The 115,343-nt window shown below is 71.7% G+C and carries 85 protein-coding genes, 1 tRNA gene and 2 pseudogenes (2 of these 88 only partly in view); 47 read left to right on the top strand and 41 right to left on the bottom strand.

Annotation, left to right across the window (positions count from 1 at the left end; genetic code table 11):
• Together Ade02nite_RS00825 and Ade02nite_RS00820 are read right to left on the bottom strand one after the other, a co-directional pair.
• Positions 1–256 carry the beginning of a hypothetical protein gene (locus Ade02nite_RS00825; RefSeq protein ID WP_203759494.1) on the bottom strand. 344 nt of this gene lie to the left of the window's left edge, so only the first 256 of its 600 coding nucleotides appear in the window; its start codon is at positions 254–256; the stop codon falls past the left edge of the window.
• 77 nt (positions 257–333) lie between these two features.
• The gene (locus tag Ade02nite_RS00820) at positions 334–3,003 is read right to left on the bottom strand and encodes an AfsR/SARP family transcriptional regulator (RefSeq protein WP_203759492.1); all 2,670 of its coding nucleotides are present in this window, start codon (positions 3,001–3,003) and stop codon (positions 334–336) included.
• 145 nt (positions 3,004–3,148) lie between these two features.
• Here Ade02nite_RS00820 and Ade02nite_RS00815 point away from each other — a divergent pair, with 145 nt between their 5' ends.
• The gene (locus Ade02nite_RS00815) at positions 3,149–3,511 is read left to right on the top strand and encodes a hypothetical protein (protein WP_203759490.1); all 363 of its coding nucleotides are present in this window, start codon (positions 3,149–3,151) and stop codon (positions 3,509–3,511) included.
• Between the two features lie 995 nt (positions 3,512–4,506).
• On the opposite strand, the gene Ade02nite_RS00810 is transcribed toward Ade02nite_RS00815, so the two are convergent.
• Positions 4,507–5,535: a class I SAM-dependent methyltransferase gene (locus Ade02nite_RS00810; protein ID WP_203759488.1), complete on the bottom strand. Its 1,029-nt coding sequence runs from the start codon at positions 5,533–5,535 to the stop codon at positions 4,507–4,509.
• A gap of 72 nt (positions 5,536–5,607) precedes the next feature.
• Here Ade02nite_RS00810 and Ade02nite_RS00805 point away from each other — a divergent pair, with 72 nt between their 5' ends.
• From Ade02nite_RS00805 to Ade02nite_RS00780, 6 genes are all read left to right on the top strand, one after another.
• The gene (locus Ade02nite_RS00805; RefSeq protein WP_203759486.1) at positions 5,608–6,507 is read left to right on the top strand and encodes an NADP-dependent oxidoreductase; all 900 of its coding nucleotides are present in this window, start codon (positions 5,608–5,610) and stop codon (positions 6,505–6,507) included.
• 67 nt (positions 6,508–6,574) lie between these two features.
• Positions 6,575–7,486 (top strand): ABC transporter substrate-binding protein, encoded by a 912-nt coding sequence (locus Ade02nite_RS00800; RefSeq protein ID WP_203759484.1) that lies wholly within the window; start codon positions 6,575–6,577, stop codon positions 7,484–7,486.
• A complete protein-coding gene (locus Ade02nite_RS00795) occupies positions 7,483–8,484 on the top strand; it encodes a FecCD family ABC transporter permease (protein WP_203759482.1) in 1,002 nt (333 codons plus the stop codon). Before Ade02nite_RS00800 ends, Ade02nite_RS00795 begins: the two co-directional genes overlap by 4 nt.
• The gene (locus Ade02nite_RS00790) at positions 8,481–9,527 is read left to right on the top strand and encodes a FecCD family ABC transporter permease (RefSeq protein WP_239168414.1); all 1,047 of its coding nucleotides are present in this window, start codon (positions 8,481–8,483) and stop codon (positions 9,525–9,527) included. The genes Ade02nite_RS00795 and Ade02nite_RS00790 overlap by 4 nt, the downstream gene beginning before the upstream one ends.
• Before the next feature lie 34 nt (positions 9,528–9,561).
• Positions 9,562–10,338, top strand: a complete 777-nt coding sequence (locus tag Ade02nite_RS00785; RefSeq protein ID WP_438870969.1) for an ABC transporter ATP-binding protein — start codon at positions 9,562–9,564, stop codon at positions 10,336–10,338.
• Positions 10,335–11,198 carry a siderophore-interacting protein gene (locus tag Ade02nite_RS00780; RefSeq protein ID WP_203759478.1) on the top strand — a complete coding sequence of 288 codons (864 nt, stop codon included), beginning with the start codon at positions 10,335–10,337 and terminating at the stop codon, positions 11,196–11,198. The genes Ade02nite_RS00785 and Ade02nite_RS00780 overlap by 4 nt, the downstream gene beginning before the upstream one ends.
• A gap of 9 nt (positions 11,199–11,207) precedes the next feature.
• Here Ade02nite_RS00780 and Ade02nite_RS00775 read toward each other — a convergent pair whose 3' ends face one another.
• Entirely contained in the window at positions 11,208–11,894 is a 687-nt protein-coding gene (locus Ade02nite_RS00775; protein ID WP_203759476.1) for an SDR family NAD(P)-dependent oxidoreductase, read from the bottom strand.
• An 87-nt stretch (positions 11,895–11,981) separates the two neighbouring features.
• Here Ade02nite_RS00775 and Ade02nite_RS00770 point away from each other — a divergent pair, with 87 nt between their 5' ends.
• Complete coding sequence (locus Ade02nite_RS00770) at positions 11,982–12,866, top strand: helix-turn-helix transcriptional regulator (RefSeq protein ID WP_203759474.1); 885 nt, start codon at positions 11,982–11,984, stop codon at positions 12,864–12,866.
• Here Ade02nite_RS00770 and Ade02nite_RS00765 read toward each other — a convergent pair.
• Positions 12,838–13,719, bottom strand: a complete 882-nt coding sequence (locus Ade02nite_RS00765; protein ID WP_203759472.1) for a TetR/AcrR family transcriptional regulator C-terminal domain-containing protein — start codon at positions 13,717–13,719, stop codon at positions 12,838–12,840. The genes Ade02nite_RS00770 and Ade02nite_RS00765 overlap by 29 nt on opposite strands.
• Before the next feature lie 116 nt (positions 13,720–13,835).
• Here Ade02nite_RS00765 and Ade02nite_RS00760 point away from each other — a divergent pair, with 116 nt between their 5' ends.
• Entirely contained in the window at positions 13,836–15,014 is a 1,179-nt protein-coding gene (locus tag Ade02nite_RS00760) for an FAD-dependent monooxygenase (RefSeq protein ID WP_203759470.1), read from the top strand.
• A gap of 12 nt (positions 15,015–15,026) precedes the next feature.
• On the opposite strand, the gene Ade02nite_RS00755 is transcribed toward Ade02nite_RS00760, so the two are convergent.
• From Ade02nite_RS00755 to Ade02nite_RS00740, 4 genes are all read right to left on the bottom strand, one after another.
• Entirely contained in the window at positions 15,027–15,257 is a 231-nt protein-coding gene (locus tag Ade02nite_RS00755) for a hypothetical protein (RefSeq protein ID WP_203759468.1), read from the bottom strand.
• Positions 15,258–15,347: 90 nt separating this feature from the next.
• Positions 15,348–16,556, bottom strand: a complete 1,209-nt coding sequence (locus tag Ade02nite_RS00750) for an RNA polymerase sigma factor (RefSeq protein ID WP_203759466.1) — start codon at positions 16,554–16,556, stop codon at positions 15,348–15,350.
• Positions 16,553–16,897 (bottom strand): YciI family protein, encoded by a 345-nt coding sequence (locus Ade02nite_RS00745; protein WP_203759464.1) that lies wholly within the window; start codon positions 16,895–16,897, stop codon positions 16,553–16,555. Before Ade02nite_RS00745 ends, Ade02nite_RS00750 begins: the two co-directional genes overlap by 4 nt.
• Positions 16,898–16,958: 61 nt before the next feature.
• On the bottom strand, positions 16,959–17,798 hold the full coding sequence (locus tag Ade02nite_RS00740) for a S66 peptidase family protein (protein WP_203759462.1): 840 nt from the start codon (positions 17,796–17,798) through the stop codon (positions 16,959–16,961).
• Between the two features lie 116 nt (positions 17,799–17,914).
• Between Ade02nite_RS00740 and Ade02nite_RS00735 the strand changes: the two genes are divergently transcribed.
• A complete protein-coding gene (locus Ade02nite_RS00735; RefSeq protein ID WP_203759460.1) occupies positions 17,915–18,499 on the top strand; it encodes a cysteine hydrolase family protein in 585 nt (194 codons plus the stop codon).
• A gap of 7 nt (positions 18,500–18,506) precedes the next feature.
• The gene (locus Ade02nite_RS00730) at positions 18,507–19,391 is read left to right on the top strand and encodes a GlxA family transcriptional regulator (protein ID WP_203759458.1); all 885 of its coding nucleotides are present in this window, start codon (positions 18,507–18,509) and stop codon (positions 19,389–19,391) included.
• A gap of 5 nt (positions 19,392–19,396) precedes the next feature.
• On the opposite strand, the gene Ade02nite_RS00725 is transcribed toward Ade02nite_RS00730, so the two are convergent.
• The 4 genes from Ade02nite_RS00725 to Ade02nite_RS00710 form a co-directional block, all read right to left on the bottom strand.
• On the bottom strand, positions 19,397–26,545 hold the full coding sequence (locus Ade02nite_RS00725) for a S1 family peptidase (RefSeq protein ID WP_203759456.1): 7,149 nt from the start codon (positions 26,543–26,545) through the stop codon (positions 19,397–19,399).
• A gap of 13 nt (positions 26,546–26,558) precedes the next feature.
• A complete protein-coding gene (locus tag Ade02nite_RS00720) occupies positions 26,559–26,870 on the bottom strand; it encodes a trypco2 family protein (protein WP_203759454.1) in 312 nt (103 codons plus the stop codon).
• 133 nt (positions 26,871–27,003) lie between these two features.
• Entirely contained in the window at positions 27,004–27,651 is a 648-nt protein-coding gene (locus Ade02nite_RS00715) for a DUF6082 family protein (protein ID WP_203759452.1), read from the bottom strand.
• Positions 27,652–27,861: 210 nt separating this feature from the next.
• Complete coding sequence (locus Ade02nite_RS00710) at positions 27,862–28,947, bottom strand: RNA ligase RtcB family protein (RefSeq protein WP_239168412.1); 1,086 nt, start codon at positions 28,945–28,947, stop codon at positions 27,862–27,864.
• Between the two features lie 132 nt (positions 28,948–29,079).
• Between Ade02nite_RS00710 and Ade02nite_RS00705 the strand changes: the two genes are divergently transcribed.
• Complete coding sequence (locus Ade02nite_RS00705) at positions 29,080–29,658, top strand: nucleotidyltransferase family protein (protein WP_203759448.1); 579 nt, start codon at positions 29,080–29,082, stop codon at positions 29,656–29,658.
• Positions 29,651–30,757, top strand: a complete 1,107-nt coding sequence (locus Ade02nite_RS00700; protein ID WP_203759446.1) for an XdhC family protein — start codon at positions 29,651–29,653, stop codon at positions 30,755–30,757. Before Ade02nite_RS00705 ends, Ade02nite_RS00700 begins: the two co-directional genes overlap by 8 nt.
• Here Ade02nite_RS00700 and Ade02nite_RS00695 read toward each other — a convergent pair.
• Positions 30,754–32,196, bottom strand: a complete 1,443-nt coding sequence (locus Ade02nite_RS00695; protein ID WP_203759445.1) for a hypothetical protein — start codon at positions 32,194–32,196, stop codon at positions 30,754–30,756. The two genes, Ade02nite_RS00700 and Ade02nite_RS00695, sit on opposite strands and share 4 nt — an antisense overlap.
• Positions 32,197–32,336: 140 nt before the next feature.
• Positions 32,337–32,459 carry a ribosomal protein bL36 gene (locus tag Ade02nite_RS00690; RefSeq protein ID WP_127501833.1) on the bottom strand — a complete coding sequence of 41 codons (123 nt, stop codon included), beginning with the start codon at positions 32,457–32,459 and terminating at the stop codon, positions 32,337–32,339.
• A gap of 190 nt (positions 32,460–32,649) precedes the next feature.
• Between Ade02nite_RS00690 and Ade02nite_RS00685 the strand changes: the two genes are divergently transcribed.
• Together Ade02nite_RS00685 and Ade02nite_RS00680 are read left to right on the top strand one after the other, a co-directional pair.
• Positions 32,650–34,302 carry a S8 family serine peptidase gene (locus tag Ade02nite_RS00685; protein WP_203759443.1) on the top strand — a complete coding sequence of 551 codons (1,653 nt, stop codon included), beginning with the start codon at positions 32,650–32,652 and terminating at the stop codon, positions 34,300–34,302.
• 485 nt (positions 34,303–34,787) lie between these two features.
• Positions 34,788–35,426 carry a hypothetical protein gene (locus Ade02nite_RS00680; RefSeq protein WP_203759441.1) on the top strand — a complete coding sequence of 213 codons (639 nt, stop codon included), beginning with the start codon at positions 34,788–34,790 and terminating at the stop codon, positions 35,424–35,426.
• Between the two features lie 299 nt (positions 35,427–35,725).
• Here the strand turns inward: Ade02nite_RS00680 and Ade02nite_RS00675 are convergent, their stop codons facing one another.
• On the bottom strand, positions 35,726–36,196 hold the full coding sequence (locus Ade02nite_RS00675) for an NADPH-dependent FMN reductase (protein ID WP_203759439.1): 471 nt from the start codon (positions 36,194–36,196) through the stop codon (positions 35,726–35,728).
• A gap of 30 nt (positions 36,197–36,226) precedes the next feature.
• Positions 36,227–36,736 (bottom strand): flavin reductase family protein, encoded by a 510-nt coding sequence (locus Ade02nite_RS00670; protein ID WP_203759437.1) that lies wholly within the window; start codon positions 36,734–36,736, stop codon positions 36,227–36,229.
• A 294-nt stretch (positions 36,737–37,030) separates the two neighbouring features.
• Between Ade02nite_RS00670 and Ade02nite_RS00665 the strand changes: the two genes are divergently transcribed.
• The 3 genes from Ade02nite_RS00665 to Ade02nite_RS00655 are packed head-to-tail and all read left to right on the top strand — an operon-like array spanning position 37,031 to position 39,571.
• Entirely contained in the window at positions 37,031–37,546 is a 516-nt protein-coding gene (locus Ade02nite_RS00665; protein WP_203759435.1) for a winged helix-turn-helix domain-containing protein, read from the top strand.
• A 14-nt stretch (positions 37,547–37,560) separates the two neighbouring features.
• Positions 37,561–38,850: an FAD/NAD(P)-binding protein gene (locus Ade02nite_RS00660; RefSeq protein ID WP_203759433.1), complete on the top strand. Its 1,290-nt coding sequence runs from the start codon at positions 37,561–37,563 to the stop codon at positions 38,848–38,850.
• Positions 38,851–38,860: 10 nt separating this feature from the next.
• Positions 38,861–39,571, top strand: coding sequence for a carbon-nitrogen hydrolase family protein (locus Ade02nite_RS00655; protein WP_203759431.1), 711 nt, complete (start codon positions 38,861–38,863; stop codon positions 39,569–39,571).
• Between the two features lie 64 nt (positions 39,572–39,635).
• On the opposite strand, the gene Ade02nite_RS00650 is transcribed toward Ade02nite_RS00655, so the two are convergent.
• Positions 39,636–40,430 carry an alpha/beta hydrolase gene (locus Ade02nite_RS00650; RefSeq protein WP_203759428.1) on the bottom strand — a complete coding sequence of 265 codons (795 nt, stop codon included), beginning with the start codon at positions 40,428–40,430 and terminating at the stop codon, positions 39,636–39,638.
• Positions 40,431–40,567: 137 nt separating this feature from the next.
• Between Ade02nite_RS00650 and Ade02nite_RS00645 the strand changes: the two genes are divergently transcribed.
• Positions 40,568–41,536: a helix-turn-helix domain-containing protein gene (locus Ade02nite_RS00645; RefSeq protein ID WP_203759426.1), complete on the top strand. Its 969-nt coding sequence runs from the start codon at positions 40,568–40,570 to the stop codon at positions 41,534–41,536.
• Here the strand turns inward: Ade02nite_RS00645 and Ade02nite_RS00640 are convergent.
• On the bottom strand, positions 41,520–42,353 hold the full coding sequence (locus Ade02nite_RS00640) for a helix-turn-helix transcriptional regulator (RefSeq protein ID WP_203759424.1): 834 nt from the start codon (positions 42,351–42,353) through the stop codon (positions 41,520–41,522). The two genes, Ade02nite_RS00645 and Ade02nite_RS00640, sit on opposite strands and share 17 nt — an antisense overlap.
• A gap of 123 nt (positions 42,354–42,476) precedes the next feature.
• On the opposite strand from Ade02nite_RS00640, the gene Ade02nite_RS00635 reads away from it, so the two are divergent.
• A complete protein-coding gene (locus tag Ade02nite_RS00635) occupies positions 42,477–43,496 on the top strand; it encodes an NAD-dependent epimerase/dehydratase family protein (protein ID WP_203759422.1) in 1,020 nt (339 codons plus the stop codon).
• Here the strand turns inward: Ade02nite_RS00635 and Ade02nite_RS00630 are convergent.
• Complete coding sequence (locus Ade02nite_RS00630) at positions 43,435–43,983, bottom strand: RNA polymerase sigma factor (protein ID WP_203759420.1); 549 nt, start codon at positions 43,981–43,983, stop codon at positions 43,435–43,437. The two genes, Ade02nite_RS00635 and Ade02nite_RS00630, sit on opposite strands and share 62 nt — an antisense overlap.
• A 42-nt stretch (positions 43,984–44,025) precedes the next feature.
• On the opposite strand from Ade02nite_RS00630, the gene Ade02nite_RS00625 reads away from it, so the two are divergent.
• A complete protein-coding gene (locus Ade02nite_RS00625; protein ID WP_203759418.1) occupies positions 44,026–45,360 on the top strand; it encodes a serine/threonine-protein kinase in 1,335 nt (444 codons plus the stop codon).
• Here Ade02nite_RS00625 and Ade02nite_RS00620 read toward each other — a convergent pair.
• Entirely contained in the window at positions 45,357–46,052 is a 696-nt protein-coding gene (locus Ade02nite_RS00620) for a hypothetical protein (protein WP_203759416.1), read from the bottom strand. The two genes, Ade02nite_RS00625 and Ade02nite_RS00620, sit on opposite strands and share 4 nt — an antisense overlap.
• 88 nt (positions 46,053–46,140) lie before the next feature.
• Positions 46,141–46,755: a calcium-binding protein gene (locus Ade02nite_RS48950; protein ID WP_275409854.1), complete on the bottom strand. Its 615-nt coding sequence runs from the start codon at positions 46,753–46,755 to the stop codon at positions 46,141–46,143.
• A 169-nt stretch (positions 46,756–46,924) separates the two neighbouring features.
• On the opposite strand from Ade02nite_RS48950, the gene Ade02nite_RS00610 reads away from it, so the two are divergent.
• Entirely contained in the window at positions 46,925–51,358 is a 4,434-nt protein-coding gene (locus Ade02nite_RS00610) for a CHAT domain-containing protein (RefSeq protein ID WP_203759414.1), read from the top strand.
• 30 nt (positions 51,359–51,388) lie between these two features.
• Here the strand turns inward: Ade02nite_RS00610 and Ade02nite_RS00605 are convergent, their stop codons facing one another.
• The 3 genes from Ade02nite_RS00605 to Ade02nite_RS00595 form a co-directional block, all read right to left on the bottom strand.
• Positions 51,389–51,913 carry a mycothiol transferase gene (locus Ade02nite_RS00605; protein ID WP_203759412.1) on the bottom strand — a complete coding sequence of 175 codons (525 nt, stop codon included), beginning with the start codon at positions 51,911–51,913 and terminating at the stop codon, positions 51,389–51,391.
• 64 nt (positions 51,914–51,977) lie between these two features.
• Positions 51,978–53,021 (bottom strand): S1 family peptidase, encoded by a 1,044-nt coding sequence (locus Ade02nite_RS00600; RefSeq protein WP_203759410.1) that lies wholly within the window; start codon positions 53,019–53,021, stop codon positions 51,978–51,980.
• Between the two features lie 200 nt (positions 53,022–53,221).
• Positions 53,222–54,748: a fibronectin type III domain-containing protein gene (locus tag Ade02nite_RS00595; protein ID WP_239168411.1), complete on the bottom strand. Its 1,527-nt coding sequence runs from the start codon at positions 54,746–54,748 to the stop codon at positions 53,222–53,224.
• A 96-nt stretch (positions 54,749–54,844) separates the two neighbouring features.
• Between Ade02nite_RS00595 and Ade02nite_RS00590 the strand changes: the two genes are divergently transcribed.
• Positions 54,845–55,708 (top strand): hypothetical protein, encoded by an 864-nt coding sequence (locus Ade02nite_RS00590; RefSeq protein WP_203759407.1) that lies wholly within the window; start codon positions 54,845–54,847, stop codon positions 55,706–55,708.
• Here the strand turns inward: Ade02nite_RS00590 and Ade02nite_RS00585 are convergent.
• The 4 genes from Ade02nite_RS00585 to Ade02nite_RS00570 form a co-directional block, all read right to left on the bottom strand.
• Positions 55,705–55,884, bottom strand: coding sequence for a DUF4236 domain-containing protein (locus tag Ade02nite_RS00585; RefSeq protein WP_203759405.1), 180 nt, complete (start codon positions 55,882–55,884; stop codon positions 55,705–55,707). The genes Ade02nite_RS00590 and Ade02nite_RS00585 overlap by 4 nt on opposite strands.
• 79 nt (positions 55,885–55,963) lie before the next feature.
• Complete coding sequence (locus Ade02nite_RS00580) at positions 55,964–56,419, bottom strand: RrF2 family transcriptional regulator (protein WP_203759403.1); 456 nt, start codon at positions 56,417–56,419, stop codon at positions 55,964–55,966.
• A gap of 59 nt (positions 56,420–56,478) precedes the next feature.
• Entirely contained in the window at positions 56,479–57,333 is an 855-nt protein-coding gene (locus Ade02nite_RS00575) for a helix-turn-helix transcriptional regulator (RefSeq protein WP_203759401.1), read from the bottom strand.
• A 206-nt stretch (positions 57,334–57,539) separates the two neighbouring features.
• Positions 57,540–57,971: an SsgA family sporulation/cell division regulator gene (locus Ade02nite_RS00570; protein WP_020514863.1), complete on the bottom strand. Its 432-nt coding sequence runs from the start codon at positions 57,969–57,971 to the stop codon at positions 57,540–57,542.
• A gap of 276 nt (positions 57,972–58,247) precedes the next feature.
• Here Ade02nite_RS00570 and Ade02nite_RS00565 point away from each other — a divergent pair, with 276 nt between their 5' ends.
• Positions 58,248–58,649 carry a TIGR02611 family protein gene (locus tag Ade02nite_RS00565; protein ID WP_203759399.1) on the top strand — a complete coding sequence of 134 codons (402 nt, stop codon included), beginning with the start codon at positions 58,248–58,250 and terminating at the stop codon, positions 58,647–58,649.
• A gap of 51 nt (positions 58,650–58,700) precedes the next feature.
• A tRNA-Val gene (locus tag Ade02nite_RS00560) sits at positions 58,701–58,772 on the top strand.
• 685 nt (positions 58,773–59,457) lie between these two features.
• Here Ade02nite_RS00560 and Ade02nite_RS00555 read toward each other — a convergent pair.
• The gene (locus Ade02nite_RS00555) at positions 59,458–61,926 is read right to left on the bottom strand and encodes an SIR2 family NAD-dependent protein deacylase (RefSeq protein WP_203759397.1); all 2,469 of its coding nucleotides are present in this window, start codon (positions 61,924–61,926) and stop codon (positions 59,458–59,460) included.
• Between the two features lie 171 nt (positions 61,927–62,097).
• On the opposite strand from Ade02nite_RS00555, the gene Ade02nite_RS00550 reads away from it, so the two are divergent.
• A complete protein-coding gene (locus tag Ade02nite_RS00550; protein ID WP_203759395.1) occupies positions 62,098–62,631 on the top strand; it encodes a hypothetical protein in 534 nt (177 codons plus the stop codon).
• Positions 62,632–62,646: 15 nt separating this feature from the next.
• Here Ade02nite_RS00550 and Ade02nite_RS00545 read toward each other — a convergent pair whose 3' ends face one another.
• Positions 62,647–63,873: an MFS transporter gene (locus Ade02nite_RS00545; protein ID WP_203759394.1), complete on the bottom strand. Its 1,227-nt coding sequence runs from the start codon at positions 63,871–63,873 to the stop codon at positions 62,647–62,649.
• A gap of 67 nt (positions 63,874–63,940) precedes the next feature.
• Between Ade02nite_RS00545 and Ade02nite_RS50890 the strand changes: the two genes are divergently transcribed.
• The 4 genes from Ade02nite_RS50890 (at position 63,941) to Ade02nite_RS00520 (ending at position 78,491) form a co-directional block, all read left to right on the top strand.
• Positions 63,941–64,813 carry a hypothetical protein gene (locus tag Ade02nite_RS50890; protein ID WP_239168410.1) on the top strand — a complete coding sequence of 291 codons (873 nt, stop codon included), beginning with the start codon at positions 63,941–63,943 and terminating at the stop codon, positions 64,811–64,813.
• A gap of 133 nt (positions 64,814–64,946) precedes the next feature.
• Entirely contained in the window at positions 64,947–71,225 is a 6,279-nt protein-coding gene (locus tag Ade02nite_RS00530) for an NIDO-like domain-containing protein (protein WP_239168409.1), read from the top strand.
• 115 nt (positions 71,226–71,340) lie between these two features.
• Entirely contained in the window at positions 71,341–78,111 is a 6,771-nt protein-coding gene (locus Ade02nite_RS00525; protein WP_203759388.1) for an RHS repeat-associated core domain-containing protein, read from the top strand.
• Positions 78,108–78,491: a hypothetical protein gene (locus tag Ade02nite_RS00520; RefSeq protein WP_203759386.1), complete on the top strand. Its 384-nt coding sequence runs from the start codon at positions 78,108–78,110 to the stop codon at positions 78,489–78,491. The genes Ade02nite_RS00525 and Ade02nite_RS00520 overlap by 4 nt, the downstream gene beginning before the upstream one ends.
• A 526-nt stretch (positions 78,492–79,017) precedes the next feature.
• On the opposite strand, the gene Ade02nite_RS00515 is transcribed toward Ade02nite_RS00520, so the two are convergent.
• Positions 79,018–79,383 carry a GntR family transcriptional regulator gene (locus Ade02nite_RS00515; protein WP_239168419.1) on the bottom strand — a complete coding sequence of 122 codons (366 nt, stop codon included), beginning with the start codon at positions 79,381–79,383 and terminating at the stop codon, positions 79,018–79,020.
• A gap of 73 nt (positions 79,384–79,456) precedes the next feature.
• Between Ade02nite_RS00515 and Ade02nite_RS00510 the strand changes: the two genes are divergently transcribed.
• The 8 genes and pseudogenes from Ade02nite_RS00510 to Ade02nite_RS50570 all read left to right on the top strand — a co-directional run bounded on the left by Ade02nite_RS00510 (position 79,457) and on the right by Ade02nite_RS50570 (position 84,223).
• Positions 79,457–80,308 (top strand): replication initiator, encoded by an 852-nt coding sequence (locus tag Ade02nite_RS00510; protein WP_203759384.1) that lies wholly within the window; start codon positions 79,457–79,459, stop codon positions 80,306–80,308.
• A complete protein-coding gene (locus Ade02nite_RS00505) occupies positions 80,305–80,499 on the top strand; it encodes a helix-turn-helix domain-containing protein (protein WP_203759382.1) in 195 nt (64 codons plus the stop codon). Before Ade02nite_RS00510 ends, Ade02nite_RS00505 begins: the two co-directional genes overlap by 4 nt.
• Complete coding sequence (locus Ade02nite_RS00500) at positions 80,489–81,766, top strand: tyrosine-type recombinase/integrase (RefSeq protein ID WP_203759380.1); 1,278 nt, start codon at positions 80,489–80,491, stop codon at positions 81,764–81,766. The genes Ade02nite_RS00505 and Ade02nite_RS00500 overlap by 11 nt, the downstream gene beginning before the upstream one ends.
• 11 nt (positions 81,767–81,777) lie before the next feature.
• A pseudogene (locus tag Ade02nite_RS00495) lies at positions 81,778–82,314 on the top strand (XRE family transcriptional regulator); the annotation flags it as partial.
• A complete protein-coding gene (locus Ade02nite_RS00490) occupies positions 82,311–82,784 on the top strand; it encodes an NUDIX domain-containing protein (protein WP_203759378.1) in 474 nt (157 codons plus the stop codon). The pseudogene Ade02nite_RS00495 and the gene Ade02nite_RS00490, both read left to right, overlap by 4 nt.
• A 182-nt stretch (positions 82,785–82,966) precedes the next feature.
• Positions 82,967–83,320: a hypothetical protein gene (locus Ade02nite_RS00485; RefSeq protein WP_203759376.1), complete on the top strand. Its 354-nt coding sequence runs from the start codon at positions 82,967–82,969 to the stop codon at positions 83,318–83,320.
• A complete protein-coding gene (locus Ade02nite_RS00480) occupies positions 83,320–83,733 on the top strand; it encodes a hypothetical protein (RefSeq protein WP_203759374.1) in 414 nt (137 codons plus the stop codon). The genes Ade02nite_RS00485 and Ade02nite_RS00480 overlap by 1 nt, the downstream gene beginning before the upstream one ends.
• A gap of 10 nt (positions 83,734–83,743) precedes the next feature.
• Positions 83,744–84,223: a LuxR C-terminal-related transcriptional regulator gene (locus Ade02nite_RS50570; protein WP_203759372.1), complete on the top strand. Its 480-nt coding sequence runs from the start codon at positions 83,744–83,746 to the stop codon at positions 84,221–84,223.
• Here Ade02nite_RS50570 and Ade02nite_RS00470 read toward each other — a convergent pair.
• A complete protein-coding gene (locus Ade02nite_RS00470) occupies positions 84,192–84,959 on the bottom strand; it encodes an arylamine N-acetyltransferase family protein (RefSeq protein ID WP_203759370.1) in 768 nt (255 codons plus the stop codon). The genes Ade02nite_RS50570 and Ade02nite_RS00470 overlap by 32 nt on opposite strands.
• A 98-nt stretch (positions 84,960–85,057) precedes the next feature.
• Here Ade02nite_RS00470 and Ade02nite_RS00465 point away from each other — a divergent pair, with 98 nt between their 5' ends.
• On the top strand, positions 85,058–85,453 hold the full coding sequence (locus Ade02nite_RS00465) for a winged helix-turn-helix transcriptional regulator (RefSeq protein WP_203759369.1): 396 nt from the start codon (positions 85,058–85,060) through the stop codon (positions 85,451–85,453).
• Here the strand turns inward: Ade02nite_RS00465 and Ade02nite_RS00460 are convergent.
• A complete protein-coding gene (locus tag Ade02nite_RS00460; RefSeq protein WP_203759367.1) occupies positions 85,450–85,857 on the bottom strand; it encodes a RidA family protein in 408 nt (135 codons plus the stop codon). The genes Ade02nite_RS00465 and Ade02nite_RS00460 overlap by 4 nt on opposite strands.
• A 104-nt stretch (positions 85,858–85,961) precedes the next feature.
• A complete protein-coding gene (locus tag Ade02nite_RS00455; RefSeq protein ID WP_239168408.1) occupies positions 85,962–86,633 on the bottom strand; it encodes a TetR/AcrR family transcriptional regulator in 672 nt (223 codons plus the stop codon).
• Between the two features lie 99 nt (positions 86,634–86,732).
• On the opposite strand from Ade02nite_RS00455, the gene Ade02nite_RS00450 reads away from it, so the two are divergent.
• The gene (locus Ade02nite_RS00450) at positions 86,733–87,650 is read left to right on the top strand and encodes an SDR family NAD(P)-dependent oxidoreductase (RefSeq protein ID WP_203759363.1); all 918 of its coding nucleotides are present in this window, start codon (positions 86,733–86,735) and stop codon (positions 87,648–87,650) included.
• Between the two features lie 8 nt (positions 87,651–87,658).
• On the opposite strand, the gene Ade02nite_RS00445 is transcribed toward Ade02nite_RS00450, so the two are convergent.
• Complete coding sequence (locus Ade02nite_RS00445) at positions 87,659–90,073, bottom strand: golvesin C-terminal-like domain-containing protein (RefSeq protein WP_203759361.1); 2,415 nt, start codon at positions 90,071–90,073, stop codon at positions 87,659–87,661.
• A 202-nt stretch (positions 90,074–90,275) separates the two neighbouring features.
• On the opposite strand from Ade02nite_RS00445, the gene Ade02nite_RS00440 reads away from it, so the two are divergent.
• The 3 genes and pseudogenes from Ade02nite_RS00440 to Ade02nite_RS48930 all read left to right on the top strand — a co-directional run.
• Complete coding sequence (locus Ade02nite_RS00440) at positions 90,276–99,890, top strand: RHS repeat-associated core domain-containing protein (RefSeq protein WP_203759359.1); 9,615 nt, start codon at positions 90,276–90,278, stop codon at positions 99,888–99,890.
• A gap of 30 nt (positions 99,891–99,920) precedes the next feature.
• Positions 99,921–102,227: a DUF8189 domain-containing protein gene (locus Ade02nite_RS00435; RefSeq protein ID WP_203759357.1), complete on the top strand. Its 2,307-nt coding sequence runs from the start codon at positions 99,921–99,923 to the stop codon at positions 102,225–102,227.
• A gap of 57 nt (positions 102,228–102,284) precedes the next feature.
• A pseudogene (locus Ade02nite_RS48930) lies at positions 102,285–102,986 on the top strand (AfsR/SARP family transcriptional regulator); the annotation flags it as partial.
• A 1,095-nt stretch (positions 102,987–104,081) separates the two neighbouring features.
• Here Ade02nite_RS48930 and Ade02nite_RS48925 read toward each other — a convergent pair.
• Positions 104,082–107,291, bottom strand: coding sequence for a LamG-like jellyroll fold domain-containing protein (locus tag Ade02nite_RS48925; protein WP_239168407.1), 3,210 nt, complete (start codon positions 107,289–107,291; stop codon positions 104,082–104,084).
• A 140-nt stretch (positions 107,292–107,431) separates the two neighbouring features.
• Here Ade02nite_RS48925 and Ade02nite_RS00415 point away from each other — a divergent pair, with 140 nt between their 5' ends.
• On the top strand, positions 107,432–110,179 hold the full coding sequence (locus Ade02nite_RS00415) for an AfsR/SARP family transcriptional regulator (protein ID WP_203759353.1): 2,748 nt from the start codon (positions 107,432–107,434) through the stop codon (positions 110,177–110,179).
• 7 nt (positions 110,180–110,186) lie between these two features.
• On the opposite strand, the gene Ade02nite_RS00410 is transcribed toward Ade02nite_RS00415, so the two are convergent.
• The gene (locus Ade02nite_RS00410; RefSeq protein WP_203759351.1) at positions 110,187–110,999 is read right to left on the bottom strand and encodes a hypothetical protein; all 813 of its coding nucleotides are present in this window, start codon (positions 110,997–110,999) and stop codon (positions 110,187–110,189) included.
• Between the two features lie 136 nt (positions 111,000–111,135).
• Here Ade02nite_RS00410 and Ade02nite_RS00405 point away from each other — a divergent pair, with 136 nt between their 5' ends.
• Entirely contained in the window at positions 111,136–112,089 is a 954-nt protein-coding gene (locus tag Ade02nite_RS00405; protein ID WP_239168406.1) for a serine hydrolase, read from the top strand.
• On the opposite strand, the gene Ade02nite_RS00400 is transcribed toward Ade02nite_RS00405, so the two are convergent.
• The 3 genes from Ade02nite_RS00400 to Ade02nite_RS00390 are packed head-to-tail and all read right to left on the bottom strand — an operon-like array spanning position 112,086 to position 113,943.
• On the bottom strand, positions 112,086–112,670 hold the full coding sequence (locus Ade02nite_RS00400) for a DedA family protein (protein ID WP_203759349.1): 585 nt from the start codon (positions 112,668–112,670) through the stop codon (positions 112,086–112,088). The genes Ade02nite_RS00405 and Ade02nite_RS00400 overlap by 4 nt on opposite strands.
• Positions 112,670–113,446 (bottom strand): MBL fold metallo-hydrolase, encoded by a 777-nt coding sequence (locus Ade02nite_RS00395; RefSeq protein WP_203759347.1) that lies wholly within the window; start codon positions 113,444–113,446, stop codon positions 112,670–112,672. Before Ade02nite_RS00395 ends, Ade02nite_RS00400 begins: the two co-directional genes overlap by 1 nt.
• On the bottom strand, positions 113,443–113,943 hold the full coding sequence (locus tag Ade02nite_RS00390; RefSeq protein WP_239168405.1) for a DUF1990 domain-containing protein: 501 nt from the start codon (positions 113,941–113,943) through the stop codon (positions 113,443–113,445). Before Ade02nite_RS00390 ends, Ade02nite_RS00395 begins: the two co-directional genes overlap by 4 nt.
• Before the next feature lie 29 nt (positions 113,944–113,972).
• On the opposite strand from Ade02nite_RS00390, the gene Ade02nite_RS00385 reads away from it, so the two are divergent.
• Entirely contained in the window at positions 113,973–114,974 is a 1,002-nt protein-coding gene (locus Ade02nite_RS00385) for a diacylglycerol/lipid kinase family protein (protein WP_203759343.1), read from the top strand.
• On the top strand, positions 114,967–115,343 hold the start of the coding sequence (locus tag Ade02nite_RS00380) for a YihY/virulence factor BrkB family protein (protein ID WP_203759341.1). The gene runs 631 nt beyond the window's last position; 377 of the gene's 1,008 nt are visible here — the first part of the coding sequence; it begins with the start codon at positions 114,967–114,969; its stop codon lies off the right edge, out of view. The genes Ade02nite_RS00385 and Ade02nite_RS00380 overlap by 8 nt, the downstream gene beginning before the upstream one ends.

Genomic DNA, 115,343 nt, shown 5'->3' with positions numbered 1-115,343 from the left:
CCTCGTCGACGTAGGCGAGCGGGGAGGCGGGCTTGGTCCCGGCGTCGTACGCGGTGCGCAGCCGGTAGGTGTCGCGCTCGAAGACGGCGAGCAGCGCGACGTACGCCGCCTTGCGCTCCTCGTACCACCGCCGGGTCCGCCGCCGGCGACTGCGCAGCTGATCGGAGCGGGCGGTCACGAGCTGGACGGTCGCGGCCCCGGCCAGGGCGAACACTGCGGCGATGAGGGGCAGCCCCCACCACGGGATCTCAGACACGCGATAACGGTATCGACGCCGCGCCCGGTGGGCTCGGCCCGGCGGGGGATCGTGACCGGGCGGCGACCAAATACCACCTATCCGGCCATCCGGGACAGCGCTGCGTCGATCGCTCGTGACGCTTCGTCGTGCACGTGCGCCTTCCGCCCGCGCAACTCGGCGACCCGCTCGGGGCCGAGGCGTTCCGTCGCGGCCGCCCGCGCCCGGTCGAGCCGCGCCGCCTCGGCGGGGTAGAGGCCGGCGGGCGGCAACGCGGCGTCGACCAGCACGGCGGTCTCGTCGGCGCCCACCCGCACGAGCAGCACGATCAGGTTGCGCAGGGCGGCGGCCTGGAGAGTGTCGTTGCCCACGGCCCGCCACAGGTTCAGGACCTCGCGGAACGAGGCGAGCGCCGCGGCCGGGTCACCGTGCCGGCTGCGGATGGCGACCGCGGCGGTCTCGGCCGCGCCCCGGAAGAGCCGATCGTCCACGGTGGCCGCGAGCGCGGCGGCCTCGGTGAGCAGGTCGAGCGCGCGCGGCGGATCGGTGTCGCCGAGCGCCTCGCCGAGACCGTAGAGGGCCTCCGCGCGGGCGCTCGGGTTGCCGGTCGACGTGGCCAGGTCGAGCGCGGCGGTGGCCAGCGCCTCGGCGGCCGCGACATCACCGGACCAGGCCGCGACGAGCGCCTCGCCGACCAGGCCGGACACCCGGTGCACGGGCTCGCCGTCCATCGCCCGGTAGTGGCGCCGGGCCGTCTCGGGGTCGCACTGCACGAGCGCCACGTCGCCGAGCACCTCGTGCGCTGCCGCGCCCAGCGGCTCCACCCGGGAGGCGAGCGCCTGTGCTTCCGCCAGGTTGCCGCGCCCCCAGGCGTGCGTGGCCGCGGCGGCGAGCGCATCGGACATGCCGGACTCCACGGCCGCGTGGCCCCACGCCAGCACCTCGTACTGCTGGCACCGATAGCCGTACCGGTACATCGCCGCTGCCAGCTCGGCCCTGGTGCGCCGGTCACCCCGCGCGAAGGCGAGCCGCAACTCGGGCAGGAGCGCATCGATCTCGCGTACGGCCGCCGCCTGATCCTGCCCCCGCAACCGGCGATCCAGCCGGCGAGCGGCCGCCGCCATCTCGGTCGCGTGCCGCCGCTCGGTGGCCGGCCGGTCGTCGCCGAGCTGCTCCGCCGCGTACGCCCGCACGGTCTCGAGCAGCCGGAACCGCCCCGGCCCGTGCCGCACCACGAGCGACCGGTCCACCAGCGCGGCGATCGAGGCGGCCACCGGCGCGGTCGTGCGGTCGGCGACCACGGCCTCGGCCTGCGCCACCGTGAACGCCCCCGCGAACACCGACAACCGTCGCATCACGACCCGGCCGGCGTCGTCGAGCAGCCCGAAAGACCACTCCACCACGGCACGCAGGGTCCGGTGCCGCGCGTCGGCCGTCCGGCGCCCCCGCACGAGCAGGTCGAGCCGGTCGTCGAGCCGCGCCCGCAACTCCCGCACACCGAGCGCCGCCGCCTGCACCGCGGCGAGCTCGATCGCCAGGGGGAGCCGGTCGAGCCGCCGCACGATCTCCTCGACGTCCTCGTCCGCCGCGACACCCGCCCGCTCCGCGAACAGCCGCGCCGCCGCCGCATCGTCCAAGGGCGCCAGGTCGAGCACGCGTTCACCGTCGACCCGCAGCCGCTCCTGACTGGTCACCACGACCCGCGTCCCGCGCATCGCCTCGACCACGGCGGCCGCCGGTTCCACCACGTGCTCGCAGTTGTCCAGCACCACCACGGAATGCTCCCGCGCCGCCGCCCCGATGGCCGCGATCGGATCGTCCGCCGGCCCGAGCCGGGCACCCACCCCGACCGCCACCGCGGCCAGGAAGTCCTCTTCGGAGACGTCGGCCGCGTCGATCCAGGCGACCCGCGACCCCGCCCGCACGGTCTCGGCGACCAGCCGCGTCTTGCCCACCCCGCCGGGCCCCGCCACGGTCACCAGCGCCGGCCCCCGCAACAGGTCGGCAAGCTCCTTCAGCTCGGCGTCGCGCCCCAGAAAAGACGAGAACCGCAGCGGTACGCGCTGAGCCGCATCCGGCACCCGCGGAGCGGCCGGCGCCTCCTCGCCCCGCAGGATCGAGATCTGCAACCGCCGTACCGCCTCGGAAGGATCAAGCCCGAGCTCGTCCACCACCGCGTCGGCGTGCCGCCGCAACGCCTCGATCGCCTCCCCGCGCCGCCCCGCGCGAGCCAGCGCCCCGGCCAGGACCAGCGCGCCCCGCTCCCAGCACGGCTCCTCCACGGTCGCCGCCCACAGCCGCTCGAGATCAGGGTCGCTCTCCCGGGACACCAGCCGCGCCAACGCCTCCCTGCGCAACCCGGCGAGCCGCTCCGCCACACCCCGGAACGGCTCGCCGTCGAACTCCGGCAGCGCCGGCCCGCGCCACAGCTCCAGGGCCGCCCCCAGCGACGCGTCGTCCCGCAGCAGATCCTCGAAGAGCAGCACGTCCACGGCGTCGCGCGGCACCGCCAGCCGATACCCCGCCGGGTCGAAGCGGATCACCCCCGCCCCGCCGAGCACCGCCCGAAGCCGAGTCACATGCGACTGCAAACTGTTGCGCGCCGACGGCGGCGGCCCCTCCGGCCACAGCGCGTCGACGAGAGCGGCCACTCCCACCGGCCGCCCAGCATGCAGCGCGAGCAGGGCAAGCACCGTCCGCTGACTGGCGGCGCTCACCTGTCCGCCCGCGCCGGCCACGTCGAACGGACCCAACATCCGCACAAACACCCGCCGACGCTACGACCGCCCCTGCCTTGATCGGCTCCCCCGAATGTCCCGGCGACCTGACAGAATCCCGTCACCCGGCAGGGCGTGTCATCTGCCTAGGGTGAGCGCATCACGAGACCTCCGCTGTCGCCTCAGGAGCACCCCGATGCCGATCTTCGAAATCCTCTCGTCGGTCCTCATCGACGTCGGCGGGCACGTCATCGACAACATCCATCACAGCCGTAAGTCCGACGAGATCAACCTCGCCATGCGACGCGAGTTCACCCCGTTGCACGGCCACCACGCCGACGGCTTCCACCTGATGTGCGACCGATGCCGCGCCGACGGCGTGATCAAAAAGAAGCACGACGACCTCCACACGCCCGCCCTGACGACCGCAATCACCGAAAACCAGCGGCTCGACCTCCTGAACTTCTGCCCCCACTGCGGCGGCCGCGTATGGCCGGACTGGAGCCCGTACCTCAGCCGCGAGCGCCCTTTCCCAGACTTCTTCGACTACACCAGGTAGCACGACGCCGCCCGCCGCCCGCCGCCCGCCGCCCGCCGCCCGCTCGCTTGCCGCCCGCCGCCTGCTTGCTTGCCGCCCGTCTGCCGCCCGGCCGCCTGCCGCCCGCCTGCCGGCCGCCGCCTCCAGCTGCCGCCCGCGCACCCGGCACATTTGCTGAGCAGGCTTTGCCGGCGGACCAAGCTGCGCTTTCTCGCGGGGTCGAGCTTTCTCGCGGTTTGAGCTGGGCTTCTCGGAGGACCGAGCTGCGCCGACTCACGGGCTGAGCTGAGTTTGCTGGCAGGCCGAGCCGAGTCTTCTCGGCGGGCATAGCTGGGTCTCCTGGGCGTTGGCCAAAACCGTGTCCCGGCGACCGCCCGAGCTGGGTTTCCGGGCAGCCGGCCTCGCCGGCCTGGAATTGCCGACGGACCAGACCACTCAGCTCAGCCAATCACCAGTAGCCAACAACCCGCGCAATCGGCCTGGAATTGCCGACGGACCAGACCACTCAGCTCAGCCAATCGCCAGTAACCACAAACCCGCGCAACCGGCCTGGAATTGCCGATGGACCAACAACGAAGCGTGCCTGCGTGACCGATCTGCCCTGGCTCGGCCACAGCGCGGCAGCGAACAACGACCCCGACGGCCGCAAGGGGACCGCCCAGCCCGGCCAGCCACAAAGCGGCGATGGACCACCGACTGGCCGTCAGTGGACACCAGGCAAGGTGGAGGGTCGGGGGTGCGCACTCTCGACGTAAAAGTGCTCCTCAGTCGTGAGTGCGCACCCCCGGCCCTCCACCGTCAACCGTGAGAAAGTCCAACCCACCCACCCGCCACCGTCAGGCAGAACCGTTCCCCTGTGGACAGCCCCAGCCGCTGAGCTGAGGTTGTGGATAAGGTCGGCTGCCGCACTTGACAGCCCCTAGCCTGGGCGGTGGCCCCCGGGTGGGTGGGCCTGGTGGGTGGGCCTGGTGGGTGGGCCTGGTGGGTGAGCTCGGAGGACCGGCGGCCGTCGAATCTCAGCGCAACCGATAGAAACGCCAAAACTCGTTCTCGATGTCCAGCGCCTCAGGCGACTCGTACCCCGCCTCGCGCGCCCACCCCAGCAACGTCGGCGCCCGCAGGATCGTCCCGTTCGCGATGACCGGCTTCTCCGCCCTCGTGGCCGGCAGACAGTGCAGGACGCTGAACGCGTACTGCAACCTCTCGATCTCCCCCGCCGGCGCCGTGAACTCGTCGGCAACGCGTTCGTCGCCGATGAACACGCTGCCGCCCGCTGCCAGCAGCTGCCGGGCTCGCCGCAGCACCCCCACCGGGTCGCCCATGTCGTGCAGGGCTTCGAAGATTGTCACCAGGTCGTACGTCCCCGCTGCCTCGGCCGCGTCGCCCACCGCGAAGCTGACCCGGTCGGCCACTCCCGCCTGGGCCGCCGCCGTGCGCGCCGCGGCGATCGATGCCTCGTCCAGGTCGATGCCTCGCACGGTGATGGCCGGGTAGGCCAGTGCCAGCGCGACCGACGAGTGGCCGGTCCCGCAGCCCAGGTCGAGCACTCTCGCCCCCGGGTTCGCGCGCAGCCGGGTCTCGACGTCCGGCACCGAGGGCAGCCACGCCGTGGTGAGCAGGTGGTCGAACATGGGCCGGTTGAAGGCGGCGATGCCGTGCCGGATGTGGCGCCCGTAGTCCGCGTACGAGATGCCCTCGCCGGTTTTGAACGCTGCGATCACCCGCGGGGTGAGCAGGGCCAGCCCGACCGCGAACTCGCCCGCCGTGCCCAGGTAGTCGGGGCCGCCTTCGTCGAGCAGCACCTCGTCGAGCCCGGGTGCGAGGGTGAACGTGTCGCCGTTCACGGTGAGCAGGCCGGCCGCTGCCTGCTGTTCGAGCCATTCGCGGGCGTACCGCTCGTCGATCTCCGTGGTTTTGGCCAGCGCGGCGGCGGTGCGCGGCTGGTCCCGGAGGGCCGCGTAGAGGCCCAGGTCGCGGCCGACCTCGATGGTGAACAGTTCGGCGGCGCCGATCAGGGCGTGAAGGAATCTCTCGCTGAAGGTCATGCACGACACCGTCACCGATGTGACGTGCGGCGCGCTTGACTTCAACGTGCGTTGAGCTTGCAGAGTCGTCTCATGAGAGCAGTCGTGTTCGATCAGTTCGGTCCGCCGTCGGTTCTGCGCCTCGCGGACCTGCCCGATCCGGTGCCCGGTCCGGGGCAGGTGCGGGTGCGGGTGCGTGCCGCCGGGGTGCAGCCGTTCGACGTCGCGGTTCGCCTGGGGCGGATGCCGTGGGCCAAGGTGTCCTTCCCGCAGACCATCGGGCAGGAGTACGCCGGGGTCGTCGACCGGGTGGGCGAGGGGGTCGACGGTTTCGTGGCCGGCGACGCCGTGCTGGGCTCCACGATGTTCAACGGCGCGTCGGAGCTGATCGTCGTCCCCGCCACCGATGTAGTGATGAAGCCGGAAAGCCTGGACTTCTCGACGGCGGCAGCGCTTGTTGCCGCCTCGCAGACCGCGAGCGGATCACTGCGGGAACTGAAGATCCAAGAGAGCGACGTCCTTCTCGTCCACGGTGCCGCGGGCAGCGTCGGCACGGTGGCGACTCAGCTCGCCCGCCTGGCCGGCGCCACGGTGATCGGCACGGCGAGCCCCGCCAATCACGAGCGCCTGAGAGAGATGGGCGCCATCCCCGTCGCGTACGGCCCGGGCCTGGTCGACGCCGTGCGCGCGACCGGCATGCGGCCCACCGTCGCGCTGGACACCGCCGGTGGTGTGGCGCTCGCGCAGTCCGCCGAGCTCGGCATCCCGCGTGACCGCATCGGCACGATTGCCGATGACAAGGCCGCCGCCGAGGTGGGCGCCCGGGTGGTCCGCGCCGGCCGCGATCCGAAGCGCCTCGCCGAGGTGATCGACCTGGCGGCTCGGGGCAAGGTCACCATCCGGGTGCGGACGTTCCCGCTCGACCGGATCGCGGACGCGCACGCGGCCGTCGAGTCCCGGCACAGCGGCGGGAAGGTGGTGGTGATCCTCTAGAAGGGGCGCAGATTAGCTTAGGCTACCCTCACTTCCGAGAGTCCATGTGGGAAAGGGTCGTCTGTTCATGCGCTTCACCGCCACATCGTTCGCGGCCGTCGCCCTGGCCGCCGCCGTCACGCTGACCGGATGTTCCAGTGGGGATCCGGCGACGGCGGCCGACACCGGCACGCACGCCGTCGAGCACGCCCGGGGCACCGCCCAGGTCCCGAACGACCCGAAGCGCGTCGTCGTGCTCGAGCCGCTGGAGCTGGACACCGCGGTGGCGGCCGGCGTCACCCCGGTCGGCGCCGCCGTCGCGAGCAACACCAGCGGGCTGCCCGCGTACCTCGGTGTCGATGGGGTGAAGCCGGTCGGCACGGTGCCCGAGCCGGACCTCGAGGCGATCGCCGCGCTGAAGCCCGACCTGATCCTCGGCACCGAGTCGCGGCACTCCAAGCTGTACGACCAGCTGGCCGCCGTCGCGCCGACGGTCTTCATGAAGTCGCAGGCCGACCCGTGGCAGGACAACGCGAAGCTGGTCGGCGCCGCGCTCAACCGCGCCGACAAGGTGCAGGGCCTGCTCGACGACTACCAGAAGCGCTGCACCACGATCAAGGACAAGTACGCGGTGAACGGGAAGACCGCGCAGCTGGTCCGGCCCCGCGACGAGACGACGCTGAGCCTGTACGGCCCCGTGTCGTTCGCCGGCAGCACCCTGCAGTGCGTCGGCTTCACGATCCCGCAGCAGCAGTGGGAGGACGGCCTCCAGGCCGACATCTCGCCCGAGAACATCGTCAAGGCGAAGGCCGACCACGTCTTCGTCACCACCGCCGACGTCAACGACAGCGCGACGATCCCGGCCGCGATCCGCGACAACAAGGCCGAGTTCCCGTCGGTGACGCTCGTCGACACCACGTACTGGATCTCGGGTGTGGGGCCGAAGGGCGCCCAGAAGGTCCTCGACGACATCGAGAAGTTCCTCGAATCCAAGAAATGACCGCCTCCACGCGGTACGCCGCCGGCGTCGCCGCCCTCCTCTGCGCGCTCGCCCTGGTCCTGGTGCTGTCGCTGGCCGTCGGGGCGAATCCGCTCTCGCCGGGCGTCGTCCTCGACGCCCTGCGTGGCGGCGGTGACGCGCAGGCGCACTACGTCGTCGTGGGCCTGCGCGTTCCCCGCACGGTCACCGGGATCGCCGCCGGGGTCGCCCTCGGCATCGCCGGCACGCTCATCCAGGCGTTCACCCGCAACCCGCTCGCCGATCCGGGCATCCTCGGCGTCAACGCGGGTGCCGCCTTCGCCGTGGCCGTCGGCGTGGCGTTCCTCGGCGTCCGGGACATCGCCGCCTTCGTGTGGCTCGCCTTCCTCGGCGCGCTCGTGGTGACGCTCGCCGTCTACGTCATCGGCTCCTCCGGGCGCGGGGCGGCCGACCCGATCCGGCTCACCCTCGCCGGGGTGGCGCTCGGCGCGGTCTTCTCCGGGATCACCACCGGCCTGGCGCTGAGCAACCCGGACGCGTTCGACGCCATGCGCGGCTGGAACGCCGGCTCGCTGCTGGGCCGCGACTTCGGCGTCCTGCTGCCGGTCGTGCCGTTCCTGGTGGCCGGGGCGGTGATCGCCGTCCTCGTCGCGCCCGGGCTCAACGCTCTCGCCCTGGGTGACGACGTCGCCCGCGCGCAGGGCGCGAACGTGCGGGGCATCCGCGTCGCGGTGATCGTCGCGGTCACGCTTCTCTGCGGTACGGCCACCGCGCTCGCCGGCCCGATCTCGTTCGTCGGGCTGATGGTGCCGCACGTCGCGCGCCGGCTGTTCGGCGTCGACCAGCGGGTGATCCTGGTCGTGTCGATGGTGCTCGCCCCGACCGTGGTGCTGCTGGCCGACGTGATCGGGCGCGTGCTCATCGCGCCCGCCGAGATGCCGGTCGGCATCGTCACGGCCTTCGTCGGCGCGCCCGTGCTGATCGCCCTCGCGCGTCGCGCCCGGGCGGGTGCTCGATGATGAGGGTCGACGTCGGCTATCCGCGCCATGTCGTGCGGATCGGCTCCGCGACCCTGCCGCTGCGGCGCCGCAGCCTCGTCGTGGGCGCGCTGCTGCTCGCCGCGATCGTCGTGCTGGCCGTGGTCTCGCTGGGTCTCGGCACCTACTCGCTGACCCCCGGGCAGGTGGTACGGGCGCTCGCCGGGCAGGGCGGCGCGCTGGACCGCACGGTCGTGCTCGAGTGGCGGCTGCCGCGCACCCTCGCCGCCGTCCTGCTCGGCGCGGTCCTCGCCGTCGCCGGCGCGCTCTTCCAGACCGTCACCCGCAACCCGCTGGCGAGCCCCGACGTGCTCGGGCTCGCGAACGGCGCCTTCACCGGCATGCTCCTCGCCGTCGTCGCCGGGGCGGCGAGCTGGTCGCTGCTGACCGTGGGCGCTGTCGCCGGCGGGGTGGTGGCGGCCGCCGCGATCTGGCTGCTCGCCCACCGCAACGGGATCAGCGGCTTCCGCCTGATCATCGTGGGCATCGGTGTCTCCGCGCTGCTGTCGTCGGTCAACACCTGGCTGCTGCTCCAGATGGAGCTGGAGACCGCGATGTTCGCCTCCGCGTGGGGCGCCGGTTCGCTCAACGGGGTCGGCGCCGCCGCGGTCCGGGGAGCGGCGCTCTGCTCGCTTCCGCTGCTCGCCGCGCTCGCCGTGCTCGTCCCGCGCCTGCGGCAGCTCGATCTGGGCGATGACGTCGCGGCCGCGTCGGGGGCGAGACCGGAGGCCGTACGCCGTACCGCCCTGATCGTCGCGGTCGCGCTCGTCTCGATCGCCACCGCCGTCATCGGGCCGGTCGCCTTCGTCGCCCTCGCCGCGCCGCAGATCGCGCGCCGCCTCGCCCGTACCCCGTACCTGTCGCTCGGATTGTCCGCCCTGACCGGCGCCGCGCTGCTGCTCGTCTCGGACGTGATCGCGCAGCACGTGCTGCCGGTCGCGCTGCCGGTCGGCGTCGTCACCGTCTCGGTGGGCGGCGTCTACCTGGTGATGATGATCGTCCGGGAGATCCGCCGCCGTGCCTGACCCCGATCGGAGAACCGTGCTGAGCGCTGACGGCATCACGCTGTCCTACGACCGCGCCGACATCGTCACCGGCCTCTCGGTGGAGATCCCGGACGGCTCGTTCACCGTAATCGTCGGCCCGAACGCGTGCGGCAAGTCCACCCTGCTGCGCGGCCTGTCGCGGCTGCTCACGCCGTCGGCCGGGCGCATCGTGCTGGACGGGCGGGAGATCACCTCGTACCCGGCCAAGGAAGTCGCCCGCCGGCTCGGCCTGCTGCCGCAGACCGCGATCGCGCCCGAGGGGATCACGGTGGCCGACCTGGTCGCCCGGGGCCGCTATCCGCACCAGAACCTGCTGCGGCAGTGGTCCGGCGCCGACGAGCAGGCAGTGCGGGAGGCGCTGGACGCCACCGGCACCACCGGGCTCGCGCCCCGCCTCGTCGACGAGCTCTCCGGCGGCCAGCGGCAGCGGGTGTGGGTCGCCATGGTGCTCGCCCAGCAGACCGGCCTGCTCCTGCTCGACGAGCCGACGACGTACCTCGACATCGCCCATCAGGTCGAGCTGATGGAGCTGTTCCGGACCCTCAACCGCGAGGGGCGCACGATCGTCGCGGTCCTGCACGACCTCAACCACGCGGCCCGCTACGCCAGCCACATCATCGCCATGCGTGACGGCCGGATCCTCGCCGAGGGCCCGCCCGGCGAGGTGGTGACCGCGGACCGTGTCGAAGAGGTGTTCGGCCTGCCGAACGTCGTCATCCCCGATCCCGTCACCGGCGGCCCGCTGGTCGTGCCGCTCGGCGCACCGACCCGACGCGAGGCGCAGCGATGAGCACACCCACCCATGACCGGCCCTGGGCCTACAGCGCCTTCCCGGTGCGGGTCGCCCGCACCGAGCGGGTGAGCCCCGGCTTCGTCCGGATCACCTTCGCCGGCCCGGCGCTGCGCCACTTCGCGCCGTGGGGAGTGGACCAGCGGATCAAGGTGGTCCTGCCGCTGCCGGGCGGCGGGCTCGCCGACTTCGGCCTCCTCGACGACCCGACACCGCACCCGTCGCACTGGTACACCCGGTGGAAGGCCCTTCCCGAGGACGCCCGCAACGTCCTGCGCACCTACACCCCGGCGGCGATCCGCCCGGCCGACGGCGAGCTCGACGTCGACTTCGTCCTGCACGAGCCGGCCGGACCGGCCTCCGCCTGGGCGCTGGCCGCCCGCCCCGGCGACGACCTGGTCATCACCGGCCCCGACGCCCGCTGCGGCTACACCGGCTACGGCATCTGCTGGTCGCCCGGCCCGGCCCGCGAGACGCTGATCATCGGCGACGAGACCGCCTTCCCCGCGATCCGCAACATCGTCGCCGCCCTCGGCGCCGGGGTCCGCGCCCACGTGCTCGCCGAGGTGGGCGACCGCGCCGACGACCTGCTCTCCAGCACGGCCCGCGCCGGCGTCACGGTCGAGGTGGTCACCCGCGGCGAGGTGCACGGCCAGGCCCTGGAGGAGGCGGTACGAGCCTGGGCCACCCGCGAGGCCGACGACGCCCGCGACCTCGGCGAGGGCTTCTACGCCTGGATAGCCGGCGAGTCCGGCGCGGTGACCCGGATCCGGCAGCACCTCACCCGCGACCGGGGCATCGCCAAGGACCGCGTCTCGTTCCTCGGCTACTGGAAACTGGGCGGCGCCCTGGTCTCCTGAGACCGCCGCTCAGAAGTCGTGGCGGTCGACGAAGCGCCCGGAGCCGTGCCCCGGCCCCTCGGTGGCGAGCGCGACGATCGCGTCCGTGCCCTCGGTGACCGTCTGCGGCCCGGAGTGGTTGTTGAAGTCGGTCGCCGTGTATCCGGGATCGGCGGCGTTGATCCGCACGTCCGGCAGTGCCTTGGCGTACTGGCTGGTCAGCATGGTCAGCGCCGCCTTGGACGACGTGTACGCCGGCGCGACGACCTTCGACTCCGCGCGGGCCGGGTCCCGGGTCAGCTCCAGCGACCCCATCCCGCTGCTCACGTTCACGATCACCGGATCGTCCGAACGGCGCAGCAACGGCAGGAACGCCGTGGTCGTCCGCACGACGCCCGCGACGTTCACGTTCAGCACGTCCAGCACGTCGGCGGCGGCCAGATCGCTGGGGTCGCCGATCGGCCCGTGCACGCCCGCGTTGTTGATGAGCACGTCGACGTGGCCCTCGTGCCGCTCGACGTCCTCGGCCGCCGCGGCCACCGAGGCGTCGTCGGTGACGTCGATCGCGACGAAGCGCGCGCCGAGCTCCCGGGCCGCCGCGGCGCCGAGGACGGGGTTCCGCGCGCCGATGACCACGGTGTGGCCGAGCGCGATCAGGCGGCGGGCCGTCTCGTGGCCGAGGCCCTTGTTGGCCCCGGTGACAAAGGTGATCGTCATGCCGTTCATGGTTCGTCCCGGCCGTGATCGCTACCAGAGAAAGCCAGTACCACCCTCGCCGCCACCGGCCGCGGAACAATTGCCGGCATGACCGATCTCGGCACCACGATCCGCGCCTGGCGTGACCGCCTGGCACCCGCCGCGACCGGGCTGCCGACCCGGCACGGGCGCCGGGCCGCGGGGCTGCGCCGCGAAGAGCTCGCCGAGCTGGCGGGTGTGTCGGTCGACTACGTCGTGCGGCTGGAGCAGGGCCGGGCGAGCACACCGTCCGCCCAGGTCACCGCCGCGCTGGCGCGCGCTCTGCAGCTCACTCCCGACGAGCGCGACCATCTGTTCCGGCTGGCCCGGCTCGTGCCACCGGCCGACGACCGGATCGCCGACCACATCCCGCCCGGCGTGCAGCGGGTCGTGGCGCGGCTCGGTGACGCCGCCGCGGCCGTCTTCGCCCCGGACTGGCAGCTGATCTGGTGGAACCGCACGTGGGCGGGGCTGCTCGGCGATCCGTCGGAGCTGCCGCCCGCGCGGCGCAACTTCGCCCGCGACACGTTCCCGCTCGGCGATGGCGGCGGCGACAGCGACAGCAAGAGCGGCGGCGACGGCGGCCGCGGCGTGGCACGCTGGCCCGTCACCGTGCTCGACGCGGCGGCCACCGAGGTCGCCGTCGTCTCCGACCTGCGGCGCGCGACCGGGCGCTTCCCGCGCGACCGTCGCCTGGCGGCGCTGGTCCGGGAGCTGCGGGAGGGCAACGAGCGGTTCGCCGAGCTGTGGGCGGCCGGCACGGTCGGGGCGCACCGCGAGGACCGCAAGGTGGTCGAGCACCCGTCGGTCGGCCCGATCACCGTCGACTGCGACACGCTGACCGACGGCGACGCCGAGCTGAAGATCGTGATCCTCACGGCGGCGCCGGGCAGCGAGGACGAGACGAAGGTGCGGCTCGCCGCGATCAGCCCCGCGCCTGGACGAACAGGCTGAGGCCGTCGAGCATGCGGGCCAGGCCGAACTCGAAGACCAGGTCGAGCGCGAAGTCGAAGCCGTCCGCGGTGAGCTGCTGGAAGTGGCTCATGCCGTTGGTGTCCATCAGCTCGGTCAGCGTGGCCTCCTGGGTGGCCAGCCACTGCTCGTTGGTCAGGCCGGTCTCGCGGATCGCCTCGGCCTCCGGCTCCAGCGCGCTGGCCACGCCGCGGACGAAGGTGAAGACCACGATCTGCACGTACATCCGCTCCTCGAGGGTGAGCGCGGTGCCGTCGAACGAGGCCAGGACCCATTCGCTGAGCCGTACGCCGTTCGGCGCCATCTGCGGGCGGGTCAGCGACATCGACGAGCCCAGCCACGGGTGGCGCTGGAAGACCGCCCACTCCTGGCGGGCCGCGAGCTCGAGCGCGGGCCGCCAGCCGCCGGGATGCCGGCGGGGCAGGCGGATCTCGCCGAGCGCCCGGTCGATCATCGCGACCAGGAGATCGTCGCGGCTCGGCACGTGGCGGTAGAGCGACATCGTGGCCGCCCCCAGCTCGGCGGCGAGCCGCCGCATGGTCAGCTCGGCCAGGCCGAGGCGGTCGGCGATCTCGATCGCGGTGGTGACGATCCGTTCCCGGGTCAGCTCGTGCTCGTGGCGCGGCGCCGGGCCCGCGACGACGGTGCCGACGCCGGGCCGCGCGACGGTCAGGCCCGCCTCGCGCAGCGCCGCGTGTGCCTTGGTGGCGGTGGCGATCGCGACGCCCCACTGCTGGGTGATCGCGCGCGCCGACGGCACGCGGTCACCCGGCTGGAGCTCGCCCGACTCGATCCGCCGGCGCACGTCCTCGACGATCCTCCGGTACGGATGCACTAGTACACCTCCTGGGTCGACCCGCCGGTGTACTAGTGCGCTTTGCCCGCTCGGCGCGGCCGTTCCTACGCTTCGATCTAGTACACGTCGTACATCGTACGCAGAAGGAGCGGGACATGCGCGTGCTCATCTCCGGCGCCGGCATCGCCGGACCGGCCCTGGCGTTCTGGCTGCACCGGGCCGGCGCCGACGTCACCGTCATCGAGAAGGCGCCCGCGTTGCGCCCCGGCGGCCAGGCGGTCGACGTCCGCGGGGTCGCCCGCGGCGTCGTCGAGCGGATGGGGCTGATGCCCGAGGTCGTGGCCGGCCGGGTCGACGAGCGGGGCGTCGCCCTGGTCGACGCGCGCGGCCGGAGGCTCGCCGAGATGCCGGCGCACCTGTTCGGCGGCGAGGGCATCGTCGCCGAGATCGAGATCTCCCGGGGCGACCTGTCCCGGATCCTCGTCGAGGCGACCGCGACCATGGCCGACTACCGGTTCGGCGACCGGATCACCGAGCTCACGCCCGACGGCCGCGCCACCTTCCACAGCGGCGGCACCGAGCGGTACGACGTCGTGGTCGGCGCGGACGGCGTCCACTCCGGCGTGCGGGCGCTGGCCTTCGGCCCGGAGTCGCAGTTCGTCCGCCCGCTCGGCGGCTACGGCGCGCTCTTCACCGTGCCCGACCCGGGCGGCCTCGACCACTGGTTCCTCATGTACAACGCCCCCGGCGGCCGGGTCGCCTCGATCCGCCCGTCGCGCGACGGTCTGGCCAAGGCGTCCCTCAACTTCCTCTCCACGACGCGGTACGGGCGCCTCAGCCGCGCCGAGCAGCAGCGCCTCATCACCGACAACCTGCGCGGCGCCGGCTGGCGCACCGACGAGCTGCTGGCCGCCATGCCGCACGCCGAGGACTTCTTCTTCGACTCGGTCGACCAGGTCCGCGTCGACAAGTGGTCGCGCGGCCGCGTCGTCCTGCTCGGCGACGCCGGCTACTGCGGTTCCCCGCTGGCCGGCCTCGGCACCAGCATGAGCCTCGTCGGCGCCTACGTGCTGGCGGGGGAGCTGGCCACGCACGCGGACCCGGGCGCTGCCTTCACGGCGTACCAGAGCGAAATGAGCTCTTATGTCGCCGACGGCATGACCCTGCCACCCGGCGGGATCCACGGCTTCGCCCCGAAGAGCCGCCTCGCCATCCGCGCGCGGGCCGCCTCGATGCGCTCGATGTCCCGCTGGCCGATACGCCGGATCCTGGCGAAGCAGTTCAGCAAGGCCGACGCCATCACGCTGAAGGACTACGCCCCGACCGCGAGCTGAGCAGAGCGGCGCTCAGGAGCGCTGGGCGGCCTCGCGCTCGAGGCGCTTGCGTTCGCGCTGCTCACGGGTGTAGCGCTTGCGGTTCTCGAGGTCGCGCTTCCACTGGTCGCGGGCCTCCTGGTCGCAGCCCTGCACCGCGTTGCGGGTCTGTGCGGGGCCGATCAGGCTGCGGAACCACCAGTCGTCGAACGTGTCGTGGAACCACTGCTTGATCCGGCCGCGGCCCTCAGCGTTTGTCGCCATGCCCCTCACGTCCTCCGACTCCTATGGTTGCCACGCCAATCATTTGTACACCAACTATCGGCGGGCCGGCCACCTTCCTTAAGCGTTCGGTCATGGGCGGCGCGTCTCGGCGAGGCGCGCGAGAAGGAACGTTCGTTCCGCCGCGTTGCCGGTGAGCGCGAGCGCCTCCTCGTACGCCTCCGCGGCCTCGGCCGTGCGCCCCAGCCGGCGCAGGAAGTCGGCACGCGCGGCGCTCAGATAGGGATAGGTCGCCAGCGCCGGGTCGGACAGCAGCGGCGTCAGGGCGCGCAGGCCCGCGGCCGGCCCGTCGCGGAAGCCGACCGCGACCGCCCGGTTCAGGGCCACTACCGGCGACCCGGGGCACAGCCCGGCCAGCACGTCGTAGAGCCCGGCGATCTCCGTCCAGTCGGTCGCCGCCCAGCTCGGCGACTCGGCGTGGACGGCGGCGATCGCGGCCTCCACCGCGTACCGGGTCGGCGGTTCGCGGCGCAGCGCGTCGGTCAGCAACGCCGTGCCCTCCGCGATCCGGCGGTGGTCCCAGAGCGACCGGTCCTGGTCGGCCAGCAGCAGCATGCGGCCGTCGGGGCCGACCCGGGACGCCGAGCGCGCGTCCGTGATCAGCAGCAGGGCCAGCAGCGCGCTGACCGCGGCGGTGCGGGGCATGAGCAGGTGCAGCGTCCGGGCCAGGTCGATGGCGCCGGTGACCAGGTCGGCGCGGATCAGCGACGGCCCGGCGGGCGCGGTGTGCCCGGTCGTGAAGAGCAGGTGGATCACGTCGAGGACCGCGCCGAGCCGCTCGGCCAGCTGGTCGTCGGCGGGCACCCGGTACGGGATCCGCGCGGTCGCGATCTTCTTCTTGGCGCGGGTGATCCGGGCCGCCATGGTCGGCTCGGGCACCAGGAAGGCCCGGGCCACCTCGGCCGTGGAGAGCCCGCACACCAGGCGCGCGGTGAGCGCCACCTGCGCCTCGCGCGACAGCGCCGGGTGGCAGCACGTGAAGATCAGCTGCAACCGGTCGTCGCCCTGCGGCGGGTCGACCACCAGCAGCGGCAGCCGGCGGCGCAGCGAGGCCTCGCGGCGCAGCACATCCAGCGCGCGGTTGCGGGCCACCTGGGTCAGCCAGGCGCCGGGCCGCTGCGGGATGCCCGTTCGCGGCCACGTCCGCAGCGCCTGCGCGTACGCGTCCTGGGTGCACTCCTCGGCCAGGTCCAGGTCCCGGGTCACCTGTGCGGTGCTGGCCAGGACCTGGGCCCAGTCGCGGCGGTGCGCCTCGGCGAGAGCGGCACCGACCTCGGTCATCCGTGGTCGACCACCGGGCGGATCTCCACGCCGCTGTGCCCGTCGCGCACCTCGGGCAGCAGCGCCGCCAGGGCCAGCACCTCGTCGAGGTCCCCCGCCTCGATCAGGTAGAAGCCGCCCAGCGCCTCCTTGGTCTCCAGGTACGGCCCGTCGGTCGTGACGTCCGGTGCGCGCAGCGTGGTCGCCGAGACGGCCGGCTCCAGCTCCTCGCCGCCGACCACGCGGCTGCCCGCGGCCGCCCGGAACTCCTCGTGCGCGCGGTCGTGCTCCTTCCTCCGCTCGGGGGTCATCGCCTCCCACTGCTCGAAGTCGCCGTAGATGAGCAGCGTGTACTTCGCCATGCCGGTTTCCTTTCGCTCGTTTACCGGACCGACGAACGGCGCCGCCCCCGGATCGACAATCTCAGGAAACAGCCGCGTCCACGGTCAAGGTTCCGGCGTCCGCGTCCAGCTCCGCCATGGTCCCCACGGGCAGGTTCGCGAGATCAAGACCCCCGAGCAGGGGTACGCCGTGAGCACCGAGCCGGTCGTGCAGAACGTCCAGCACGCCCGTGCCGCAGCCGGTGTAACGCCCCACCGCGATGCCCCGCAGCCCGTCGAGACGACCGGCGTTGCGCAGCATGGTGAGCTGACGGTCGACGTGGACCGCGCCGAGACCGTCCGCCTCGAGCAGCAGGATCGCGCCGCTCATGCTCGGCAGCATCCACCCGGCCGCCGCCGCCACCTGGTCCTGGTCGCCGCCGAGCAGCACACCCCGCGCGCGGCCGCCGGTCGTCAGCTCGCCGGTCGCCGCCTTGGGATCCGACGCGACCACCGCGGGCTCGGTGCTGAACGCGGCCGTCGCGTCCCCGCGCAGGCCCGCCAGCCCGGAACGCTCCCAGAGCGCCAGGTGCAGGATCGTGCCGTCGGTGCCGGCGATGAGCAGCTTGGGGTGGGCGGCCGCGGTGCCGAAGTCGAGCCGGCCGGCGATGCGGTGCTCGTGCCCCGAGCCGCGCGCCGCCACGAGGGCCCGGACGCCGGGGTCGCGCAGCGCCCGGTTGACGTCCTCGACGCGCTGCGCCTCGTCGTCCTGAAACGCGTACGCCCCGATGCTGACCCGCAGGCCCAGGCCCTCCAGCCGGGCGATCGCCGCACCGGCGTCGTCGTGTGACGCCGCGCCACCGGGCGCGACCAGGCGCACCTCGTCACCGGCCCGCAGCCGCGGCGGACGGACCACATCGACCTCGTTGTATGCATGCGCCACGTGGGCATTATCGCGCCTGAGCGGCGCGCGCAGACGGCGCCGAATGGCCGTATCGTTCCGCCTCCGGACGGGAACGTGCCTTACCGCGGGCCACCGAGCCGCGAAGGATCGAAGGCATGACGAACGCGCTTCTGGTGATCGACGTACAGGAATCGTTCCGGCAGCGGCCGCTCTGGGAGACGCTGAACAACCCGGCCCTCATCGCCAACGTGCGCCGGCTGGTGGAGGCGGCGCGGGCGGCCGGCGACAAGGTCGTGTGGGTGCTGCACGAGGAGCCGGGCACGGGCAACCTCTTCGACCCGGTGAACGGGCACGTGCGCGTGGTCGGCGAGCTCGAGCCGGCCAAGGACGAGCCGGTCGTGACCAAGACCTCGCACAACGCCTTCACCACCACGAACCTCCAGCAGCTGCTGACCACGGCCGGGGTGACCTCGGTGACGGTGACCGGGCTGCGCACCGAGCAGTGCGTCGAGACCACCGCCCGGGTCGCCTCCGATCTGGGGTACGAGGTCACGTACCTCACCGACGCGACGGGCACGTTCCCGATCCCGCACTGGACGGCACCGGCCGGCCAGACGGTGGCCGAGCTGCTGGCCGACCCGCGTACGCTGGCGGCGGCGGACGTGGTGACCCGCACCGAGTACGCGCTGGCCGGCCGCTTCGCCACCGTGCGGACGGTCGCCGACTACCTGGGGGAGTGACCAGATCGTGCAGCGCGTCGTCTTCGTCCTGACCCCGCAGCTGCACCTGCTCGACCTGGCGGGCCCGGCGCAGGTCTTCCGGACCGCGCCGGGCTACGCGCTGCACTACGTGGCCGAGTCCGCGTCGGTGCCGACCTGGCAGGGCGTGCACCTGGCAGCAGACCTCACCTGGCCCCGCCTGGACCCGGACGACCTGGTGCTGGTCCCCGGCTGGCGCGACGGCTTCGGCCCGCCCGGCCCCGAGACCCTGGCCCGCATAGCCGCCCACCACGAGTCCGGCGGCACGGTCGCCAGCGTCTGCTCGGGCGCCTCCGCGCTCGGCCTGGCCGGCCTGCTCGACGGCCGCCGCTGCACCACTCACCACGACCTCCAGGAGACCCTGGCCCGCCGCCACCCGCGAGCCACGGTGATCCGCGACGTCCTCTACGTCAGCGACGACCGCGTGGTCACCTCGGCCGGCATAGCCAGCGGCATAGACCTGGCCCTGCACCTGGTGGCCCAGCGGCACGGCCCCGCCGTGGCCGCCCGGGTGGCCCGCGAGATGGTCGTCTACGCCCGCCGCAACGGCGACGAACAGCAGGCCTCGGCCATGCTGCGCCACCGGGCCCACCTCAGCGACGTGGTCCACCGAGTGCAGGACCGCATAGACGCCTCGTTCACCTCGTCGCTGCCCCTGTCCGACCTGGCCGCCCGAGCCGGCGTGAGCGAACGAACCCTGACCCGCCTCTTCGAGGCCGCGACGGGCCAGACCCCGCTGCGCTACCAGCAACAGCTACGAGTCGAACGAGCCGAATACCTGATCGGCCACGGCACCACGGTCGAGGCCGCCGCCCGAGCCGTGGGCTTCACCGACGCCCGCATGCTCCGCCGCCTCCGAGCCCGCGCGACGTAGGGCGCTCAGTCGAGCAAAAGCCCGGGAATCTGCCGATAGGTCTCGACGTCGACCTTCTCCAGCAGCGGGACGGCCCGAGCCCACTCCTCCCCGGCGAGCACGGGAACGACAAGCCGCTTGGCGGCCTGAGGATCGCCGTCCGCCAGGGCGGCATCGGCGAGCTCGAGGAGCAGCTCGGTGCGTTCCGCGGCGCCGGTGATCTGGAGAGTGGCGTGCAGGGCTGCCGAATAGTCGCCGCACGACTTCGCCGTTGTCGCGGCCGTCCGGTGCGGTTCAGTGGCCTGCGCCTCCGGTCGCGACGGGGATTCGCCGGCTTGGCTTCCCGCCGTGCGATCGGTGCGTCCGAGGCCGGAGAGCAGGGCCGGCAGGACCGACCGGCGATCCGGGTTCTCCACGGCCTCCGCGATGCGCCGGGCGTGGGTGTGGAAGCCGGCGCCGAGGGCGGCATCGGAGACCTCGCGCAGAGCTTTGGCACGCTCCTCCTCGTCGGCGATGACGGCAGTGGCCGATACCGCATGGTGGATGAGGTGTGAGGCCAGCGCATCCTTTCTCGCCTGTCCCGCGACGGGGATGATCTCGGCGAGCATCGAGACCAGGTCCCGCGTCCACGGCCGGTGGTCGGTGAGACTCCGCACGATGTCCGCCTCGCCCCGGGCGATCGCGGCCTTCGCGGTGCCGGCCACCGTCGGCTCGACGGCGGGATCACCGAGGTAGCTGAGCACCACCCGCGCGCGGTCGACCCTGGCACGGACGTACGCGCTGCTGTTCTTCGCGTTGTCGACGATCAGCCGCGCCGTCGCGATCGCCTTGTCGCGATCACCGGCCAGGAGCCATCGGTCGGCCAAGGTCTCCAGCCCCATGATCAGGCCGTCCCCGGATCGCGAGCGCCGCACCATGTCGACGGCCTCCTCCATGGGCGCGGACGCCAGGGCCGCTCCGATGACCCTGTCGGTCAGGACCTCCCTCACCAGGTGTGCCGGCACCTCCCTGAGCAAGTCCACGGCGCGCCGGCCGTCCCCGCTCGCGGCGACCGTCGCTATCGCTTCCTCGATCATCCCCGCGGTGTGTGAGCCGTCCTCGAGGCCGAGGGCAGCACTGATCGCCTCCGGTGTGCGGTTCGAGCCGACCAGGCCGGCGACCGCCTTGCGCAGCGCCGAATGGCGGTCCGACCACCGGCGAACGGCGGCCGCCAACGGCACCAGGTGGCCGAGATCCCCCGCGGATGCGGCCGCCCGGGAAGCGAAGTGAAGGATGGCCGTCGCGACCTCGTCGTCCGCTATCTGCTTGGCCGCCCGAAGGCACCCCTCGAAGTCTCCGGCAGCCGCGTAGGCGGACGCCACGGCGGACAGGGCCGAGTCTCCTTCGGCGGACGCACCCAGACGTTCCGCAGCGGCCAGCGTGGTCGAGACGGTCTCCTGGGCCAGGCCCTCGATGGTGCGCGTGGCCTCCACAACGGCGCCGAGGGCCTTGTCGCGCTGACCCGGGTCGTTGATACGGGTGGCCAGTTCGATGGCCTGGTCGGGCCGGGCCAGGAGGGCAGCATTCTCTGCCATGGCGGCGAGGACCTGTGAGGTGCCCGGTTCGCCCAGCCGTCCGGCGAGGTAGAACCCCAGACTCCAGTCGCCGGCTCGCATAGCCGCCCGTGCCACCACGCCGGCCGCACCTCGCTGGCTCGCGGACGGTTGCATGGACACGAGTACGACGTCGGCGGCCGCCTCGAAGTTTCCCTCCCGCGCCGCCGCGACGGCGAGCTCGCTGAGGGCGGATTCGGCCAGCGAGGGCTCCGGGATGGCCTTGGCCGCGGCCAGACCCTGTTCCAGAAGCCCGGCCTCACCGGCACGCCTGGCCAGTGCGTGCAGTCCCTCGCTCTTGATCCGGTCGTCACGCAAGGAGCTGAAGACCTCGAGTGCCTCTGCCTGGCGTTCGGCGGTCGACGCGCGCGAAGCGACCTCATGGCTGAACCACGTGACCGGCCGGCTGACGCTCTTCTCGCGGGTGGGTGGATCATCTCGCGTGACACTCCATCCGGCCACCTGGGCGAGATTCGTGTTGACCACGTCGGCCTGATACCGCTGGAGGAGTGCGAACGTGGACACAGGTGATTCCGCCATGGGGAGAATCAACGCCATTTCTCCCGCCTCCTCCGCCGCTTGCTCCTCGGCGGCCGCCTCGGCGAGCAGTTCGCCGAAGAAGCTGGCGGGTCGCCACCCGACCAGAACGGCGGCCAACCGTGAGATCGCCCAGGCACGACGGATCGAATCGCCCAGGCTCCCCACGGCCGGCAGGCAGACGGCGGCAAGCTCCGCGGCCCTGCGCGGATCACCGTGCGTCGCGGTCGCCTCAGCCAGCTCCACCGAGAGCCAGACGTTGTCCTCCGCGTCCTGGCCCTGGCCGGCCAGGGTCTGAGCCGTTTCGTCATCTCCCTCGGCGACGGCGTTGACGGCCAGCCTGGCCAACGCCACCGATCTCAGGCCGGGCTCGGCGATGGCGGCCAGGGTGGCCTCCACCAGCTTCGGGCTCCCGACGATCACGCGTGCTCCCGCCACCGCCAGCGCGACTCGGGACCGCAGTGCGTCGTCCTCGATCCTCGGCAGGAACGCCACCGCCCCGTCGAGGTCACCGGCGTCGGTCGCGCCGAGCGCCAGCCGGGCGAAGGCGTCGGCTCTCTCGGCCGGGTCGCTGAGCTCCGCCGCCAGCCGTGTCCCGAGCGGCCAGTTCTCGGCGGTGAGCGCGCTCGACAACAGGGCAGAGACCACCGGCTGCCGCCAAAGGCCATTCGGGATGTCGCGGGCGACCGTGACCGACCGTCCCGCCAGATCGATGGCGAACTCGCGGTCGCCCGCTTCCGCCGCGATCATCGCCAGCTCGGTGAGGGCTTGTGAACGGCGTTCCGGCTCGTTGAACTCCTGAGCGACGGCGGCCGCGGAGCGCACGTCACCACGGGCGGCCACACTGGACACGATCGTGGTCAGCGCCTCGGCGAGGAGATCCTCGTCGGCGATCGTCGACGCCACGCGCAGCGCCGTCTCGTCGTCGGGCCGCGCCGCGGCAGCAGTGGTGACCAGGTGCAGTTGCGCGGCCCGCCGCTGCTCGTCCTTGATGGCGACCGCGGCCTCCTCGGCGAGGACGAGGTCGCCGGCGGCCAGGGCGGCCCGGACGACCGCGGCGCAAAGGGAAGCCTGTTCACGAACCGGGGCGATCCGCTCGGCAAGCGTCGCCGCGTGCCGAAGCCTGCCGGCTGCGAGATCCGCCCGGCACAGCCGGCTCAGGAGAGCGGTCCGATGCCCCTCGCCGATCTTCATCGCGATCGCCGCCGAGGTCTCCCATTCGCCGTGATCCGCCAGGATTCCGGCGAGAACGAGTAAGGCATCATCTCGGGGGCCGCCCGCCGGTAACGCCTCGGCGACGGCGGACAGCCGGCCGGCCGCGCCCATCACGAGCCGAGGTCTCTCGGCGGCCAGCACCCGCAGGATCCGGCGTAGGGCCGCCGACCGCATCTGCGCCATGGGGAGTCGCCGGAGGAGTTCCACGGCGAGGTCCAGGTCGCCCGACAACCCTGCGGCCACCGTGAGGACTTCCATCTCGGTTATGACCGCACCGACTTCGGACAGCGCCTCGTCCAGACGTCGCATCGCCGCCTGGAGCAACCGTGCGGTCCGGACCGATTCGGTCTTGGCCGACATCGGGACACAGCGTGCCACCACACCGATCAGATCCTGCGCTCGGACGATCTGATCCAACAGGGCGTGAGCGTCGTCGGATCGGCCGCGAGCCAGCAGATCGCTCGCGACCTCCGCCATGGTGTCCACTCGCCAGCGGGCGTCGGGTGACCGGTCGACCGTCGCAGCCAGGTCGCTCCACCACGCGCGGGCGGCGGCCGAGGCGATCAACGCGGCCCGGACCCTTCGGACGCCTGGAAGACCTGATCCGTTCTCGCCGATCCTCCGCACCAGGCCGATGGCCCGTTCATGCTGTCCTCTGGACACCAGGATCTCGGCGAGCCCGGCCAGCGACTCATCGCACAGAAGGCCCGGTGTCATCGCGGTCACGGCGGCGACGGCCTCGTCGATCACCGCGTCGACCTTGGCGGGGTGATCGCCCGCCAGCAGTCCCTCGATGACCAGCAGGCGCCCGTACGCTCGCCGATCAGGCAGGTCGATCCGGTGCACCAACTCCGTGGCCGTCTTGACATCGCCCTGGATGGCCGCTCGCCTCGCCAGGTCGGTGAAGCCCCATGCGCGGCGCAGCGGGTCGTCGAGCGCCTCGACCGTCTCCACCGTGACGTCGCCGGCCTCGCGGCCCAGCACCTCCGACGCGATCCCGGCGTTCTCCCGCGACGGCATCGGGCGACTGGGCGCCGGTTCGCTGGACGCCGCGTCAGTGGGCGCCGGCTCGGACTCCGCGGCTGGCTGGAGGACCTTCTCGGCGCCGGCAGGCACCGTCCGCGCGACGATGCGCTGCGAAGGTGGTGTGACGCGCCGGGCCGGCGGCGAGGCCGCACGCTCGTCCGGTGCGACGATCGCGAGCATCCGCGACGTGATCCTTCGGAGCGCCGGGTCGGCGGGCTGCGGGATCGTGAGGTCTCCGGCTTGGAGAGTGCCCAGCACGACAGAGGCCGTGACGGCCTCTCGCGTGCCCGCGTCGGCGATCCGCCCGGCCAGGTCGCGGGCCGTCGCCAGGTCGCCCGCGTCGACCGCCCCGTCGGCCAGCACCATCAGGGCGCGATCACGCGCCTCGCCCTCGGGCAACTCGGCGGCGAGTCGCGCCGCCTCGCGGACGCCGATCGCGGGCACGACCGCCTCGATCACGGCCGCGACGCCCCGGGCGCCGCTCGGGTGCTCCGGCGGCGGGTTCAGCGAGTGCACGAGGCGCAGGACCGCGCCGATGTCGTGGGCCTCGGCCGCCGCCTCGGCGACGAAGACGGTGGCCCACACGCGGTGCACCGGGTCCCGTACGTGCGGGAGGAGACGTTCGGCGAAGGTGTACGCCCCCGCCGCCGAGGCGTCCTCCACCACCACGACGCGGGCGAAGTCGCTCTGCACCGGTGAGTCGATCGCGTCGGCGAGCTTTGCCGCGTCCTCGTAGCGGCCCGCTCGGCTCAGCGCCTCGACCGCGCCGGTCATCGCCAGCATGCCGCGCACCGGGTCGCTGATGCTGCGGGCCAGGGCCTCCGCGCGGTCCGGGAAGCCCAGCGCCGCCCAGACGGCCGGCAGGTCGGTGGGCAGGTTGGCGTTGCGGGCGGCGAGGCGTTCGCGCTGCATGGTCAGGGTGACCATGGCGAGCAGGTCCGGGTCGTCGCGGTCGGCGAGCACCAGGTCCTGCGCCGCGCGGATCTCGGCCAGGGCGGCCGCGTCGCCGCCGGTGCGGTCGAGGAGGCGGTCGTGGCGGCGGGGGTCGGAGCCGCAGGCGGCCAGGCGGGGGAGGTCCTTCTCGGCGAACAGCATGCGCGGGTAGCCGCTGAGGAGGTAGGCCGGCGTACCGCGGGGCCAGTCCTTGTCGCGGTATCCCTCGGCCCAGCGGTGGATGCGATCGCGGAACGTGGCCAGCAGGGCCGGTCCGAGCTGGTTCTCGGCGGTCTCCCGGAGCGTGTCGTGGGCGAACAGGTAGAGCGGGCCTCCGTCGGCGTCGCGGCGCGAGATCGTCCGGCCGAACGCGCTGCCGAGGCGCCCTTCCATCTCGTACGGCGGAAGGCCCGTCAGCTTTACCAGGTCGGGCTGGCTCAGACCACCGCCGCTCGCCGCGATGAAGCCGAGGATGTCGCGTTGCGCCTCCTCGCCGTGGAGCAGGCGCTGCAGTTCGCGGTTGGCGTCGCGGCCGATCGCTTCCGCGTACGGTGACGTGTCGAGAAGCCGGACCCGGCAGGAGCGCAAGGGATGGTCGGTGGCGACGTCGTCGGGGATCGGCGGGTGCGGCCGGCCGGAGACGATCACGCGCAGGCCGTCGCCGGGATCCTTCGGCAGCAGCGAGCCGATGCTGGCCAGGCGCGAGCCCGGGGCCGTGCTCGTGTCCTCGTCGAGCCCGTCGACGATCAGCACCAGGCGGCGGTTGTCCGCGGCGGCCCGGTCCGCCGCCCGCCGCAGCATGTCGCGCCGGTGCGGGTCACGCACCGCGGGCGCGAGCACGGCCATCCGCTCCTCGCCCAGCAGCACGTGCAGCTGGTCGAGCAGCGCCTCGGTGAACGCCTCGCTGTCGGACTGCGCGGCGAGCCGGCCGTTCACGAAGAACGCGACGACGTCGACCCCGGCCGGCGGATGCAGCACGAAGGTCGACATCAGCGCGGACTTGCCCGCCCACGGGGGTGCCTGCCACCAGACGTACGCTTCGTCGCCCGCGCAGAACGCCGCCAGCTCGTCCAGCTCGTCGTTGCGGCCGATCAGGCCGTCCGCGGGGGCCGTGTCCCGCACCTGCTCGCGGTAGGCGCTGCGGATCAGCCGGTCCGTGCCGGGCGGGACGGCGTCGGGCAGGCCGCGCGGATCGGCCACGCCGAGCAGGCCGGCGAGGTGGTGCAGCCCGGCGGCGGCCTCCCGGTCCAGACAACGATCGAGCCGTACGGCGGTGAGCCGGTTCAGGCCCTCCCGGCGATGGTGCTCGGCCACGACCCCCACGATGCGGTCGCCGGCCCAGACGGCCGCGCCGGACATCGCCTCCCACGGCGACCGGGCGGGATCCGGGTCCTCGGCGGGCGGCGCCACCGTGATCTCGAGCGTTCCGGTGCGCCGGTTGGAGAGGACCGCTGCGTCGCCGGCCGCGTCGTGCAGCTCCCGGAAGCGGCTGCCGTCGGCCCGGCTCCGCAGCTTCCACCGGGGAAAGCCCGCCGCTCGAACGGGCAGGAAGGCGCGCGTGTCACCGAGCCGCGCGAAGCGGGCCGGCGCGACGTCGCCCGCCTCCGGCAGGTCGAGGGTGAGGACCGCGACGTCCGTCTCGATGTCCAGCCAGGCAATGGTGGCGGGAACGGACCACTGCGTGGGCAGGTCGGCGTCGAAGCGGACGGTCAGGCTCGAAGCCCCGGCGACGACATGCGCGGCGGTCAGCACCGTGCCGCCGCCGACCCGGTAGCCGGAGCCCCTGCTCCCGGCCGGGCCGGCCCGCGTCACGAGGATCTCCGCGATGCGCCCGGGATCGACGCCGCCGGGTGGGCGCGCTCCGCTCGTCAACGCCGCGCCCCGCTCAGGTCTCGTCGTCCTCGTCGGCGCCCTCGATCAGCAGCGCCTCACCCGAGCCGTCGGCCTTGACCGGCCGCATGACCACCCGTACCTGCTGGGTATTGATCTTTTTGCGCTCCAGGTCGGCGCCGGCCTCGAAGACCACCAGCTTGACCTTGCCACCGGGCTTGGCGTTCCGCTCGACGCCGATCGTCAGGGTCAGCTCGATGGTCTCCGCCTCGAACCGCACATCGGAGCGCTCACCGGACCACATCGCCCGGCTGAGATCATGACGAACCTGCGAGATCACATCGGCCAGCTCGACGGCGTCGTCCATCGGCACTCCTCACACGCCCGGGCGGCTCTGCCCGGCCACCTCGTTGTTCCTAGCATCGCGGGCGGACAGGCGGAATACCTCCACCGAAGGGAGTAACGAGCGCGATGCGGATCAGCGCCTCGGGCAGCAGGCGTCACGGCGCGCTCGCAGGCCCATCCTGTTGATCAACGGTGTCCTCGGTGGTCTGATCCTTGCCGGGGGCGCCGTAGACGTCTCGAAAGAGGAAGCCTGGCTGCTGGTCCGGCCTCCTTGCCACGGTGTACGCCTCATCGATGATCCTCGAGAAACGATCGTCCGCGGCGCCATGCCGGACATGTATCCGGTGCAGCCGAACTTGCGACCAGAACTTTTGAACGACAGGCTGCGCCGAGAACATTTCCTCGGCATGCGCCCGAAGGCTGTCGTCGGGCAGCTCGCCGATCTGCCATGCCGTCTGCCACTGGAGGAGCATCAGGTCGGCGTAAAGCATCTGCTTGCGCTCAGCGTCCGAATCGGAACTGACGCCACTCCACCACATTTGGCTCAGGTCATCATCCGACATGGCGAGTTTCGTCATCATGACGCGCAGCGTCTTCTCGGCCTCCACCCGCGCCACGTGATTTTGCCGGGCCTGCATGACCACCGACAATGAGACGCCGGCGAGAGCAAGTGCGGAAAGAACTGAGGAAGCGGCGCCGTAGGCTTGGCCGATGTTACCGACGCGCGTCCAGTCCGAAACGCCGAAGTCAACGCGCGACAGGAACAACGGTGAGAGCGCCGATGCCGCCAGGAGGGTCGACACGACCAGGATTGTGAGGGCTACCGGCTTCGTCCGCATCGTGACCTCCCAGTAGAGGACCTTCGCTCAGGGCGTCGCCTCCAGGGGCCGCCCCGACCCTTTGGTAGCACAGAGGGTCCATGGGTCGTTGCGCTCGGTAAGCATTCCGCCTTGTGGGGAAGCGGCTGAACAGAGCTCAATGTCGTCGCGGCTCGGAGAGCATCAGGTCGAGGCTCACGAGCGGCGTCCCGTCGCGGCCGTCTTGTAGGTGACCAGCGGGATGGTCACGGCCACGGGGGTGGCCAGGCCGTGGGCGGTCAGGTCGCCGATGACCTGTTCGATGCGCTTGTACGCCGTGGGGGCCTCCTCGAACAGCAGCTGCCGGTCGCCGCAGACGACGACGGAGCCGACGGGGGTGCGGCGCAGCTCGTCGACCGTGTGCTTGGCCTTGCCGCGGCGCAGGGCGTCGGCTCGGGACATCTTGCGGCCGGCGCCGTGTGCTACCGAATAGCCGGCTTCCTCGCCCGCGTGGGCGGCGATCAGGTAGGACGGGGTGCCGCGCGTGCCGGCCACCAGCACGTCGCGGCCGTCGCCGCGGGCCGCGCCCTTGCGGTGCAGGTAGGCGCCGTCGCGCACCTCGACGAGGTTGTGGCATTCGTCGACGATCGGGTCGGCGGGGGCGGCGCCCAGGGCGAGCGCCACCCGGGCGGCCATCAGGCGCCGGTTGAGCGAGCCCCACCGTACGGCCTCGTCGTGGGCTTTGAGGTAGGCGTCCGGATCGCCGGCGGGACCGGCGCCGTGCACCTCGGTGTGGGCGCGCAGGATCCGCTCGCCGAGACCACGGGAGCCACTGTGGACGATCAGCACCAGGTCGCCGCGGGACAGGCCGAGGCGAGCCGCGTGTACGGGGTCGAGCACCTTGTCGACGCGGGCCAGCTCGACGAAGTGGTTGCCCCGGCCGACCGTGCCGATGTGCGCACGATGGCCGGCCGGGATCTCGGCCTCGACATGAGACCACGCCGGGTCGTCCGGCTCGGGCGAGTAGTCGAGGTCGGGGAACTTGCGGGCCAGCTTCTCGGGGTCGGCGCGCTTGAGCCGGATCGGGAAGACGGCGATGCCGCAGCCGATGTCGGAGCCGACCAGGAACGGGTAGAGCACCGTCGAGCGCATGGCGGCACCGATCGGGGCGCCCTTGCCGGGGTGCAGGTCGGGCATGCCGGCCACGTGGATCATGCCGTCGAGCGCGGCGACCTGGTGGCACTGGTCGAGCGCATCGGACTCGATCCAGCTGGTGGGCGAGGCGAAAACGGAGACAGACAAGAGAGACGCTCTTTCGAGGGTACGAAGCAGGGGCGGAAGGGACACGTCGGCGCTTCGTCAGTACGTCATGGGATCTACTTTCCCGGCCGCTCGGGGGCGTGCCAACCGATTTTCGGGCACTAGGCTCGGGTCATGGGCGGGAAGACGGCCGGGCTGGTGCTCGCCGCGGGTGCGGGCCGGCGGTACGGCATGCCCAAGGCGCTCGTGCCCTATCCCGACCGGCTGCTGGTGGAGCATGCGGCCGACACGTTGCGTGCGGCCGGGCTGTCGCAGGTGGTGGTCGTCCTGGGCGCCGAGGCCGACCGGGTCCGGGCCGCCGCGCCCGGGCTGCCGCAGGTGGTGGTCAACCCCGGCTGGGCCACGGGGCTGGGTTCCTCGCTGCGAGCCGGGTTGAGCGCCCTGCACGGCACCGGCGCCGAGGCCGCGGTGGTGCTCCTGGTGGACATGCCGGGGGTCACTGCCGAGGCCGTACGCCGGGTCTGCGCCCTGTCCGGCGAGGACGCGCTCGTCATGGGCGCGTACGGAGACCGGCGCGGGCACCCGGTCCTGCTCGGCCGCAAGCACTGGGCGGGTGTGGCGGCCGCCGCGACGGGGGATTCCGGAGCACGGGACTATCTGCGCGCGCACGCCGGCCTCGTACGGCTGGTTGCCGTGGGTGATGTGGCCGACGACCTTGACCTCGACGTTCCGGAGTTGAACCCTCATGCGTGACGTGCTCGGCACCCTGCTCCGCTGGTGGGAGGCGGGCGAGCCGGCCGGCCTCGCCACGGTCACCGCCACCTGGTCGAGCGCGCCCCGCCAGCCGGGCGCGGCCATGGCCGTCGGCCCGGACGGCGCGGTCGTGGGCAGCGTGTCGGGCGGCTGCGTCGAGGGCGCGGTCTACGAGATCTGCCGCGAGGTGGCCGAGACCGGCGAGGCGCGCTCGGTGCGCTACGGCGTGAGCGACGACGACGCGTTCGAGGTGGGCCTGACCTGTGGCGGCACCATCGAGCTGCTGATCGAGCGGGTGGACCGCGAGACGTTCCCCGAGCTGCCGCGCCTCGCCGCGGCGATCGCCGCCAACGAGCCGATCGCGCTGCTCACCAGCCTGCGCGACGCGACCGCCCGGCATCTGCTGATCACCCCGGAGGGCCGTTTCGGCACGCTCGGCGGCGACCGGGTCGACGACGCCGCCACCGACGACGGGCGCGGACTGCTGGCCGCCGGGCGCACCGGCCTGCTCCACTACGGCCCCAGCGGCGAGCGGCGCGGCGAGGGCCTGTCCGTGCTGGTGGGCTCGTTCGCGCCGCCGGCCCGGATGCTGGTCTTCGGCGCCACCGACCACGCGGCGGCGACCGCCCGGATCGGGTCGTTCCTCGGCTATCACGTGACGGTCTGCGACGCGCGGCCCGTCTTCGCCACCGCCCGCCGCTTTCCCTCGGCCGACGAGGTCGTGGTCGACTGGCCGCACCGCTATCTCGCCGCCGAGGTCGAGGCCGGCCGCGTCGACGAGCGGACCGTCCTCTGTGTGCTGACCCACGACCCGAAGTTCGACGTGCCGGTTCTCGAGGTGGCGCTGCGCCTGCCGGTCGCGTACGTGGGTGCCATGGGCTCGCGCCGCACCCACGACGACCGCCTCAAGCGTCTGCAGGAGACCGGCCTGACCGCCGCCGAGCTGTCCCGCCTCGCCTCGCCGGTCGGGCTCGACCTCGGCGCCCGCACCCCCGAGGAGACCGCGGTCAGCATCGCCGCCGAGATCGTCGCCCTGCGCTGGGGCGGCACCGGGGCCCGCCTGACCAGCACCGACGGCCGCATCCACGGCGAGTCCTAGCCGGGCAGCAGACCCCGCACCGCGGCCAGGCCCAGGGCCGTGCGCGGGTGGTAGGCGGTCCGCCAGAGGCCGCCGTGTGCCGCCTCGACGGTCTCGTCCCGCCAGGCCTCGGGGGCGGCCGGGCGCGGGTTGCGCAGCTGGTGCACGAGCAGCAGGGCCATCAGGCGGTTGGCGGTGCCCGGCTCGAAGACCTCGACGTCGAAGCGGTGCGCGCCCGCGTACGCGGCCGCCAGCAGGCGGTTGGAGACGACCGATCTGGTACGGGTGGGAGGCGCGACCGCGAAGCTGACCGTCCCCGTCCGGCGGGCGACGGTGGCGCGCCAGCGCTGGATGCGCTTGGCGAGCGCGTAGTTGGGGCCCTGCTGCGGGACGAGGCTGTCGTTGATGCCCGGGTCGGCGCCGTCGGGGTAGTTCGGCCGCAGGAGCCGGCCGCCGGAGAGCGCGCCGGTCACCCGGGCCAGGCGGGACCGCTCGTGGAAGCGCGCCGTCGCCTGCCCGACCGCCGCCGCGGGCACGGCGAAGACGTCGGTCGGGGTGGCGAGGAAGGCCGGCACCACGTCGTCCCGGACCCCTTGGAGGTACGTGGTGAGCGCGTCGACGGCCACCGACAGTCTCGGGTACGCGGCGCCGGGCGCGTACCCGTAGTTGCCCAGCACGATCCGCCCCGCCGGCAGGTCCGCCAGCCAGTGCGCCAGCGCGCCCACGTCCTCCAGCAGATCCGCGCCGGGGGTGCCGGACGCGCCGACCGGCGCGATGAGGCGGCCCGCCGAGCGCGCCGCCGACGCGGACACCCGCTCCCACACCCGCGGCAGGTCGACGCCGATCACCGTCGCGCCCCAGCCGAGCACCGCCGGCAGCGGGCCCATCTCGGCGCCCGCGCCCAGCACGACCAGCTGCTGGTCGCTCAGGTCGAGCCAGTCCGGGTGGTCCGCCACGGCCCGCACCGCGTGCGCGCACGACTCCTCGACGACGCCCGCGGCCACCCACTCGTCCAGCCGGCGGTCGAGCGCCGCCCCGCGCAGCAGCTCGCCGCGATAGGGCAGGGACACGTCGAGGGCCGGCTTCTCGCTGCCCTCCACCGTCACCGTCTCGAACGGCCGCGCGGGCTCGCCGATCGGCACCGGCATCAGCCGGTGCACCGCGTCGAGCCCGGCCGCGGCGATCGCGTAGCCGGCGCTGTCGCTGTCGCCGTCGCTGTCGCCGTCGCGGTTGGTGCCGCTGTCGCTGTCGCCGTCGCGGTTGGTGCCGCCGGAGACGCCCAGCTCGACCAGCGCCCGGAAATGCGTCAGGTATCCGCGCCGCCAGTCGGGCTCCGCTTCGGCCGCCGCGGCCGCCTCGCCGGAGACGGCACGCAGAGCGTCCGCGACCACCGACCGGCCGAAGGCGGAGCTGCTGGGACGGCCGGACGCGTCCGCGGGAAACGTGATCACGCGCGACATCTTCCCCTACCCGGGTGGGGCACCCGCGTACGGCTCCGCTCGCCACGAAGCATGAAGGCCGAGGATCCGTGGCGGCGGATCCCCGGCCTTGTCTCTGCTCGGCCGCACGGCCGCTGCAAAGCTATCCGATCACCGCAAGGTCAGCCCTGGCGGCCGTTCCAGCGCGGGTTCTTCTTGTTGATCACGACCTGGCGGCCGCGGCGGCGGGTCACCACGCTGCCCGGCTTGCTCTTGAGCGATCGCAGCGAGTTGCGGACCTTCATGGGAGCTCCCTCTTTCCGCGCCGGCCTTGCGATTCGCCAGACGCGATGGTGACAACGCCCGGGGTGGGTGCCCTATTTCCATTTACGGACCGAGTGGTCCGCGATCTTGCGGCGCCCTCTCTTCGTTGCCGAACCGGAGTGATCGGCGGGCGCCCGTCAAGTGAGCGCGCCGTCGTCCGATCCCACGGCCATGCGCAAGCGAACCTTCGGGACCCTGGTCACCGCCGCCGTCGTCGCCGTCGCCGGCACGGCCGTCCCCGCCTCGGCCGCGGTCGCGGAGGGCCAGGTCATCGGCGCGGGCGCACCCGGCGCCATCCCCGGCCGCTACATCGTGACGCTCGACGCGAACGCCCCCGCCGGCGACGTCGCCGCGATGGCCGCCGGCGGCGACGGCGTCTTCGTCGCCGAGATGAGCGCGCGCCAGGCCCGCCGGCTCGCCGCCGACCCGGAGGTCCGCTTCGTCGAGCAGGACCGGCTCGTGCGCCTGGAGGGGACCCAGCGCAACCCCGGCTGGGGCCTCGACCGCATCGACCAGCGGCCGGCGAAGCTCTCGAAGACCTACACGCCCACCGACGACGGCAGCGCCGTGCACGCGTACGTCCTCGACACCGGCATCCGGACCACCCACGCCGAGTTCGCGGGCGGCCGGGCCACCTCCGGCTTCGACTTCATCGGCAACGACACCGTCGCGAGCGACTGCAACGGCCACGGCACCCACGTGGCCGGCACGATCGGCGGCACCCACTACGGCGTTGCCAAGAAGGTGCGCCTGGTTGCCGTCCGGGTGCTCGACTGCGCGGGCGAGGGCTCGCTGTCCCAGGTCATCAGCGGCGTCGACTGGGTCACCGCGAACGCGGTCAAGCCGGCCGTCGCCAACATGAGCATGGGCGGCGGCTACAGCCCCGCCCTGGAGGCCGCCGTCCAGCGTTCCATCAACGCCGGCATCACGTACGTGGTGGCCGCCGGCAACGAGAACGCGAACGCCACGAACAGCAGCCCCGCCGGCCTGCCCGCCGCCGTCACCGTCGGCGCGACGAACAGCAAGGACCGCCGCGCCGCCTTCTCCAACTACGGCGCGTCGCTGGACCTGTTCGCCCCCGGCGCCGGCATTCGCTCGGCGTACGCGTCCAGCAACACCGCCACCGCCCTCATGGACGGCACGTCGATGGCCTCCCCGCACGTGGCCGGCGCGGCCGCCCTGGCACTCGACGCGAACCCCGGCATGAGCCCGGCCCAGGTCCGCAACTACCTGGTCACCTACTCCACGAAGAGCAAGGTGAAGGACCCGCACGGCTCGCCCAACCGCCTGCTCTTCGTCCCGAAGCCGCCCGCCAGGCCCACCATCAAGTCGAGCACCGTCGTGGTCGCCGCCAACCGGGCCGCCACCATCGCCCTGTCGTCCAGCCGCAAGGGCACCTGGGCCCTCACCGCGGGCCGCCTGCCCACCGGCCTCAAGCTCTCCACCGCCGGCGTCATCACCGGCACGCCGACGGCCCGCGGCACTGCCAAGGTCACGGTCCGTCTCACCGACTTCGTGCCGTACGCCGTGACGAAGACCCTCACCGTGACCGTCCGCAACACGGTGCCCGTCATCAACCCGCTCACGTTCCCGCGGGCCACGGCCGGCGCTCCCTACAGCGCGACGCTCAGCGTGGCCGACGCCCGCACCGGCACGTGGTCGGTGTCGGCGGGCGCCCTGCCCGAAGGCTTGGAGCTGCTCCCCTCGGGCACCGTCTCGGGCACCCCGGCGACCGCGGGCAGCGCCACTTTCACGGCCGCCTTCGCCGACACCTGGGGCAACCGAGTGATCCGCACGCACACGATCGACGTCATCGACCAGTAGGACCGGCATCGCGGAGGGCCGGTCCCGCGCGGCCGCCCGACCTCGCTCTTGCCCAGATCGAAGCGAGAGGCATGCTGGTGATGGCAGAACACCGCCGGAGCCGGCCCGTCCAGCCCGTGCGGCACGCAGACGTAGGCCGACACCCGGTCATCCGGGCCGACGGAGTACCGAACCTTCTCGCGGACGTAACGACCGCAGTCGACCCGCTCGAGGCACTCCACCGCGAGATCGACCCGCGCCGGCGAAGGACCCAGGAACCTGCCGATCGTCGCGAGACTCCGCTGCCGCGTCACGACCGTGGATGATTCCACTGCCCGAGTGCTCCGGTTGGACGTCGCGGAGGTTCAACAGGGCGATGGTGGGCGATCCGACCATCCATGCCGGATCCGTCGAGTGGCCGACTTATTTGCACGATCTACTCATGAGGAACGGCTTTCTCACGGCGAGCATGGTCGGCACACGGCACGTCATCGTTCCCGTACGAGGTGTTGATCATCGCCACTCATGTGCCTTCCGAACGCCTGCGGTTCCTGGGCAGTCCGAAGTTCGCCGGAGGTGTCGCCGTCGTAGGCGTCGTCATTGCCCTGTTGGCCTACATCGGAGACGTGCAGGGGCGGCAGCAGCCTGATGTCGCTGGGCCCGTGGCGTCCGCCTCGGCTTCCGGCGTCGGCGCGGCGTCGACTGCCGCGTCGCCCTCCAGCAGCGCCGCTTCCACCGCCACGTCGCCGACGGCGTCGAGGGAAGCCGGCGGTACCGGTTCGTTCGAGTTGTCCACGCGCCGACTCGACGACCGGACCGTCGAGGTCGACATCACGCCGCCGGCCGACCCGGCTGAGGGCCGCGCCTACTGGTTCTTCGTCGAGGTCGACTGGCGCGACGGCAACACGGACTATTACCCGCGCGAGCAACTGACCAGTGACGCCCAGACCCTGACCGTCGCCATCCCACCGGACGCCACGCTGGACGCGGATCGAACCGGCCGTGTCTACGGGCTCACTCCGGCGCAGAGCACCGAGGCCGGCGAGCGTCTGAAGCGTCAGCAGACGACGAGACAGAACGACTTCTTCCCGAACGTCTTCGGCACCGCCGCGTCCGCGAGCGTGAAGCTGCCTTTCGGCGCATGAGCTGTCAGGCCGCGCGGGCCGGGAGGTGACGGGTCCGGCATCGTGATGATCTGCCACCGGCGAGGGCTCTTGTCCGCGACGCCGGCAGCTCGCCTGCGCCGGGCGATGCGCTCAGGCAGGCCGGCCCGTCCCGATCGACGACCGGGGGCACGGCATCGACGAGCGGGACGGGGGCCGGGTGCGGTGTGTTGCCCGGCTCGCCGTGGGCGGGGCGGTGCCCGTACGGCGAACCGAGCGCAACGGTACAAGCGACCGCTTTCAATGCGCTGTTACGGAGCTGAGTAAAAGCTGAAGATGTCTCACGCCGCGGGGTGGCCGGCTGCGTACTTCTCGGCGATCGCGGCCGCGTCGGGCAGGTCGGCCTCGATCACCGGCAGGCCGGGGGCGACGTCCGCGCCGAGCTCGGTGAGCAGCCGCCGGAGCAGGGCCTCGGCGGCGGCGGCCTGCGGGGCGACGCCGGCGGTGACCACGGGTACGGCGCGCTTGCCGGCCAGGGCTCGCGCGGGGAGATGGTCGAGCAGGACCTTGAGCACGCCGGTGTAGCTGCCCTTGTAGGTGGGGGTGGCGATGACCAGCACCTCGGCGCCCTTGATGGCTTCCAGGGCGGCGGCGGTCGCCTCGTCGCCGGGGGTGAGCAGGCCGGGGCCGAGCGCGCCGGCCTCGATGAGGGGTGTGGGCTCGCCCGCCAGGGCGTCACCGACGGCGCCGGCGAGCGCCGAGGTGCGCGAGCCCGCGCGGGGGTTGCCGGAAACCACGACGATGCGACTCATGACTCTCCTTGGTGAACGGGGTGCGCGGGCTCAGGCCGCGTGGCCGAGCTGGGTGTAGCGGCCGTCGTGGTAGACGAGCGGCGTGGCGCTGCGGTCCTCGTGGTGCCAGCCGTGCTCGGGGGTGGCCAGCACGATGGTGTGGTCGCCCGCCTCGACGCGCTGTTCGACGCGGCAGACGATGCGGGCGAGGACGCCGTCGAGCAGGGGCACGCCGCCTGGGCCGGGCCGCCAGGCGCCGTGGGTGGCGAAGCGGTCGATGTTCTTCGTCGAGAAGGTGCGCGCCACCTGCTCCTGCTCCTGGGTGAGCACGTGCACGGCGACCACGTCGGCGGCGGCGACGGCGGGCCAGGCCGAGGCGGTGTGCGCGAGGCAGAACGAGACCAGCGGCGGGTCGAGGGAGACGGAGGTGAACGAGGTGGCGGTGAATCCGGCGGGCGCCCGGCCGGGCGCGCCGGGTGCGGTGACGACCACGACGGCGGCGGCGTGGCGGCGCAGCAGCGCCCGGAAGAGCTCGGCGTCCACTAGCGAACTGACGGTCACGGGGGTCTCCTCACAAACGTCGCGTCCATCCTTTGAGATGGGGGACACGCATGGCCCCACCGTGCGTCCCGGCTGACCGTGATGTCAATGCGCTTCCCATATCCTAGTAAACCTAGGGGGAATAGTTGACATGGAGGGCTTGCGGCCCGCAGAGTCGGCCCATGTCCACGCTCACGATTTCTGCTCGGCAACCCTGTGACCTTGGACAACTTCCGCGTGTCTTAACCTATTGAGCAGATAGGAAATGTATTGTTAGCCCGGCACTCCGGCCGGCTCCGCACCCCAGGAGGACCCATGTCCGCGCTCGCCGTCGCTCACCCGCCCGTCCCGCGCTCCCGCATGGCCCGCCTGCGGCCGGTGCCCGACCTCGCCGAGCCGCCCGTCACCGTGACCATCAGCATCGCCGGGGGAGCGGGCGCCGGCCGCGACCGGGTCCTCGCCGCCCTGCGCGACCTGGTCGACGCGGCCGGACCGGCCGTCGCGGTGGCCGTCGAGCCCGCCGGCGCCGGCGCGGCCGGGCAGCTGCGGCTCGATCCCCGGGCGCGCACGGCGACCCGCGACGGCCAGCCGCTCGACCTCAGCCGCCTCGAATACGATCTGCTGCTCTTCCTCGCCAGCCACCCGCGCCAGGTGTTCAGCCGCAGCCAGCTGCTCGCCCAGGTGTGGGGGCACACGCACACCACCAACCGCACGGTCGACGTGCACGTGAGCCGGCTGCGCACCAAGCTCTCCGACCCCGAGGTCGTCACCACGGTGTACGGCCTCGGCTATCGTCTCGCCGACGACGCCGCTGTCGTCGTGTCTTCCTGATCGGGGTTCCCCACATGTCCAAGCGGACCGTTGCGGTCGTCGGCGGCGGTTGCGCCGGCGTGCTGGCCACCCGCGAGCTGCTGCGCGGCGGCGACGACCGGGTGGTGCTGATCGAGCCGGGCGAGCCGGGCGGCGGCCTGGCGTACGGCTCGGCCCGGCCGTGGCATCTGCTCAACTCGCGGGCCGGCGCGATGAGCGCCGACCCCGACGACCTCGGCCACTTCACCCGGTGGGCGGGCAGCACGCCCGACGAGTTCCGCCCGCGCGCCGAGTACGGCCGCTACCTCGAGTCGGTCTTCGCCTCGACCGCTTCGTCGTACGGTGACCGGCTCACCGTCCGGCGGTCGCGCGCCCGCGGCCTCGCCTCCGGCGGCGTCACCCTCGACGACGGCTCGACCGTGCGCGCCGACGAGATCGTGGTCGCCACCGGCAATCCGGCGCCCGCCCAGCCGGCGGCCCGGCCCGAGCACCCCGACTACATCGCCGACCCGTGGGCGCCGGGCGTGCTCGACGCCATCCCGTCGGACGTACCGGTGATGCTCGTCGGCGCGGGCCTCACGGCGATCGACGTGGCGCTCACCCTCACCGCCGACCGCGACCGCGACGCGCCCATCACGGCGGTCAGCCGCCGCGGCCAGCTGCCCCTCACCCACACCGAGGTGGCGGCGCCGCCGGTCGGCCCGGCCCTCGACGACTGCACCACGCTGCGCGACCTGGTCCGCGCGGTCCGCGCCGAGGCCGCCCGCGCCGGCGACTGGCGCGCCGTGGTCGACGGCCTGCGCCCCCGCCTCGACCAGCTCTGGACCGCGCTGACCCCCGGCGAGCAGGACGCGTTCCTGCGCCACCTGGCCCGCCCGTGGGAGTGTCACCGCCACCGCATGGCCCCCTCGGTCGGCGCCCGCGTCGCCGAGCTGCGCGCCGAGGGCCGCCTCGAGGTCCGCGCCGGCGGCATCCGCTCGATGACCGCACCACCCGCCGGCGGCCTGCTGGTCGAGCTCGAGGCCGGCGTCCAATGGTTCGGCGCCGTCATCAACTGCGCCGGCCCCGGCCGCCTGCCCGCCGCCGCCGGCTCCTTCGTGGGCAGCCTCCTCGACAGCGGCCAGGCCCGCGTCGGCCCGCACGGCCTGGGCCTCGACATCGACCAGACCGGCCACCTGATCGGCGCCGACGGCCGGGCCCGCGACAACCTGTGGCTGATCGGCCCGCTGCGCCGCGGCGCCCAGTGGGAGACGACCGCCGTGCCGGAGATCCGCGCCCAGGCCCGCGTGCTGGCCGGCAGCCTGACGGCGGCGGTCCCGGTCTAGGCTGCCTTGCGTGCGGATCGCGGCCTGTCAGACGCCGGAGATTCTCGGCGACGTCGAGGCCGCGCTGTCGTGCGCCGAGGGCTTCGCCGCCTGCGGCGCCGACCTGCTGCTCTTTCCCGAGGGCTTCCTGCAGGGCTACCTCGTCACCGACGAGCACGTGCGCGACCACGCGCTCGCCCTCGACTCCCCGGACTTCGCCGCGATCCTGCGGCGGCTGGCCCCGCTGCGCCCCACCCTGGTGCTCGGCCTGCTCGAACGCTCCGGCGCCCGCTTCCACAACACCGCCGTGGTCGTCCGCGGCGGTCACCTGCTCGGCGCGTACCGCAAGACCCACCTGGTGCCCGGCGAGAGCATCTTCACCCCCGGCCACGACTATCCCGTCTTCGACCAGGACGGCGTCCGCTTCGGCGTCAACATCTGCTACGACACCCGCTTCCCCGCCGCCGCGGCCGCCGTCGCCGCCCAGGGAGCCCAGGCTCTGCTGGTGCTGTCGCAGAACATGATGCGCCGCCCCGCCGCCGCCCACTGGAAGCACCGGCACAACGCCATCCGAGCCGGCCGGGCCCGCGAGACCGGCATGTGGCTCATCTCCGCCGACGTCACCGGCGAACGCGGCACCGACCGCGTCGGCTGGGGCCCCACCAGCGTCCTCGACCCGTCCGGCAGGCTGGTGGCCCAGGTCCCCCTGATGACCACCGGTTACGTAGAGGCTGACATATGACCCGCGTGCCTGGCCTGCCCGGAGCGGCCGTTCGACTACCGCTTCGACTGCTCCTGAGCGGTGGTCAGCGGGCGTGGGCCAGCGCCCAGTCGAGGGCGGCGTCCGCGATCTGCTCCCAGCCGGGCTCGGCGCAGGTCCAATGTGAGCGGCCGGGGAACTCGCGGTATTCGGTGACGGTGCCCTCGGCCTTGTAGTGGTGGGCGTTCGACTTGTTCACCGACGGCGGCATGATGTGGTCGGCGCCGCCGGCTATGAAGAGCAGCGGGGCGCGGTCCTTGTTGTGGAAGTCGACCCACGTCTCCTGCTTGCCCGGGGTGAAGTTCGCCAGCAGGCCGTACGACCAGACCCAGCTGCCCGGCGCCGGGATGGCGTAGCGGTCGTACGAGGCGCGGCTGTCCTCGGCGGACAGGGTGTTCGCGAAGGCGTAGTGCCACTGCTCCGGGGTGAACCCGGCCGCCTGGTGACGCTTGGCCGGGTTGTTGAGGATCGGGAACAGCGACTTGATCTGCGAGGGCGGGTTGACCCGGATGCCCTCCGGCGGCGCCGAGTCGATCACCACGCCGGCGGCGCCGTGGCCCCGGTCGAGCAGCAGCTGGGTCAGCGTGCCGCCGAACGAGTGGCCCATGATGATCGGCTTCTCGGGCAGCGCGGCGATGACCTTCTCGAGGTGGGCGACGGTCTCCGGGACGGTGACCGAGGCGATCGGCGTGGGGTCGGCGCGCAGGGCCTCCACCTCCACCTCGAAGCCGGGGTACGCGGGCGTCCGGACGGTGTGGCCCTTGGCCTCGTAGTACGGCACCCAGTGCTCCCAGCTGCGCGGGGTCACCCAGAGGCCGTGGACGAGAACGATCGTGCTCATGCTTCGTGCTCCTTCGCGTCAAGCTGCCTTGATCGCGAATGTAGGTGGCCGCCCGGCGGACAAGTGGGTCCGTGCGTGCGACTTCCGGGCCTGCTGTGCAAGCTTTACGCTCGGGTCCGCACGGACGGAGTCGACGCATGGCCGTTGTTCTGGACACCACCGGGCTGCCGTGGCGGGAGCGGGCAGACGCGCTGTGCGCGGCGCTGTCCACCGCGGGGGCCCTCGCCACCGTTTCGGCGCCGCCCGGCTCGCGATGCCGCATCAGCAGCTGGGCGCTGGGCCCGGGCGCGACGCTGCTGCAGACGGTGACCGACGGGCACCGCATGGCGAGAACCAGCAGGCATCTGCGGTCGGACGATCCCGAGCAGATCTCGCTCGGACTGCCACATTCCGGGTCCGTACGGCTGGCGCACCGCGACACGAGGCGCGGCGACCGGCTGGGCGAGCTCCAGCTGGTCGACCTGACCTCGCCGTACGCGTTCTTCGTCGACGGGCCCTCCACCAACCAGGCGGTGATCCTCGACTACCGCGCTCTGGGCCTGAGCGTCGACACGGTGCGCTCGGCGATTCCCCGGCTGGAGTCCAGCCCGCTGTACCCGATGGTCCAGCGGCACCTGCGCGACCTGCCGGCGGTGATCGACACGATGCCGCCCGGTCCCGCCGTGTCCATGGTGGCGTCGGCCACCACCGACCTGATCCGCGCCCTGATCGCCTCGGCCGCCCCGCACCAGGACACGTCGACGGCCGACGCCGTGAACCGGACGCTGTTCGCCCGCCTGACCGCCTTCATCCGCGCCCACCAGCGCGACCCCGACCTGAGCGCCGCCCGCCTGGCGGCCGCCCACGCCGTCTCGGTCCGCGCCGTCTACGCCGCGTTCGCCGGCCAGGGCGAACAACTCGCCGAGTGGGTCATCCGCGGCCGCCTCGAAGGTGCTCGCGCCGACCTGGCCCGCATGCCGCCCACCGCCGGTTCCGTCGGCCGGACCGCGCACGCGTGGGGTTTCAAGGACGCCCGGCACTTCGCCCGCCGCTTCCGCGACGCGTACCGGATGAGCCCCACCGAATGGCAACAGCTGAGCGCGGCGGACACTACGCGGGAGCGATGATCTGCTGGAGGCCGAGCGTGGCGAGCAGGTCGAGTTTGCCGCGGGCGTCCGTGCCGGGGCGTGCGGTGTCCACGACGATGCGCAGGTTCGTGCTCTGCGTGACGAGGACGTTGGAGACCAGGGCGATGTCGCCCACCTCGGGATGGACGACGACCTTCTGGGCGCTCTGGTGCTCGCCCACCGATCGCAGCGCCCACAGCTCGCGGAAGCGGGGGCTGCGATCGAGCCGCGCGATCAGGGCCGCGACGCGGGGGTCGGCCGGGTAGCGGCTGCTCGTGGCGCGCAGGTCGGCGACCAGGGACTCCTCGAAGGCGGCGCGTTCGTCGGCGGTCTGCCGTAACCGGGTCGGTGCCTTTTCGAACTGGGCGATGAGGGCGTTGCGGTCGTCGTCGGGCAGGCTCGTGGGGTCGCCGAAGGTCGCCGCGAACAGTGGGTTGAAGTGCAGCAGCTGCCAGGCGGCGTCGCAGACCATGACGGGGCTGCCGGCCAGCTGCTCCACGATGCGGTGCACGCTCTCCGGGACGAGCCGGGGGACCAGGGCCGGGTCCTGGGCGTGGCCGGCCAGGCGGAAGAGGTGGGCCTGCTCGTCGTCGGAGAGCTGGAGGGCGCGGGCGAGCGACGCGCAGACCTGCGCCGACGGCGTCGACGCGCGGCCCTGTTCGAGGCGCACCACGTACTCGGGGGAGATGCCTGCCAGCTGTGCCAGCTCACCGCGTCGTAGGCCGGTGACCCGCCGCGGGTTGTTGCGCGCCACGCCCACGGCCGCCGGGTCCAGGCGGTCCCGCCAGGCCCGCAGCGCGACTCCGAGCTCGTTCATGCGCCCATGCTGCCGCATCGCCGGCCGGCGGTGGGTGGTACCGGCTGTACCAGGAAGACCTGTGGCTCCCGCGCGGCCGCCACACGAACGCACGATGAGGCTCACCGAGAAACGGGAGCTGGCATGGACGTCTTTCTCACCGGCGGCAGCGGGTTCGCCGGGCACCACCTCATCAGCCGCCTGATCGCGGACGGGCACACCGTGTGGGCGCTGGCCCGCAGCCCCGAGTCCGCGCGGCGCGTGTCGGAAGCGGGGGCGAAGGCGGTCCGGGGCGACCTCGCCCGCCCGGACGAGCCGTGGCTGACGGTCCTGGGCAGGTGCGGCGCGGTGGTGCACGCGGCGGCGCGCATGGAGTTCTGGGGGCCGGACGCCGGGTTCGAGCGGGACAACCACCGGCCCACGGTCGCGCTGTTCGAGGCGGCCGCCTCCGCCGGCGTCGAGCGGTTCGTGCTGATCAGCGCCGCCGCCGTCTCGACGGACGGGCGCCGGGGGCCCGCCGTGGTGGACGAGGCGACGGCGACCGGGCGGCCGCTCATCGCGTACGGCCGGGTCAAGCTCGCGACGGAGCGGGCCCTGGCGGAGACCGCGACACCGGGCATGACGCTGGTGATCCTGCGCCCGCCGTTCATCTGGGGTCCCGGCATGACGACCCTCGACGACGTGGCCTCGTCCGGCCGGTTCGCCTTCATCGACAAGGGCCGTCACGTCATGGACTTCGTGCACGTCGGCAACCTCGCGGCCGCCACCTCGGCGGCGTTGCGGCGCGGCCGCGACCGCGGCGTCTACTACGTCACCGACGGCGCGCCGATGCCGATCCGGGACTTCTTCACGCCGGTGCTCGGGGCCCTGGGCGCCGACGTCAGCAGGGCGCCCAGCGTGCCCCTCGCCGTCGCCTCGCCGATCGCCCGCGTGCTCGACCTCGGTGCGCGGGCGCTGCGCCGGCCCACCCCACCGCCGCTGCACAACTGGCTCATCGCGATCATGGGGCGGGACCGGAGCTACGACATCGGCAAGGCCCGCACGGAGCTGGGCTACCGGCCGGAGGTCGCCTTCGCCGCGGGCCTGGAGCAGATGCGCGCCGTCAGAGCCCGGCCAGCAGGTATTGCCGGACCTGGCCGCGCGCCTGGTGGATCCGCGACTTGACGGTTCCCTCGGGGATGCCCAGGTGGGTCGCGATCTCCTTGTAGTCGAGCTGGCAGATGTCGCGCAGCACCATCGGCGCCACGAGCTCGGCCCTGGCGGCCTCCAGCCGTTCCAGCGCGTCCAGCAGGTCGAGGCGGGAGCCGGCGATGACGCTGGTGGTGCGCGCGTCGGGCACGTCGACGGGCATCTCGGCGTACCCCTGCTCCGCCGCCCTGCGCTTGAGGGCCCGGTACGTCTGGCGCGACCCGTTCGCGATGATCACGTGCAGCCAGGTGCTGAACCTCGAGCGCCCCTCGAAGCCGCCGATGTTGCGCGCCACCTGGAGCAGCACGTCCTGGCAGGCCTCCTCGGCGTCCTGGTAGCAGGGCAGGAAGCGGGAGCATCGCCGCAGCACGCTCGGCCTGATCTCGGCCAGCAGCGTCTCGAGCGCCGCCCGGTCCCCGGCCGCCGCGCGCCGGGCCAGCTCTTCGTGGTGTTCGTCTCGCACGCCGTTACCATCCCCCGATTCAAAGACGTTGATAATACGAGCGTGCAAGCACCAACCATGGCCGGCCGATACCGGATCAAGGAGCGGCTCGGGTCGGGCGCCTTCGCCACCGTGTGGCTCGCCGAGGACGACGTCCTGGAGTCGTACGTCGCCATCAAGATCCTGGCCGAGAACTGGGCGCATCAACCCGATGTGCGGGCCCGGTTCGAGCAGGAGGCCCAGGTGCTGCGCCGCGCCGACTCGGAGCGGCTGGTCCGGGTGCACGACTTCGGCGAGCTGCCCGACGGCCGTCCCTATCAGGTCATGACGTACGCCGCCGGCGGCACCCTCGCCGACCGGCTCGACCGCGGCCCCCTGCCGGTGCGGACGGCCCTGCGCATCGCGAGCGACATCGCCCACGCCGTGAGCGTGCTGCACGAGTCCGGTGTGCTGCATCGTGACCTCAAGCCGTCGAACGTCCTGTTCGACACGGTCCGGGGCGCCGAGCGGGTGCTCGTCGCCGATCTGGGCCTGGCGAAGGAGATCGCGCACGCCTCCGGGTTCACCGTGGTCGCCGGCACGCCCGGATACATGGCGCCCGAGCAGCAGCTGCCCGGCGGTGGCCTGGACGTGCGCGCCGACGTGCACGCGGTCGGCGCGATGACGTACCAGATGCTGACCGGCCGTCCCCCGCAGCCGGGCAAAGCCGCCGTACCTCCGTCGAGGCTGCGGACCGGTGTCTCGCGCGACGTCGACCGGGTGGTGATGCGGGCGCTGGACAGCGACCGCGGCCGTCGCTGGCCGTCCACCGCCGCCTTCGCGCAGGCCCTGGACGACGCCGCGAACGCCACTCCCAGCAGGGTCCTGCGGTTCCTGCGGCGCGGTGTCGGCACCGCAGCCGGGCTGGGAGCGCTGGCCTTCGCGGGCGGCGCGACGGTTGTGGACGGTACGCCGGCCGGCTGGATCCGGGTCGCCGACGCCGGCGGCACGCTGTCGGTCGCCGTGCCGGGGGAGTGGGCCGGTCAGCTGCGCGACGCCGGCTGGAACGCCGCCGGGCTGGGACTGCCCGCGGGCACCGAGCCGGGCCTCCAGGTCGGCGCCGACCTGCGGTCCGAGACGGCACCCGGCCTCTTCGCCGGGGTCAGCCGGTGGCTGGTGCCGGGCGCGAGGGCCGCCGTCCCGTCGCATCCCGGCTGCACCAGGGGCGGCGACCGGGAGCTCGCGGTGGCCGGGATGACCGGACGGGTCCAGCGCTGGACGGGCTGCCCGGACGGCGTCTCGTACAGCGAAGTGCTCCTGACCGAGGCCGGCAAGCCGGGGGTCTATCTGCAGATCCGCCAGGACGGTGGTGCCGACCGGACCGCTGAGGTGCTGGAGACGCTGCGGGTCAGGGTCTAGCACTTCGGCTGGTCGTGCTTGAGCTGCATGGCGGCGATGCTGCCGTGCACAAAGGTGAACTGGTAGTGGACGCCGGCGTACCTGTCCGACTGACCCGCGGTGGCGAGGCCCTCGCCCCAGGAGCTCTCCTTGTCGGTCGCCTGCCCGGTCAGGTCGGAGTAGGCCCGTTCCGCGTCGGCGAGCGAGCTGCCGATCCGGATGCCCTCCGGCGTGGCGACCTTGCCGAAGGCGGGGATCGAGACGACGCCCCGCGACGTGTAGCCGACCGTCGAGTCGCCCGCGCCCTCCAGGTTGAGGTACCAGCTGCCGCAGCCGTCCTCGCCCTCGCCGGCCACGACCAGGCCGGTGGCTTCCGCCTCCGCCCTGCTCATGCCGATCTGGAGCTTGCCGATGCCGGTCGGCCCGAGCACGTTCGCCGGCCCGATCACCCGGGTGACCTTCGCCTTCGGCGGGCTGCTGCTCGTCCTGGTGGTGGTGGCCGGTGGGCTCGGCGTCCGGGGCTTGGTGGAGGTTGGCGCCGGGGCGGACGTCGTGGACGGGGCCGGGCTCGTCGTGGCGGCGGGCGTGGCGGACGGGACCGGGGTGGCCGCGCCCACCGGGGAGGCCTCGCCCGCCACCTGCTGCGGCTGCTTGGCGCAACCGGCGGCCAGAGCCACACCGGCGGCCGCGAGGATCAGGATCGTGCGTCGCATGGTCGGGCCAACTCTCTGTACTGATCAATATGGTGGGCCGGCCGTACGAACGTACGGCCGGCCGGCCATGCGGTGTCGGGGCGGGTGGCTAGGCGATGCGGTCGTAGCCGGGGCCGCCGCGCAGCTTGTCCTTGCCGGGCCCGCCGACCAGACGGTCGTTGCCCGAGCCGCCGTGGAGGGTGTCGTTGCCGGATCCGCCGTAGATCGTGTCCCGGCCGGCGTCACCGAAGATCAGGTCGTTGCCACCGTTGCCGTAGATCTTGTCGTTGCCGCCGTCGCCGTAGATCCAGTCGCCGCTCGACCCGCCCCGGATCGTGTCGTTGCCGTGGCCGCCGAACGCGATCAGCTGGAGCCGGGTCCGGTTGGTGATGGTGTCCACCCCGTCGAAGGTCGACACCTGGACTTTCTCGGTGAGCTCGCCGACGCCGCAGAGCACCTTGGTCCGGTCGCCCTTGACGGCCTTGCAGCCGTTGCCGGCCCGGATCGGGAACCGGTCGTCGATGCTGATGTAGTGCCCCGGCGCGTCGGCGACGACGACCCGGTTGGCCTTGCCGTTGGCGGCCCGGAAGACGACCACGTCCCCGTCCCCGTCCGCGTCGGCGACGAGGTGGGCGACCCCGGTCGAGGCGGCCTGGGCGGGCGTGGCGAAGGCGGCGGTCAGGGCGGCCCCGACGAGCGCCGCAGCCAGGTGAATCTTGCGCATTGTGTTCCCCGTTCTCCTGTGTCGGTTCCTCCGACACCTGGTGCGATGCACCCCCGGCGGAGTCAGTTCGGGAATGAAGGTCACGACTGGGTAACGGCTCGTTGATGGTTGTTCGGCCGTGGTAGATGTGTCGGTCAGTGCTCTTTTGGGGCTTTCATGATCGATTGGCGTGGGGGTCCGGGTGGGTGTGGCTGGCGGGCCGGTCCGGGTGTTCCTGTCCTATGCGCACGAGGACGACGCTCACGCGGAGGCCGTGCGCCGGCTGTGGCTGTTGCTGCGGTCGCTGGGCGTGGACGCCAAGCTGGACCTGACGGCGACCGCACAGCGGCAGTTCTGGCCCGAGTGGATGGACGCCCAGGTGCGGGAGGCGGACTTCGTCCTGGTGATCGCGTCGGCGGCGTACCGGGAGCGGGCCGAGAACCGCGGCGAGGTCACGACCGGCAAGGGCGTGCGGTGGGAGGCACGGCGGATCCAGGAGCGCTTCTACGCCGACCAGGAGGCGGGGCTGCGGCAGATCGTGCCGGTGATTCTGCCCGGCGGTGACGTCGACGGGTTGCCGGGCTGGTTGTTGCCGAACGGTGCGACGGTCTTCCGGCTGAAGGAGATCTCCGAGGCGGGCGTCGAGAAGGTGATGCGGGTGCTGACCGCTCAGCCACGGGAGGTCGAGCCGCCGCTGGGCAAGGTGCCGACGTTGCCGTCGCGGGCGGGCGCTGTCCCGCGAGCTGGGGTGGCGACGGAGCTGCTGATCGAGGCCGAGGTTCGGGGCAGCCGCCTGGTGAGTGAGGTGTCGCTCGCGGGGTCGCCGGTGTGCCGCCGGGAAGCGGATCTGCCGGCGGGGTTGGACCGCGTCTGGCAGGTGCTGTCCGGGTCGCCGGTGGTGGCGCGGCAACGACTCGCCGAAGCGGGGCTCGCGTTGGCGGCGCTGGTGTTCGACGAGGTGGGGCAGCGGCTGGTCGCGGATCTCGTGGCGGGTCTGCCCCCGGGTGACGAGGTCGAGGTGGTGTGGCGCGCCGACGCGGCCGGGCTGCGGCTGCCGGTGGAGTTGCTGACGCTGACCACCACGGCTGGGGAACGGCTGGATCCGCTGGCGCTGCTGGGTGGGGTGAGTGTGCGCCGGCAGGTGCCCACGACCCGTTCGCCGGGGCCGGCGGGACTGGCGGGGCCGTTACGGGTGCTGGCGGCGGTGGCGGCCCCGGAGGAGACCCGTACGGCCAATGCCCCGTTGGATGTCGAGGCGGAGATGCAGGCGCTGCTGGACGCTGTCGCCGAGCTCGGTGGTCAGGTGCGCATCCTGGAGGTGGCGTCACTGTCGCAGATCAAGGCGGCGCTGACCGAGTCGGAGTTCCACGTGCTGCATCTGTCCGCGCACGGCTCCCCGACGACCGTGGAGCTCGAGGACGAGGACGGCAATCCTCAGCCGGCCGGCTGCCGCGAGCTGATGACCGCGCTCAAGGACGCCCGGGCGGGCGTGCCGTTGATCGTGCTGTCCTCCTGCGCCGGCGCGGCCGGCGGGGACGAAGCCCTGGCCGCCGCCATGATCGCTGCCGGAGCCGACCGGGTGCTGGCCATGCAAGCACCCGTCACGGACAGGTACGCGACCCGGCTGCTCGCCGCCTTCTACCGGGAACTCGCCGCACCCGCGGCCGGTGCGGCCGGGGCGCTGGCGAGGGCGCGACGGGACGTGGAACGGGTCCGGCCCGAGGAGGACCGCCAACCCCGGCCGGAGTACGCGGTGGCCACACTGCTGTGCGCTGGCCCGGACGAGCCGCTGATCGATGCCCGCCTGCCGCCGGTGGAGTTGACCGCCCAGGTGGTGCCGTCCGGCACCACCGTCCGGGAACTGGGTCTCGGCCAGCTGATCGGCCGGCGTTCCCAGCTGCGGGAGGCGACCGCGGTGCTGCGCCGCACCGGCCCGGCCCGGGAGCGGCACGGCGTGATCAGTGGCGTCCAGCTGACCGGGATCGGCGGGATCGGCAAGACCGCCCTGGCCGGCCGCCTGGTCACCCGGCTGCGCGCCGAGGGCCTGCTGCCGGTGGTCCACGACGGCCGATGGAACCCGACCGCCCTGTTCGCCGGCCTGGCCGACGCTCTCCAAGCAGCCCATCCCGATGATCCGATCGCGGCATTGCTCGCTTCGGCAGAGGTGCCCGACACGGCGAAGGCTGACCTGGTCGGCCGGCTCCTCGGATCCACCCCGGTCATCCTGGTCTTCGACGACTTCGAACAGAACCTGTCACCCGGCGGCGGGGCGTTTCTCGACCCGGCCTTCGACGAGGTGTTCACCGCCTGGTGCGAGGCCGCCGACACCGGCCTGATCCTGGTCACCTGCCGCTACCCGCTGACCGGCGAAGAGCGCTACCTGGTCGAGGTGCCGGTCGGCCCGCTGTCGGCCGCCGAACTGCGCCGCCTGCTGCTCAGGCTGCCCGCCCTTCGCAGCCTGACCGGCGACGACCTGCGGCTGCTCACCCGCGCGATCGGCGGCCATCCCCGGCTCATCGAATACGTGGACGCGCTGCTGCGCGGCAGGCCGGCTCGCTTCCGCGAGGTGCACACCAGGCTCAAGGCCCTGGCCGCCCGCGAGGGCATCGACCTGACGCGGCCCCGGCTGGTCGGCGAGGCGGTCGAGGACGCCCTGCTGCTGGGCGGCGCCGACATCCTGCTCGACGAGTTGCTCGGCCTGCTGACCGACCACGAGCGGGAAGTGTTGCTCCAGGTCTCGGTCAGCCGGGCCCCGATGACGCTGGACGATCTCGCGTACGCCCTGGCCGAGCCGGCATCGGTGCGGCAGCTGGCCGCCGAGCACGAGCGATTGACCGATCTCACGTTGCTCGCCCCGGTCGCCGAGGTCCTGGCTCATCCGTGGACCGCCACATTGCTCGAACGCCGCCCGGACGTCGATCGGCTGGGCCGCCACGAACGGGCCCTCAAGATGCGGATGCGCCGCATGGAGCAGCGCCGCCTCAGATACGAGGATCTCCTCGACATTCCGCGGCATTTGGCAGCCCTGGACCGGTACGACGAGATCCCTGGCTTCACCACACAGGTGGTGGCGGTGCTCGGCGGGGTATTGGCCGCGGCCGCTTACCTCGCCGAGATACGCCCTCTGATCCCGGCCACCGAGCGCGCCTGGGCCGCCGTCGCTCGTCAGGAGTTCGAGGCCATCCGCAGCAGTGGAGACCTCGCCAGCGCCGCAACGCTGCTGACCGACATGCGCCTACGCATCGAACAACGACTGGCGGCCGATCCCGGCGACGAGGCACACACAGCCGACATGGTTCTCTTGCTGATCAACCTCGGCGACCTCGCCATCGCCACCGGCGATCTCGCCACCGCCCGTCACCACTACCAGCAAGCCCTCGAACACCGGCCACGCAGTTCCGACCTCAGCCCGTGGTGGCAAAGCGTGCTCGCCGCTGGTCACGAACGGCTCGGCGGCGTCGCGGTCGCCGCAGGGAACCTGACTGACGCTCGGAAGCACTACCAAGCCGACCTCGACATTCGCCAGCGGCTGGTCGCCGCTGATCCCGGTGACAGCGAATGGCAGCGCGCCCTGTCGGTCAGCCGTAACAAGCTCGGTGACGTCGCGGTCGCCGCCGGAGATCTGGCCGATGCCCGGGAGCACTACGAGGCCGGCCTCGACATTCGCCGGCGGCTGGTCGCCGCTGATCCTGGTAATAGCGGGTGGCAGCGCGACCTGTCGGTCAGCCGTAACAAGCTCGGTGACGTCGCGCGCGCCGCCGGAGATCTGACCGGCGCCGAGCAGCACTACGAGGCCGGACTCGACACTTGCCGGCAGCTGGTCGCCGCCGATCCCGCCAACAGCGAATGGCAGCGCGACCTGTCGGTCGGCTACGAACGGCTCGGTGACGTCGCGCGCGCCGCAGGGAACCTGACTGACGCCCGGCAGCACTACCAAGCCAGCCTCGACATCGCTCAGCGGCTGGCCGCCGCTGATCCCGGCAACAGCGAATGGCAGCGCGACCTGTCGGTCGGCCACGAACGGCTCGGTGACGTCGCGCGCGCCGCTGGAGATCTGGCCGATGCCCGGGAGCACTACGAGGCCGGCCTCGACATTCGCCGGCGGCTGGTCGCCGCTGATCCTGGTAATAGCGGGTGGCAGCGCGACCTGTCGGTCAGCCGTAACAAGCTCGGTGACGTCGCGCACACCGCTGGAGATCTGACCGGCGCCCGCGAGCACTACGAGGCCAGCCTCAACATCGTTCAGCGGCTGGCTGCCGTCGATCCCGGCAACAGGGGGTGGCAGCGTGACCTGTCGGTCGGCCACGAACGGCTCGGTGACGTCGCGCTCTCCGCTGGAGATCTGGCCGATGCCCGGGAGCGCTACGAGGCCGGCCTCGACATTCGCCGGAGGTTGGCCGCCGTCGATCCCGGCAACAAGGGGTGGCAGCGTGACCTGTCGGTCAGCCACGAACGGCTCGGTGACGTCGCGCGTGCTGCCGGAGATCTGACCGCAGCCCGGGAGCGGTACCAAGCCTGTCTCGACATCGCTCAGCGGCTGGCTGCCGCCGATCCCGGCAACAGCGAATGGCATCGCGACCTTGCCACGATACAGGGCAAGATCGACGAAATCCGAGAAGGCTGAAGAGTCGCGTCGGCCGTCGAAGCCGGCCGGCTAACCGCGATCGGCGCGGAGCACGTCCAGCATCAGGTCGAGGTGGCCCCGGTGCTGGGCCGTCTCGCGGATCATCTGGGTCCAGAGCCAGCGCAAGTTCACCGGCGCCTTGCCGAAGGACGGGAGCGCCGCCCGCGCGTCCAGGCTGTCGAAGCGGGCGACGGCGGCCCGGCTGCGGTCGCACGCGGTGGCATAGAGCGCCCGCAGCGACTCCACCGAATCGTCGGCGGCCGAGCGCCAGGCCCACTCCTCTCCCGGCGGGGCCGAGGCCCACGGCTCGGGGTAGGGGTCGCCGAGCAGCGTGTGGGTGAACCAGAGGTCTTCCATGTGGGCGAGGTGCTTCACGATGCCGCCGATGGTCATGTCGGTGGCCGGCAGCAGGCGCTCGGCGGCGGAGGCGTCGTCCAGGCCGTCCAGGGCGGCGAGCGTCCACTCGCGGTGCTGGTCGAGGAACTGGACGAGGGCGTCGCGCTCGCCGGGACGCAGGTGCGGGTACGGGTCGCTCACCGGATCTGCCTCGCGCATGGGTCGATTGTGGACAGCGAACGGCCCCGCTTCCAGGGAAGCGGGGCCGTTCTCGCGGATGCTTCTAGTAGACCGACACGCCGTAGACGCTCAGCGCCTCGGTGACCGGCTGGAAGTACGTGGTGCCGCCGGTGCTGCAGTTGCCGCTGCCGCCCGAGGTCAGGCCCAGCGCGGTGGTGCCGGAGTAGAGCGGGCCGCCGCTGTCGCCGGGCTGCGCGCAGACGGTGGTGCGGATGAGGCCGGAGACCGAGCCCTGCGCGTAGTTGACCGTGCTGTTCAGCGCGGTGACGCGGCCGGAGTGGGTGCCGGTGGTCGAGCCGCGGCGGTAGACGGTCGCGCCGACGGCCGGGGTGCCGGCGGAGGTGATCTCCTGCGAGCCCACGGTGCCGCTCTTGGTGATGGTCGTGTTGGTGTAGCGGACGATGCCGTAGTCGTTGCCCGGGAAGCTGCTGCCGGCCCGGGTGCCCAGGGTGGTGGAACCGTTGGTCCAGGTGGAGCCGGCGTTGGTGCAGTGGCCGGCGGTCAGGAAGTAGTAGGTGCTGCCGCTGCGCACGTTGAAGCCGAGCGAGCACCGGCTGCCACCGGTGTAGATGGCGTCACCGCCGGAGATGGTGACGGAGAGCTCGCCGGGGGTGGACTCGATGCGGGCCCGGTCGCCGAGCTTGGCCACGGTGGCCTGGACCGCGGCGAGCTTCGCGCCGGTGACCGTGCTGTCGACGGTGACGACGACCTGGTTGCTGACCGGGTCGACGGCGAAGGCGGTGCCGGGCGTCTTGAGCTCGGCCTTCAGGGCGTTGTCGGCGGCGGCCAGCTCGGCGCCGCTGCGGGAGACGAAGCGGGGCGTGGCCCCGGCCGCGGTGACCGAGCGGGCGGTCGCCGCATCGGTGACGTTGACGACCACCTTGCCGGCGGAGTCGATGTACGACCCGGCCGTGGTGGTGCCGAACTGCGCGTCGAGCTTCGAGGCGAGCGCCGACGGGGCGAACGAGGGGTCGGCGCCGGGCGCCGCCGCCGCGGATGACGCGGGCGACATGCCGATGAGAGCGGAGCCGACGAGCACAGATGCCGCCAGGCCGACGATCGGTCGGCGCAGCTTCCGGTTGAGCACGGTTCCTCCCGGGGGGATGGGATATACGCCTGATGCGGCGTACGAGGCTCAGTATTGGCCGACCTCGATGCATCCATCAAGATGCATCGATCCATGACCATGACCTGGCAAACCCGTCCTGAGCTGCCCCGATACGCACATATATCGCCGGTCGTATTACCGAACCGGGATGGCACGCACGGCCCCTCCGGGGGAACCTCCTAGCGCTTCGTGCAGGCCGGGACCGACTTGGCGATGCGGCTGCTCGAATAGGCCACGGAGACGACGAAGCAGTAGTTGAGGTTTTCGTTGAGGCCGTAGACGACGTAGTCGCCGCTGCCCGCCGGGAGCTGCTGGAACGGCTTCGGGTTCTGGCCGGCGCGGCCGCCGGAGACGAGGATCGGGCCCTCGGCGTCCGGCGGATAGGTCCACTGGAGCACGACGCTGTCGCGGTTGTCGCGCAGGCGCACGTTCTGCGGCGCGCCCGGGTCGGCGGCCGGTGGCTTGCTGGTGGCCGGCGGCGGCTTCGAGGAGGCGGCGGGCGGCGTGGCCGACGTCGGGGCGACGGTCGGCTGGGGACCGGTCGCGCCGTCCGCGTCGGGCAGGGTCAGGGCGACCACGGCGACGGCGGCGGCGATGCCCGCGACCAGCACGGCGGCCAGGATGAACGGCTGGCGGCGGCGCGGCGGAGGCGGCTGCTCGGTGCGGACCGGCAGGCGGGGCTCCGTGTTCGGCGGCGGCGTGTAGGTGCTCGCGGGGGCCGAGCCGATCGGCTGGGGGCGGCCGTCCGGGCCGTAGTCGGGCGCGCGACGGCCCGGCATCGGCGGCGGCGTGTCCGCGCGGGCGTGCCGGCCGGTCAGGTCGCCGGGCGCCTGGTGCACGTCGGCCAGATAGAGCGGCTGCTGGTAGACGGTGCCGTTCGGGTCGGTGGGGCGGTTGTCCGGCGGGGGCATGCCGGGGTCGTCCGACGGCAGCTCCGGCACGGTGGGACGCCGCGGGAAAGGCACATTTTGGACGCCGGGAGCGCCGACCGTGGTGACGCCCGGAGTGCACGAGTGCTTGGTGGACGGCGGCGCCGCGGCCAGCGCCGCCACCTGGCGCACCAGGGGATGGTCGGCGGGCAGGTAGCGCGCGCACAGCTCCTGTGCCTTGGTCAGGTGGTCACGGGACTCGGCCTCGCGGCCGCAGTCGCGCTCCATCGCGCCGAGCCGCGCGAGCATCTTGATGCCGGCGGGCGCGGCGTCACCGTACAGCCGGGTGTGCCGTCGCCAGGCGGCGGAGAGCCGTCCGCGGGCGGAGTTGCAGTGGCCGGCGGCGTGCTCGGCGGTGGCGAGGTCGGCCTCGGCGGCCAGCACGCGCGGGGTGTCCGGGCCGTCGATCTCGGCGAGGTCGCCGACCAGCCGGCGGTAGACCCGGGCGGCGTGGCTGTGCTCGCCGACGCGCTGGAGGACGGCCGCGTGGGTGGCCGCCGCGGCGACGGCACGCTCGTGATGGGACCCGTGCAGGCGTTCCTCGGCGGTGTGCGCGAAAGCGGCCCAGTGACGCGCGCCGCGCAGGTCGCCGAGCGCGATCAGGATGCGGGCGTGCAGCGCGGCGGCGAGCGCGAGGTCGGGACTGGCCTGGCCGGGGTCGGCCGCGGCGGCGGAATCGAGCACATTGGCCAGCACCCGCTGGGCGCCCACGAGATCGCCCGCCGACGTCATGGTCTGGGCGCGCTGGGTGAGCTCGGCTAGCGGAGGAGGGGCCATATGTCTCATAGTGCTCGCGTGAACACCCTAGGTACAAGTCAGCAGGCGCGAACACCCAGTCCGATCCGCGCCGACAGGGCAGGATAGAAAGCAGACATGTCCTCGGAGGAGATCGCCACCGTCAAACGCGAGCTGCTGGTCCGCCACCTGGAGGCGTGGGCGCCCGCGGCGCTGCACCGCGCCCGGCGGGTGGTCTACGCGCACGGCTACGCCGACGCGGGCGGCGGCGCGTCGTTCCAGGCGGCCGTGCGGGTGCTGACAGACCAGGCCGATTTCGTACGGGGCCGCGAGCTGTCCATGGTGGCCACGGGCGCCGCGCTGCCCGCTGTCGACGCCCCGTTCCCGGTGCACACCGTGCCGGGTGACACGGACGCGATGCTGGCGGTCGCGCTGAAGGCGAGCGGTGCTCAGCGCGTACCCCTGCTGGGATTCCTGGATGGTGCCGCGGCGGGTGCCGCACCGGCGCCGTCGACAGTGGCGGCCCTGACCGCGGGCAAGCCGGCCGAGGTGCTACTGGTGCTGCCGCCGGGGTCCTCGGCCGATCCCTATCGCGCGGGGTGGCCGCTGTTCACGCAGGTGGAGCTCGCCGTCGACGACAAGCCCGGTGAGCTGCTGGTCTTCGCGACGACGACAGGCAAGAGCCTGGAGGGGTTCAAGGAGGCGCTCTGGGCGGTCGACGAGTTCGCCGGGGTGCGCTACCGCGACCCCGGCGACCCGGACCGGCACCTGATCGACATCTCGCTCACCCCGCATCCGGGGCCGCTGCGCCGCGAGATCGTGGCGTTCCTGGAGCGGACCGGCTCGGCGACCGTGACGGAGCTGCGGACCTTCGCGCTGACCGAGACGGTCTATCGGGCCGCGGACGCGACCCGGGTCGTGCACGCGCTGGTGGACGCGGGGACGGTCAGCCGTACGCCGGCACACGGCCGGCTCGGCGGAGATGTCGTGATCTCGCGTTAGGACCGGCTCTTGTCCTGCTTCCAGGACAGCGGGCCGGGCAGGTCGACGCGGTGCGCCCGGGTGCGCGAGTTCCACGACCAGCGGCCGATCTTGAAGCTCCAGGACGAGAAGCCGTTCTCGGTGAAGTTGAGGATCAGCGGGCCGAACTTCTTGCGGCTCCGGAAAACGAGGCCCATCGCTATGTCCCTTCGTGGGGGGTTTCGGGGATGAGCCGTCGATTCCCGATGCGCCGAATCGGCAAACGTCACGCGGCGATCAGCGAGGCTGCCACGCGTCCGGGCGGGTCGTGAGCTTGCGGACGTGGGCTGGCATCCGGCCGCTGATCAGCTCGGCGAGGCTCACCTCGTCGACGACCTCGCGGACCGCGGCACGCACGGCGACCCAGAGATTGGGCAGATTTTCGGCCGCGCCCGTGTATTGAGTCTCCTCAGGACGCAGGCCGCGGACCCCGGCGAGCGGGCCGTCGACCGCGCGCAGGATCTGGCCGATCATCACATCGCGCGGTGGCTGTGACAGTGTGTAGCCCCCCTCGGCGCCTCGCTGGGCGCGGACGACACCCGCGCGCCGCAGGTCGGCGAGCACCGCCTCGAGGAACTTGCGGGGCATTTCCTGGTCCTGGGCGATGGCTTGGGCGGACATCAGTGCCGGGTAGGCCCGCGCCAAACTGAGCGCCGCCCGGACCGCGTAGTCGCCGCGCGCGGAGATCTGCACTCACCCATAATGCCTCGTCGGCGCCAGCGACTCGCACATGCCCCACGGATATATGGGAATTACGCTCCGTCAGGTGGGCGTCGCTGTGCGGGTATGGCCTGGCGCGGCCCACGCGCGGCGTCGGCGCGGAACTGCCCCGGGCTCATGCCGACCTCCCGATGGAAGAAGCGGCCGAAGTTCGTCGGCTCGGCGAACCCCAAGTGGCGGCCCACCTCGGCCACGGAGAGCGAGGTGCACGCGAGCAGCCGCCGCGCCTCCAGGGCGACCCGATCGTCGACGACCTGCTTGGCGGTGCGCCCGGTGACAGACAAACAAGCCCTGGTCAGGGTACGTACGGAGCAGCCCAGCTCGTCCGCGTAGTCCTCGACCCGGCGGCTGTGCGGATGACCCGCCTCGAGCATCGCCCGGAAGCGCGTGTAGGTACGGCTCTCCGGCCCGGCGGGCTCGGCGCCGCCGAGCAGCGCGATGCGCAGCAGCAGCACCCGGAGCTGCTGGCGCAGCAGCTCGCCGGCGAGCGGGCCCTGCCGGTGCCGCTCGCAGTCGACCGCCAGCTGGGCGAATTCGCTGATCACCGCGTCCTCGTCCTCGCCGCGCAGCTGCCAGCGGCCGGTCGACGCGGGCTCCTCGTCGCCCGCCAGATGGGGCGCGAAGGTGACCGCCGAGGCGGTGAGGCCGTTGCGGCCCACCCGCAGCGCCTGGCCCGGCCGGATCCAGAGCAGCGTGCCCGGCCGGCAGTTGTGCGCGAAGAAGTCCACCTCGACCGCGCCGTGGCCGGCCGTGGCCAGCAGGAGCACGTGGAACGGGAGGCGGTCGGGCGCCCGCGAGCCGGTGGCGTCCAGCGCGCAGGTGCCGACACCCGCCCAGCCGGGCGGTCGGAACGTGGTCGCGGCGTCGCGCGAGGCTGCAAGGGACATCGCGCCGACGGTAACCGGCGATGACCAGCGACGCATCCCTGGTCGGGGCTCTGTTTTCCAAGGTCGCGGAGTTATTCACCGTCGTACAGAGAAATGTCCGTTTCTTGACCCGGATTCCGCTATTTGTCCGGTTGTTGATTTTTACGCCAGAAAAGAGCGACCCGCGCGGACCGGCAGTGTCCGCGCGGGTCGCTCTTCGTTGACCTTTATCTCCCGGCGAGCAGCCGGTTGACCGCCGCGTCGACGTCCAGATGTTCCGATTCCCGGCCGCGCGGCACCACCACATAGGTGCGCCGGAGGAATCGGACAAGGACGCTGCGCGGCACTTCGAACAGCGCATTGCCGTCGGGCGACGACAGTGCGAGAGCGACGAAGTCCCCCCTCGGCGTGGCCCACGGCCACACCCGGACGTCGCCGATACCCGCGGGCTCATCGAGCCCGGTCACGAGCAGTTCCCGCGCAAAGGACCAGCTCACGGCTTCCCCACCGGCTGATTCTGCGTGGAACAACACGTGGACCGCGTACGGGTCGGCTGGGTCGTACCGCAGACTGGCGCGCACGGGCAGTGCCGTGGCGTCAGGCGCTACGAGCCGCAGCGAGGTCTCGACCTCGACGGTCGTTGGACGAATGGTACTCATGGACGAACTCCCCCCGGCACCGCTGCGAGGCTGGTGAACCCCGCGTTTCCCATACTCAGGTGATCCCTGTCGTTACGCTCCGCCATACGCTGATCTCACCCAGTAGTGGGAAGACGGTTCCGAAAAGCTCTTCGCACAAGACGTAAAGCGATATCTTGTCCTGTTCTGCCCAAGTACTCGGTTCCGCCCGGCGTCGGGTGGTCCAGCAGTTGACTTACTCCGGTAACGTCCATTCCTCCCGGGTAGTGACGGGGACCCGGAACACTGGGGGATGAAATGACTACGAAACCCGACGAAGATCAGTCCCCACTCGGTGTGCTGGACAAGATCCGCGCGAACCCGACCGGCAGGCTGGCCCTCAAGATCTCAGTAGCGACCCTCGGCGCCATCGTCGTCGCCGTGGGCATCGTCCTGATCCCGTTCCCCGGCCCCGGCTGGGCGATCGTGATCCTCGGCCTCGCCATCTGGGCCATCGAGTTCGCATGGGCCAAGAAGCTCCTCGAGTTCACCAAGAGACACGTCCAGAGCTGGACCCACTGGATAGCCCGCCAAACGTGGCCCGTGAAGGTCGTCGTCGGCCTGATCAGCTGCGTCTTCGTATGCGCCATCGTCTACCTGTCGGTGCGCCTGAGCCTCGGCATAGACCTGATCAAGGAGGGTCAGAAGCTGCTGACCTGACCCCTGATTCGCGAAGGGGCGGAGACGTCTAGTACAGTCAGTCTCCGTTGAGGGCGATTAGCTCAGCGGGAGAGCGCTCCGTTCACACCGGAGAGGTCACTGGTTCGATCCCAGTATCGCCCACGAGTCCGGGGCCGGAGTGTGCTCGCGTAAAGCGCGAGCCTTCCGGCCTCGTCTTGTTTGGCGCGACTTCGTCGCGCGGGCGGGGGCTTCGCCACCCGCACCCCCGCTGCCGGGTGCCGGCTGGGTGGGGGATTGGGGTGGAAGGGGCTTCGCCGCCTGCGCCCGCAGGACCTGGGTCGCGCTCTGCTCCTGAGAAAGGGCACGATCGATCCCATCATCGGCTACTGGCAGCCGATCGCCGAGGCCGGCGATCACAACGCGTCCGGGCGGATCGGGATGCTGCTGCACAGCGCCGGGAGGCTCGAGGAGGCCGGGCTGTGGCTCAACCGGGCCGCCGAGGGGAGACAGCCGTGCCATGGTCCTCTTGGGGTCGGTCCTGCTCGAGGAGGGAAGGCGAGCGGAGGCATTGCGGTGGAGCGTGGCGGCTCTGCGCGCCGACACCCGAGCCGTGGTGCCTCTAGCCGGGCTGCTTCTCCGCAGTGGGCAGTTCGCGACGCCGCGGTCGTAGATCAATCTCTTGCCGGCCAGGCGAACCCCTGCGTAGTCGACCGACTCTGCATAGTGGCCTCGCGTGGCGTCCGGTCCGGACTGTCTCGCCTTGGTCGTCACATCGGTGTGGCCGATCGAAAAGCACCAAGGCCTCCGCCTCGGCAGCCGGAACCGCTCACCGTGTCCGGATGCCCTTCTACAACGCCGCGAACTCCAGCCATCTGATCGGCGGGTCGGCGAACCGGGCGATCAGCTCGGCCCGCCCGTTCTTCAGGTTGACCCGCCACAGCGTGTTTTCGTTGCCGCGCAGTGCCGCGATGATCGAGTCTTCCCCGGCCGGCGCGGCCACTGCCCACATCGCCTCCTCGGGGAGCGCCGACCCCTCGACGGCGAGCAGTCCCTGTCCTTGGGCCGGGAAGGGCGCGCTCCAGAAGACCATCGGCTTGCGGGCGTCGCCCGGCCCGGGCTCGGCGCCGCAGACGAGCCGGAATCCGCCGGTCACGTCCTGCAGGCGTACCGAGTACGCGTTCTCGACCGGAAGTGGCAGGAAGGCGAACGGGTTCAGCCGGCTGCCGAGCAACTCGGCGAGGAGAACGCCACTTCGGTAGTCGTAACCGTCACCGGCGCGCCGATTGATCAGGATGGTCACGCAGAGCACGGCCCGGCCCGCCATCGAGGCGGGGTGGATGTCGCTGATGTGCACGGAGGTGAGGTCCGGTCGTGTCTCGTACGCGGCGAGGAACGTCAGCACCTGATCGGTGGTGAGAAGGGTGCCGCGCTCGCCGCGGAGCCGATCCCCGTCGTTCATGTCGTGCAGGACGAAGGTCGGGCCCGGCAACGCGGCGAGCTCCGCGAGATTGTTGTAGCCGAGGGCGAGGGCGTTCCGCGGGCCGAAGTCCATCAGGTACTCGATGGTCTGCTCAGTCAGCACGAACGTGTGGAGGGCGTCGCCCTGGACGATGTGCGCCACGGACTTGACCCGGCCGCCGTCCGCGCTTTCGTGGATCTGCGCCGGTTCGAGCGAGGCTTGCGGCTCCCACAGGTACGCGGCGCTCGGGCTGTAGCCGGTCAGGTAGGTCTTTCCGCGCCAGGCGATGGCCTCGATCCGGCGCAGGGCGCCGGTGCCCGCGCGGAGCGCCGCGGACGGCACTGCGAGGTTGTCCGCCGCCCGGATCTCGGCCCGGTCGCCCCGCGCGACGATCAGTGACGGTCCGGCGGGGACGCTGCCCAAGCCGGCCGCCGGGACGGGGAAGGCTGTGAACGGGTCGGCGGCCAGAACGGACTCCAGCGAGGACGCGAGCCGCTGGACGTTCTGCACGGTGTACGGCTTGTCGAGGGGATCGACATGGTCAGGATTGCCGAGCCGTTCCCCGCCCTCGTCAGCCGTGATCACGACTTCGCGGACGAAGTAGCCGAGATTGCTCTCCAGGAAGCCGCGGTGAATTTGCACCCCGCGCTGGTGGAGCGCATCCAGGAGGGGCTTCGGGAAAAGCTGCCATGCCGACCACATGCGGACGGCGGTGGCCCGGAACCTCGGGCGGCTCTCCTCATCGACCGGGCGATACGTGTCCCGTTCGAGGGTGACCCAGTGCATCGCCGCCCGGTCGACCATCGAACCGGCCACCCGCTGCAGGTGAAAGAGCTCCTGACGGCGGCGCTCGGCGGAGGCTGATCGGTCGGCGAGCACCTGGGCGGCGGCGTCCGCCACCGTGATCGTGCGGTGTTCGCGCGGGACCACCTGGTCGAACAGCTGCGCGAGCAGGGCGGTGTCGCCGGGGTCGTGGCGCTCCACGATCTCCCGCGCGCGGGTCACCGCAGCGATCTGCGCCGTGCGGAGACTCGGGTTGAGGGAGCGGAGGAATTCGGGCAGCGTTCCCGGGTCCGGGCCGTAGTCGATCACCTGGATGCGCTGTCGGAGCAGGTGCGCCACTCGGTCCGGCGGGCACTCCGCGGTCGGCAGCAGCGCATAGTGCCGGAACTGGTTCTGTCCGAACGTCTTGCCGGCCCACGCGAGCAGCCGGCCGATGTCGGGGTCCTGCATGCCGTCGAAGCTGCACCCGATGAACAGCAGCGTGCGGTCCAGCCACAGGGCGCGCATCACCGACTCGTACGACTCTTCGGCCGCCAGCCGGTCGTAGTCCCCGGTGCCGAACACTACCGTGTCCGGTTTGTCCCAGACCCCGTGCAGATGCAGGACGCCGCCCGAGTCTCGCAGCGCCGCCTGCATCGACGCCGGCCGGTCCCAGGAGACGGCCTCGCGGGGCATCAGCGAGTCGAAGGAGAGGATCGGGTCGTAGTTCGTCGTGGCCAGCAGTGGGCACATCAGCTCGAAGACGGCCGACGGCAGCCGCCAGTCGCGGACCCCGCCTCGCTCCATCCGGAAGGCCCCGCGCAGCCAGGCGCCCCACTCCCGCAGGTCCTTCAGCCGGCCGGTCAGCAGGGCCGCGGCCGTGACGAGATCCCCGGCGTCGAGAAGGCGCGCGGCCTCGGCCAGCTCACCGGCGTCGACGGCTTTGGTCCGCTCGAGGTGCCGCCGGGCCGCGTCGACCGCCTCCCACCACGTCGGCAGGCCGGCCGCCGCGCGGGACACGCCGACGCCGACCACCGGCACCAGCCGCCGCTCGTTGAGCGCGGCGCGTATCTCGGACCGGACGTCATCGCTCACATCAGCCACCGTAGCCACGGCGACGATTCATCGCCCGTTCCGCTCGCAGCCGGGCCGCTCGACGGTGGCGATGACTAGCCCGTCAGGCACCCCTGTCGCCACTGAGAGCTTCCGCTATGACGCGCATCCGGATATGTAGCCGAGGAGCGCGGAGGACCTATCGTTCCGGCCATGATCCACCCCAAGTCCGCAGAGCAACGGAGTCGACACGGCACCGCGGCACTCGTCATTGCCTGCATAAGTTTGGTCTTGTCATCAGTCACGTGTGGTCTGGCAGTGCTAGGCGGACTCGATGACAGCGGAAGCTCGGATCGCCTTCCCTTGCAGTCGGAACCGGTGGTAGCCAGCGCATCTGAGCTGGAGGCCGTCGCCCACGTCACCTTGCCGCCCGGAACCGTGTTGCTCTCCGCTGCGTACAGCAACGGGCTGGAGACTCGGCTGTCGGCGAAGTTCCGTCTGCCGCGTTCCGAACTTGACGCGTTCGTCGCCTCGGGGCAGTTCACCGCTGCGCTCACACCGGGACTTCGGGCCGTGGGTGAAGCGGAGAACGTCGGCGGAGGCAACCTCTGGCACCCCGAGAGCGCCAAGACCGTTGCCGGCATCGACGAGGTAACTTCGACCTCCGATGGGACATCGCGTGCGGTCCTGCTCGACCTTGACTCGCCCAGCATGGTGACCGTCTACCTCTACGCCGGGCGCGGATGAGTTCCGACATCCTGTCTACGGGGTTCGGAGTGAGCGGATTCCGGAGACGATGGCAGGGAACGTCAAGGCGAGCACGGCCAACCGGATGAAGCCGGCGCTGACGAAGGGTGCTCGGAGGCCGAGATGCTGTGCGACGACGCCGCCGGCCAGGCTGCCCAGCGGCATGAGGCCCCAGCCGAGCATTCGGTAGACGCTGTTGACCCGCCCGAGCAGGTGCACGGGCACGATCTGCTGCCGCAGGCTCACGGTCACGACCCCCGTGATGGTCACCAGAAAGCCGCTCGCCGCCATGAGAGCGGCCATCGCGAGGCCGTTGGGCGCCAGGCCGATGGCCACATAGACCGCCGCGTTGCCGGCGTACGACGCGGCGAGCGCGGGCAAGGGACCGGCCCGCCGCGCGATGCGGTTGTTGACCAGGCCGCCGATGATCCCGCCGATGCCGTAGCCCACCAGCATGAGCCCGTAGGCGCGCTCGGTGAGATGCAGCGTCTGGGTGGCCAGCAGAACGAGCGTGGCGAAGGCCATCTGGAAGCAGAACGTGTTCATGCCGAGCATGAGGGCGAGCGTGCGGAGGAGCCGGTACCGGCGGAGCCAGCTCAGCCCCTCGGCTATCTCCACTCGCATGGGCCGGCGTGCGGGGCGATCGTCGCTCGACGCGGCCGGCATCATCGCCAGCAGCGCCGCGGACATGACGAACGATGCCGCGTCGACGCCGAACGGCAGGGCCGCGAGGGCGGCGAACAGGACGCCGCCGAGGGGCGGGCCGATGGTCGACGTGCCCAGGGACTGGGCGATGTATTGGTTGCCGTTGGCCCGGGGGAGGAGCCGGGCCGGCACATAGTGCGGAAGAACCGACTGGGCGGCGTTCGTGATGACGACCTGGGCCGCCTGGAGCAGGAAACCCGCGATGAGAAGCAGAGGAACGGTGGTGTGGTGGGTCAGCGCCGCGAGCGTGATCCCGGCGGCGACGACGGCTTGGAAGACCTGGCAACGCCACATCAGGGTGGCGCGGTCGTGACGGTCGACGATCGCCCCGGCCGGCAGCGACAACAGCAGCCACGGGAGGTAGGCGGCGGCGGATATGGCCGCTATCTCCTGGGGGTCGACGGTCACCGTGACGGCCAGCAGCGGCAACGCGGCGATGAAGACGCCGTCGCCGACGCTGTTGATGACGTTGGCCCACCAGAGCCGCCAATAGTCGGTGCCGAGTCTCGCGTCGCCGGTATGGAGAAGTCTGCCCACGGGAGATCAGCCTTCTCGGTGCCGCGGGCCGTGGACACGATGTAGCGCCGCGCTACACAATGCGGACGTGCCCTTGGCGGTTGATCTCGACGTCACGGAGCTGGCCGGCACCAGGTTCGCCGTGTCGCCGCTCGCCGAGACCATCGGAGGGCTGCTCCTGCTCGGCGGCTTCGGCGCGCCCGAGCCGCATCTGCGCTGGCTGCGCTGGGCCAGGCAGGAAGCGGACGGGCTGAGCCTGCCGGCCACCTGGCCCCTGCTGGTCAGCGACCGGCCGTCGTGGCCCGAGTTCCTCCTGCCCGCGCCGGACGGTGTCGAGACGACGATCGACGAGGACCTGGCGGCGCTGCGGCGTACCACGGCCGGGCAGGTGCGGGCCGGCCTCGCGCGCACCTTCGGCGACGATCCGCCCCCGGCGGCGGCACGGCTCGCGAGGCGCCCGGCGGCGGGGTTGCGGCAGATCGCCGGCGAGCTGCGGGCGGCGTACGACCGGCTGATCGCGCCGCATTGGCCGCGGATCCGCGCCCTGCTCGACGCCGACGTGGCGCATCGCGCGTCGCAGCTGACCGCGGGTGGCGCCGATCGGCTCTTCGCCGCGCTGCACCCGGACGTGCGCCCGGTCGTTCGGCGTCACGCCGAGCGCGGTCTCCCAGCATTTGCGGGTGCTGCGCGACGCCGGCCTGATCGCGGGGGTACGCAGCGGGCGTCGAGTGATCTATCTGGTGACCACCGTCGGTCAGGCTCTGCTCGACTAAGTGATGAATATCACTGTTTAGGCGGTGGATACCTAGCGTTGCTGCACCTGGGACGCGCGCCCGGAGTGACCAGGAGATCTGCTGTCGGTCAACATCACTCTGCGTCCAAGATCGGGTGCCATGCGTCGCGAAGGCGTTCCGGGTCTGTGCTCACAGGGACAGCACAGCCTTTACATAGGAGATCTTGATTTCTTATGTTCCTTCCCCGCGACCGTGCGGTGTGGATGACGGGGGAAGTTCATGGCTGCTGTCGGCTGGCGTCAGCGTAGGCATCTGGCGACGGCTTGCGCCGCATTGCTGGTTGCCTCGACCCTCGCCGTGGTGACCAACGTCGATCCCGCGGCGGCCGCGCCCGCGGCACCGTCGTGTCTCGCGGAGCAGCCGGACGAGTCGTCGGCGCAGCGCATGGTTGCGATCTGCAAGCGCCGCGTGGAGATCCTCTCGGAGCGCACCGAGGACGCGCAGGTCTTCATCAACGTCGACGGCACGCTGACGCTCGAGCAGTCCGTGGAGCCACGTCGTGTTCGCAAGGGCAGTTCTTGGGTTCCGGTCGACACGACCCTGGCAAGGACATCCGCGGGCGTGGTCCCGCAGGCGACGGTGCTGCCGATGAATTTCTCTGCCGGCGGGAACACGCTGGTCGGCCGGTTGCGTGACGGTGACCGTGAAATTTCGATCAGCTGGCCAAGCCTCCTGCCGGCCCCGGAGCTGAAGGGATCAACCGCGGTCTACGCCGATGTATTGCCCGGGGTTGATTTGCAGGTGACCGCCCAAACCACGGGGTTCTCCGAGGTGCTGGTGGTCCGTAGCCGTAAGGCGGCTGCCAGCCCAAAGCTCGCTTCACTGAAGTTCGGGCTTGCGGCCAAGGGAGTCGCGGTCCGTACCACCGCAGGCGGCGGCCTAGAAGCTCGTGACGCAAAAGGTACCCCGGTGTTCGCGGCGCCCGCCCCGCTGATGTGGGACTCGAGCGAGCTTGCGCAACCCCCAATGGAGCAGCCGGCCACGGCCACCAACAAGAACCAAGCCGGTGAGCGCGCCAACATCGCCGAACCGCCTGCCGACAGGGACAAGCATGACCGTGATACGCCCGGGACGGAGCGGCAGCGCAGGGCAGTGATGCCGGTAAAGGTAGACGGATCCGCTCTGACGATCACGCCGGACCGTGCGATGCTGGCCGATCCACGGACGAAGTTCCCGGTTTTCATCGACCCGTCGGTCAATGGATATTTGGTGAACAACGAGTGGACCTCGGTGTGGAGCAAGCACCCTACGAGTTCCTTCTGGAAGAACACCTCGGCATTGCAGAACGGTTCGGTGTACGGGTCGGCAGGTGTGGGGCGGACCGAGGACTGCACGGGCTGCGCGGATCACATCATCCGGTCGCTGTTTCGGCTGAACATAAGCCCCGTGCGAGGTACGCAAGTCAAGGCGGCCAAGTTCATCATCAAACAGAAGCACGCGTGGACCTGCAATCCGAAGAGCAACGCGAAGGTGTATCTGACCGGAGCGTTTTCCGCGGCGACGACCTGGAACAATCAGCCGGTCTGGGTCGGCACAAGTCCCTTCACGGCGCAGAGCCCGGCCAATCACAAGGTGGGCTCGGTGCATGGCTGTGACGGGCCGGGCAACGTCGAGTTCAACGTGCAGCCGATGGTCGCGCACGCTGCGAAGAACAACCAGACGAGCGTCAACCTGGGACTACGCGCGGTCAACGAGGGCACTCTGCTGCAGTGGAAGCGGTTCGACCCATCGACCGCTGTGCTGGCGATCGATTACAACAGGAAGCCGAACCCGCTCAGCCCCATGACGTCGGATGGTAAGGACTGCTCGACGAACCCCAATCCCTACGTGCTATGGCCGACGCCGGTGCTGGCGGGTAAGCAGTCGGATCCGGACGGCGGGACGTTGACCACCGATTTCTATTGGTGGCCCGCGAACGGGCAGCGCAGTGAGACGAACAAGGTCACGCAGTCCAACGGCAACGGCACGGTCGTCTCGAGAGCTATCCCTGCCGGGAAACTGGCCGACGGTGGCACCTACATCTGGCAGGCGAAAACCTCTGATGGGGCCCTGTCGACGTGGTCCGGACAGTGCAGATTCACCGTCGATTCCACCCCGCCACCTCCACCTGGACCCATCACCTCCACCGACTACTCCACCACCACCTTCATGGGCGGCGTGGGTATCAAGGGCACGTTCAAGATTGGCAAGCCGAACACGACCCGTCCGCAAGAGATCACCTCGTACGTGTGGACGCTGGACTCCGGTGTGCTGCTAGCTGCGAAGCCGGCCACGATGAATGCCGACCGCACTGGGGCCGTGACGACGGCGCCGTTGCACGAGGGCATCAACACGTTGCGGGTCTGGTCGAAGGACCACGCCGGCCGGTACTCGACGAACCCGTCGACGTACACCTTCCTCGTCCGGACTGGCACCGGCCCGGCGGCGGAGTGGACGTTCGATGACGCGGATGTCGCCGGCAAGGACGTCAGCGAGCATGGCAACACCGTGACCCTGGGCGGCAGCGCCACTCGTTCCGCCGGTCGTGGTGGCGAGGGCAGCGCGTTGTCGTTGAACGGAACGACCGGATTCGCCGCCACCGCCGCTGCGCCGACCTACCCGCACCCTGACACCGGCGCCGCCACTGCGGTGCGCACCGACAGCAGCTTCACCGTGACCGCCCGGGTGCGGCTGACCGCGACGGGAGGAACGGTCCAGCGCACCGCAGTGGCGGCCTCAGGCAGCCGCACGTCGGCGTACACGCTGGGCTACTCGGGTCCGGACAACCGGTGGCGGTTCGCGATGGCAGGCTCCGATGCCGACAGCCCGACTACCTTCCAGATTCTGTCGAACGCCGCCCCCGTCGCGGGTAAGTGGACCCACCTGGCCGCGACCTACAACGCGGCGACCAAGAAGCTCACCTTGTACGTGAACGGGGTCGCGCAGACCGCAACGGCAACGCTGACCGGCGGGTTCAACGCCACCGGCCCAGTGACCATCGGCAAGCGAAAGTGGACCGGCGCCGACAACGGATTCCTCGACGGGGCAGTGGACGACGTGCGGGTCTACACCTTTGCCGAGACCGCAACCAATCTGGCCGAGCTTGCCCAGCCGCTACAGCCGGCGATCAGCCTGCCCAACGGCTCCGAGGTGACCGTCGGCGGAACAGCGCAGGTGACCTTCAACGCCGGCGGGGACACCAATGTCACCAAATTCCGGTACAGCTTCGCCGGCGACGGACTCGGCTCCACGGCCAACCTGGCCACCGCGGGAGGCAGTGTCACCGTGTCTGTACCGGTGGGCGCCAACCCAGGTGAGTGGCCGCTGTACGCGGTCGCCAACGACGGCACGCGCGACGGCCCGCTCACCCAGGCCATCATCATGGTCAAGTCGGTCGGAACTCGTCTGGACGGCACGGTGGTCGACTCGACCTCTTACAGCGGCGTCGCGGGCGCGACCGTGACGCTGCGACCCGGCGGCCGGACAACCACCACCGACGCCGACGGCATGTACGAGTTCACCGATCTCACGCCCGGCACCTACACCGTCGTGGCCAGCGCCGGGGGCCGATGCGGCCTCGGAGCCAACCAGCAACGCAACGTCTCCACTCAGGGCCTGACTCTCGAGCTTGTCTTGGTGCGTACTTCCTCCAGCCTTGGTCACGTCTGCGCCGAGCGCACCGCCACCTTCGCGACCGGCACAACCGTTTTGCCGCTGACTGGCGACAACGCCGTGATCACGATGGAGTTGCCGTTCGCGTTCCCCTACTACGAAACCGCCTATCGCAGCGCCTGGGTCGACACCAACGGCCTGCTGTCGTTTACCGATCCGCTCGGCTCACACCCACATACCGCCGGAACAGCGCTGGTATCGGCGGCCGAACCGAATGCGGTCATCGCCCCGTTCTGGGACGACCTGGTCGTCGACTCCGCCGCGAGCGTCCGCACCGCGGCCACCGGCAGCGGAACCAGTCAGCAAGTCGTCGTCGAGTGGCGCAACGTCTACCGCAAAGACAACACCGCGCAGCGGCTCAGCTTCTCGGTCACCCTCGCCGCTGATGGCACCGTCACCACCAACTACGACGGCCTCGACAACAGTGCCGAGCAGGGCAGTAACGCGCTGGTCGGCCTCGAGTCGGTCGACGGCGAAGACGGAATCGCGTACTCCTCCGACGAGGCGGCGCTCGCCAACGGCAAAGCCATCGTGTTCACCCCGCCGGACCTGCCCGGCGGCTTCGAAACCCACAACCTCACCGGCAAACTGACCAACCGGTCCGGACAGCCGGTGGCCGGCGCCACCATCGCGCTCGACCCGAGCGGGCTAACCACGACCACCACCGCCGATGGCAGCTACACCTTCTACGGACTGGTCGCCGACAGCTACGCCATCACCGCCCGCAAGACCGGACGCTGCGCCGACACCGTCGACCAACAAGTCGAGCTGACCGCCGACACGACGCTCGACCTGCGCCTGGCACCCGACTATGGCGTCATGGGCTACGCCTGCACGGTCGGCACCGTCAACTACGTCGCGGCCGGCACAGTTCTGCCACTGACCGGCGACGTCGCGGAGACCGAGGTGACCCTGCCGTTCCCCGCCCTGTTCTATGGCCGGAGCTCGACCACCGCGACCGTGTCGACGGACGGATGGGCGGCCGTCGGCGGGGGCTACCTCGACGCGCTCTGGAGTGACCTGGTCATCGACAGCTCCGCCAGCGTCCGCACCCAAACCATCGGCACGGCGCCCAGCCGCACCTTCGTCATCGAATGGCGCAACGCGCTGTTCGACGGCACCAGCGAGCGGAGCACATTCGAACTCGCCCTGCACGAGGATGGGAAGGTCTCCTACCACTACGGCGCCATGTCCACCGACCTGCAGAAGGGCAGCGGCGCCACGGTAGGACTCGAGGACCTGACCGGTACTGTGACCGACTTCTACTCGGACCAGAAGCCGAGCCTTACCCCCAACAGCTCGATCACCTGGACACCGGCAGCGGCAGGCGCCATCGGCGGCGTACTGACCGAAGCGGTCACGACCACACCGATCGAGGGCGCCACCATCACCCTGAACCCCGGCGACCGCACCACCACAACCGGCGCAGACGGCAGCTACCAATTTACCGGCATGACGCCCGGCGCCTACCAGCTGACCGTCTCGGTCGGCGACAACCGCTGCCTCGGCCAGTACGCCACCGTCACCGTCTACAAGGCCGGCGGGGACGCCACCAAAGACCTGTCACTCAGCGACGCCGACAACCACTACCGCTGCACCACCAACGCCCAACCCTTCATTACCGCTGACACCGTTCAACCGTGGACAGGCGACGACGAAGCCTGGCATGCCGTGACGCCGTTCCCGATCAAGCTCTACGGCGAGACGAGTTCGGACGTGTGGGTGTCGAGCAACGGCTTCGTCACCCTCGCCCCTGAAGGCGCCGCCGACTACGCCGCCACCCCGATTCCGTCCGGCAATGCCGACCTGACTCCCAACAGCGCCATCTACCCGTTCTGGGCCGACTGGGTGATCGACGACCAGGCCGCCATCGCCACCAAGGTCACCGGCACCGCCCCGAACCGGCAATGGATCGTCGAATGGCGCAACGCCCTCTGGTTTGCCAGCGACGCCGACCGGGTCTCCTTCGAAGCGATCTTCGCCGAGGACGGGAGCATCACCTTCGCCTACGACGGCATCGACCCGGACAGCCCCATCGAACGAGGCAGCGGAGGCACCGTCGGCATCGAGAACACCGACGGGACCGTCGCCCTCCAACATCTGTACGCCACTGACCTGCTCACCGACGGCACCGGCGTTCATTTCCAGCCCGATGCCCCAGCCACCAACTCGATCAGTGGAAGCGTCACCTGCGCCGGCAACCCCGTCGAAGGCGCCACCGTCAACGCGGCCGGCGTCACTACGACCACGGCATACGACGGCATTTACCAACTGGACAACATCCCTGCCAAGACTTGGACGGCCCTGGCGAGCATTCCCAACGGAGACTGCGCAGGCTCCCAAACCAGGTCGGTCCTGGTCGGTCGCACCGCAGCTACCATCGGCTTCGCGGCCGAGCCCACCCCGGCCGGTGCCAGTTACACGATCACCGAGGCGCCGATGCCATACACCGCTGCGACCGGAACGGACCTGCTCACCGGGAACGACGCGTGGGCCACCGTGCAGCTGCCGTTCCCGATCCCGTTCTACGGGGCCAGCACCGAAACCCTGCGGATCGGCACAGAAGGCACCCTCGACCTGCCCGCCGGCTATATCTACCCGTTCCGCAGGGACTGGATAGCCGACGAACAGTCCGACATCGTGACCGCCGTGCGTGGCAGCGCCTCCGATCGGCAGTACGTCATCGAGTGGCGCAATCTGCGCCACTTCAACGACAGCAGCGTCCGATTCACCTTCCAGGCGATCCTCGACGAGACCGGCGGTATCAGTTTCGTTTACCCCGGCAACGACGGCAGCTACCTGAACAGCGGCGGCATGGCCCTGATTGGCATCCAACCCGCCGACGGCAACGCAGGACTGCTCTACTCCGACCGGCTAGCCGTCCTGCGCCCCGGCTACGGGCTGCGCCTCACCACTGCCATGCCCTGACCGCCCACTCGCGCCGTATCCGCACCGAGCAGCCGGCCGCCATCCCGGCCGGTCTGCCCGCTGCGCCTTCCCCACGTCAACCCTGATCGTTTCCTCACCCCCTCGGGAGCGTCCGGTGAGCTCTACCTCGTCTGCACTGTCACGGCGACGAAGAATCGCGACCACACTGACCGCCATCCTCGTCGTCGGTCTCCTGCAAGCGCCGGCACAGGCCGCCGATCCCGAACCATTCACACCGCCGACACCAGAACCCGTACCCGTCGTGCCGGTCAAGGACGTTCCCGCGCGGCCCGTCGCCGAGGCGAAACAGCTGGCTCCGGCGTCGGCGCAGCCGGCACCGGCATGGCCGGAGGCCGGTAGCGCAATCGTCGACACCACCACCACCGTGGCGGCGACGGCCGACGGATTGCCTGTTCGGGTCTCCCGTGGCTCCACTCAGTCAGCCGTCCGGGCCACACAGTCCGGCCCGGCCCGCGTCCGGGTCGAGGTGCTCGACAGGCCCACCACAGAGAAGGCCGGTGTGCGCGGCGTGCTGCTGCGCCTCGGCCGCGCCGACGGCACGACGGCGGCCGGCACGGCCACCGTGACGCTCGACTATCGGTCGTTCGCCACCGCCTACGGCGCCGACTGGTCCAGCCGTCTGCGACTGGTCGCGCTGCCCGCTTGCGCACTGACGACCCCGGCGAAGGCCCAGTGCGCGCCGCAGCCACTCAAGTCGACTAACGACGCCAAGGCGAAGACCGTGTCCGCTGATGTGGCCGTCGGCGCATCACAGACGCTGATCGCTGCCACGGCCGCCGCGTCCGGCCCGGCAGGTGACTACGCGGCGAGCTCGCTGAGCGCCTCATCAACCTGGTCCGTCGGTGGCAACTCGGGATCGTTCAACTGGTCCTACCCGATGCGGACGCCGCCGGGGCTTGGCAGGCCCGGTCCCGAGGTGGCGCTGTCGTACTCCTCACAGTCGGTCGATGGCATGCATGCTGCCTCGAACAACCAGCCGTCCTGGGTCGGGCAGGGCTTCGACACAACCGCCGGTGGCTTCATCGAGCGCACCTACATTCCCTGCGCCGACGACATGGACGGCTCGGCCAACAACGACAAGAAGACCGGCGACCTGTGCTGGGAAACCGACAACGCCACATTGTCGCTGGCCGGGCACTCCGGCGAGCTCATCTACAACGCCACGCAAAAACTGTGGCATCTGCGCAACGACGATGGAACCCGAATCCAGCACAAGACCGGCACCGTAAACGGCGACGAGGACGACGGCGAGTACTGGATCGTCACCACACCCGACGGTCTCCAGTACTGGTTCGGCACCAACCGCCTGCCCGGCTGGACCACTGGAAAAACCGAAACCAACTCCACCCTCACCGTGCCGGTCTTCGGCAACGACCCCAACGAGGCATGCAACGCCTCCGCGTTCGCCGACTCCGACTGTATGCAACCGTGGCGCTGGAACCTCGACTACGTCGTGGACCCCTCCGGCAACTCCATGTCGTACTGGTACCAGAGGGACACCAACAAGTACGCCCGCAACTTCGACCCGGACGACGCAGCCTCCTACCACCGGGATGCGTGGCTCGAGCGCATCGATTACGGCACCCGCCGCGTCAACGGCGTCGACTCGGTCTTCACCGCGCTGGCGCCGATGCGCGTCGACTTCGCCGTCGACCATCGCTGTCTGGCCGACTGCGGCACGCACGATGCCGTGCACTGGCCCGATGTGCCGTGGGACTCCGCCTGCACCGGCAGCTCGTGCCCGGACTCGTACACGCCCACATTCTGGAGCACCAAGCGACTCAAGACAGTTACCACTCAGGTCCGTAACGGCGCGTCGTACCGAGACGTCGAGCGGTGGACGCTCACCCACACCTTCCCCGATCCCGGCGACGGCACTCGCGGCGGGCTGTGGTTGTCCAAGCTGTCACACGCCGGGCTGGTCGGCGGCACCAAGACCGTGCCGGACGTCGAATTCACCCCGGTCGGGATGGCGAACCGGGTCGACACGATCGACTTCGCCCTGGCGATGAAGTGGATGCGCATCGAGAAGATCCGCTACGAGACCGGCGGATCGGTCGACATCACCTACTCGCCGCAAGACTGCCAAGCCGATGAACCGCGGCCGGCGCCGGAGAGCAACACCCGCCGCTGCTATCCCGTGCGCTGGATTCCGGAGGGCAAGTCCGCCCCAGTCACCGACTGGTTCAACAAATACGTCGTCACGAGCATCTACGAGAACGACAACACCGGCGGCATTCCGCCGCTCGGCAGTCCTCGCGTCGCCTACTACTACGAGTACCTCGACGGCGCGGCGTGGCACTACACCGACGACGACGGCCTGGTGAAGAAGAACTTCAAGACCTGGTCCGACTACCGGGGCTACGGCAAGGTCGCGGTGAGGGTCGGCGACGGCAGCGACCGTACCTACACCGAAACCCGCTACTTCCGCGGCATGAACGGCGACCGCGCGGACAGCGCCGGCGGAGTGAAGGCGCGCACGGTCGACGGGATTGCCGACGACGACTGGCACGCCGGTGCGGTCCGGGAGACGAAGGTCTTCAACGGGCCCGGCGGCGCACTGATATCCCGCCAGGTCAACACACCGTGGGCGTCCGGACCTACGGCCACGCGCACCATCAACGGCGACACCGTCACCGCCCGGTTCACCGGCACCGGCACCTCCACCTCCCACACGACGCTGGACGGCGGCCGCGGCGAACGCACCACCAAGACCGTCACGACGTACGACAGCTACGGCATGCCGTACATCGTCGACGACCTCGGCCAAGACGGCGTGGCCGGCGACGAGCGATGCACCCGGACCGAATTCGCCCGCAACACCACCGCCTGGATCCTCAACAAGCCGAAACGGGCCCGCAGCTTCGCTGTCGCGTGCGCCAACACCAGCGGCACCCTGACCGAGGCCGACGTCATCTCGGAAACCCGCACCTTCTACGACGGTGACCTCACCTGGACCGCGGCCCCGAGCAAGGGTCTGCCCACACAAACGCAGGAGATGTCGGCCTGGAACAACGGCACACCCACATTCCTCGTGGTGAACAAAGCTACCTATGACGACCACGGGCGCATCAAGACCGTCTCGGACGCCAACAACGCGCAGACCACCACCAACTACACCCCCGCCGCAGACGGGCCGGTCACCTCGACCGTGACCAAGAACCCGATGCAGCACGAGACCGAGACGACCCTCGAGCCGGCCTGGGGCCTGCCGGTGACCGTCGTCGACCCGAACGGCAAACGGACCGACATCCGCTACGACGCGCTCGGCCGTACGACCGACGTCTGGGGGCCCGGCCAGACCAAGGACGCCGAACCCGCCACCGAGAAATACAGCTACGACATCAACAACGACGCCGCCAGCGTCGTCTCCACCTCCACCCTCAATCCCGCAGGCGGCTACGTCACCACCTACGCCCTGTTCGACGGGCTGCTGCGTCCCCGCCAAACCCAGGCGCCCTCACCATCCGGCGGACGGCTGCTCACCGAAAGCTTCTACGACACCGCCGGCCGGCAGGTGCTCACCTTCGGCACCTACCACGCCAGCGGAACACCAGGCGGCACCCTCACCTCAGTGGACAGGGCGTTCGTCAAACGGCAGACGCGCACCGTCTACGACGGGGCCGGCCGCGTCACGGCCGAGGTATTCCAGCCCGACGGCGTCGAACGCTGGCGCACGAGCACCGCGTACGGCGGTGACCGCACCGACGTCACACCGCCGGCCGGTGGCACCGCAACCTCGACTGTCACGGACGCCCGCGGCCGCCCGGTGCAACTGCGCCAGTACCACAGCGCGGCGCCTACACCCCAGACCGCAGGTAGCTGGGACGCGACCACCTACGCGTACGACCGGCGCGGCTATTTGACCAAGGTCGCCGACACGCTGGGCAATGACTGGGTCTACACGTACGACGTGCGCGGCCGGGCGACCACGGTCGACGACCCGGACAAGGGCAAAGCCACCCTCACCTACGACAACGTCGGCAACGTCTCGACCGTGACCGATGCCCGGGGTAAGAAGCTCGCCTACGCATACGACCCGCTCAACCGTAAGCGCTCGGCGTACGACAACCGCATCGGAGGATTCGAGCGCGCCCAATGGATCTACGACACCGTCCAGAGGGGCTATCTCTCGCAGTCCACGCGATTCGTGGGGGCGGACGCCTACCAGTCCAAGGTTCTCGAGTACGACGACAGCTACCAGCCCACCAAAACCGCGATCGTCATCCCCGACGGTGAGACCGGCCTCGCCGGCACCTACAACTACACCGCCACCTACAACGTCGACGGCTCCACAGCGTCGACCGGTATCCCCGGCACCAACACCGGCCTGCCCGCTGAGACGCTCAGCTACGACTACACCGCACTCGGGCAGCAACGCACCCTCACGACGCTATACGGCACCCAGAACCTGACCTACATCAACGACACCGTCTACAACGCCCTCGGCGAGGTCGACCAGATCGACCGCCATCTCGGCAGCGGCGGACACGTCTACACCGCGTTCTCCCGCGAAGACGGCACCCGCCGAATCACCAAAGTCATGACGGCCCGCGACACGGTCACCCCCGCCGTCCTGTCCGAAACCAGCTACGAGTACGACCCGGCCGGCAACATCACCAAAGTCGTCGACGCCGCCCCCGACCCGCAAGACGACACCCAATGCTTCACCTTCGACTACCTCGACCGGCTGACCGAAGCATGGACACCAGCCAACGGCGACTGCACGGCGGCACCGGCGGTCACACTGCTCGGCGGTCCGGCCGCCTACTGGAACAGCTGGCAGTACGACAAGATCGGTAACCGCACGAAGGAAACCGTCCACTCGGCGGCCGGTGAGACCTTGACCGAATACACCCACCCGGTGCCCGGCAGCACCGCCGTGCGGCCGCATGCTGTGACCGCCGTGTCCGGTGCCACCAACGCGAGCTACACCTACGACCAAGCCGGCAACATGCTCACCCGCCCGGCGCCGTCGACCGGAACCCAGACGCTGACCTGGGATGCCGAAGGTCTCCTGGAAAGCTCCGCGGACGCCACCGGCCTGACCACCTACATCTACGACGCCGGCGGCAGCCGGCTCATCCGCCGCGACCCCGACGGCAAGACCCTCTACCTGCCCGGCCAAGAAATCCGCTACAGCAACAGCACCGCAACCACGACCTGCACGCGTTACTACACCTTCGCCGACAGCACCATCGCCTCCCGTACGAACACAGGGCTCACCTGGCTGGCAACGGACCATCAAGGAACAGCCCAGATCGCCATCGCGGCCGGCACCCTGCAAGCCACGACGCGCAAGCAGACACCCTTCGGCGATCCGCGCGGCGCCGCCAGCGCCTGGCCCAACGACAAAGGCTTCGTCGGCGGCACCATCGACAACACCGGGCTCACCCACCTCGGCGCCCGCGAATACGATCCGCAGCTCGGCAGGTTCATCTCCGTCGACCCCATTCAAGACCTGAACGACCCGCAACAATGGAACGCCTACGCCTATGCCAACAACAACCCCATCACCTTCAGCGACCCCACCGGACTGGTCGTCGACAAAGACCGGCCAGGCTGCGCAGCCGGCAACGGCGGTAGCTGCAACAACTACGTCAACCCCAACAACGGCAACCCGTCCGGCTGGAAGTCCGGCGGCGGATCAGGCAGCGGATCAGGTCAAGGATCAAGCAGCGGATTCGCAGACGATGACGATTACGTTGGCAAGGCCACCGGCTGGGAGAACCCGGAAACTGGGGATGCTCAAGTCTGCGTAACCGGATTCGGTTGTATGGACAAATGGCAGATCACCAACATCGAGGCTTATCTCGATGCGTATAACGCCTCAGTCGATCAACTCGTCAAAAAGAACGGTGGACAGCCGCTTCGCGACTTCCAGTACGCACAAGCAATGCTGGAAGCGTGTATGTCCGGAGAAAACGAGCTGACCAATTGCTCGGGACAGGCATACCACGCACTCAACGACGCTTGGTCCCTCGCAGCTACCGCAGCCAAGGAAGGCGACCAAGGGGTTTCGAACGGAAACGTGGCAGTCGCGGCAGCCTTTGCCGCCCTTGTCGGCTACGGCGAGACCGTAACCTCCCTTACTGGCTGTGGCATGAGACCGCTCGGAGGGCGCAAGAGCTTCTCGGGTGAAACGCGAGTGCTGATGGCCGACGGCACCACCAAGCCGATCAAGGACGTGAAGGTCGGCGACGTCGTGCTCGCCACCGACCCGAGAACCGGCGAGGAAGGCCCTCATTCCGTCACCGCAACGTGGTCACATCTGGATGACCTTTTCACGCTGGCCGTTAACGGCAAGAAACTGATCACCACCGAAGATCACCCGTTCTGGGATGAAAGGGATGGCCGCTGGGAGCGTGCGGACCAGCTCAACCCGGGCGACCTCCTCCTGGATCCGGCCAATCATGCGGTGTTCGTCGACGGATTTTCGACGTCAGAACGCCGGACGGCAGCCGCCTACAACCTCACCGTTGACGGCCTTCACACGTACTATGTGCTCGCCGGCAACACTCCGGTGCTGGTCCACAACTGCGGTACGGATATCGTCAAGTACGATCCGGACTTCGCGCTCGGTCAGTTGACGCAAGGCCGCGTCGCCAAGGCTTCAGAGTTGGACAGTTTCGGTGCTTCTCAAGGATGGACGCGGAGCCGCACAGCTAACGGGCCTATCAAGTACACGGATGAAAACGGAATCGTGAGAATTACGATCAAGCGAGGTAGTGGGCGGGCACCCGGAAGCGAGAGCCCGCATGTCGAAATGCGGAACGCGGCCGGGGAAAGAGTTGATCCGTATGGAAATCCGGTGACTCGGAAGTCTCTGGGTAACCACACTTCGATTGACTATGATCTGCCATGACAAACTACAGTCAGATCGGTGAGCTGCGCCTCTTCTACCTGGAAGACAGTTGGGTGCTGGACATCGTGGCTCGCCCGGGGACACTTACTATCTCTCTTGATGTTGTATTGCTTCCTGAGCACCCGGACTACCAGGCTCCGCTGCCCGGGGAGAGTCATTGCTATCGACGTGGGGAGCTTAGGTTCGAAAAAGTTTCGGTCCTTCATTGGGCCGGGCAAGGGCTGCCGCCGGCCAGAGACGCGTCCGGGGAATTGGACTATGGAGGCGTCGATTCATTTGACTTTGATCATGATGCCTACCGGATTGCGGGGGACTTCGGCGAAATCAACGTGCGTGCCGACTCTCTGCAGATAGAGCTAGTTCCGCTGGAGAGCGGGTAAAGGGATCGGCGTGTTCGAGGTGGCTACAACGACTACTGCGAGTCCGGACAGTCGCTGGGAAAGCGTAGCCGTGCGCTCGGGTTGCCGTCACGGTTGCCGTCAAACGCTGAAATTGATCTAAAGATGTCGATGGGGTGTTGCCGGGCGGCAGCGGTCTGCGTGGTGGTGTCGCGTGGCAGTGCGGGGCGGCGTCGATCCCGGAACCGGTGGCCGTGCGCGGGCTGGCGAAGGCATCATCCTGCTAGTCCTGGTCGACTGGCTCAGCTGCTTGGAGGTTCGGGTGTTGGCGGGCGTGCGCGCGGGGGCCGTAGGTCTGTAGCGCGTGCGCGTGGCCCGGCGCAAGCCGGGCCGTTCTTGATTAGGTAGAGCAGTTTTGAACCAGCCTGGTCGCAGCCTGGGTTACTGCTTGGGTTCGCGGGTGCGGCTGCTGCGCCGTTTGGTGGGCGCGGCCGGCGGCTTGTCGTCGCTGGTGACCGCTGCGATGGCCGGTGGCTTGGCGAAGTTGCCGTGGTCGGCCTGGTATTGATCACTTCGTCGATGAGGCGGCCGTGGGTGTCGGCGTGGTCGAGCAGGTCTTGCAAGGCGGCGTTCTTGTCGTCGAGGGTGCGGGCCTGGTGGTAGCGGATGGTGATGGCCTGCTGGTCGGCGAGGTAGGCGGCGACCCGGCGTCTGAGTCGGGGTCGTCGATCGGCTCCTGGAGGACGCCGCTGCGGAGCAGGTCGAAGGCGTCGGGGTGCACGAAGGTGCCCTTGCCGGCGACGGCGTAGGTGATGCGCCGGTTTTGCAGTTCGCGCAGAGCGCGTTGGGCGGTCATCGACGCCACGCCGTACACGTCGGCCATTTTGCGGGCGGACGGTAGCGGGTCGTTGGGGTTGAGGCGTCCGTCGCGGATCTGGTCGAGGATGTCGTCGACGACCTGTTGAAACAGGGATCTGGACCCGGCCGGCTACGACTACGCCGGTCAGGTGCTGTTCAACGCCTATGCCGGGCGGTTGTGGGCGCGGTTCCTCCAGCAGTCCCGGCGGGCCTTGGCCACGACCACCGGCCTACCGCGCGATGTCGCGGCTTCGCCGGTGCGGATGGTGTTCGCCAAGGTCGCCGAGTTCCAAGCCCGCGGCGTGGTCCACCTGCACGCGGTCGTGCGCCTCGACGGTCTCGACGGTCCTGCCTCACTTCCGCAGCCCGGGGCCACTGCCGCGCTGTTGGAGTTGGCGCTGCGGAACGCGGCCCGACGGGTCACGATCGCCGTCCCCGGTACTCGGCAGGTTCCGGCTCGGTCGTTGCGGTGGGGCCGGCAGCTCGACCTCCGCCCGATCGCCATCGACGGCGGCCTGTCGGAGATCGTGGTGGCCCGGTACGTGGCCAAGTACGCCACCAAGGCCGCCGAGGTCGCGGGAATCGATCTCGGCCCGATCTTCTGCCGCGTCTGCGACGGCTACGGCGCTCATCCCGTTCGTGACCAGGGCGCCGGGCGCCTGCTGTGTCGTCGCTGCTCAGGAACCGGACGGCGACCCGACATCGACCTGCGGGAGCTGGGCGATCATGCCCGACGGCTCGTCGAGACGTGCTGGTGGCTCGGCGGGCAACCCGTCTACGCGGGGCTGCGGCTGCGCCGTCACGCGCACACATTCGGGTTCCGAGGTCATTTCGCGACCACGTCGCGGGACTACTCCACCACCCTCACGGCGCTGCGTGCCGAACGTCTCCACTGGACTCACGCACAGCGTGCGGCCGGGCTTGGCCTCGAACCGGAAGCCGTCCTGGTGGTCGGTGACTGGCGCTACACCGGCCGTGCTGGAGAGGCAGGTGCGGTATGAGCACGGACCTGCTGACCGTCGGGCAGGTGATGGCCCGGTTGCAGGTGTCGCGGCACACCGTCTACCAGCTCATCCGTACCCGCCGGCTGCGTTCGGTCCAGATCGGCCGCTGCCGCCGCATCCCCGCCACGGCTCTGACGGCGTACCTGCGCCAGATCGGCGTGGACGGAGGTGACCGGCATGGCCGGTAAGAAACGCGCCAACGGCGAAGGCACCATCTACCAGCGCGCCGACGGCCGGTGGGAGGGCGCCGGTTACGTCCTGGCCGCCGACGGCACCAGCCGCCGGGTCCGCGTCTACGGCGCTACCCGCAAACAGGCCGCCGACAAGCTGACCGAGAAACTCGCCGACTCCCAGCACGGACGGCCTGCCCAGGTCAACCCGAACACGACCGTCGGCGAGTACCTGCTGTCCTGGCTGAACACGGTGGCCGTGCACCGGGTCCGGCCGACCGCCTACACCAACTACGACACCTACGTACGGACATTTCTCATTCCCGGACTCGGCCACCGCCCCCTGCACGCGCTCACGGTCGCCGACGTCCGTACGTTCCTCGACGGCACCGCCGCCGTGTGCCAGTGCTGCGCCCAAGGGTGGGACGCTCGCCGCGACCCGCACCACCGGCGCAAAGACCGGCGGCCTCGCTGCTGCGCGGTCGGCACGTGCTGTCAGCATCGGGTGCAACCGGCGACCATCCGCTATATCCGTGCGGTGTTGTCCGCCGCGCTCGCTCACGCCGTGCGGGAGGAGCTGCTGCACCGTAACGTGGCCTCTGCGGTGCGGCTGCCTACCCCGCGGCGGACCGGCCACCAGCCGTTCACGGCGGTCGAAGCCCGTAGATATCTGTACGCTGCCGCGTTCCACCGTCACGGCCCGCTGTTCGAACTCGCGCTGCGTACCGGCCTGCGCCGGGGTGAACTGCTCGGTTTGCAATGGGCGGACATCGACCTGGATGGCGGACATTTGTCCGTGCGGCGAACCCTGGCGCGGGTCAAGGGCGGGATGAGTTTCCAGCCGCCCAAGACCGAGGCGTCCCGCCGTAAGATCGTGCTCCCGGCCGCCTGTATCCCCGCGCTGAAGCGGTACCGGCAGCGGCAAGACCTCGACCGGCGGGAAGCCGGCGACCGGTGGACCGACCAGGACGTGGTGTTCGCTTCGGCGACCGGCCGGCCACTCGACCGCGCGTACGTGCATCGGCAACACGAGACCGTCTGCTACCTGGCCGAAGTCCGCTACATCCGGTTCCACGACCTGAGACATTCGTGCGCGACGTTGCTGCTCGAACAGGGCGTCGAACTCGTGACGATCAAAGACCTCCTCGGTCACGCCCGGCTGCACGTCACCGCCGACGTGTACGCCCACGTCCGGCCCCGGCTGCACCGCAACGCCATCGAAGCCCTCAACCAGGCCCTCGACCCCGACCAGCCCGACCCCGACCACCGGCCCGGCATCGACTGAGGTGAGGGCGAGCCACCGCCGAAGTCGCCGGGGCCTGGGCGCACCGCGCCGACATCCCGCAAACGTTGTGGACGTCGCTGCTGTCCGGCGCGACCAAATGGATTGACCTGCTCGGCTACGCCTACCCGTTCGTCCTGGAGCTGCTGCCCGACACCATGCAACGGCTGACCGACAAAGCCGCCGCCGGCGCCCGCATCCGCCTGGCGTTCGCCGACCCGGACAGCGCCCACGTGGTCGAACGCGACGCCCTGGAACAGATCGGCGGCACCCTGCCCGGCCGCATCCGCAACGCCCTCAACTTCTGCGAACCCCTCCATAGCGAGGCCGGTGTCGAGGTCGGCCTGCACGCGGTACACCTGTACAACTCGGTGTTCCGCTTCGACAACCAGATGATCGTCACCCCGCACCTGTACCGCGCCCGCGGCTACTAGCACCTCGCCCTGCACCTGCGCGAACTCTCCCCGTACGGCATCTTCGCCTCGTTCGCCGACCAGTTCGAACAGGTCTGGCAGACCACCACCGCCTACCCGCCGGAGCCGGCATCGTGAGCGGCCGGCGCGACTACTACCACGACCCGGCCGCCCCACGCGCTAACAGCCTCGTACCCGGCGGCTCCGCCCTCGTCGTCGACGAACACGGCCGCGTGCACCTGCAACGCCGGACCGACTCCGGCAACTGGGCGCTGCCCGGCGGCACCATGGACATCGGCGAAACTCTCAGTCAATGCGTGATCCGCGAGGTCAGGGAGGAAACCGGACTCGACATCGAGATCACCGGCCTGCTCGGCATCTACACCGACCCGCAGCACGTCATCGCGTACGCCGACGGCGAAGTCCGCCAGGAATTCAACATCACCTACTACGGCCGAGTCATCGGCGGCACCCTCGCCGTCAGCGACGAGTCGACCGACGTGCGGTTCGTCGGCCCAGCCGACTTCGACCGCATCCCCATCCACGACACCGTCCGGCTCCGCCTGCGCCACCACACCGAACACCGCACCACGCCCTACCTCGGATAGCCCCACGGACCGCCCGACGGCCGCTGACGTCGCTGGTTGTCTGCCCACGTTGCCGTCACGGTTGCCGTCAACACCACCCGACAACACGAGCCGCAACCCATCCCACCCACGAAAGACCAGGTGAGAGCCCTGCGCCGATAAGTCACTCTCCGTGTCGTCGAGGAAATTGCCACACGTACTATGTGCTCGCCGGCAACACGCCGGTTCTCGTGCACAACGATGGCTGGAACATCGACCCGGCAAAGTCGACGGCGGTTATGCGCGGCGGCCCATTCGGTGCGATGTATTACCAGCAGGTTCCAGACAGTAAGGGAAACGTTCTCTGGTGGAGCCCAGACAAGGCCGACCATGGCGGCTCCTCGTGGAAGGTTTTCCGGGAAACCGCAACCGGGCTTGAATGGATATCGGACGCTGACCAGAATGGCGATTTCATGCAAAACAAGCACAAAGGAGAAAAGGGAAAATTTATCTCCTTCAAAGATCTCAAGTCGGTCAAGGTGAAGGGCCTGGGATCTGCTTTGGGTGGGTGTAAGTAATGATTGAGACGGCTGATGAGTTCGTTCGCCTCGTTACCAGCGAAGACCCTGCTCAGCGGCGTAGGGCTGCCTGGGAAGACGCGCTCGATGAAGTTTGGACGAGCTTGGTCGCGAACTATCCAGACATGCATTTCTGGGTGGCGAACAATCGTACTATATCGGAAGGGGTGATGCGGTCGTTGGCGGCCGATGATGACTGGCGCGTCCGCGATCGTATTGCGATGAAGAATTCATGCCCTACTGACATTCTTGATCTCCTTTCCTGGGACCCGCACGATGCTGTAGCGGCGGCCGTTGCGGGACATCCGAACACTTCGGACGAGGCGCTTCGCAGATTAGCTAAGCACCCATGGGAAAAGGTGCGCGAGAAGGCGCTCCTGCGACTTAAAGAAAGGTCCGATCGGTCCGGATAGCTTAACGGTGATGTCAGACAAGGCGGCCGTCCGACTTTGTCGTCGGACGGTGGTACGCCGCGATGCCGATGGACGAACTTGCGGTCGAGAAGGACACCGCTTCGCCCTGCTAGCGCTGGGGCTGAACGGGGTCGCTTCGCCACCGGGAGACCCTCGCAACGATCGCCTTGCCGAACCCGCGTCGCACAGGTCGCTAATTGAGCCGGCGGGGTGTGCCGGCGCATTTGCGGCGGCGCCACCAGCTCTCCGCCTACCCCTCGGTGGCAAGGCCGCGTTGTTGTTACCTGAGCCGAGCTCCAGAATGAGGGGACGGGTAATCGGCGCGACCCTGTTCCTCAGTCCCCGCACCGTCGAATGGCACCTGCGCCGGATCTACGCCAAGGTCGGCGTTGCCAACCGCCGCGAGCTGATCACCGCCGGCAGTCGCGCCGCTGAGCTTGCGGCCGGCGAGCGGACGATCAGGCGCCGCCCGGGAGCCGGTCCAGGGTGATGCCGAAGTGCTCCCGATAGGCGGCCCGGAGCGCGTCGTCGCTGGGAAGCGGGGTCTCCTCGCGGGCGCCGCCCTTGGTGCGGATGAGGGTGCGGCCGCTGATGGAGATCCGGGCGTCGCCGTCGAGGCGGGAGCAGACCGGAGCGCGGGTGAAGTGCGATTCCGGGGAGGTCGCCTGCCACCAGCAGGTGGGCGCGAAGTCGGTCAGGGCGCGGGGGCGGGCCTCGATCCGGTATTGCGGGTCGCCGTCGCGGAACACGTCCACGTCGCCGTCCGGGGCGTCGGCCAGCGTGAAACGGCCGCCCGGGTCGTCCTGGCCGGTTCGGGAGCCGAGCAGCAGGGGGTACGTGCTGTGCCGGCCGAAGCCGACGTCGGCCAGCCACGGGCCGTCGTGGTCCGCCGTGCCGACCAGCAGCGCCAGGTGATCGAAGGGCGGGCCGAGTTGGTCCGGCGTCCGGAAGACCCGCGCGCCGACGCGGGCCACCGAGTAGCCGAGGGCCTCCAGCAGCAGGGCGAACGCGCCGTTGAGCTCGTAGCAGAAGCCGCCCCGGCGCCGCCGGACGACCTTGTCGACCAGGTCGTCCGGGTCCAGCGAGATCGGCTCGCCCAGGTGAATGCCGAGGTTCTCGAACGGCACCGCCTCCAGGTGTGCCCGGTGCAGCTCACGGAGGTGTTCCGCGTCGGCGGCCCCCGGCCGCGCGACACCGATCCGGTCCAGGTAGGCGTTCACGTCCATGCCCACAGCATCCGACGTGAACCGCACTTCAGGTCAAGGCTTGCGGGGCCGCCGGGCTACTCTCCGGTGGTTGGCCAGGAACTGAAGGAGAGTGTGCGATGGGAACCCGCAAGGAGATCAGCGAGCTGCCTCCGGAAGCCGACCTGGCCCGGGCCGACTCGCTGGCGCGGGAGATCTTCTCGGACGTGGCGAACAAGTGGGCTTTTCTGATCATCGAGTTCCTGGGGCAGGGCACGATGCGCTTCGGTGAGCTGCGCGACGAGATCGGTGGCATCAGCCACAAGATGCTCACCCAGAATCTGCGCATGCTGGAGCGCAACGGGTTGGTGCGGCGGACCGTCCACCCCACCGTCCCGCCGCGCGTCGAATACACCCTCACGGAGGCCGGTGAGGGGTTGCGCCTGGTGGTCGACGGCATGTGCGGCTGGACCCAGCGGTACCTCGGTCACATCGAGGCGGCGCGCAGCCGGTTCCGCGACCCGGTGGCCGGCTAGTCCAGCACGGCGACGGCTTCCAGCTCCACCAGGTGCTCCGGCACGTCCAGCGCCACGATGCCGAACAGGGACGCCGGCGCGGCCGGGGTGATGCCGAGCTTCGCCGCCGCGCGGCTGATGCCTTCCAGTACCAGTGGCATCCGCTCGGGCCGCCAGTCGACGACGTGCATGGTCAGCTTCACCACGTCGGCGAAGGTCGCGCCGACGCCGGCCAGGGCGGTGCCGACGTTGAGATAGCACTGCTCGACCTGGGCGGCGAGGTCGCCGTCGCCGACCGTCGTGCCGTCGGCGTCCCAGGCCACCTGACCCGCGACGTGGATCAGCTTCGAGCCGGTCGCCACCGAGACCTGCCGATAGATCGGGATGTCCGGCAGCCCGCTCGGGTTCACCAGGGTTACGGCCATGTCGTTCGCCTCCGTGCTCTCTTTCGGTTACTCAGGAACTGTAAGAGACCGGTAGCGAGCAGGGAAGAAGGCACTTTTTGGTGACCAGGTCACCCTCGGGTGCCTCAGCGGCGTGGCAGCACGCCGAGGAGCGTCGCGGTCAGGCTCAGCTTCAGCGCGTCCCGCAGCTCCAGGTGGAAGCGGGCCAGCTCCGGCTCGGCCCGGTAGGCCGCATCGAGGCTGGGCGGGGGTGAGCTGTAGGCGGACAGCGCGCCGGCCAGGACCATGGTCTGCAGGCTGAACAGGGCCGCGTTGTCGGCCAGCTCCGGCAGGTGCTTCTGGAGCAGGGTGGTCATGGTGGTCAGGCGGTCGAGCGAGGCGCGCTTGTAGCGTGCGACGACCTCGACCGAGACGTTGTGCTCGAGGACGCTGCCCTGGGCGCCGAAGAGCTCGCACAGCACGGCCCGCTCGGACAGCGAGCGGCTGAGGATCTCGGCCACCGCCGTGGCCCGTTCGGCCATGGGTGCGGCGTCGTCGACGCCGCCGGCCAGGTCGCCGGCCAGGTCGGTCAGCCACTCGCGCAGGAAGCGGTCGAGCAGTTCGAGCAGCACCGCCTCGCGGGACTCGAAGTAGCGCAGCACGTTGGGCTTCGCCAGGCCGACGCGGCGGCTGAGCTCGTTGAGCGTGACCGCGGCGACGGGCATCTCGTCGAGCATCGTCGACGCCATGTCGAGGATCGCCTGGCGGCGGAGCTCCCGTTGCTCCTCGGTTCGCGCTCGCTGGAAGGTCACGATCATCAGCCTAACTTAAGTACCGCAGGTACGTTGACAACGTACCGCAGGTACTTTAGCGTCATCGTCATCAAGATACCTCCGGTACGTTAAAGGGAGCGCGACATGAGCGAGAAGTGGACGACGGCGAGCATTCCGGACCAGCGGGGCCGGGTGGCCGTGGTGACCGGGGCCAACACCGGGCTGGGATACGAGACCGCCAAGGCGCTCGCCGAGCGCGGGGCGACGGTGGTGCTGGCGGTGCGCGACGTCGAGAAGGGCGAGCGGGCGGCCGCCCGGATGAGCGGCGACGTGACCGTGCAGGCGCTGGACCTGACCTCGCTCGACTCCGTCCGGGCCGCGGCGGCGGCGCTGCGGTCCCGGTTCGACCGGATCGACCTGCTGATCAACAACGCCGGCGTGATGTACACGCCGAAGCGGACCACCCGCGACGGCTTCGAGATGCAGTTCGGCACCAACCACCTCGGCCACTTCGCGCTCACCGGGCTGCTGCTGGACCTGATGCTGCCGGTGGCCGGCTCACGCGTGGTCACGGTCAGCAGCACCGGCCACCGCATCCGGGCCGCGATCCACTTCGACGACCTCCAGGGGGAGCGGTCGTACAGCCGGGTCGCGGCCTACGGCCAGTCCAAGCTGGCCAACCTGATGTTCACCTACGAGTTGCAGCGCCGGCTCGCCCCGCACGGCACCACCTCCGCGCTGGCCGCCCACCCCGGCGTGTCCAGCACCGAGCTCGCCCGCAACACCCCCGCGGCCCTCCGGATCCCGATCACCTGGCTGGCCCCGCTGATCACCCAGACGCCGGCGATGGGCGCGCTGCCGACCCTGCGCGCCGCCACGGACCCGGCCGCGCTCGGCGGCCAGTACTACGGCCCCGGCGGGCGCTACGAGATCAAGGGCCACCCGCGGCTGGTCACCTCCAGCCCGGAGTCGTACGACGTGGCCGTCCAGCAGCGACTGTGGTCCGTCTCCGAGGACCTCACCGGCGTGACGTTCCCCGTCGCTCACGCCATGCCGGTGTGAGCAGGGCGTCAGCCGGTGCGGCGCAGGAGGCGTACGGCGTCCGCGACGACGTAGCCGTCGGCGTCCCCGGTCAGCTCGACCGTGGCCGTGCCGGCGCCCTCGAACGGGAAGTCGCCGATCGCGACCCACGTGCCGCCTCTGGTGCGCTGGTCGACGGCGACGGTCGTGGCGCCGCCGGCGTGGCGCACGGTGTAGGGGGCGTCGGGGGCGCGGTTGTCGTGCGCGGTGTACCAGACGGCGACCTGGTAGACGCCCGCCGCCGGGACGGGCAGCTGCCAGCGGACCCGGGCGTCCGGAGTGCCGGCGGGGGTGGTGAGGTAGTTCCGCTCGCGGTATCCGGCCACGCCGGTGGCCTTGTTCCACGTCCCGGCGAGCGTCTCGAACCCGGCGGCGCCGTTGTCGAGGATCGTGCCCTTGTGCAGCAGGCGCACGGCGTCGGCGACGACGTAGCCGTCCGCGTCGTCGGACAGGCCCACGGTGGCCGCGCCGCCCGCGACGAACGGGAAGCTGCCGAGCCGCACCCACTGCGAGCCCTGGGTGCGCTGGTCGATCCGGAAGGTCGCCTGTCCCTCCGCGTGGCGGACGGTGAACGGCGCGTTCGAGGCGCGGTTCGGATGGGCGGGATACCAGACGGCCACCTCGTACACGCCGGTCTCCGGGACGTCCGGGCGGAAGCGGGCCGTCGCCGTGCCGGTGCCGGCCGGATGGGTGGAGTAGAACTGACCGTAGTAGCCGTCCACGCCGGTCGCGTCGTTGTCCCAGGTGCCGGAGGCGATCTCGAACGAGGCCGCCGCGCTGTTGTCCGCGACGGTGCGCGGCGCGTCGGCCGGGCTTGCGCCCGCCGTCAGCGCGAGCTGGTCGGGCGCGATCACCGTGCCGCCCGCGCGGCCGGCGGCCTCCAGCGTGAAGCGGATCCGGTGGGTGCCGGGCGCCAGCGTCATCGTGCCGAGGGGATAGACCTGGTAGCCCTCGCCCACTGTCATGGTCGGGTCGATCCGGCCCGCCGGCAGGTCGAGCCCGTCGACGCTCGTGCGGATCCGTCCTCGGTCCCGGAGGCGGTGGTGGCGCACGGCCACCTCGTAGCTGCCCGCCGCGGGCACCTCGAACGGCACCTCGACATAGTCGCCGGCCGTCGCCGCGTGGCGTACCCGCTTGCCGCCCCGGGCGTTGGCGTCCGCGACCAGCTGCGGCGCCGGCCCGCCGGCGGTGCGGGCCGCCGGGGTGGCCAGCTCGTACTCGTGGCGGGTGAGCCCGGGACCGGCGGCGACGCTGTCCCGGCCGTTCGTCAGCCACTCCAGGTCGAAACGGGCGAGCGTGACGCGCTCCGGGAAACCGCGTGAGGCCCCGTCGTTGCCGTAGAGCAGCAGGATCGTGCCGTCGGACAGCACGGCCAGGTCGGAGTAGTAGGACGGGCCGGGATGGACCACCCCGCTGTACCGGTAGCTCGCTCCCTCGTCGTACGAGACCGAGACGGTCATGTTCTCCCGGGCGGAGGCGTCCGGCCTGCTGTGCAGGAGGCGGGTGACGCCGCCGGCGGTGAATCGGATCAGGCCGGCGTCGACCGAGACGAACTGCCCGGCGGCGCCGTCGAGGACCGGCGCGGCCCAGGTGGCACCGCCGTCGGTGCTGGTGGAGGTGATGGGATAGCGGGTGCCGCCCGGGTTCCACCGGCCGAGGACCACGACCGTGCCGTCGGCGCGCTCGTGGACGCGGCTCTCGCCGATCGGGTACGCGTCCGAGACCGGCACCGGTGCGCCGCGCCGCCACGTGGCGCCGTGGTCGTCGCTGTAGAGCATGTCCTCGCCGTAGCGCGGGTCGTCGCCGGTCGCCTTGTGGCCGACGGGCAGCAGCAGCCGGCCGCCGGCGAGCTGGATGCCGTGGCCGCGGGAGCCGTGGCTGCGCCAGCCGTTCGGGTCGTTCGCGTAGAGGGCGCTGAGGTCCACCCGGGCGCCCCAGGTCGCACCGGCGTCGTCGCTGCGCTGGTAGAACAGCATGCCGCCGCGTCCCGAGTAGAACAGGAACACCGACCCCGTCCGCTCGTCGACCAGGAGCGTGGGGTTCGCGTACGTGTTCGTGGTGGGGTCGTCGGCGACCACCACCTCGCTGGGACCCCAGGTGTGCCCGGCGTCCACGCTGCGCCGCAGAAGCAGGTCCTTCTCGCTGCAGTCGCAGTCGGTGTAGCGGCCCTCGGTGAGGGCGAGCACGACGTCGCCGGCGAGCGCCCCGCCGGTCGCGGGCAGCGGCGTGCCGGCCCGGACGACCGCGAACCCGTGCACGTGGAAGCGCGCGTACGCGTCGGACGGGTCGGCCGCGTTCCAGATCTCGGTCTCGGTGAACGAGCCGGCCGCGGCGTTCGCCGGGGCCGGGGACGGGATCAGGAGCAGGGCGGCGAGCAGGAGCAGTACCGATGTGCGTGTGAGCATCGCGGGTCCTCGATAGACGGCGGCAGCGCGACGGATCGTAGGACCGTTGCGGACGGCCGTCGTGTGGCGCTCGGCACAACAACGGCCTTCGATGGCGCCTCCGGCGGCGATGAAAGGAAAACCGAAGCGATCCGCAAGATCTCTGGAGGCGCGCGCTCCTAGATTCCCCTCGCAGCTGTGGACGTGATGGGGGCGAGGCGTGATGGCGCGGTCGAGGATCGGTCGGTTCGCGAGCCTGGTGGCACTGCTCGGGTCGGGTGTGCCGGCGAAGGTGCTGGCGGCCGGCGTCACCGTGGCGGTGGCGGCGGGTGCGGCCGGCAACGAGGTGCCGCTCGTCGAGCGGCCGCCGGACGCCGCGGGCGGCAATCGGCAGCCCGCGGCGGTGGCCGCGCCGTCTCCCGGTCAGCGGTGGGCCGCCGCGAGCCCCGCCGAGCCCGCCAAGGGCGGCAGGAACAAGACGCTGCCGGCGTCGCAGCGCGGCAAGTACCCGGCCGTCAAGTGGAAGCCGCAGGCCAACAAGGCGTCCGTCACCGCGGCACCGGCGCGAGCCGTGCGCGGATACGAGCAGGGCGCCAGCGTCCCGGCCCGGACGCAGCCCGGGCCGTTCGAGAAGGTGTACGACAACGCCGACGGCACGCAGACCACCGAGTTCTCCGCCGGCCCGGTCAACTACCGCACGGCAGACGGGACGTGGGCGCCGATCGACACCCGCCTGGAGCCGGACCAGCAGGCGGGCGGCTGGCGCAACGCCGCGGACTCGGTCGGCGTACACCTCGCCGGATCGGCCGCCGCCGGCACGCTGGCCGAGGTGACGTTCGACGAGGGCCACTCCGTCGCGTACTCGATGGCGGGGGTGAGCGGCGGCGTCGCCGGCGCCGAGGGCAGCACGGTGACCTATCGCGGCGTCGCGCCCGGCGTGGACCTGCGGCTGGAGGCGCAACCCGGCGGGCTGAAGGAGACCGTCGTCCTGTCGTCCGGCAAGGCGCCGGCGTCGTTCGTCTTTCCGCTGAAGCTCACCGGGCTGACCGCCCGGCTCGCCGGCGGCCGGGTCGAGCTCGCCGACGAGACCGGGGCGGTGCGCGGCGTGATCCCGGCCGGCACCAGCGTGGACGCGGCCGGCGAGCCCGGCCGGGTCGGCTACGAGCTGATCGAGCGGGCCGGCGGCACGGCGCTGCGCGTCTTCGTCGACGAACAGTGGCTGCGGGACCCCGAGCGCGCCTTCCCGGTCGAGGTCGACCCCACCGTGCAGGTGCCGGTGGACGGCGCCGCCGCCGACAGCGGCATGTACGTGTCGGGCGGGAGCTCGGCGTCCGGCGGCACGCAGCTGCTGGTCGGTTCGAACGCCGCCTCGTACCTCAGGTTCGGCAGCCTGGTCGGCAAGCTCCAGAACCACACCATCTTCGGCGCGAAGCTCTGGGTGGTGAACCACGACGCCGACTCCTGCCGCCCGCGGCAGGTCACGGTGCACCCGGTGACCGGCTCGTGGTCGGCGGGCGGCGGATACTCCTATCCCGGCCCGGCCGTCGGCGCCTCGCTGGCGAGCAAGTCGTTCGCGCACGGCTACATCGCGTTCGGGCAGTCGTCGTCGGCCTGCCCCACCGCCGGTGAGCTGATCGACCTCGGGGCCGGCGGCCGCGATCTGGTCCAGCGCTGGGTCGACGGCACCCAGGCGAACTACGGGCTGTCGCTGCGCGGCTCGGCCGGCAAGAAGTTCGCCGGCAGCGGGACGGCCAACCCGCCCAAGCTCTACGTCACGCACAGCCCGTACTACGCGACCTACTCCATCCCGAACCCGGTGCCGAACCCGGTGGTGCTCCAGAACCAGGACGGCAAGATCAAGGTTGCGGTGACGAACAAGGGCGCCGGCGCGTGGGCGCCCGGCGACTTCTACCTCGCCTACCGGGCGTACAAGGCGTCCACCGGCGCGGCGGTCACCCAGCAGCGCTCGGCGAACCTGACCTCGACCGTCGCCCGCGGCGGCCGGGTCACGCTCGACGCGACCATCAAGGCGCTGCCGCCGGGCAAGTACTTCCTGGACTTCACGATGGTCAAGGCCGGCGGTCCGGTCTTCACCGACTACCAGGTGCCGCCGGCGCGGCTGGTGCTCGAGGTCTTCAACGTGCCGCCGGTCGTGCAGGAGCTCTATCCGCCCAACGGATACCAGGCGCCGACGCTGACGCCCCAGCTCTGGGCCAGGGCGCTGGACATCGACGCGCCGCCGAGCTCGTCGCTGCAGTACAAGTTCGAGGTATGCGACCGCGACGCGTCGGGCACCGCGGTGAGCTGCACCAACTCGGGATACACCACGAAGACCGCGTGGACGGTGCCGGCCGGGCGGATGGTGTGGAGCAAGGCGTACCTGTGGCGGACGTTCGTCAAGGACGCCTCGGCCGAGGTGACCTCGCCGTACTCCACAGTGCTGACCGCCGTGCCGCAGCCGGAGATCACCTCCCGGATGTCCGGCTCCGGCGGCGGCGACCAGGACTTCGACCCGCAGGTGGGCAACTACAGCACCGAGGCGCTGGACGCGTCGGTCGCCACAGTGGGACCGGAGCTGCGGCTGATCCGCACCTACAACAGCGCCGACCCGCGCCGTGACGGCCTGTTCGGCGCGGGCTGGACCAGCCGGTACGACATGCGGCTGGTGCCCGACGACGACGGGTCCGGCAACGTCGTGATCACCTATCCGGACGGCCGGGCCGTGCGGTTCGGCCGCAACGCCGACGGCACGTACGCGGCACCGGCCGGGCGCATCGCGAAGCTGGCCGCGGAGCCGACGGGCTGGCGGCTCACCGGCGCCGACGGCACGGCCTACGTGTTCTCGCTGGCCGGGCAGCTCGCGAAGATCCTCGACGTGGTCGGGCGGGCCGTGACGCTGACCTACAACACCGCCGACGGCAGGCTGACCAGAGCGCAGGTCGCCAACAGCCAGAGCAACACCGCCGGGCGGTCGCTGACCTTCACCTGGAACGGCGGGCACGTCGCGAGCGTGGCCACCGACCCGGTCGACGGCACGAGGCTGACCTGGAACTACACGTACACCGGCGACCTGCTGACCAAGGTGTGCGCGCCCGGCGGTGGCTGCACCTCGTACGAGTACGCCGGCGGCTCCCACTACCGCAGCGCCGTGCTCGACTCCCGGCCCGAGTCGTACTGGCGGCTCGGCGAGCCGGACGGCGCCGCCGCGGCCAGCGAGGCCGGCGTCAACCTCGGCAAGGACGCGGGCACCGTCAGGAACGTCACGCTCGCGCAGGCCGGTGTGCTCGCCGGCACCGGCAACACCGCCGGCCTCTTCACCGGCACCACCTCCAGCGTGGACCTGCCGAAGGGGACGCTCAAGAAGAGCCGCGACGCCGCTGTCGAGTTGTGGTTCAAGCAGTCGAGCACCGGCGCCGGCGGCCCGCTGATCGGCTACCAGGACAAGGCGCTCGGCTCCGCGTCGACGGCCGGCGTGCCGATCCTCTACGTCGGCACCGACGGCCGGCTGCGCGGCCAGTTCGCCACCGGCACGATCGCGCCGATCACCTCGGCGACCGGCGTCAACGACGGCCGCTGGCACCACGTCGTGCTGTCCGCCATGGGCACGACGCAGACCCTCTACCTGGACAACGTCAAGGTCGGCACGCTCACCGGCACGATCGAGCACTCGCTGCTGACCTTCAACCAGATCGGCTCGGCGTACGCGAGCACGCCCGGGTCCTGGCCCGGCTGGGGAAGCGCCGCGCAGCGGTCCTGGACCGGGACCATCGACGAGGTCGCGTACTACACCCACCCGCTGGGCGCCGCGTCGGTCGCCGCTCACTTCAGGGGCGCCGCGCAGGCCGACCAGCTCGCCAAGGTCGTGTTGCCCAGCGGCAAGGTCGCCGGCACCGCCGCGTACGACACCGACCTCGACCGGATCAAGGAGCAGACCGACGAGAACGGCGGCACCTGGAAGATCGGCGCGCCGGCCGTCTACGGCGGCGACACCGACCTGCGCCGCAGTGTGGAGGTCCGGGACCCGGCCGGCCGGCCCACCCTGTACGAGTACGACGCGATCGGCGGCTGGCTGCTGCGACTCGGCCAGCCCCTGGGCATCGAGGCCCGCGACGACGACGATGTGACCGAGCCGAGCCCGTCACCGTCGACCCCGCCCACCGAGACGTGCGAGCAGCCGGATCCGAACGACCCGGCGTTCTGCACCACCATCCCCGGCAACGCCGGCGGCCCCGTCTTCGTCCGCTACGACGCCGACGGCGTCAGCATCCGCACCTTCGCCTACAACGACGACGGCAGCGTCGGCACGGTCACCGACGAGAACGGCGACACCGTCACGCTGACCTACAACAGTCGCGGCAACGTGACCTCCACGAAGCAGTGCCGCACCGGCACCCAGTGCCACACCAGCTGGACGACCTACCCGGCGACCATCACGAACATCACCGACCCCCGCAACGACCAGCCGCTCGAGATCCGCGACGGCCGGTCCGCGAGCGCTGCCGACCCCACGTACCGGACGGTGCTCACCTATCACGCCAGCGGGCAGCCGGCGACCCAGACCAACCCGGACGGCGGCGTCGTCCGCAACACCTACACCACCGGCGGCGAGGGCGCGACCGGCGGCGGCCTCGTCCCGGCCGGGCTGCCGGCCACCAGCACCGACCCGCGCGGCAAGGTGACCACGTACGCCTACTACGCCAACGGCGACCTGGCGAGCGTGACCGCGCCGTCCGGGCTGGTCACCGCCTACACGTACGACGCGATCGGCCGCAAGACCAGCGAGAAGCAGGTCTCCGACAGCTTCCCGAACGGCGTGACCACCACCTACACGTACGACGGGATGGGCCGGCTGCTGACCCGGATCGACCCGGCCACCACGGACGCGGTCGGGGGCAAGGCGCACCGGCAGCGCACCACGTACACGTACGACGCCGACGGCAACGCCGTCACCATGGAGGTCGCCGACGCGTCCGGGAACGACCCGGCCCGCGCGACGAAGTACGACTACGACGAGCACAACCGGCAGATCCGGGTCACCGACGCGGAGGGCTACGAGACCGAGTACGGCTACGACGGCTTCGGCAACACCGTCTCGATGACCGACGCCAACGGCAACCGCTACGACTACGCGTACACGGCCCGCAACGACCTGGCCGAGGTGCGGCTGCGCGACTGGCGCAGCGACCCGGCGGGTGCGCCGGCCACCGGCACCGGCGACTATCTCGTGCTGCGCGCCTACTCGTACGATCTGGCCGGCCGCCCGGTGAGCGCGACCGACGCGATGGGCCGCCGGGTGGAGAACACGTACTACCGCGACGGCCTGCTCCAGAAGACCGTCCTGAAGGACTTCCACGACCCCGGCGGTGCCACCCGCGACATCGTCCTGCAGGACAACGTCTACGACGGCGCCGGCAACCTGACCAGGCAGGTGACCGACAACGGCAAGCGGACCGTCGAGCACACCTACGACCGCGCCGGGCGGGTCGCGAGCACGGTCGCCGACCCGGGCGGCCTGGCCCGCACCACCACCTACGCCTACGACCTCGCCGGCAACATGACCCGCACGGTGATGTCCGGCAAGGCGTCGAACGTGCCGTGGACGATGCCGACCACCCCGGAGACCGCCGACTACGTCATCGACGACGCCGGCAACGTCACCAAGGAGACGGTCACCGACGGGACCACCACCCAGATCACCACGTTCGCGTACGACCAGCGTGGCCTCACGGTCGCCGAGACCGACCCGCGCGGCAACGCGGCCGGCGCCGACCCGGCCGCGTTCACCACCACCTACCGCCACGACGAGCTGGGCCGGCAGGTCGCGGTGACCGGCGCGCCGGTCCCCACCGAGACCGGCGGCGGGCAGCCGGCGACGGTGCGGCCGACGGTCACCACCGGCTACAACGCGTACGGCGACACGGTTGCCACCAAGGACGCGCTCGGCCAGGTCACCACGGCCGGCGTCGACCGGCTCGGCCGGGCGGTGCGCGTCGCCGCCCCGTCCTACCTGCCGCCCGGCGTCTCCGAGCTGATCCAGCCCGTCACGCTGACCACGTACGACGGCAACGGCAACGCCGTGGAGACCACCGGCCCGCGGGGCGACGTCACGCGCACCACGTACGACCAGCTCGACCGGGTCGTCACCGTGGACACCCCGGGCAGCACGAACGACGAGCGGGCGGTGTGGTCGTACACGTACACCCGCACCGGGCAGCCGCTGTCGCAGGTGGACCCCACCGGGGCGCGGGCCGAGGCCACCTACGACGACATGGACCGGCAGGTCACCAGCACGGCCAAGGAGCGCCGGCCGGTCGCCGCGACCTACACCACCACCGGCACGTACGACGACGCCGGCAACCTCACCCGGGTCGTGTCGCCGACCGGCGCGGTCACCGCGAGCCGGTACGACACGCTCGGCCAGCTCGTCGAGGCCACCGACCCGAACGGCGTGCTCACCCAGCTCGGCTACGACCACGCCGGCCGCCAGGTGCGCTCCGCCGACGCGCTCGGGGCCACGCGCACCACGTACGACCTGTTCGGGCAGAAGACCGCCGAGTCCCGGCTGAAGCCCGACGGCGGTGTGGTCAGCACGATCGGGTACCGCTACGACCTCGCCGGCAACGTGATCGCCGAGATCGACCCGAAGCAGGTCACCACCGGCTACGCCTACGACGCCGGCAACCGGCTGACCCAGCAGGTGCAGCCGGTCAGCGCCACCGAGTCGATCATCTCGCGGTACGGCTACGACGCCGCCGGCAACACGACCCGGTTCACCGACGGCCGCGGCCACTCGACCATCACCACCTACAACTCCCTCGGCCTGCCGGAGTCGCAGATCGAGCCGGCCACGGCCGCGCAGCCGGACGCCGCCGACCGCACCTGGACGTCGGCGTACGACGCCGCCGGTAACGTGATCACCCAGCTCGCGCCCGGCGGGGTCAGCGGCACGGCGGTGTACGACGCGGCCGGGCGGCTGCGCGGCAGCAGCGGCACCGGCGCCGAGTCCGCGACCGCCGCGAAGACCCTCCGGTACGACCTGGCGGGACGCGTGATCGAGGCGAGCTCGGGATCGGGCGTCAACACCTACGGCTACGACGACCGGGGCAACCTGCTGAGCACGGCCGGGCCGGGCGGCACCGCGACGTTCCGCTACGACGGCGACGGCAACCCGGCCGGCCGCACCGACGCGGCCGGCGCGGCCACCTTCGGCTACACCAAGGCCCGGCTCAGCAGCATCACCGACGCGGTCACCGGGACCACTCAGCAGTTCGGCTACGACGCCGGTGGCATGCTCAAGACCATCGGGTACGGCGCCGGGCGCACCCGCACCTACTCGTACGACCCGACGGGCCAGGTGTCCGGCGACACGCTCACCAACGCGGCCGGCGCGACGGTGGTGTCCACGACGTACAGGTACGACGAGGCCGGGCGGCTCACCACCGAGACGCGCGACCGGGAGACCACCTACACGTACGACTACGCGGGCCGGCTGACCGGGCAGACGACGGCGGGCGCCACCACCGCCTACGACTGGGACGCCGCCGGCAACCGCGTCAAGGCCGGCGCCAAGACCGCCTCGTACGACGAGCGCGGCCGGCTGCTCGCCGACGGCGACTACACCTACACCTACACCGCGCGCGGCACGATGAAGACCCGGACCAGCTCCGGGCTCACCGAGCAGTTCGCCTTCGACGCGTTCGACCGGCTGACCGACGCGGCCGGGCAGAAGTACACCTACGACGGGCTCGACCGGGTCGCCTCGCGCAACGGGGTCCCGTTCGCGTACGCGGGCCTCGACGACGAGGTGGTCTCCGACGGCACGTCGGTGTACGGCCGCGGGCCGGGCGACGAGCTGGTGTCCACCGGCACCGGCGGCACCGAGCGGCTGTCGCTCGCCGACCGGCACGGCGACGTGGTGGGTGCCTTCGACCCGGCCGACACCGCGCTGGCGAAACTGCCCGACACCACCGCGTACGACCCGTTCGGCGCGGTCACGGAGCGGACCGGCACCACCGGGGCGATCGGCTTCCAGGGCGACTGGACCGACCCCGGCACCGGCCAGGTCGACATGGGCGCCCGCTGGTACAGCCCCGGCACGGGCGGATTCACCTCGCGCGACACAGTGGACACCAGCGCCGGCGGCGCGGACGGCGGCAACCGGTACGCCTACGCCGCCGGCGACCCGCTGAGCCGGATCGACCCCGACGGGCACGCCTGGTGCTGGCTCCCGTGGTCCAACTGCGGGCCCAAGCCGAGCACCAGCGTCCAGTCGTGCGGGATGTCGCTGCTCTGCTATCTCGGCGTCGAGCTGCCGTACAGCCTGGCCGACGAGATCGCGCAGCAGGCCGAGAACCTGCGGCGCGGTGCGGGCGGCAAGAAGAACAAGTCGAGACTGCCGTCGGGCAGCTACCCGTCGTACGCGCCCGGCCCGGCCGGCTCGGGTGGGGGCGGCGGCGTCAGCTGCGGCTACTGCTACCGCGAGTCGCCGTACGAGCGGGCGAAGAAGGTCTCGGACGCGGCCCGCGCCGCCAACGCCTACGCGGCCAGGCACAAGCCGCTGCCGGTCTACGACGCGGCGCTGCGCCCGGTGCTCAACATGGCGCACCCCGTCTCGTCGAAGGCGTCCGCGCCGGCGAACACCACAGCCACCAGCAAGGACGTCGTCTCCGACCAGCGCAAGGGCACCACCAAGATCTACAATGCCGCGGTCGGCAAGGCCGGGCCGGTGGTCAAGAACGTCTCGGCGGCGGCGTCCACCACGTACACGTACACCTGGACCGACCGCCTGAAGGGCTGGCTCGGTCTCGGCGGCGGAGGCGGCAAGGGCGACCGGCCCGAGGGCACCAAGTGGGCCGGGCTCCGCGACGAGGCCGGCGACCTCTACGACGCCCTCGGCGGCGACGAGATCGACGAGAACTGTCAGGCCGGCACGCTCTACGAGGACGGCGGCATCGGCAAGAGCCTCAGCTGCGTCTTCAACGTCGGGCTGCTGCTCGCGCCGGAGCTGCGCGCGGCCAAGCCGGCCGTCGCCGCGGCCGGCCGGGAGGTGGCCGAGAACGTCACCGGTGTGGCCTGTGCCGCGGCCGGCAACAGCTTCACCGGCGACACCCGGGTGCGGATGGCCGACGGCTCCGCCAAGCGGATCGACGAGGTCCGGGCGGGGGAGAAGGTGCTGTCCACCGACCCGGTGACCGGGCGCAGCGGCGCCTACGAGGTCACCGGGGTGATCGCCGGGACCGGGGAGAGACACCTGGTCGAGATCGCGGTCGACGGCGGCGGCACGGTGACGGCGACCGACGGGCACCCGATCTGGGACGACGAGCGGGGACGCTGGGCCGAGGCGGGTGAGCTGGCTGTCCGCTCGTGGACCGAGCGGCGGACCGTCTACAACCTGACGGTCGACACCCTGCACACCTACTTCGTCGTCGCCGGCGGCACGGACCTGCTCGTGCACAACATCGACTGGCGCAAGTGCGGGCGAGCGCTGACCGCGCCGTTCCGCCTGGCCGGCTCGGCCGCCAAGGGCCTCTACACCCACGTGCTGACCCCGATCGGCCACGGCCTGAGCGCCGCCGGGCGGGGGATCAGCAGGACGGCCGCCCTCGCCCGGCTCCACCTGATCACCGACCCGCTGGCCTACGTCCGGCGGAACCCGGGCCGTGCCGCGTGGCGCTGCCTCGGCATCCCGGTGGTCACGGCGCTGCCCACGGGCGTGGCGGCCGGAATGAAGTACGGGTTCGACAACGGCGCGTGGGTCGCCGGCCTCAGCGCGGGCGGGGTGGCCTCGTACTGCGCGGGCAACATCGTCCACGACGCGTGGCCGCAGAAGAAGCCCTGACATCGAGAACTCTCAACCGAGGAGCACCTGTTGTTCAAGCATGATCGACGGGCGGTGGGCGCCATCAGGCGCCCCGCCCGCCTCATCCTGGCCGCCTTGCTCGCGGCCTCCGCGGTGACGTTCGCGCCCGCGGCTCCGGCCGCGCACGCCGACGCGGCCGGGCAGGGCGGCGACTACGTTCCCCTGTCCGGCGTCGCCAAGGTGCTCGACACGCGGGACGGCACCGGCGGCGTGACCGGCGAGCGCGGCGCGGGCAGCACCACCGCCTTCCCGGTGCTGGGCGCCGGCGGCGTGCCCACCACCGGCGTCTCCTCGGTCATGGTGCGGATCGCGGCGCTCGCACCCACCGCGCCGACCTTCCTGATCCTGTGGCCGGACGGCAGGACCAAGCCGGGGACCACCACACTGTCGGTGGGCACGGGCGAGGACCTGTCCACGATGGCCGTCGTCGACGTCGGCGACAACGGCAAGCTCGCCGTCTTCAACAACGCCGGCAAGACCGGCATCGTCGTGGAGGTCCAGGGCTACTTCAAGTCGTCGCTGGGCAGCACCGGCGGCGGCTTCGTCCCGGTGCCGCACGCCCGGCTCGTCGACACCCGCAGCGGCACCGGCACCTCGGCCGGCGCCCTCGCCGCGGGCGCCAGCCGCACCATCACGCTGACCGGCGGGGTGATCCCGGCCGGTGCCGCCGTCGCGGCCGTCAACGTGGCGGTCCCGAGCGCCACCACGGCCGGCTGGCTGGCCGTCGCGCCCGCGGGCGGCTCCGCCCGGCCGTTGATGAACTACGAGAGCGGCTCCACGCACACGTTCGCGCCGCTCAAGCTCTCGGCCGACGGCAAGGTGACCGTCACGAACAAGGGCAGCGCCGCGGTGGACGTGCTGATGCACGTCGAGGGCTACTGGTCGGCGAGCTCCACGCAGGGCGCCGGCTATCGCCACGTCGGCAAGCGGCTGCTCAACACCCGCACCGCCGGGGCCGGCCTGCCGCTGGCCGCCGGGGCCACCATCGACGTGCAGGTCGGCGGCACCAACGGCCTGCCGACCCGGGGCGTCGCCGGCGCACAGCTCGGCGTCACCGTGACCCCGGAGGCGGCCGGCTATCTCAAGGCGTGGCCGGTCGGCCAGACCGAGGCGTCGCTCACCCTGATGGACTTCAAGGCGGGCGCCTGGCGGTCGCAGGGCATGATCGTCAAACCGGGCACCGACGGCAAGGTCCGCTTCCGCAACGGCAGCGGCAGCACCATCCACTTCATCGTCGACCTGCAGGGCTGGTACGCCGACCCGATCCCGCAGGTGCCGATCGCGAAGAGCACCCGGGTCAGCGTGATGCAGATGGCACCGGTCGACGGCGCCCGGGCCGGCGTCATCAAGTACGCGTACGTCGACGACGGCGGCCGGGTCGTCACCGGCCACCAGCCCTACCCGGAGAACTTCGGCTACGTCGAGTGGACCGTCATCTCCGGCAACGAGGCGTTCACCGGGCAGCCCGCGCTGGCCGAGACCTCCGACGGCCGGGTGCAGGTGACCGCGCAGAACACCGACAGCGACATCTGGTCCGCCACGCAGACCGCGGCCGGCTCCGCGACCTGGAACGCGTGGAGCAACGCCGGCGGGTCGATGGCGGCGCCGCCGACGGCGATCCGGCTCGGCAGCGGCGTGCTCACCCAGTTCGCCGTCGACGCCGACGGCAAGCTCTGGTCGTACGAGCAGGACGGCACCCCCGCGTGGCGCAACCTCGGCGACCAGAACCTGACCGGGCAGGTCACCGCGGTCAAGGTCCGCGACGGCGCGCGGGTCTTCGGCGTGGACACCGATGGCAGCGTCCGGAGCGTGGAGCTCTACGACGACGGGTCGGTCTCGAGCTGGACCAGCCTCGGCGGCAGCGGCCTGAGCCAGCCCGCGGTGGTGGTCCGCCCGGGTTACGTGCTCCAGGCGTTCGCCCGCGCCGCGGACAACACCATCGTCACCAAGATCCAGCAGAGCGGCGGCGCCTGGCCGGCCGAGTGGACGAGCATCGGCTCCTTCGGCACCGCCGAGGCACCGGCCACCTTCACCGCCACCGGCGCGCCCGCGGCCGTCATCGATCCCGAGCTCGGCCGGGTCTCGGTGGTGGTGCGCGGCGCCGACAACAAGCACATCTACCAGCTCTGGGAGAGCTCCGTCGGCAGCAACACCTGGGGCGCCTGGCACGAGTCGATCCCGTCGGCGGGTGAAGTGGCCGCGACCGACCCCACGGTCATGGCGTACTCGCTCGGCACCACCCAGGGCTTCGCGATCGTGTTCCGCAACGGCAACGGGTCGGTGAAGGTTTACGACCGCTCGCTCGACCAGGTCTGACACAGGGGGAGCGGCGCTTCGAAGCGTTTTCGAAGCGCCGCTGCCTAGCGTCGCGCCATGCGATACGTGCTCCTCGGGCCCGTCGCGGTCCACGGGCCGGAGGGCCCGCGGCCGCTGGCCGGGCCGAAACAGCGCTCCCTGCTGGCCGCCCTGCTGTTGCGGGCCAACCAGGTCGTCGCCGACGACCAGCTGTGCAACCTGGTCTGGGGCACCGACTGGCCGGCCAACGGGCGCGCCCAGCTCCAGGTCTCCATGTCCGGCCTGCGCAAGGTCGTCGGCCCGGCCCGGATCAGCCGGAAGCCGCCCGGATACCAGATCCACGTCGAGCACGGCGAGCTCGACCTGCACGTCGTCCGGGCCGCGCTGGACCGGGCGGCGGCCGGCCTCGCTGCCGGGCATGCCGAGCCGGCCGCACGGGACCTGCGCGACGCCCTCTCCCGCTGGCCCGGACCGGCGCTGGGCGGTGCCGCCGAGCCGCTGATCCACAGCGAGGGCGCCGCGCTGGAGGAGCTGCGGCTCACCGCGTACGAGCAACTGGCCGACGCCGAGCTGGAACTCGGCCGGGCCGAGGGACTGATCGGCGATCTCGGCCGGCTCGTCCAGGAGCACCCGTTCCGGGAACGGCTCGCCCTGCACCTGATGCGGGCCCTGCACGAGGCCGGGCGCACCCCGGAGGCGCTGGCCGCGTACGCCACGATCCGCGCGCGCCTGACCGGCGAGCTCGGCATCGACCCCAGCCCTCGCCTGCGCGAGCTGCACCAGAGCATCCTGCGCGGCAACGACCCCGGGGCCGAGGCCCCGCCGGTGGCGGCCACCGGCCCGGTGTGGCCGGCGCCGGCCCAGCTGCCGCCCGCGCCGGCGGTCCTCGTCGGCCGCGACCGCGAGCGCGCGGCGCTCACCGCCGCGGCCGGGCAGTGGGCGGCGGAGGACGACCCGCCGGTGCGCCTGTTCGTCCTGCACGGCCTGCCCGGCGTAGGCAAGACCGCCCTTGCCACGGGCTGGGCGCACGACGTGCGTCACCTGTTCCCGGACGGCCAGCTCCACGTCGACCTGCACGGCTTCGACCCGCACCGCTCGCCGCTGCCGGCCGCCGAGGCGCTGGCCCAGACGCTGCGCACGCTGGGGGTGCCGGCCGGCCGGCTGCCCGCGACGGAGGAGGAACTGTCCCGGTCGCTGCGCTCGCTGCTCGCCGGGCGCCGCGTGCTGCTGGTGCTCGACGGCGCCACGAGCGCCGGCCAGGTCCGCCCGCTGCTGCCCGGCCACCGCGCCGTCGTCGTGGTCACCAGCCGCTACCGGCTGGACGACCTGGTCGTCCACGACGGCGCGGTGAGCGTCCCGGTCGGCCCGCTGCCGGTCGCGGAGACGGTCGGGCTGTTGCGCGCCGAGCTGGGCGCCGCCTCGGTGGACGCGGACCCCGGCGCGGCCGCGGACCTCGCCGGCATGTGCGGCGGCCTGCCGCTGGCGGCCCGCATCGCCGCCGCGAACCTCACCGCCCGCGGCGGCGGCCCGCTGCGCCCGGCCGTGGCCGATCTCGTCCGGGACGGGGTGCTGGAGGCCCTGAGCCTGGACGGCGCGCCGGAGAGCTCGTTCGGCGCCGCCGTGGCGGCCTCCTACGCGCGGCTGCCGTCCGAGCAGCGCCGGCTCTTCCGGCGCCTCGGCCGGCTGGCACTTCCCGAGTTCACCCGCGACGCGGCCGAGGCCGCCGACCCCGGCGACCCGGCCGCGACGCGGCGCCGGGTGCGGGCGCTCGTGGCGGCGAACCTGCTGCACCCCGCCGGCCGCGACCGCTACCGGATGCACGACCTGCTCCACCGGTACGCGCGGTCGCTGCTCACGGCCGTGCCCGCCGCCCGGTCACATCCGCGGATATCCGGTGGTGGTCACGACCTCGAACGGGAGCCGCAGCACGGTGGCCGACCCCAGATCGGCGTTGTCGCGCACCCGGGCCAGTTCCTCGGCGGACAGCGCGCGGTCGAAGACCCGGACCTCGTCGAGCGACCCGGCGAGCCGGTCCACACCGTCGAGCCGTGCGCCGAGCTGTAGGCCGTCCACCGCGAATGTGTCGCCGTACGTCAGCGACCCGGAGATCGGCGCCGAGGACAGCACCTTGCCGTCGACGCTGAGCGAGAGCACGCCCGCGGCGCGGGTCAGCGCGACGTGGTGCCAGGCCCCGTCGCCGAAGGCCACGGACGGGGAGGCGTCGGCGACCTCGACCCCGGCCGGCCCCACGTCGGTCTGCGCGTAGGCCAGCAGCCGGTCCTTGCCGGGCTGGGCCCGCAACCACAGGGCCCGCTCGGCGGCCCCGACGCCGTACGCCCAGAAGACGACCTGGTCGCGGCCGCTCGCGGCGCTGTACCGCAGCCAGGTGGCGACGGTGAAGTCGCGGTCGCCGAACGCGAGCGGCGCGCCGTGTGCGAGCTGCACCGCGTCGTCGGTGCCGTCGAAGGCCAGCGCGCTGCCGTACCGCCCGGCGGTGAGCGTCGCACCGCCGCGCACGTACGCGTGCTTGCACCGCGCCGAGTGGTCCGGTGTCGCCGGGCCGTCCGGCGCGGGCCGCACCACGTCGTGGTAGGTGGTGAAGTTGCCGTCGAACGACCACCACACCGACGGCAGGTCCGCCGGATACCTCGCCGTCGCCGCCGAGGCGAGCTCGGCGTCCGACAGCGCCCGCCGGTAGAGCCGGAACTCGTCGACGGCGCCCTGCAGGACGTCCGTACCGTCCGGCTTGGACCCCAGCCGCAGGCCCAGCAGACCGTCCGCCGGATCGGCCGTGAGCGAGCCGGTCAGACCGGACGCCGCGGCACTCGCGCCGTCGACACCCACCCGCACCTGGCCGCCGCTGCGCCGCACGGTCAGCAGGTGCCAGGCGCCGTCGCCGAAACCGGCGGCGGCCGACGTGTCCGGCACCGGGATCGACACCGTCGCCTCGTCGGTCTGCACCCAGGCGTAGACGCGGTCCTGGCCGGGCTGCGCGCGGACCCAGAGCGAGCGCTTCCCGCTGGTGGCGCCGTACGCCCAGAGCAGCGCCTGGTTCGACGTGCCGGTGTAGCGGAACCAGGTGGCGAAGGTGAAATCGCCGCCGCCGACGTCCAGCGCCGGCGTGTACGGCGACTCGGCGCCCGGATGCGTGGCGTCGACCGTCAGCGCCGCCGTGCCGTCGCGGCCGGTCGCGACCGTGCGCCAGCCGCCGAGCAGGGTCGCCGCCGTGCAGTGCCCGGAGACGTCGTCGCTGAGCGTGACCCGGACCCGGGCCGGGGTGACGGCGGCGTCCACGATGGCGAAGGGCAGCACCACACCGGGCACCCGCACGTCGGCCAGGGAGCCGGCGAAGGCGTCGCCGGCCGTGCCGTCCTGCTTCGCGCCCAGCCGGACGCCGCTCGGCGCCGCGCCGGTGACCGGGCCCGCGACGCCCGTGGCCGAGGCGGTCAGCGTGCCGTCCACGGTGAGCGTGATCCGCGGACCAGAACGGGTCAGGGTGAGCTGGTGCCAGGCGTCGTCCCCGAAGGCCGCCGCCGCGGAGTTGTCCCTCAGCGCGACCGCGGCGCCGCCCTGCGCGCCCTGCACCCACGCGTAGGCCTGGTCCTGCGCGGGCTGCAACCGCACCCACACCTGAGGCACGCCGGCCCCGGTGCCGTACGCCCACAGCAGCGCCCGCTGCGGTGTCGCGGCCGTCGCGGCGTGCTTGAACCGCAGCGAGACGGTGAAGTCGCCGGCGCCCGGGTCGAGGCTGCGGGCATACGGCACCTCGGCGTAGTCGCCGGCGCCGTCCAGCACCAGGCTCCGCGCGGCGATCGCCGCGTCGCCCGTCAGGTAGGCGTCGTTCGCCTGACCCGAGGTGTCGGGGGTGGTCCGTCCCGGTGGCGTGGACGGCTGGGCCGAGACCGAGCCGGTGAAGGTGGTGCCCGCAATGCCGAGCGCCGCCGGCGAGAACCGGTTGAACCGCAGCTCGTCGGCGGAGAAGCTGACGCCGCCCTCGTAGAGCACGCCGATCTCGCCGCCACCCAGCTCGGCCAGGTCGGAGTAACCGGCGCGCTGGTCGGTGAGCTGCCCGCCCGGCGCGCGCGCCCAGGTCCGGCCGCCGTCGACGGAGTAGCGGACCTGCATGATCTGCCGGCCGGTGGGGCTGGCCGGTCCGGTGTAGACCAGCGTGTCGCCCGGCGCCGACCGGTGGAGCGCTCGCGGCGCCAGCACGGCACCCTGCACGTCGGGGGAGACCAGCGACGGCAGCGCGGTGAAGGCCGGCATCGTCGTGCCGCCGTCCGTGCTGATCGCGTACGCCCGGTGGTCGCTCACGCCGGCGTCGTTGCGCGCCGCCGCGTAGACGGCCCCGCCGGGCAGCTCGGCGACGGAGATCTCGCCGATGCTCAGCGCCGTCGGCGCCGGCACGGCACTGGCGGACCAGGTGCCACCCCCGTCGTCGCTGTAGAGCACCCCCGGGTACGCCTTCCCGCCGGTGATCTGGTGCGCGCCGACGACCAGCCGGCCGGCGTGCGGCCCGCTCCGCAGCTGCACACCGTGCGACGGGCCGGTGGCGAACCAGCCGGCCGGGGTTCCGGCGAAGCTCACGTCCAGGGCGCGGGCGGCGCTCCACGTCCGCCCGTCGTCGTCGCTGTGCTGCACCCACGGCAGGCGCTGACCGGTCGGGGACTGGTTGCCGGAGGTGGACACGAGCAGCACCCGGCCGGTGGTCTCGTCCACGACCGGCGCCGGGTTGCCCCGCACGGCCGGCGCGGACGGATCCGACGGCGACCCGGCCAGCACCACCTGGATGGGGCCCCAGGTGCGGCCGTCGTTGGTGGAGCGGCGCATCACGATGTCGATGTCGCCCCGGTCGGCGCAGGACGGGGACTTGCGGCCCTCGGCGAAGGCGAGCAGCGCGCCCGCGCCGGTGCGGACCAGCGCGGGGATGCGGAAGCAGCCGTAGCCGCCGGTGCCGCTGCGGAACAGGACCTGTTCCGTGCCGACCGGGGAAGGTGAGAGGGCGGTGCCGCTCGCGGCGGCCGGTGCCCCGGTCGGGGCGGAGGCCAGCAGGACGGCGAGGAACGTGGGTAGAAGGCGGCGCACGGGGCCAGGCTAGGGATCGGTGCTTCTCCGGAGCTTTCGATCCGCTTCCATGGCTCCCCGACCTCAACAGAAGGCCAATTCGAGGTGAACCTCGACCGACATCGATCCATAGAGGACTGTTGCGCTGGCATGATCGCTCGGTGCGTTACCGCCTGCTCGGGCCGGTGGCGGTGGACCGAGACGGCGCGTCCCTGCCGCTCGGCGGCCCCAAACCCCGCGCCGTGCTGGCGGCCCTGCTGCTGGAGGCGGGCCGGGTGGTTCCCGAGGAGCGCCTCATCGCCCTGGTCTGGGGAGACGACCCGCCGCCGACCGTGCGCGGGCAGCTCCAGGTGCACGTCTCCGGCCTGCGCAAGCTGCTCGGTGCCGACCGGATCGTGCGCCGCCCGCCCGGCTACCTCCTCGACGTGCGCCCCGGCGAGCTGGACCTCGACGACTTCGCCCGGGCCGTCGAGCGGGCCCGCCGCGACGGGACGGACGACCCGGCGCGGCTCGCCGACGGGCTGCGCTCGGCGCTGGCGATGTGGTCCGGGCCGGTCCTCGGCGGCACGCCGGAGTCCCTGTTGAGCCGGGTGGCCCCGGCCCTGCGGGAGCGCCGGTCGGCAGTGCTGGAGGAGATGTTCGAGGCGGAGATCGCCGCAGGGCGGCACGCCGACGTGGTCGGCGAGCTGGTGCAGGCGGCCCGGGACCAGCCCTACCGGGAGGGTCTGCACGGGCTGCTGATGACCGCCCTGCACCGGGCCGGGCGCACCGCCGAGGCGCTGGAGGTCTACGCGGCGCTGCGCGACGGGCTCGCCGACGAGCTGGGCGTCGAACCGGGCGCCCCGCTCCAGGCCGTCCGGCTCCAGGTCCTCCAGGGCGCCCCGGCCGCGGACGGTGCCGCCCCGGTCCCGCGTCAGCTGCCCGCCGACCTGGTCAGCTTCGCCGGGCGGGCGGAGGCGCTGGCCCGTCTCGACGCGGTGCTCGACGGCGCCGGCGCCCCGGTCCGCGTCGCCGCCGTCGTGGGCACGGCGGGCGTCGGCAAGACGACCCTCGCGGTGCACTGGGCGCACCGCGTGCGGCAGCACTTCCCCGACGGGCAGCTCTACGTGAACCTGCGCGGCTTCGACACCGGCGGCGGGGTCGAGCCGGCCGAGGCCGTCCGGGGCTTCCTCGACGCGTTCGCCGTGCCGCCCGAGCGCCTCGGGTTCAGCTTCGAGGCGCAGGTGGGTCTCTACCGCAGCATCATCGCGGGCAAGCGGGTCCTGGTCGTGCTGGACAACGCGCGGGACGCCGAGCAGGTCCGTCCCCTGCTTCCCGGCACGGCCGGGTGCTTCGTGGTGGTGACCAGCCGCGTCGACCTCACCGCCCTGGTCGCCGCCGAGGGCGCCTACCAGACCCGCCTGGATCTGCCCTCCGACGACGAGGCGCGGGAGATGCTGGAGCGCCGGCTCGGCGCCGACCGGGTCGCCGCCGAGAGTGCGGCGGTCCGCACGATCATCGCCGCGTCGGCGCGGCTGCCGCTGGCCCTCGCCGTCGTCGCCGCCCGGGCGGCGAACCACCCCGGCTCCCCGCTCGCCGCGATCGCCGGGGAGCTGACCGGCCGGGCGGACGTGCTCGACCTGTTCGACGGCGGCGCCCCCGGCACCGACCTGCGCGCGGTGCTGCACGCCCCGTACCGCATGCTCGGGCCGGACGCCGCGCGGCTCTTCCGCCTGCTGAGCCTGCACCCCGGGCCGGACGTCACCGTGCCCGCCATCGCCGCCCTCGCCGGGCTGCCCCGCAGGCAGGCCCGCCGTGCCGTCGCCGAGCTGACCCGGGCCAGCCTGCTCACCGAACGGGTCCTCGGCCGCTTCACCTTCCACGACCTGCTCCGCGAGTATTCGGCCGAGCTCGCCGGCGCGGAGAGCGGGCCGGAGCTCCGCGCGGCCCGGCGGCGCCTGCTCGACCACTACCTGCACACCGCGCTCGCCGCCGACCGCCTGCTCAACCCGCAGCGCGACCCCATCGCCGCGCTGCCGCGCGGCCCCGAGGTGGTGCCGGAGGAGTTTCCCGGTGCGCAGCAGGCGCTGGCCTGGTTCACCGCCGAGTACGCGGCCATGGTCGACCTGATCGAGCGGTCGGCCGGCGACTTCCCCGCCCACGCCTGGCAGCTCGCCTGGACGCTTGCCACGTTCTTCGACCGGCAGGGGCACTGGGACGACTACGTCGCCTCGCACCTCGCCGCCCTGGAGGCCGCACGCCGGCTCGGCGACCACAGCGGCCAGGCGCACACCCACCGCAACCTCGCCCGGGCGTACACGCGGCTCACCCGCTACGCGGACGCCGGCGCCGAGCTGCGCCGGGCGCTCGCCCTGCACGAGCGGATCGGCGACCGCACCGGCCGGGCGCAGGTGCACGGCAACCTGTCCTGGCTGCTCGAGAAGCAGAACCGCAACCTGGAGGCGCTCGTGCACTCGCAGCAGGCGATGGTGCTCTACCGGCAGCTCGGTGACGCGACCATGGAGGCCAACGCGCTCAACACGGTCGGCTGGCAGTACGCCCTGCTCGGCCGCTACGAACGGGCGATCAAGCACTGCGCACAGGCGCTGGAGCTGCTGGCGGCCTCCGGTGACCGCTTCGGCGAGGCGGTGACCTGGGACAGCCTGGGCTACGTCCACCAGCGGCGCGGCGACCACGAGCAGGCCGTCGAGGCGTACGAGCGCGCGCTCGCGGTCTTCCGCGAGATGGGCGACCGCACGAACGAGACGAAGACCCTGGTCCAGCTGGGCGACACCTACCTGGCCGCCGGCGACCAGGACCGCGCCCGGGCCACGTGGCTCCGGGCCGCCACGATGCTCGACGAGCTGGGTCTGCCCAGGGCAGCCGAGGTGCACGCCCGCCTGCGCGGCGATTTCACGATGATCCGGTAGCGCGGGCTCAGGCCTTGCCGTCCTCGACGCGCTCCTCGCCGCGGCGGCGCAGGAGCTTGAGGCCGGGGAGGCCGGCGATGGCCAGGTGCAGGTCCTCGGTGACCTCGAGCAGCTTGTGCAGGTCGGGGCCGACCTGGTCGAGCTTGCTGAGCAGCGGCATGACGTCGTCGACCAGGTGGGCGCGCAGGGCCGGCAAGGTGTCGATCATGCGGATGGCGGCGGTGACCTCGTCCTGGGAGAGCTCGTCGACGAAGCGCCGGGCCAGCGGGGCGCCCTTACGCAGGGTGCCGGCGTATTCGTCGAGCAGGTGAACGGCCTCGCCGGCGGCGGAGCGGGCCTGCTCGACCACGGCGGAGGCGCGGTCGCTGATGCCGCTCGCCCGCCCGACCAGCTCGCCGGCGGCGTCGGTGGTGCCGGCGGCGCGCTTCACCAGGACGTCGGCCTCGCCCGCGGTGCCGGCGGCGGTTTCGATCAGGACGCCGGCGGCGGTGGAGATGAGCTCGGCCTTTTCGACGGTCTGGGCGGCCGAGGCGGTGAGGACCTCGGCGCCCTCGATGGTGCGGGCCGCGGCGGCGGCGATGAGCTGGGCCTCGGCGATGGTGCCCTCGGCGGCGTCGGCGATGGCGGAGACGCGCTGGACGAGGTGCTCGGCCTGGTCGGCGATCACCGTCACGCGGCTGACCAGGAGCTCGGCCTGGCCGAGCAGGCCGGCCACCCGCAGGGGCACGGTGGCGGCGGCGGCCGCTGTCTCCACCACCTGGCCGACGGCGGCGCGAGTGAGGTCGGCGATGGTGGCGGGGGAGACCAACGGGAAGCGCATCATCCCATCATGCGTCACCGCGACTCGTGACGCTTCGTGACCATCGACGCGCCATAGGTGGAAACTCCCTGTCAACTTCTTATGCGGCGGGGGCCGGGTGGCCCATGATGCCTCGGAACACGGCACTATGGCAGGCGTGCGACGTACGCGAAACTGGATCTTGGCCGTGGTGGCAGTGGGGGTCCTGGGGGGTGCGGGATTGGTCGGCGCGGGGATGATGGACGACGGCGGCAGCACGCAGGCGGTGGCCGGCACGTTCGAGGACGCGGCGACGGCCCAGGCCACGGCGCCCGCCCAGGCAGGAGCCGCGGAGCCGGCACCAGCCCCGGAGCCGACGAGAGCGCCGACGCCGACCCCGACCGTGGACGTGGCCGCCCAGCGGGCCAAGGCGCTCGACGCCGCCCTGAAGAAGTACGCGGCGTCGGCCCCGGAGTTCTCGGTGGCCGTGCTCGACCGCCGGACCGGGCAGCGCTACTCCTACCGCGGCACCGAGCGGTACGAGACGGCCAGCGTGGTCAAGGTGCAGGTGCTCGCCTGCCTGCTGCTCACCGCGCAGGACGACGGGCGCGATCTGACCTCGACCGAGCTGGCGCTCGCCAAGCGCATGATCCGGCTGAGCGACAACGACGCCACCACCTCGCTGTTCAGCAAGCTCGGCCGGGCCTCCGGCATCGGCGCCTGCAACAAGCGCCTCGGCCTCACCCAGACCAAGGTCAGCAGCTCGTGGGGCCTGACCCGCACCACCGTCGACGACCAGGTGCGGCTGCTCGGCGAGCTGGTCGACACCAAGGGGCCGCTCGACGCCGACTCGCGCAAGCTGGCCTACACGCTGATGAGCACCGTCGACTCCAGTCAGGACTGGGGCGTGCCCGCCGCCGCCAAGGCCGGCGAGAAGTTCACGGTCAAGAACGGCTGGCTGGCCCGTTCCACCGAGAACTACCGGTGGATCATCAACTCGGTGGGCCGGGTGACCGGCGGCGGCACGGACGTCTCGATCGCCGTGCTCTCGCACGACAACGCCACCATGTCCGGCGGCATCACCGTGGTGGAAAAGGTCGCCAAGCTGACCCGGCAATACCTGAAGTACTAGCTCGACTCGGGGAGGGCGGCCTGGCGGGCCTCCCTCCTCTTGTTGATCCACGAGATGGTCTGGTTGATGATCAGGATCAGCGCGACGGCCGCGACCACGCCCTCCCACGGCTCCGGGAAGATCGAGCCGCCGGCCACGCCGATGGCGGCGTAGACGCTCGACCAGAGCGCGCAGGCCGGCGCGTTGGCCACCACGAAGGTGCGCCACGCCATGCCGAGGAAGGCCGCGGCCAGCAGCACGGGCACGCGCCCGCCCGGGATGAGCCGCGAGACCAGCAGCACCGGGATCTGGCTGCGGTGCAGGCGCTCCTTCACCGAGGCCAGGTGCTCCTCGTCGCGCAGCCAGCGCATGCGGCGGGCCAGCTTCTCGCCGCCGAGCCGGCACAGCGCGTACATCGCCAGGTCGCCCACGTAGGCGGCGGCCGCGCCGGCGGCGATCACCAGGACGATGGTGACCGGGCGGTGCTCGTGGAAGGCCAGGGCCGCGGCGCCGCTGACCGCCGCCCCGGTCGGCACGATCGGCACGACCGCGCCGAAGGCGACCACGACGAAGAGCCAGGCCAGGGCTCCGAGGACCGCCATCACGCCGGACGGCCGATCGTCAGCGTCTCGCCGTGCCCGAGCACCCGCACCCGCGTGTCGGGCGCGACCAGCTCGGCGTGGCGGACGAACTGGATGCCGGGGTCGTGGAACATGTGCGAGCGGACGCGGCTCAGCCCGATCGGCCAGAACGTGCCGTAGTGGACCGGCACGGCCCAGCTCGCCTTGGCGCGGTGCACGGCCTCGGCGGCCGCCGCCGGGTCGAGGTGGTGCGTCGAGCTGAGCGACGGGCCCCAGCCGCCGACCGGGATCAGCGCCAGGTCGAGCGGGGCCAGCTCGCTCATCTCGTCGAACAGGCCGGTGTCGCCGGCGTGCCACGTGCGGGCCGCGCCCTCGATGACGTAGCCGACCGCGATCGCCTTGTCGCGCGACCACGGGCCGCGGCCGCCGTCGTGTGCGGCGGGGACCGCCCGGACCTTCAGGTTGCCGACCGTGGTCTCGTCGCCGGGGGCCAGTTCGACAGTGCGGTCCGCGTACGGGGGACCGAGGGTCTTGGCGACGAACGCCCGGGCGCCTCGCGGGACCACCAGCACGGGCGCGCCCTCGACGGCCCGCAGCGAGGCCAGGTGGAAGTGGTCGACGTGCAGATGGGACAGGAGCACGCCGTCGGGCGCGCCGGGCAGCGTGGGCGTGGGACCGGCCATGCGCTTCAGATGGGCGAAGCGGTCGCTGAGCACCGGGTCGGTCAGCAGCGTCGTGCCCGAGTCCGTCAGCCACATCGTGCTGTGGCCCCACCAGGTGACCGAGGTCGTGCTCACGGGTTCACGGTACAGAGCCGTTTCAGCGCGCGGCCGCACACACGGGCGTACGCGTGCTGAAGAACCACCGCGACCGGGCCGCCGAGCCGCATGAGAGGCCGGGCCGGGCGGCTGTAGGCCGTCACGGTGAACCAGACCCGGTCGCGCTCGTCGCGCTCGACGACGAACGCCTCCTCGCCCGAGGCCTGGTGGCCGGGGAGGGTGCCGTAGCCGAAGCCGATGCGGCGCTCGTCCGAGACCGACCAGACGACCTCGCACGGCACGGTCAGCGGGCCGGCGCCCACGGTGAGCCGCACACCCGGCTCGGCCGAGGGCGCCGACGCGACGACGCGCGCCCCGGTGGCCCGGTGCATGCGGAAGGTCACCACGGCCTCGCCGGCGCGGCGGTGCAGATCGGCCCCGGTGCCCAGCGGTGTGCGGTAGAAGAGGTGCCGGAAACCGGGCGGCCGCTCGCCGGACCGGGTCCCGCCGACGGGCGCGTAGGTCAGTTCACTCACCCCTGAAGTGTTTCCCATCCCCGTGACGAATGATTCTCGGGTGGCTCGGGCAAACTGTCGGCGTGACCGGACCCCGCAGCGCAGTCGTCTACAACCCCGCCAAGGTGCCCGACATCGATCACCTGCGCCGCACCATCGGCGAAGGACTGTCGAACGCGGGCTGGCCCGAGCCGGCCTGGTACGAGACCACCCCCGAGGACCCCGGCCAGGGCCAGGCGAAGCAGGCCGTCCGGGAGGGCGCCGAGCTGGTCTTCGCCTGCGGCGGCGACGGCACGGTGATGGAGGTGGTGACCGCGCTGGCCGGCTCGAAGGTGGCGATGGCGGTGCTGCCGGCCGGCACGGGCAACCTGCTGGCGGCCAACCTGGGCCTCGGCACCGACCCGGCGACCGGCGTGGAGGTGGCGCTGGAGGGCGGCCGGCGGCGCATCGACGTGGGCGTGGTCGAGGGCGGCCGCTGCTTCGTGGTGATGGCCGGCATGGGCTTCGACGCCCAGATGCTCGCCGGCACGTCCGAGACGGCGAAGAAGCACATCGGCTGGCTGGCGTACGTGGGCGGGGCGCTGCGCCACCTGCGGGACCGGCCGATGCGCGCGCGGATCGTGCTCGACGGCGGCAACCCGATGCCCCGGCACGCGCGGACCGTGATCGTCGGCAACGTCGGCCGGCTCCAGGGCGGCGTACGCCTGCTCCAGGAGGCCGACCCGGCCGACGGCAAGCTCGACGTGGCGATCCTGAGCCCCAACAACCTCGGGCACTGGGCGCGGCTGTCCTGGGCCGTGGTGCGCCGCCGTAAGCGGGTGCCGCTGATGGAGACCTACTCCGCCGAGCGCGTCGAGATCCACACCCGGCAGATCCAGCAGCGGCAGCTCGACGGCGACCTCATCGACCCCGGCCGCCACCTCAAGATCCACATCAAGCCGTCGGCATTGCTGCTCTGCGTGCCGCGCCCGGCGGGCGACCCCGACCTGGCGTACGACGCGAGCCGGGCGGCCGAGGCGGCCGAGGACATCCGCGAGGCCGCGCGTGAGTAGCACGTCGCCGGTCCCCGAGACGCGCGACATGAGCGGGGACGAGCTCTCGGCCGACGACGCGATGCTCGCGCTCAAGCGGTACGGCCGATGGCCGCTCATCCGCGACGCGTTCATCCGGTTCCGGTACGGCGACGGCTTCAGCCACGCCCGCGCGTTCGCGTTCCAGCTCTGCCTCGCGATCGTGCCGTTCCTCATCGCGCTCGCCGGTCTCGCCGCCGACCTGGGCGTCGAGTCGGGCGGCGAGGTGGTCGCCGACACGGTGCTGGCGCTGACCCCGGGCGCGAGCGACCCGCTCGTCCGGGAGCTGCTGGAGGACAGCGAGCGCACCCGCGACGCCGGCGAGGTGGCCCTGACCCTCGGTCTGATCAC

Origin of the sequence: Paractinoplanes deccanensis (genome assembly GCF_016862115.1) — a bacterium.
In the GTDB taxonomy this organism is placed as follows: Bacteria; Actinomycetota; Actinomycetes; order Mycobacteriales; family Micromonosporaceae; genus Actinoplanes; species Actinoplanes deccanensis.
This window is presented reverse-complemented; position numbering and strand designations above follow the sequence as displayed.

Bases quoted from the DNA above. Each gene is read 5' to 3' on its own strand.
- Ade02nite_RS00815 (WP_203759490.1), top strand. From the start codon at position 3,149: ATGCCGATCTTCGAAATCCTCTCGTCGGTCCTCATCGACGTCGGCGGG.
- Ade02nite_RS00810 (WP_203759488.1), bottom strand. From the start codon at position 5,535: ATGACCTTCAGCGAGAGATTCCTTCACGCCCTGATCGGCGCCGCCGAA.
- Ade02nite_RS00805 (WP_203759486.1), top strand. From the start codon at position 5,608: ATGAGAGCAGTCGTGTTCGATCAGTTCGGTCCGCCGTCGGTTCTGCGC.
- Ade02nite_RS00800 (WP_203759484.1), top strand. From the start codon at position 6,575: ATGCGCTTCACCGCCACATCGTTCGCGGCCGTCGCCCTGGCCGCCGCC.
- Ade02nite_RS00795 (WP_203759482.1), top strand. From the start codon at position 7,483: ATGACCGCCTCCACGCGGTACGCCGCCGGCGTCGCCGCCCTCCTCTGC.
- Ade02nite_RS00790 (WP_239168414.1), top strand. From the start codon at position 8,481: ATGATGAGGGTCGACGTCGGCTATCCGCGCCATGTCGTGCGGATCGGC.
- Ade02nite_RS00780 (WP_203759478.1), top strand. From the start codon at position 10,335: ATGAGCACACCCACCCATGACCGGCCCTGGGCCTACAGCGCCTTCCCG.
- Ade02nite_RS00775 (WP_203759476.1), bottom strand. From the start codon at position 11,894: ATGACGATCACCTTTGTCACCGGGGCCAACAAGGGCCTCGGCCACGAG.
- Ade02nite_RS00770 (WP_203759474.1), top strand. From the start codon at position 11,982: ATGACCGATCTCGGCACCACGATCCGCGCCTGGCGTGACCGCCTGGCA.
- Ade02nite_RS00760 (WP_203759470.1), top strand. From the start codon at position 13,836: ATGCGCGTGCTCATCTCCGGCGCCGGCATCGCCGGACCGGCCCTGGCG.
- Ade02nite_RS00755 (WP_203759468.1), bottom strand. From the start codon at position 15,257: ATGGCGACAAACGCTGAGGGCCGCGGCCGGATCAAGCAGTGGTTCCAC.
- Ade02nite_RS00750 (WP_203759466.1), bottom strand. From the start codon at position 16,556: ATGACCGAGGTCGGTGCCGCTCTCGCCGAGGCGCACCGCCGCGACTGG.
- Ade02nite_RS00745 (WP_203759464.1), bottom strand. From the start codon at position 16,897: ATGGCGAAGTACACGCTGCTCATCTACGGCGACTTCGAGCAGTGGGAG.
- Ade02nite_RS00735 (WP_203759460.1), top strand. From the start codon at position 17,915: ATGACGAACGCGCTTCTGGTGATCGACGTACAGGAATCGTTCCGGCAG.
- Ade02nite_RS00720 (WP_203759454.1), bottom strand. From the start codon at position 26,870: ATGGACGACGCCGTCGAGCTGGCCGATGTGATCTCGCAGGTTCGTCAT.
- Ade02nite_RS00705 (WP_203759448.1), top strand. From the start codon at position 29,080: ATGGGCGGGAAGACGGCCGGGCTGGTGCTCGCCGCGGGTGCGGGCCGG.
- Ade02nite_RS00700 (WP_203759446.1), top strand. From the start codon at position 29,651: ATGCGTGACGTGCTCGGCACCCTGCTCCGCTGGTGGGAGGCGGGCGAG.
- Ade02nite_RS00695 (WP_203759445.1), bottom strand. From the start codon at position 32,196: ATGTCGCGCGTGATCACGTTTCCCGCGGACGCGTCCGGCCGTCCCAGC.
- Ade02nite_RS00690 (WP_127501833.1), bottom strand. From the start codon at position 32,459: ATGAAGGTCCGCAACTCGCTGCGATCGCTCAAGAGCAAGCCGGGCAGC.
- Ade02nite_RS00685 (WP_203759443.1), top strand. From the start codon at position 32,650: ATGCGCAAGCGAACCTTCGGGACCCTGGTCACCGCCGCCGTCGTCGCC.
- Ade02nite_RS00675 (WP_203759439.1), bottom strand. From the start codon at position 36,196: ATGAGTCGCATCGTCGTGGTTTCCGGCAACCCCCGCGCGGGCTCGCGC.
- Ade02nite_RS00665 (WP_203759435.1), top strand. From the start codon at position 37,031: ATGTCCGCGCTCGCCGTCGCTCACCCGCCCGTCCCGCGCTCCCGCATG.
- Ade02nite_RS00660 (WP_203759433.1), top strand. From the start codon at position 37,561: ATGTCCAAGCGGACCGTTGCGGTCGTCGGCGGCGGTTGCGCCGGCGTG.
- Ade02nite_RS00650 (WP_203759428.1), bottom strand. From the start codon at position 40,430: ATGAGCACGATCGTTCTCGTCCACGGCCTCTGGGTGACCCCGCGCAGC.
- Ade02nite_RS00645 (WP_203759426.1), top strand. From the start codon at position 40,568: ATGGCCGTTGTTCTGGACACCACCGGGCTGCCGTGGCGGGAGCGGGCA.
- Ade02nite_RS00640 (WP_203759424.1), bottom strand. From the start codon at position 42,353: ATGAACGAGCTCGGAGTCGCGCTGCGGGCCTGGCGGGACCGCCTGGAC.
- Ade02nite_RS00635 (WP_203759422.1), top strand. From the start codon at position 42,477: ATGGACGTCTTTCTCACCGGCGGCAGCGGGTTCGCCGGGCACCACCTC.
- Ade02nite_RS00620 (WP_203759416.1), bottom strand. From the start codon at position 46,052: ATGCGACGCACGATCCTGATCCTCGCGGCCGCCGGTGTGGCTCTGGCC.
- Ade02nite_RS48950 (WP_275409854.1), bottom strand. From the start codon at position 46,755: ATGCGCAAGATTCACCTGGCTGCGGCGCTCGTCGGGGCCGCCCTGACC.
- Ade02nite_RS00605 (WP_203759412.1), bottom strand. From the start codon at position 51,913: ATGCGCGAGGCAGATCCGGTGAGCGACCCGTACCCGCACCTGCGTCCC.
- Ade02nite_RS00595 (WP_239168411.1), bottom strand. From the start codon at position 54,748: ATGGCCCCTCCTCCGCTAGCCGAGCTCACCCAGCGCGCCCAGACCATG.
- Ade02nite_RS00590 (WP_203759407.1), top strand. From the start codon at position 54,845: ATGTCCTCGGAGGAGATCGCCACCGTCAAACGCGAGCTGCTGGTCCGC.
- Ade02nite_RS00585 (WP_203759405.1), bottom strand. From the start codon at position 55,884: ATGGGCCTCGTTTTCCGGAGCCGCAAGAAGTTCGGCCCGCTGATCCTC.
- Ade02nite_RS00575 (WP_203759401.1), bottom strand. From the start codon at position 57,333: ATGTCCCTTGCAGCCTCGCGCGACGCCGCGACCACGTTCCGACCGCCC.
- Ade02nite_RS00570 (WP_020514863.1), bottom strand. From the start codon at position 57,971: ATGAGTACCATTCGTCCAACGACCGTCGAGGTCGAGACCTCGCTGCGG.
- Ade02nite_RS00565 (WP_203759399.1), top strand. From the start codon at position 58,248: ATGACTACGAAACCCGACGAAGATCAGTCCCCACTCGGTGTGCTGGAC.
- Ade02nite_RS00550 (WP_203759395.1), top strand. From the start codon at position 62,098: ATGATCCACCCCAAGTCCGCAGAGCAACGGAGTCGACACGGCACCGCG.
- Ade02nite_RS00520 (WP_203759386.1), top strand. From the start codon at position 78,108: ATGACAAACTACAGTCAGATCGGTGAGCTGCGCCTCTTCTACCTGGAA.
- Ade02nite_RS00505 (WP_203759382.1), top strand. From the start codon at position 80,305: ATGAGCACGGACCTGCTGACCGTCGGGCAGGTGATGGCCCGGTTGCAG.
- Ade02nite_RS00500 (WP_203759380.1), top strand. From the start codon at position 80,489: ATGGCCGGTAAGAAACGCGCCAACGGCGAAGGCACCATCTACCAGCGC.
- Ade02nite_RS00480 (WP_203759374.1), top strand. From the start codon at position 83,320: ATGATTGAGACGGCTGATGAGTTCGTTCGCCTCGTTACCAGCGAAGAC.
- Ade02nite_RS50570 (WP_203759372.1), top strand. From the start codon at position 83,744: ATGTCAGACAAGGCGGCCGTCCGACTTTGTCGTCGGACGGTGGTACGC.
- Ade02nite_RS00470 (WP_203759370.1), bottom strand. From the start codon at position 84,959: ATGGACGTGAACGCCTACCTGGACCGGATCGGTGTCGCGCGGCCGGGG.
- Ade02nite_RS00465 (WP_203759369.1), top strand. From the start codon at position 85,058: ATGGGAACCCGCAAGGAGATCAGCGAGCTGCCTCCGGAAGCCGACCTG.
- Ade02nite_RS00460 (WP_203759367.1), bottom strand. From the start codon at position 85,857: ATGGCCGTAACCCTGGTGAACCCGAGCGGGCTGCCGGACATCCCGATC.
- Ade02nite_RS00455 (WP_239168408.1), bottom strand. From the start codon at position 86,633: ATGATCGTGACCTTCCAGCGAGCGCGAACCGAGGAGCAACGGGAGCTC.
- Ade02nite_RS00450 (WP_203759363.1), top strand. From the start codon at position 86,733: ATGAGCGAGAAGTGGACGACGGCGAGCATTCCGGACCAGCGGGGCCGG.
- Ade02nite_RS00445 (WP_203759361.1), bottom strand. From the start codon at position 90,073: ATGCTCACACGCACATCGGTACTGCTCCTGCTCGCCGCCCTGCTCCTG.
- Ade02nite_RS00440 (WP_203759359.1), top strand. From the start codon at position 90,276: ATGGCGCGGTCGAGGATCGGTCGGTTCGCGAGCCTGGTGGCACTGCTC.
- Ade02nite_RS00410 (WP_203759351.1), bottom strand. From the start codon at position 110,999: ATGCGCTTCCCGTTGGTCTCCCCCGCCACCATCGCCGACCTCACTCGC.
- Ade02nite_RS00400 (WP_203759349.1), bottom strand. From the start codon at position 112,670: ATGGCGGTCCTCGGAGCCCTGGCCTGGCTCTTCGTCGTGGTCGCCTTC.
- Ade02nite_RS00385 (WP_203759343.1), top strand. From the start codon at position 113,973: ATGATTCTCGGGTGGCTCGGGCAAACTGTCGGCGTGACCGGACCCCGC.